This is a genomic window from Chitinophaga sp. ARDCPP14 (genome assembly GCF_051362515.1).
Classification (GTDB): Bacteria; Bacteroidota; Bacteroidia; order Chitinophagales; family Chitinophagaceae; genus Chitinophaga.
Map to the genome: position 1 here is coordinate 1 of NZ_JBKIXB010000012.1, position 115343 is coordinate 115343.

Below are 115343 nucleotides of genomic sequence, written 5' to 3' on the forward strand. Positions count from 1 at the left end.
ACATTCGAGAATATATAGAATATTATAATAACGATAGAATCAAATTAAAACTAAATGGCTTGAGTCCAATACAATATCGAACTCAAGCCGCCTAATCAAAAAAGTCTAAACTTTGGGGAGCAGTACATATTTTCGCTTTTATCTCCCTTAATTATTATTAAAAAATCAAAGAAATCTAAAAAAAATCCAAAAGTAAAAATCCAGGTAATCAGTAAAATCAGCGTAATCCTGAGCCAAGACAACATCCGCGTTATCTTACGCGGAACTGCTGCGACAACACGAAGTTGTCTGAACTCTTTCCTATATTGATCGTATACGTGCCTTTGTATAGCTTCCACGCGTGTTGCTGCAAATCCCATTTCTGCAACTCTGCTGCTGGCAGTGCCAATTCTACGATTTCTTCTCCGCCTTTGTTTACACGAACACGTTTAAATGCTTTCAATTCCTTCACCGGCATGCGTTCCATATCCGGATAGGTGATGTAGGCCTGTACTACTTCGTCGCCATCAAAGGCGCCGGTATTTTTAACGGCTACGGATACACGGATAGTGTCTTTGCTGCGGTATTCTTTTGCGGGCGTTGCGTGCCAGGCATAATCAAATTTCGTATAGCTGAGGCCGTAGCCAAAAGGATATGCTGATTTACCTTTAAAATAACGGTAAGTACGGTTCTTCATGCTGTAGTCCTTATAGTCGGGCAAGTCCTGCAGGGATTGATAAAATGTAACAGGCAACCGCCCTGCGGGCGAATATTTTCCAAAGATGATATCTGCGAGGGCATTACCACCCTGTTCTCCCGGGTACCACGCCAGGATCACTGCATCTGCATAGGGAGCAATGGCAGATACGTCTACTGCACTGCCGGCAGTAATTACCGCAATGATGGGCTTCTTATGCGCTTCCCTTAATTTTTTCATGAACAGAATCTGGGAGCGGGGCAGGCTCAGCGTATTTTTATCGCCGCCGGACGAGGACAGGAAAGCGTCACCTTCTTCTCCTTCCAGCAGAGGCGTTAAGCCGATCACCGCTACCGTTACATCGCAGTTCTGCGAAGCCCAGATACCACCAAAATGCAGGGTATCTGTAAAGTCGCATCCCTGGTCGTATTGCATGGCCATACCCGGACCTGCAGCCCTGGCCAGGCCAGCGGCAAAAGTGACCATGTTACCCGATACACCATGATAGTTGCCCATCAGTGCTTCCAATGATGCGGAATTGGAGCCGGTCACCAGCATGGAAGCATATTTATCCGGACTTAAGGGTAATACACCGTCATTTTTAAGCAATACCATGCTTTCCCTGGCCGCTTCACGGGCCAGTTGGGCGTGATAGCCGTTATTTACACTATCTGCGCCATATCCGTTATAAGGACTTTCCGCGGGCGCATCCAGTAATCCCAGCTTTATGCGCGTACGCAGTGTGGCACTCAGGGCACTGTCTACATTCGCGCTGGTTAACCAGCCCTTATCAATGGCTTTCATCACATCGTCCTGTAAAATATTGGCGCAATCGAGATTTACGCCTGCTTTCACGGCGGCTGCCGCCACTTCCTCGCGGGTGGGAATGGCTTTATGACGCAGCCAGATATCGTCCAGTGCCCAGCAATCGGTAACAACCTGTCCGCCAAATTTCCATTCATGCCGCAGGATATCCTGTAACAACGTATTACCGGTGCAGCAAGGCTCGTTATTTACGCGGTTATAAGCGCACATGATCGATTCTACTTTGCCGTCCACCAGTTTTTTAAACGCATAGAGATAGGTTTCCCGCAGGTCTTTTTCGTCGATGATGGCATTAAAGCTATGCCGGTCGGCTTCCGGTCCGCTATGAACGGCGAAATGTTTGGCACAGGCCGCCGTTTTCAGCATGCCGGGCACATCTCCCTGTAATCCCTGCACAAAGGCGCCCGCCATGGTAGCAGTGAGATAAGGATCTTCTCCATATGTTTCCTGACCGCGGCCCCAGCGGGGATCACGGAAGATATTGATGTTAGGCGTCCAGAAATTAAGCCCCATATATTGCACATGCCGGTGTTGCTGCACGGCCAGGTTATACTTAGCACGGGCTTCTGTAGAAATGGTACTGGCTACTTCCTTTGCCAGTGGCGCATTAAAGGTAGCCGACAACCCTATCGCCTGCGGAAATACGGTAGCTTCTCCACCCCTGGCAATACCGTGCAACGCCTCATTCCACCAGTTATACGCGGGGATTTGCAACCGGTCTATCGCCGGGCTGTTATATCCCAGCAACGATATCTTTTCAGACAAGGTAAGGGTATGCAGCAGGTCGTTCACCCGGTCATTCAACGGCGCATCCGCCCGTTTGAACAATGCCGGCTGCTGTGCAACTGCGTTTGATGTAAATAAAAGTAAAGAACCAAAAATGAAAAACTGTTTTCTCCACATGCTAAACCTGATTTTTTTCTATAAGATGATCCACCTCTGCGCAAGTTATCATATAAAAAACATAATCGCATGCCGCCACGCCACCAATGGTTTATTTTGTTTATTATCGTGAAGAAATTAATAAAATAGTATGACTAAATGGGAGAATATCAGGGCCGATTACCCGGTATGCGATAACTGTACTTATTTTTTTACCAACGGCGGCGGCCCGGTAAGTACCCCCTTTGTACAAAAGGCGACAGCGCTTTTCACGGAACTCAGTGAAAAAGGCCGCGGGGTAATGCCCGGCTGGGATCACCAGGCCGACGAAGCCAAAGGCCTCATCGGTGAAATGATCCGCGCAAAGGCCAGTGAAATTGCTTTCATCACCAGTACCTCACAGGCCATGATCCTCCTGTACGGGATGTTTCCAAAACACTATGAAATCATCACCATGCGGGATGAATTTCCCAGCAGCTTTGTGGGCTGGATGCATAACGGTCATACCGTTCATTTAGTAGACAGTGATGACCGTAACCAGATCTCCATAGCAGATATTGCGGCTAAAATCACACCGGACACCCGTATCCTCATCACCAGCCACGTGATGTTCAGAACCGGCTTCCGTCAACACCTGAAAGCCATCGGCGAACTATGCAAACAGCATCAGCTGATCCACATTGTAGACGCCACGCAATCATTCGGCGTAAACGATATTGATGTACAGGAATGTAATATCGATATCCTCATCTTTCACGCGTACAAATGGGTAACTGCCGGCTATGGCACCGGCGCTATGTATGTATCACGGAAAATACTGGATCAATACCCGCCGCAGGTGATGAGCTGGTATAATGTAGAGTATGAAATAGCAGATTTCCAGTCGGTAAAGGACTACACGAACTTCACTCCTAAAAAAACCGCCACCGCATTTGAACCCGGCACGCCGCCGTTTGTAAATATATTACTATTGGGAGAAGCACTAAAATGCCTTCATCGTATAGGCATTAGTGATATAGAGGCGTATGTCGGAGAGTTAATTACCTACCTGGCGCAACAGGCTTCGGCACACGGTATCCGGCTGCTGTCTGACTATCCGCCGGAACACCTTTCTGCCATACAACTGCTGGAAATTACGCCGGCGCAAAATGAAAAAGTTGAAAAGAATAATATCCAGGCGCGATATAAAAATAACATCCTGACGGTAGCCCTTAACTTCTACAACAACAAAGCCGATATCGACAAATTATTTGCCGCGCTGGCCGGGGCTTAGAGCGAGTTTTGTCTTGGCTCAGGATTACGCTGATTATACTGATTACCTGGATTTTTACTTTTGGATTTTTTTGATTTTTTTAAGATATAACTAAGGGAGATAACAGCGAATATATCCGCTTCTATCTCCCTTAATCCTTTATAAAATCCAAAAGTAAAAATCCAGGTAATCAGTATAATCAGCGTAATCCTGAGCCAGGACAATTTCCGCGTTAGAAATTGAAATTATCCGGGTCCGGTCCTACCCTTTCGCCACGGTCCAGTGCATCAATCTTCAGCACATCTTCTTTACTGATCTCGAAATTGAACAGCTGCGCGTTGGAAATCACCCTGTCCTGGCGGATGCTTTTAGGAATGGTTACCACATCCTTTTGCAGGTCCCATCTTAATACCAATTGTGCTACCGACACTTTATATTTCTCCGCGAGTTCTTTCAGCAATGGCACGTCAAATGCTTTACCCTGCATCAATGGGCTCCAGGCTTCAAACTGCACGTTGTTTTTCTGACAGAAATCCAGCAGGGACGGCTGTACCAGGTAAGGATGAAATTCCAGCTGGTCTACCATAGGTATTACCTTTGCGCTTTGGAAGAGATCTTCCAGTTGGTGTTGCAGGAAATTACTGACGCCAATGGCTTTTACGCGGCCATCTGCATATAGCTTTTCCAGTGCACGCCAGGTTTCCTTATACTTACCTTTCACCGGCCAGTGTATCAGGTACAGATCAAGATAGTCTGTTTTCAGTTTTCCAAGGGAGGTATCAAATGCTTTCAGGGTACTGTCGTAGCCCTGATCCGCATTCCATACTTTTGTGGTCAGGAAGATATCCTTTCTATCGGTGGCATTTTTTTCAATGGCAATACCCACTCCTTCTTCATTACCATAAATAGCAGCAGTATCTATATGCCGGTAGCCGGCATCCAGTGCATAAGTCACTGAATCGATCACTTCCTGTCCTTCCTTTGTTTTAAAAACACCCAATCCGAAATAAGGCATCTGTACGCCATTCGATAATTGTACCGTACCGTTAATGTCTGTAATATTCATATAATGAAGATTTTATTTTACTGGTTAAATGCCGGGAAGCCGGTGAGGCAAAATTACGACGAAACAACATCGGGCCACCAGTATATATGAGAGATATTTTTGTACAATTAAGAGAAAAAGGACCTGCTGGCGCTCTTCCCTCAGATTAGTTTTTTCAATAAAAACCACCTATCTTTGCGGTGCAATTTTAAAAGTATATGAACAACTATCTCACATATCAGGCATGCAGTTACGCAACTACCGTTATCAGAGCGGTAATTGCAAGTACCCGCATTGTCTTAATTCAAGACGGGGAGGCAAATCCATCCCGGATATGAGAGGTTAATATATAACTCCTGAAATCTTTTTCAAGGGCCTCTTCATCCGAAGAGGCTTTTTTATTTGCTTCCCCCAATATCTTCAACAGTTTCTTTAGCAAAGAATAATTCAACATGAACACCAACAGGAAATTTATTATTAAAGCATCAATGTCATTTACGCGGCTGGTCCGGTAATGCAGACTTCCTGTTGCATAAAGCAAAGGCCGCTCATTACCAGATGAACGGCCTTTTTTAATTCCTTTTTAAATAAGAATATATGAAACGCTTAGCGGATTTTAGAAATATAGGTATCATGGCACATGTCGATGCAGGTAAAACAACGCTCACTGAACGCATGCTTTACTTCACCGGCTTCACACATAAACTTGGCAACGTAGACGAAGGCAACACTGTGATGGATAGTGATCCACAGGAAGAAAAGAGAGGTATTACCATTTCTTCCGCAGCGATCACCACCTATTGGCAATACCAGGATCATACCTGGCAGATCAATATTATTGATACGCCCGGCCACGTCGACTTCACCGCTGAAGTGGAACGGTCCTTACGGGTGCTGGATGGCGCCGTAGCCGTGTTCTGCGCCCGCTCCGGTGTGCAGCCACAGTCGGAAACAGTATGGCATCAGGCGAATCATTATAATATTCCCCGCATTGCGTTCATCAATAAAATGGACAGGCAGGGCGCCGATTTCCGGCGCGTAGTAAGCGATATACGCCAACGGCTAAACGCCAATGCGCTGCCCGTACAGCTACCCATTGGTGCGGAAGATGACTTCTCCGGGGTAATAGACCTTATCACCATGAAAGCGCTCGTATGGAACACCGCAGACGGTAAAACATATGAAACGCTGGATATCCCGTCGGCCCTGCTGAACGAAGCGCTGGAAGCACGTAATTATTTACTGGAAGAATTATCCCTGCTGGATGAATCTTTACTGAATAAATATACCACTGTTCCCAACAGTATCCTTCCGGAAGATATTTACGCCGCACTGCGCGGCGCTACCATCCGCCTGGAAGCGGTACCCGTATTGGCCGGTGCCGCTTATAAAAACAAAGGTATACAACCCCTGCTCGATGCAGTGGCTACCTACCTCCCTGCTCCGTCAGACATCGGCGATGTAAAAGCCGCCGATCCAGAAACGGAAGCAACGGTGATGATCCCGGTTAGTGAAAACACGCCGCTCGCTGCCCTTGCGTTTAAGATCATAACAGACGATTACGTAGGGAAGTTAACGTTAGTGCGGGTATATGCAGGCGTATTACACAGTGGCGATACACTCTGGAACAGTCGCACCGGCCGCAAGGTCAGGATCAGCCGCCTCATGCGTATCATGTCCGATAAATATGAAACAGTGGAAGAAATAGGCGCCGGCGATATCGGTGCGGTAGTAGGACTGAAAGATGTAAAAACAGGCGACTCCCTTTCGCATCCGGATCACCCGGTATTGCTGGAAAAAATCAGCTTCCCGGAACCCATGATCGGCTATGCGATTGAGGCGAAATCTGCCAAGGACAACGACAAACTCGGCGATGCCTTAAACAGGTTGCTGGAAGAAGATCCTACGCTCACCGTAACAGTGGATAACGCTACCGGCCAAACGATTTTGAAAGGCATGGGCGAACTTCACCTGGAAGTAGTGCTGGAAAAGCTGGCAACGCAATATCATCTCGACATCAACAAAGGACAACCGCAGATTGCGTATAAAGAAATATTTACGCAGGCCATTACCCATCGTGAAGTGTATAAGAAACAAAATGGTGGCTCCGGCAACTTTGCGGACATCCAGTTTGAACTATCACCCGGCGATGAACAGGCAACCGGGCTGGAATTTATCAACGAAATCAAAGGCGGTGCTATTCCAAAAGAATTCATTCCTGCGATCAGTAAAGGGTTCGAGTCCGCCATGAACAATGGCGCCCTGGCGGGCTACCCGGTGAAGTCCATGCGCGTGCGATTGCTGGATGGTTCCATCCATAACAACGACTCCCACGCCCTGGATTTTGAACATGCAGCCATCACCGGTTTCAAAAGCGTAGCTGCCAAAGCAGTTCCCCGCTTGTTGGAACCCTGGATGAAAGTAGAAGTAACCATGCCGGAAGAATTTACCGGTACCCTCACAGGCGATCTGAACAGACGCCGCGGTGTGATCAAACAAATGGAGATGAATGGAGCCGTGCAAACCATCACCGCTATGGTGCCGTTGTCCGAATTATTCGGTTATATAACGGTACTGCGTACACTCTCTTCGGGAAGGGCCGCGGCATCGCTGACATTCGACAGCTACCAGACCGTTCCTGGTAATATTACCAGCCATCTGCTGGTGAAATAAATGAAAATGGTGAAGGACAATCCTTCACCATTATTTTATGCGAGAAAACCATTTCCTATTGCAACACCTCACGATCGCTGTGAACATCCTGGTAAAATTTCTTTACCAGCCGGCTATCTGGCAGGGAGTTTAACACAGCGATAAACCATTTGCCGTCTTTCTTCACCACCTTGCCCTTATAATAACCGACCGACATCAACTGGATCTGCCCGGTGGTAAGGTCTGTCCAGAGGTTACTGGCATACATCGTTACCCGCACCGTATCATTTGTGCCGGGATAAAACTGCATATTGGAGATAAGGTGCCTCGACTGGTAATGCGTATTCCGGATACTCAGCACCAGGGAATCCATTTTAGCGGTCCAGTTTTGTTTTCCTTTTAGCTTTACCCCATCAATTTCCCCGCGGATGTTATCATCCATAAACTCCACACATTTATCCAGGTGACCGTTGTCGAAATGCTCACAGAAGCCATAAATCACTTTTTCAATCTGTTGTTGTTCCCGGTATCCCAGGTCGCGGATATGGCCAACGTCCGGGGTAACGGCAGCGGTGCTGTCGGCGGTAATTTTTTCTTCGGGAGATGTGTGGCAGGAAAAGAGGCCTATGGTGCTAAGAACAAGCGCAGTGGCAAACGGGAAAAATCTGGACATCTGATAAATTTTATGATATAACAAAACAAACGCATAATTAGTTTTATTATATCATAAAATTTTCGGTCTATAACGGACACTTCTGGTGATAATCAATTAATTCAATCGGCGTGTTGGCCAGTTCAATGCCTTTATAATAGGCTTCAATCTCATCTAATACGGCTTCCACTTCTTCCACGGTTTTCATGGTCACCAGCCGGGTGCGGAACTGTTTGATATCAGGTAACCCTTTCAGGTAATTGGCGTAGCAGCCGCGCATTTCGTTGATTCCCTGCACAGGGCCTTTCCATTCCACCGACAGGCGGAGGTGTTTCTTACTTACGGCAATACGTTCTTCCAGGGTGGGGCCAGCCATAATCTCGCCGGTATTCACATAATGTTTGATCTCCCGGAACAACCATGGATAGCCAATTACTGCACGGCCGATCATAATACCATCTACGCCGTAACGGTTTTTATATTCCAGCGCTTTCTGCGGGCTATTAATATCTCCATTACCAAAAATAGGAATATGTATACGGGGGTTATTTTTTACTTTACCGATGAGGGTCCAGTCGGCTTCGCCCTTATACATCTGGCAACGGGTACGGCCGTGGATAGCCAGGGCTTTGATGCCCACGTCCTGCAGCCGCTCTGCTACCTCTTCAATATTCTTTGAGTCGTCGTCCCATCCCAGCCGGGTTTTCACCGTAACAGGCAGCTTAGTGGCCTTTACGCAGGCTTCAGTGAGCCGTACCATCAGGTCCAGGTCCTTTAGTACACCGGCGCCGGCGCCTCTTCCGGCTACCTTCTTCACCGGACACCCAAAATTGATATCCAGCAGATCCGGGTTGGTAACATCCACGATCCTGGCAGCCATCGCCAGGCTATCCTCATCCCCGCCAAAGATCTGTATCCCCACCGGGCGTTCATATTCAAAAATATCGAGCTTCTTCCTGCACTTCATAGCATCACGGATCAACCCTTCACTGGAAATAAATTCCGTGTACATCAGGTCAGCGCCCGCATCCTTGCACACCGCCCGGAAAGGAGGATCACTCACATCCTCCATAGGAGCCAGCAGCAAAGGAAAATCAGGAAGCGTTATGTTATCAATCTTTACCAAAATCTATATCTTTTTGCAGAAGCCGCAAAGATAAAGAATTATTACGCGGATTTTGTCTTTCTCGCTGATTACGCTGATTATACTGATTACTTTGATTTGATCACTTTGGATTTTAAAGGATTTTGGGGAGATATAAGCGATATATTCCGCTTCTATCTCCCGAAATCCTTTAAAATCCCCAAATAAAATCCAGGTAATCAGTATAATCAGCGTAATCAGCGAGAAAGACAAACTCCGCTTTTCCGCTTCTATCTCCCAAATCCTTTAAAATCCAAAGTGATCAAATCAAAGTAATCAGTATAATCAACGTAATCAGCGAGAAAGACAACATCCGCTTTAATTCGCTAAATTTACTTACTTTTCGTTGGTATAATCTTTGGCCCCGCATCCTAAATCTTTCCGTATGCAAAAATTTGACGCCATAGTAATCGGATCAGGTCAGGGGGGAAATCCGCTGGCAAAAAAAATGGAAGAAAAAGGCTGGAAAACCGCGCTCATTGAACAACGCTATCTCGGTGGCACCTGCATCAACGATGGCTGCACACCTACCAAAGCAATGATCGCCTGCGCAAAAGTAGCACATACCGTTTTTCATAGTAAAGACTGGGGCATTCACAGCCACGGATTCATGGTGGATCTGCCGTTTATTGTAGCGCGGAAAAACAATATCGTAACGGAATTCCGCGGAGGAACAGCCAAAGGATTACAATCAGATAATGTAAACATCTTCATGGGAACAGCCGCCTTCACCGGGCATAAAACAATTACGGTGACCGGCTACAAAGGAGAAGAAGATATACTAACTGCCGATCACATTTTCATCAATACCGGCACCAAGCCGTTTATTCCCCCTATACCGGGCCTGGCTGAGGTACCCTATCTTACCTCCACCACCCTGCTCGATGAAGTAACGGTTCCGAAAGAACTGATCATTCTCGGCGGCAGCTACATCGCCCTGGAAATGGGACAACTCTATCAGCGTTTAGGCAGTCACGTTACTATAATAGAATCCGCTTCTCAACTGGTATCAAAAGAAGATGCCGACGTGGCGGCGGTAATAAAAAAAATGCTGGAATCGGAAAACATGCAGATCCATACCGGTACACAGGTAACGCACGTATCCCTCAATGGGAAAAGGATCAGCATAGACATTACCACCGGTAATGATAAAGATACTATAACGGGCACGCATATACTGATTGCAACCGGGCGCACGCCACAAACCGCGGCACTGCAGCTCCAACAAACAAATGTACTTACAGATGAAAAAGGGTTTATACAGGTAAACGACCGCCTGGAAACTTCCCAACCGGGCATCTATGCCCTCGGCGATGTAAAGGGAGGCCCTGCATTTACACATATCTCCTACAACGATCATCTCATTATTTATAAGAACATTTTTGAAAATGCAAACATCAGTATAAAAGACCGGCAGATACCTTACTGTATGTTCACCGACCCGCAACTGGGACGTATCGGCATCACTGAAAATGAAGCGCGGAAAGAAGGTATCCCGTTTAAAACAGCATGCCTGAGTATGGACAAAGTTGCCAGGGCCATAGAAACGGGGCAAACAAGAGGTTTTATGAAAGCACTGGTACATGAACACACCGGTAAAATCCTGGGAGCCGCTGTAATAGGCACCGAAGGCGGCGAAATCATGTCCATCCTGCAGATGGCCATGCTGGGCGGTGTCACTGCCACGCAGATACGTGAAATGGTGTTTGCCCATCCGCTCTATGCAGAATCATTAAACAATCTCTTTATGACCCTGGAGAAACCTGCTCCATAATGAGCAATTTTTTCCACAATCTGATATATACCGAATGATCAAACTGTCGAATGTTTCCAAATATTTTGGTCCTGGAAAGAAAGCAGTCGATGATATTTCCTTTGAAGTAAAGGAAGGGGAAACACTGGTACTGCTGGGCACCAGCGGCTGCGGCAAAACCACTACCCTCCGCATGATCAACCGCTTACTGGAAGCCGACAGCGGCCAGATATTTATTAACGGGAAAGAAATACAGGAGCTGTCTCCTGAAATACTCCGGCGTAACATCGGCTATGTATTACAGAACACCGGGTTGTTCCCGCATTACACCGTGAGCGACAACATCGGCCTCGTACCCTCCCTGCTGAAGTGGGATAAAAAACGTATTCACGATCGCACCACCACGCTGATGGATAAACTCCGTTTACCTGCCGCCACCTACGCGGAAGTATATCCGCAGCAGCTCAGTGGCGGACAACAACAACGTGTTGGCCTGGCCCGCGCACTGGCGGCAGATCCGCCGGTACTCCTCATGGATGAACCCTTTGGCGCACTGGATCCGCTTACACGCATCAGTGTCCGGAAGGAATTTAAATCGCTCGATGAGATCAGCCACAGAACCATTATCCTGGTAACACATGATGTGGAGGAAGCCTTTGAACTGGGCCACCGGATCTGTCTCATGAACGAAGGACGTATCCAGCAACTCGGCACACCTGCGGAACTGATCTTCCATCCGGCCAACGATTTTGTAAGGTCATTCCTCGATCCGCAGCGACTGCAGCTGGAGCTGAAGTCCCTGCAGATAAAAGACCTGTGGCAATGGTTGCCATCTTCCACTGCTGCTGCAAACGGGCAATTAACCGCCTCCAGCACCTGCTGGGACGCCCTGGAAGCCATTACGCAACAGCCGGTAGCCGTAACATACGAACAGGAACAAAAAATAATTGACGGGAATGGACTTATGGCGGCAATAGCTGCCTACAAAAATTAACGCAACGGCATGGAAGCAACCGAAACCTTATTTGAATTTGTACAACAACAATCCGGTAAACTGCTGGAGCAAACCCTCACGCACACCGGGCTTACCTTTATATCTGTGCTGCTGGCCGTAGCCATAGGCGTACCCGCCGGCATTTTCATCACCCGTAAAAAAAGACTGGCAGCACCTGTGCTGGGCTTCGCCGGCGTAATGCAAACCATTCCAAGCATCGCCCTGCTGGGGTTCATGATCCCGCTGCTGGGCATTGGCCCCAAACCCGCTATAGTAGCCCTGTTTCTTTATGCACTGCTTCCCATTATCCGTAATACCTACACCGGTATCAGCGGCGTAGATCCCAATGTAACAGAAGCAGCTACCGGTATGGGAATGAGCCGCAGGCAAATGCTGATGAAAGTACAATTGCCACTGGCCATGCCCGTTATACTGGCCGGTATCCGCACCGCAACAGTGATCAATGTAGGCGTAGCCACCCTGGCTGCCTACATCGCCGCAGGCGGACTCGGGGAATTTATCTTCGGCGGCATCGCACTCAACAACACCAATATGATGCTGGCGGGAGCCATACCCGCAGCTTTACTGGCATTGCTGTTCGACTGGCTCCTGTCGCTGCTCCAGCACATCAATATCCGGAAAGCCCGTAAAACATTATACGCACTGCCTTTTATCTTCCTGCTTCTCTCCTCTTTCTATCTTTTGCCCGATACCTACAGCGGTAAAATGCTGGCCGGATTCACCCCCGAATTTATGGGCAGAAAAGACGGTAACCTCGGGCTAAAATCCGTATACGGCCTGCATATCCGTACCCTCGTCATCAGCGACATGATCATGTATAAAGCCGCCTACGAAAAAAAGCTGGACGTTATAAGCGGAAGCAGCACAGACGGCAGGGTAAAGGCTTTTGACCTGGTTGTACTGGAAGATGATAAACATATTTTTCCGCCCTATTATGCAGCCCCTATTGTACGGGAAGAAACCCTGCAACAATACCCGGAACTGGAACCGGCACTCAACCTGCTGGTTGGTACAATTAATGATAGTATCATGACGGAATTGAACTACCGGGTGGACTATCTTAAACAAAATCCGGAAAAGGTGGCAAAGGATTTTCTTGTTGCCAGGCAACTCTGGAAACCAGCCGGCAACGGCGCTAAAGGCACTATCCGCATCGGCTCGAAAATTTTTGGCGACGGTTATATCCTCGCCGCCATGTACAAGATGCTGATCGAAGGTCATACCGGTCTTGCTGCAGTCACCAAAACAGGACTCGGCGGTACAAAGATTGTGTTCGACGCATTGGTAAACGACCAGATAGATATGTACCCGGAATACACCGGCACCGGTTTGCTCGTATTACTCCAGGCGCCGCAACAGGTCACAGACAGCATTATCGGCGACAGCCAGAAAGTTTACGACTATGTAAGCGCAGCATTTGAAAAACAATATCGTATCAAATGGCTGCAACCCATCGGATTTAATAATACCTACGCATTAATGATGCAGAGAGCCGCAGCAAAAGAACGGCACATCCGCAGCATTTCTGATTTTACAAAATATGTGAATCAACAGTAAGCACCTGTAATTATGTTACTGAAAGAACAATATGAAACAGTACGGCGGAGAAGCGAAAAAATTTGCGCCCCGCTAAAAACGGAAGACTATGTAGTGCAACCTATTGTGGATGTAAGTCCGCCTAAATGGCACCTGGGCCACACCACCTGGTTTTTTGAAACATTTATCCTGCTTCCTAACGCTAAAGGTTACACGGTTTTTGATCCTCAATATAATTATGTTTTCAACAGCTACTATGAATCCGTTGGCGCACGGGTGATCCGCACCAATCGCGGTAACCTGAGCCGCCCGGCAGTGGAAGATATCATGCGCTACCGGAAGTATGTGGATGAAGCCATGACAGATTTTTTGAAAGAAGAACTGTCCCCGGAGCTGCAGGAGCTGTTTATTCTCGGACTGAACCACGAGGAGCAGCACCAGGAATTACTGTACACGGATATTAAATATATCCTCGGGCATAATCCCCTGTTCCCTGCCTACGATATTCATCATAAAGATATACCCATAGTGAACAATCCCGGCGATACCTGGTTAAATATACGTGCCGGCGTATATGATATCGGCTTTGCAGGGGACGGATTCTGTTTTGATAATGAACTGGGCAGGCATACCGTATATTTGCAGGATTATAAAATCAGTACCACGCTGGTCACCAACACGGAATACCTGGACTTTATCCAGGCCGGTGGCTACCAGGATTTCCGCTACTGGCACGCGGAAGGATGGGACTGGGTAAAAAATAACCAGGTAACCACCCCGATGTATTGGTACAACATCGACGGGAAATGGATGCATTATACCTGGCAGGGGCTTCAGCCAATCATGCCGGATGCACCTGTTACGCATATCAGCTACTACGAAGCGGCTGCATATGCCGCCTGGAAAGGACAACGGCTACCAACAGAGTTTGAGTGGGAAGTAGCCGCACCGCAACTGGCATGGGGCCAACGGTGGGAATGGTGCGAAAGCGCTTATCTCCCCTACCCCGGCTTTGCAAAGGCGCCCGGCGCCATCGGTGAATATAATGGAAAATTCATGATCAATCAGATGGTACTGCGTGGTGGCTCTGAAGTAACTTCGCCCAACCATAGCCGTATCACTTACCGTAATTTTTTCCATCCTTCACTGAGATGGCAATTTACCGGGATAAGATTGGCAGGATGATTGAGACAACGTTGTGAAATGATCCGGATCTCCGGAAAATAGCTTCGCTGCTTTCCGTGAATCCAAGTTCAGAACATCAAAAAATAATTATGACTGTAATTCCTAATGTACTTGCGCCATGCAAGCGCAAACCGGCCACCGATATATTTTATCACGACGTGGTGCAGGGCCTCACTGCACCCCAGAAATACCTGGACCCGAAATATTTCTATGATGCGGCAGGAGATGCCCTCTTTCAGCAGATCATGCAGTGCCATGAATATTACCTGACCGGATGCGAAATGGAAATTCTCCGCGAACAGTCTGCGCAAATAGTACAGGCGTTACAGTTATACGCCGGCGATTTTGATGTGGTGGAACTGGGTGCAGGCGACGCTACCAAATCCGTTCACTTGCTGCAACAGCTGATCAATAACGGCGTCGATTATACGTATTTCCCCATCGACATTTCCGCCAACGTGATCACGCAACTGGAAAAGAACCTGCCCGCGCAGGTACCCGGCCTGCAATTGCATGGCTTAAACGGGGAATATTTCCATATGCTGCAGCAGGCCAATAAGGTGACCGCCAAAAAGAAAGTATTGCTTTTCATGGGCGCCAACATCGGCAACTTCAGCGTGAGCGCCGCCCGTAGCTTCTGCCAGCAGCTGCGGCAATATATGCAGCCCGGCGATCTGCTGCTGACAGGCTTCGATCTCAAAAAACATCCGCAGGTAATCCTGAATGCATATAACGACTCCGCCGGCATCACCCGCGCGTTTAACTTCAACCTCTTACACCGTATCAACAGGGAACTGTATGCAGATTTTGACACCTCAAAATTTGAACACTTCCCTACCTACGATCCGGTTACCGGCGCCTGCAAAAGTTATCTCATCAGCCTGGAAAACCAACAGGTGCACATCGGGGAGGATACGACCGTAAATTTTGCAGAAAATGAATCCATTTATATGGAGATCTCACAGAAGTACAGCCTGGAAGAAACAGACCAGCTGGCCGCCTATGCAGGCTTCAGGCCGGTGGCCCGGTTCTTCGACCGCAAACACTGGTTCACCGATTGTTTATGGAAATGTATTTAATGCCAGGCATTCAGCATTCTTCTGACAGCTACAATCTCACCGGTGTGATAACTGGTGTGATCCAGCAACAATACGGCTTCCCGGAATAAGTGCTGCCCGGTGCCATGCGGAAAAGGCGCAAACAGATCATCGCTCTGTTCCAGCAGGTCAATAAAGGCATGCAGGTCCTTATCCACCTGCTCCACGCTGTGCTTCCATGCGGCATCGTCCTTCGGAGCAGTTTCCTCCGGCCAGTAGGCCTTTGGCCACTCAATTTCCTTATAGTCCGGGTTCCTGGAGAAATCGAGGATATCATATTGCGTAATCCTGATATGCTCCACCAATTGCCAGATGCTGTAAGGCATACCGGCAGGTACCACCCCCCTCAGATCAGCTGGCAGCTTTTTTACCGAATCGCTGAAAGTGACGTGTGCATTGGGTTTAAGCAACATGTCCTTCAGCGATTTAACTAACGTAGCAGTATTCATAAAATAGTAATTTTATTTGTCGGGGTTCAAAGATCAAAAAAGAAAGACATCTCATCAAAAAATACTCCAATAATCATGGCCCCGGCATTTGTGAATCAATTGTTAATCTCGTTATCTTATTAATAATTCTTTAACCATTCTGACAACATTTGGTATTGATTAACGGGATGAGGATGCTTCCATACTATCATTGTATTGAAATAACCAAAATCCTCGCATGGCAAAATACTACGCATTATCGTTAACCGTACTGCTGATAGGAATGCATTTCACGCTTTCCGCACAAAGAGAAATAAAAGGCCATGCGTATGATAAAGATACCCGTAAACCACTGACAGGAGCAAATGTACTGCTCTTCACCGCAGAAAGATCCATTCTTAAAGCACAGGGCATCACGAATGAATCCGGCGACTTTATCCTCAAAAAAATACCACAGGGAAATTATGTGATCACGATCAGTTTCATGGGATACGATGCCGCTACCTCGCTCATCATGATATCAGAAAAGTCAGCCAAGGTATTCCAGGTAGACCTTCGCTTTTCCGGTCTTCAGCGTAACCCGATCAAACTAAACAGCGTTAACGTAAAAGTAAATAAATCGGCATTCACCATACGAAAAGATACTGTTGAATTTTCTGCGGGCGATTTCCAGACAACCGAAAATGCTTCTGTAAGAAGCCTGCTCAATAAACTCCCCGGCATCACCATTGATGCCGATGGGAACCTGTCTTTCCAGGGCACCGCTATCAAAACCATCCTGGTAAATGGCAGACCGCTTTTCCAGGATGGCAATAGTGCAACAGGCGACACCAAAAAAATAACGCAGAACCTGCTGGCGGATATTGTCGATAAAATACAGGTCATCGACAGAAAAAGAATAGATGGTATGGTGGAAGGTGGTAAAAATGAAAAGGTCATCAATATCACCGTTAAAAAAGAATATAAGAAAGGATTCAATGGCACTGCCGGCGCAGGCTATGGAACTGACAAACGGTATAACGCCGCCGCCAACGTTAATATGTTCAGGGATACCAGGCAGGCGGTGGTGATGGGATATATCAATAATGTCAATTCCTCCCGCGGCCCTGCTTCCACCGATGAAAACCTGAGCAGGGGAGAAAGTATGATGGGCGGCCTCTCCAGGAAAAATAATGTCAGCGCGAATCTTGGTACCGATATCTCCAAAAAAATAAAACTCAACGCCAACTTCCTCCATCAAAGCCAAAACGTCAATAACAGCCAGCAGCAACAGCGCGACAACGTACTTCCGGACAGTAACTTCCGCTACAACAACAACAATACCTCGGGAAGCACTGCCAACATGAATATCCTCTTTACCAACCTGAGCATCCAGGTCGATGAAAAAAATCTTGTCTCCATAGATATGTCGGCCAACACACAACATAACACTTTCCGCTCCTTCAATCAATACGTTTCAACAGGCGGGAAAAGCAATGACACGATCAACTTTGGCAACACCAATAACCTGGAAACAAGAAGGAATAATGTTATCAACCTCACCACCCAATATAACCATCAGTTCAGTCCCAAAGCCGGCAGTGTAAGCATATCCTTCAATATTGATCAGAACAATACAAAAGATGAACAGCAGAATACCACCCTGAATACTTTCGCCGCCACAAACCTGGCAGACACCATCAACCAGCAGGTAAATGCAAAAATAAATGTCAGGCGGCTGATGGCCAGGTTTAACTACCAATATCCACTGCTCACTTCCATGTACCTGAACGTATCCTATAAAATAACCAACAACCTCACAAAAAATAACCAGGACGCTTTCGATTTCGATAATGAAAAGAAAGGATATGATCTTGTTAACCAGGACCTGACCTACCGGTTCAAAAACAAGATCAATGAGCAGTCGGTTGGTGCAGGACTCTTTCTTAATAAAACAAAAATACAGGGCCAGTTAAATATTGCCTATAACTTCACAGATTCAAAAAGCAACAACTTCACCGCCGGCAATGAGTTCCTGCAAAGGATTCATTACCTGTCTCCCAACCTGTCCCTTTTCTATAAAATAGATAACTACAAAAGCCTGGACCTGAGGGTAAACAGGGAAACCCGCATCCCTCCTCCCAACGTGTATCTGCCGGTAGTATCTACCCGGAACCCGCTGTATGTGCAACTCGGCAACCCGGATCTGAAACCGTCTATTTATAACTCTGCCGCCATCGGCTACCGTTCCTTCAGCGTGAAAGGCCTTACGTTCAGTACCAACCTTGGCGCTGATTTGCCAAATAATGCCATGACACAATCCATCTACTCCGACTCTGCCGGCCGGCAAATCAATAAACCAGTAAATGTGGATGGAAATTTTAGTTTTAACCAGGACTTTTCAATAGGTAAAAGATTCAGTAAACCCGCCTTAACACTTAACTATTCATTGTCCTATTATTTCAGCCGGAATAATTCGTTTATCAACCAGGTCAAAAGCCGCACTACTGATCTGAGTATCACACAAATGCTGAACGGCTCCTGGATGTACAAAAAAACGCTGGAACTGGAAGGATTTGTAAGCATGCTGTATATCAGCAGCGTTTACTCCATCCAGAACAACAAACATTCCGACTACCTCATGTACAATGTATCACTCACCGCCAACGTTTTTCTCCCTGCCAACCTCAGCATCGGCAGCGCAGCCCTGTATTTCAATAATACCAGTCAGCATCAGCAATTTGTAGTCCTCAACAGCTGGATCGCCAAAGCCTTTGGAAAAGACAAAAGCTTCCAGGCAAAACTCTACGCCTATGATCTCACAAAACAAAATCAATCGCTGCTCACCATGCAATCCCCCACCTACATAGAACAGCAGCGGAACACCGTTCTCACCCAATACTTCATGCTAAGCCTCTCCTGGTTCTTCGGCAAAAAACCAGCGGCGAAGCCTGCGGTGTAAGCATCGCCTTCGGCGATGGAAATTGTCTTGGAGCAGGATTACGCTGATTTTACTGATTAGTTGGATTTTAACTTTTGGATTTTTTTAGATTTTTAGATTAATATAATAATTAAGGGAGATAAAAGCGAATATCCGCTTCTATCTCCCTTAATCCTTTATAAAATCCAAAAGTAAAAATCCAGCTAATCAGTAAAATCAGCGTAATCCTGAGAAAGACAACCTTCGCTTAATTCGCTGGTTTTTCCAGTAATTTGAAGAACTGATCCAACTGTGGCAGTATTACGATCCTCGTTCTGCGGTTGGCTGCTTTGCCTTCAGCGGTGTCGTTGGAAGCGATAGGCAGGTATTCGCTTCTGCCCGCAGCGGTCATGCGTGCTGGCGGAATGTTATACTGGTTCTGCAGAATACGTACTACGGAAGTAGCTCTCTTCACACTCAGATCCCAGTTGTCCAGCAATATATTCGGACGGTAAGGCACGTTATCAGTATGACCTTCTACCATGAATTCAATATCCGGCTGGGCAATCAGCACTTTGGCCACTTTACCCAGTACTTCCTTGGCTCTTTCATTGATTTCGTAACTACCGCTTTTAAACAGCAGCTTATCGGAGATATCTATATATACCACCCCTTTGTCCACTTTAATATTGATGTCTTTATCATCCATATTTCCAATGGCGCCTTTCAGGTTCATCACCAGCTGCATGTTCAGCGAGTCTTTACGGGCAATAGCTGATTGGAGATCTTTAATATAAGCATCCTTGGCGCCAATATTATCCAGGGATTTCTTGATGCTTTCTGCCTGGGCGCCGGAAATTACGGACAACTCCTTCAGGTGATCCAGCATCTGGGTATTGTTGGTTTTCAGTTGCTGCTGTTGCTCCGTTAAATTTGTCACTTTTTCTTTGTACGATGCAGCGGCACGGGCGGCATCTTCTTCGCAGGTTCTCAGCTTACCGTAGGTAGCGCGGTAAAGACTATCAAGTTGCGCATTCCTGGCCTGTGATTCCCTTAATTTACGAGGGGCAGAACAGGATGCAAAAATGGTTACTAAAGCTACCGGCAAGGCTAGTTGTGCTATTTTCATAAAATTACACTTTTTAATAATCTAAAGAATAAGTATATATAAATAGTGGGGTATACAATGGAAAGCAACCCCTGTATAGCAAATAGCAGGCCGAAGCCCCCTTCAGTCCGTTAGAACCCGGTTAGAATCCAGCGTGGTATTAGATGTTGACACGCATAAAAAAAATAAAGCCGTCATCCTAAACAAGCTTTATTCATAAAAAAAAGCTAATGTTTTCCAATATCTAAGTAACTTGTCCGGCAGAGTATACGCTGTATCTATTTTCTATTAATTGCTGAAATGTATGAGAAAGGTGGTTTCTTCGGGTCAACCAACAATAAAGGAAATTGCAAAAAGGCTGAACATCTCTGTATCCACGGTATCAAGGGCGTTACATGATCATCACAGTATAGGTTTAAGAACTAAAACCAGGGTAAAAGAACTGGCGGCCGAACTGAATTATGAACGCAACCAGACAGCTATCTATTTCCAGCAGGGTAAAACATTTACAATCGGTATCCTTTTACCCGAGCTGTCGGAGGCATTCTTTGCCAGCGCTATCAGCGGTATCGAAGACACGGCATACAGCAATAACTACACGGTACTGCTGGGACAATCACACGATGATGAAGCCCGTGAAAAACAGATCATCCAGAGCATGAAACAGCACCGGGTGGACGGCTGCATTGTTTCTATCGGAAAAAATACCAGCAATTACGAACACTTTGAAATGCTGCAACAGGCAAGGATTCCGGTGGTTTTCTTCGACCGCATTCCCAACCTTCCTGATATGCACGCGGTTTCCTGCAACCTGGAATCCGGCACCGTACAGGCAGTGGATTTCCTGCTGAAACAGGGCCACCGCGTAATTGGTATGATCAACGGCCCCGAAACAATGGTGGCCAGCAAGGAACGTGCTACCGGCTACATCAGGGCACTGCAGAAACACCGCCTTAAATACGATCCCAAAATGATCGTCAACGCCGACCTCACCGCCGCAGGCACAGAACAAGCCATGCAGTACCTCCTGTCGCTCAAAAGAAAAGTAACGGCCGTCGTTACTTTCAATGACTATGTAGCCATGGATGCCGTACAGTATGCCCTGAAACAAAAATTGGAAATAAATAAGGATATAACTTTTGTATCTTACGCCAATACACCGGTAAGCGGGTATACAGCCTTTCCCCCTGCTGCATCTGTGGAGCAGTTCCCTTATGAACAGGGCCAGGCGGCTACTAATATGTTATTATCACTCCTGAACGGAGAACATGCCTTGAATGATTTTCAACGCACTGTCATGGAGTCGCAACTGGTGATACATCACCGCTGAGGCATTATCTTATCGATAACCTTGCCACAGTAGTTGACCGTGGCAGGTTATTCGACTTCATTGTTCGCTGTCTATAATTGCTGCTTTTCCAGCTTAGTTCACTTTCTGATTAATTGCTACAACGATTCTACATGATTTTTTTGGCATTCCATGTACGCAAACGCTTGCGTTATCCGCGCAAGCGTTTGCGTAAAGCCTGTTTTCGCTTGTTTTAGCTATTGTTGCACCACCCACCTGTTCACCGTGTTTAACGGCCCTTCCAATACAATCTTGTAAAATGAGGATGGAAGCGATTTTACGCTGATGCTGGCGCCTTCTTTTGATACAGGCACCTCTCCCAGCAGCTTATATTCATCGTGCCCGCCGGTTTTATAATGATTAGTTGTCGTAACCCATATTTTTACGCTTCCCTTTTTATCATAAGCTTTCCATCCCAGTTGCAACTGATCCTTCACTAAGCTGGCAGTAGGCTGCGCCAGTGAAATAGCGCCTGTCAGCGGCACGCCATCCAGTTCACGCGCATTCTCCTTAGGAATAGAGATATTCATAAACCGCGCAATGGAAGGCAGGATATCTACAATACCCGGTTGCGCCGTTTTAAAGTAAGGATTCAATCCTTTTGCATTGGTAACAATCCAGGTAGTCCGCTCACGATCCGATTGCCCGCCGTGGCCATGTCCGCCATGCGCATCACGACCGTGATCCGTGGTAATATAGATCTGCCAGTCTTCGTTGAAATTTGCACGCCTGTATTCCATCGCATCCCAGATCTTACCCACCATGTCATCCGTCATCCGCACGGCAGTATCCAGCCGCTCACCGGTACCATAACGATGCCCCATGTCATCGCTGTATTCCAGGTATACCCAGGTCATATCAGGCGCATCGCTTCTTACAAAATCTGCCGCCTTATTCACCACCGTTTCATCAATAAGATGAATATACCAGCTGTCTTTATCATGCGGAAACCGCACGGTATCAAGCTCCAGTCCATCCACCGCGTGGTCAATATGCAGGTTGCCTGTTTGCGCTAATCCATCTCCCACCAGTTTGGTACGGTTATCCAGCCAGGTGGAAAAAATAGCCGTCTTCTTTTCAGGATAAGCCGATTTAAAAAACCGGAAAATGCTGGGATAAGCATAATTCTGCGCGGCAATATCATTGTCCCATACATTATGTTTATTCACCCAGGTGCTGGTAAGCAAACTGTTGTAACCCACCGCTGAAATAGTAGGCGTCTGCGAATAACCATTCTTCTCTCCTCCCACGTAAGCACGACAATACCCGCCTTCCTTTGCTATGCGCTTCAGGTTTGGAGTGGGCTGCGACTCAATCACATCTGCCGGAATACCATCCGCAATAATAAATAACACTTTGTGTTTCTTCTGCTGTGCCGCTAAAGTGGTAACTGTTAAGAGGCTCATAGCGAGGAATAAATACTTCATCGTTGACTGTTTAAGATTAGCTGATCGCAATTAGCATAAAATAATAAAGCGAAGATAACAGCGAATATTAATTTTTCGCTATGATCTTCGCTTTAAAAAGAAATCTAAAAAACTATTTCAGATGGACGTCAAAATAGTCGGTGATCTTCTGCATCAGGTGAACCCTGTCTTTTCCCAATACATTATGTAAATGCCCCGGATATACGAAATAATCTACCTGTACTTCATTATCTACACAGGCTTTCAGGAAATCCAGCGAATGCTGCCAAACTACCACATCATCGTTGGTGCCGTGGATCAGCATCAGTTTACCCTGCAGGTTTTTTGTTTTGGTAAGCAGGTTGGAATTGGCATAACCTTCCGGGTTTTCCTGCGGCGTATCCATATAGCGCTCGGTATACATAATTTCATACATGCTCCAGTCGATCACCGGCCCGCCGGCTACTCCTGCCTGGAACACGCCCGGATGACGCAGCATCAGCGATGTGGTCATAAAACCACCAAAGCTCCAGCCATGTACACCCATCTTCTGCTGATTAATATACGGCAGCGACTTCAGGTAAGCCACGCCCTGTAACTGATCATTCATTTCCACAGTACCAAGCTGCCGGAAAGTGGCCTGTTCAAAAGCCTTTCCACGGTTATCACTGCCGCGGCCATCCATCGTAAAAATTACGTAGCCATGTTGCGCCATGTATTCATACCAAAGGTTACCGCTGTAGGGATAAGTGTTACGGATCAACTGCACATTAGGCCCATTATAGAGGTATACAATTACCGGGTAGGTTTTGGTAGAATCAAAGTTCACCGGCAGGATCAGTTTACCGTATAAAGGCGTGCCGTCATCCGCTTTCAGTGTCACCTGCCTGATTTGCGGACGCTGAAAGTCTTTCAGCGGATCGGTGGCGGTGATAATATTTTGTTCAAATTTACCGGCGGTGGCAGTTACCCCCGCTACATACGGAGTGGTACCGGAACTGTAAGCATCCAGCACATAGCTGCCATCGGCGCTGGCCTGTGCATCGTGCCAGCCCGCAGCTTTATCGAGTGCGGAAAGCGTTGCTGTTTGCTGCTTGTAATTAATCTTATACAAATGTTTCTCCATCGGGCTTTCTTTGGAAGCCGTGAAGATGATTTCATTTTTCTTCGGAATAAAACCCGTTAGTTCATTCACCACCCAATCACCGGTGGTAATTTCCCGCAGTTGTTCTCCTTTGGTATTATAGAGATATAAATGGTTATAGCCACTTTTTTCGCTCCACCAGATAAACTGATCGGTTGTGCCGGGAACAAAAGTTAACGGATGGGTAGGATGTACGTATTTAGCATCTGTTTCTTCAAACAGTGTTTTTACCAGTTCCCCGGTAGCCGCACTGTATTGGTTCAGCCATAAATGATTCTGTTCGCGGTTCAGCAGCACTACATAAACAGATTGCTGGTCAGGCGCCCAGGTAACACATGTGAGATAATGATCTGCAGGCCCGCCGGTTTTCAGGAAAATAGTTTTTTGGGTAGATGGCTGATAAATACCCAGCGTTACTTCATGTGATTTACCACCCGCCATCGGGTATTTGATATTGGTATTATGCGCGGGCGTTACCGACCAGTCGATAACCGGGTAATCATTTACCATGCGCTGATCCATGCGGTAAAATGCCAGCTGATCACCTTTGGGAGAGAAGAAAATACCTTTGTCGATGCCAAATTCCTCACGGTGAACGCTTTTTCCATTCACAATATTGATATCGGCGTCGTTGGTAACTGCCTGTACATGGCCATCGTCGGTACGGATAAACAGGTTATTGTTTTCGGTCCAGGCAACCTGGCCGCTTTGGTTGTTCACCGTCACATTCTCTGCTTCTTTGGGTAATTCGCACCACTGGCTGAATTGCATGATGCCATTTTGCAGTTGACCTTTATACAGCGTGTTACCGATAGAAAACCAGGCACTGGTAGAAGACATCCAGTGCAGCGGTGGCACACCGCGTAAAGGTTTGGAAGAAAATAACTGTTCATTGAGCCGTGAAAGTGTCAGCAGGGTATCTGTTTTGCCGGCGGGTAGTGCTACCTTGATCCAGGCGTAATTATCTTTTTCCGATAGTATCCTGGTGTAGGCGTTTTCACCAGGCACCCATTCAAACTGTTTTAAGCGCTCCGGTGCCAGTTGCTGCCGAAGCCCGTTAGTGGCTTCCGCCATGGTATACTGACGTTGCTGGCCATAGGTATATTGCAGCCCACCCGTCATCCATCCTGTCAAAAGCAATAGGAAAGCTTTCTTCATCCTTCTTTTTGGGGAGCTAAATTAAGGTTTTACCCGTTACGCGCTCACAAGATGTTTTTTAACCCATTCCCTTTCTTCGGGCAACAGGTAGTCGGCCCGTTTCTCTGTAATCCAGGAAAATGTTTTCTTCACATCTGTCTTTGCAGTTCTGAAACGGAACAGGAATTCCATGCCCAGCATCAGGTCTGTAAAGCCGTTCTTCACCGTTTCTATCGTCATCCGGGCGCTGCTGCGTCTTTTTGATAACAACTCGGTAATGCGGGCGGTCACCGCCTGGATCGCATTCTCATCAGCGTACTTATAAATGGCTTCCATCGCTTCAAATTTGAGTTGTCCACGCATAAGGCAGCGTGTATAAAACATGGCTTCCTTCTCTTTTTCAATGTCAGCGATAGCGGCGAAAGCCAGGCTTTTTACATCCTGGCGGTGATATTCCAGGAGCCTGCGCAGTGCAGGCACACTTTTCTGCGTACCTACTTTATGCAGCAGCAGGGTGATATAATAGATATCGTATTCGTTTACGGTGCGCTTCAGCAGGTTCAGGGCCCAGTCTTCCACCGAAGGGTGGCGGGTACCTCTGAGCGCCAGCAGCGCAGAGCGGCGGATATTATTATTGAGTGAAAGCGTGTTATTAAACAACGGTTCCAGGTTAATATAGCCTGGTATGGCGAGTCCCCGTTCCAGGTCCTGCTGCATCGCAGTGATCATATCGGCATCCTGTTCCATTTTAAGCCGGTCCAAAAGAAAACGGATCACTTCGGGGTCGTTGGTATTCCTGGAAAGCTGGGTGATAATAAAACAGGCGGCGCGGCGCTTATCTTTGTCGGGCTCCTGCTCAATGTATTGATAAAGTAGGGGTATATAAGCGTGATTAGCGAGTTGTTCTGCTTCGCGGAGGGCCTGCCAGCTGGTCGTCTGGCCATTATGCAATTGTTCTGAGCGGTCGCATATCCGTGCTACGAGGTTAGAAAGATAGTCAATCATCAGTAGTTATTTTGATCTGCTACCCCTGCATTTTCAATTATCATACCAACCTGAACAGCCGTCCGAAAAGTAGGGGGCCGCTCCCCTTCAACAATTAACAGTTTTATGTTACATTTGCCCCTGTATTTTCGGACCGGTTATAGAACGTAAAGCATGCACATACTACTCAAGAACGTAAAGATCATAGCGCCTTCCTCACCCTTACACGGGCAGCAAAAAGACATTTCTATTCAGAATGGCATCATTCAGCAGGTTGGTAACAACCTCGAAGATGCCCGGGCAACGGTCATTTCAGGTGATAACCTGCATGTTTCCGCTGGCTGGATGGATGTTTTCGCACATTTCTGCGACCCCGGACAGGAACACAAAGAGGATCTGCAAAGCGGTATCAAAGCTGCCGCCACCGGCGGGTACACAACCGTAATGGTGGTACCCAACACCCAGCCCGCCCTGCATACCAAACCGCAAATCGAATACGTACTGAGCAGAACCCGTCATTCGGCCGCCACGGTGTTGCCAATTGGCGCTGCTACGAAAAACCTTGAGGGTACCGGCCTCGCGGAAATGTACGAAATGCAGCAGGCAGGCGCTGTAGCCTTCTCCGATGGCCTCAAGCCATTGCAGTCGCCCGGCCTCATGCTCAAAGCGCTGCAATACATCAAAGCATTCGACGGCACCCTTATACAGCTGCCGGATGACCAGAGCATTTCTTCGCATGGACTCATGCACGAAGGCATTTACTCCACCCAGCTGGGAATGCCCGGAAAGCCCGCACTGGCAGAAGAACTCATCATTCAACGCGACCTGGAGCTGGCGAAATATGCCGACTCCCGCATCCACTTTACCGGTATCAGCACCCGTAAATCAGTGGAGCTGATCGCCGCCGCCAAAGCAGCAGGAATCAAAGTTACCTGCTCGGTAACACCTTACCACCTGTCTTTAACCGATGCTCAACTCATCAACTACGATACCCATCTGAAGGTAAATCCGCCGCTGCGCAGCGCTGACGATGTGAAAGCCCTGCAGGAAGCCGTTTTACATGGCACCATAGATTGCATTGCTACTCATCACACGCCGCAGGACTGGGATGCCAAACAGGTAGAGTTTGAATATGCCAAAAATGGCATGATCGGCCTGGAAAGCGCCTTCGGCGTAATAAGGCAATACCTGCCTCAGCTGCCGCTGGAACAGCTGATTAACATGCTCACCATCCACCCGCGGAAAATATTCGGTTTGCCACAGCCGGCCCTGCAGGAAGGCGCCGCCGCCAACCTCACGATCTTTGATCCGGAAGCCAGCTGGCAGTTTACCAAAGCCCATATCGCTTCCCGGTCCAAAAATTCAGCGTATATTGGCGAACAACTGAAGGGGAAAGTACATGCCACAGTGAATGGACCCGTATTTCATATAAATAATTAACCTATATGCAGAAAAGTTCTAACCCAGGCCTGTTATGGGGCGTAGTGGGAGGCGTATCTCTGGTATTCCTGAACGTGATTACTTACATCGCCGGCCCATCTGTATTGTTTGCATGGTGGAACAGCATGTTGCAACTGGCTGTATTTATCGTTATTGCAATATTCGCCGGCCTGGAAGCCAGGAAACAACAGGGAGGGTATATTAGTTTTAAAGAAGTACTGAAACCTGTGTTCACGGCGTTTATTATCGGAACTGCCATCATTACCGTGTACCAGTATATCCTGTATAAGTATATTGATCCAACACTGGTAGATGCACTGAAAGAAAACCTGCTGGAGTCTACAGAAAAGTGGATGCACAAATTCAAAGCGCCGCAGGATGAAATTGATAAGCAACTCGATGAATTAAGTAAAACCGACTTCAATGTTGGTATTAAAAAATCATTCCTGGACTTCCTGAAAGGAATTATATTCTATTTTGCAGTGTCAGCGATTATTTCGCTGATCTTACGCAGGAAACCGGCTGAAAGACCACTTTAATAATACTATTCTATTAAGATGAACATATCCGTAATCGTTCCTTTAAAAAACGAAGAAGAATCCTTGCCGGAACTCGCGGCATGGATTGAAAGAGTGATGGACACACACCATTTCACCTACGAGGTATGGATGGTAGACGATGGCAGCACAGACGACTCCTGGGCCGTTATACAACAACTGGCTGCGCAGAACCCCCTCATAAAAGGGATCAAGTTCCAGCGCAACTACGGCAAATCCGCAGCCCTCAATGAAGGCTTCAGCGCGGCACAGGGCGATGTGGTGATTACCATGGATGCCGATCTCCAGGATAGTCCCGATGAAATACCAGAACTCTACCGCATGATCGTGGAAGAAGGCTTCGACCTCGTGAGCGGCTGGAAAAAGAAACGTTACGATAATGCTTTTACCAAAAACCTTCCTTCAAAATTATATAACTACACCACTACCCGCATGAGCGGCGTGAAACTGCACGACATGAACTGCGGTCTGAAAGCCTATCGCAAAAAAGTAGTGAAGTCCATAGAAGTATACGGGGAAATGCACCGCTATATTCCGGTTATCGCCAAATGGAACGGCTTCCGCAAAATAGGGGAAAAAGTAGTGGAACACCGCGCCCGCAAATATGGCGTTACCAAATTCGGACTGGAACGTTTTATCAACGGCTTCCTGGATCTGGCCACCATCATGTTTATCGGCAAATTCGGCAAACGCCCCATGCACCTCTTCGGCGCACTGGGCTCCCTCTCCTTCTTCGTAGGGTTTGTGATAGCTGCCTATCTCGCACTGGCAAAGATATTCTTTGATAAAGTAAACATGACAGACAGGCCCCTGTTCTATTTCGGGCTGCTTTGTATGATCATCGGTTCCCAGCTATTCCTCACCGGTTTTATCGGGGAACTGGTAACACGCAACGCCACGGAACGTAATTCATACCTCGTGGAAGAGCGGATGGACCATACCAGTAATGTTACGGATGAAGAGTTGCAGTTAGCACACCAACACAACCGCAGACGCTGATCCGCTCATTCATTATCGTTATCTGAATCTATGGCTGACAAAAAGAAAATACTTATTTTAGGTACAGCCTACCCCTTCCGGGGTGGGCTGGCTGCTTATAACGAGCGACTCGCAGAAGAACTCCAGCAAACGGATGAGGTGGAAATATGGACCTTTACCATACAATACCCCAAATTCTTTTTCCCCGGAAAAAGCCAGTTCTCTACCGACCCCGCTCCGGCGCATCTGCGCATCAAAAGATTGATCAACTCCGTTAATCCGCTGAACTGGTTAATAACAGGCCGCAAGATCCGGAAAATGAACCCGGACATCATCATCACCAAATACTGGCTACCCATCATGGGCCCGGCATTAGGCTCCCTCCTGCGGTTAGGCAAAAGAAAACACACCAAAGTTATTGCCGTACTGGATAACGTAGTACCGCACGAAAAAAGGCCCGGTGATGTAGCTTTTACAAAATATTTCCTGAAACCGGTAGATGCCTTTGTAGCCATGAGCCAATCGGTACTCAACGACCTGCGGGTATTTGAGCCCGTGAAAAAAGCCTCGCTCATTCCGCATCCTATCTACGACAACTACGGCGCCCTGATATCGAAAGAAGATGCGCGCGCCCAGCTGAAACTGAACCCGGGCAAAAAATATATCCTCTTCTTTGGCTTCATCCGCCAGTATAAAGGACTCGATCTGCTGTTGCAGGCAATGGCGGATGAAAGACTGAAAAAACTGGATGTTCACGCCATCGTTGCCGGCGAATATTATGAAGATGCAGCCCCCTACCTGGAACTGCTGAATAAATTGCAATTGGGCGACCGCGTGCTGATGCACACCGATTTCATTCCGAACGAAGCCGTTAAAAACTATTTCTGCGCCGCCGACCTGGTGGTACAACCCTATAAAAGCGCTACCCAGAGCGGCATTTCACAGATCGCCTATCACTTCGAAAAACCGATGGTGGTAACAAATGTAGGCGGACTCGTGGAAATGGTGCCGGATGGCGTAGTAGGATTCCAGGCCGAACCGGAACCAGCCTCTATTGCAGCTGCCATCGAAAAATATTTCGTGGAAAACCGCGAAGCTGATATGGTGGAAGCCCTCCGCAAAGAGAAACTGCAATATTCGTGGGCACGGCTGGCAAAAGAAATTCATACGCTGGCAACAGATCGCTGATGAATATGCCGGTGATAGACACAGCGGCATCATAATTGTTGACTACATGGCCAGCAAATTAAACCTGACAACTAGCATGATTTACAGAAGTAAAGCACCTTTACGTATAGGCCTTGCCGGTGGTGGCACAGATGTAAGTCCGTATTCGGACTTATACGGTGGCGCCATTCTCAACGCTACCATCTCCTTATATGCGCGCGCATCCATAGAACCCCTCCAGAACGGACAAGTGGTTTTTGATTGCGCCGACAGAAGGGAAACCGCTACTTATGATGCCGTATACCCTTTACCGTTAGACGGAAAACTGGATATCCTGAAAGGCGTTATTAACCGTGTGCAAAAAGATTATGGCTCCTTACCATCTGCTGGTTTTAAACTCACCACCTTTGTAGATGCACCGGCCGGCTCCGGCCTCGGTACCTCCTCCACCCTCGTGGTGGCCGTACTGGGCGCATTCGCGGAATGGATGAAATTACCGCTGGGGGAATATGACATGGCGCACCTCGCTTATTCTATTGAACGCGAGGACCTGAACCAGGCCGGCGGTAAACAAGACCAATACGCGGCTACCTTTGGCGGCGTAAACTTCATGGAGTTTTACCAGGGCGACAAAGTAATTGTAAACCCGCTGCGTATTAAAGAAGTAAATCTTCACGAACTGGAAAATAACCTGGTATTGTTCTATACATCTACCAGCCGCTTATCTTCCACTATCATCTCCGAACAACAAAAAAATGTAACCGATAAAAAAGATGCTTCCATTGAAGCCATGCACCAACTGAAAGAACAGGCGGTGATGATGAAAGAAGCATTACTGCGGGGAACCATCGATAAAATCGGTGAAATCCTGAACTACGGTTTTGAAAATAAAAAGAAGATGGCCCATGGCATCACCAATCCCCAGCTCGATGAAATTTACGAAGCTGCCCGCAAAGCCGGCGCCAGCGGTGGTAAAATTTCCGGCGCCGGTGGCGGCGGATTCATGATCTTCTATTGTCCGAAAAATACCCGCTTCGCCGTAGTAGACGCACTAAGCGGTTTTGGCGGAGATGTAAAACGCTATACCTTTACCAATCACGGTATTCAAACGTGGAGCATTTAAGGGCACAACAAATCAAAAATATCTGCTGATGAAACAATTCATTGCCAATAAGATCCGGGAAAGCATCGCTGTAAAAGAGGCCATCTGCCAGGATGAACCGTTGTTAAATACCATCAAACTGGTAGCAGAAGCCATTACCCACAGCCTGCAAACCGATCATAAAATCCTTTTCTGCGGAAACGGCGGCAGCGCCGCAGACGCCCAACACCTGGCCGCAGAATTCTCCGGCCGGTTTTATAAAGATCGCATGCCCCTGTATGCAGAGGCACTGCATTGCAATACTTCTTACATCACTGCGGTAGGCAACGACTACGGCTACGATCAGGTATATGCCCGCATCCTGAAAGGCATAGGCCGCCCCGGAGATATACTGGTAGGCATTTCTACCTCCGGTAACTCCGCTAATATCCTTGAAGCCATAAAGGTGGCAAAGGAACAGGGTATGATTGTAGTAAGCATGACCGGCGCCACCGGCGGCAAAATGAAAGAAGGCAGCGACTACCTGATCAACATCCCCTCCGGCGATACGCCCCGCATCCAGGAAGCACATATCACCGTGGGACATATTATTTGCGAAATAGTGGAAAACAACCTGTTTGGCGCATGACGAGAGAATGTATCGTACTCGCCGGGGGACTCGGCACCCGCCTCAGAAGCGTAGTGGCCGATAAGCCTAAATGCATGGCCCCCCTCGGTGAACGCCCTTTTTTATATTACCTGCTGCAATACCTGCATAAACAGGGCATTAACCACGCGGTACTGTCGCTCGGCTACTTGTCTGAACAGGTCATAAACTGGTGCAACAGCATAACACTCCCGCTGCGTGTATCCTTTACCGTAGAAACGGAGCCGCTGGGAACCGGCGGTGGCATCATCAATGCCCTGTCTGCCGTGAAAGGCAATGAGATCTTCATTATTAACGGCGATACCTATTTTGATGTGGACCTCGCAGCGTTTAATAATTTTCACCAGGCGCATCAAAGCCCACTGTCACTGGCGCTGAAACCAATGAAACAGTTCGACCGCTACGGCAGTATCCAGCTGGATGAACATCAGCAGATCACCAGGTTCCATGAAAAAAAATATTGTGAAGAAGGACTGATCAATGGTGGCATCTACCGCACTTCTGCCGGTTTCCTGCAAAGCCTGGCCCTGCCGGAGAAATTTTCTTTTGAGAAAGAAGTACTGGAGCCCGGCGCACAGGCAGGAAAATTATATGGCTTCATCAGCGACACCTATTTCATTGATATCGGTATCCCGGACGATTACGAAGCAGCAAAAAAAGTATTGGTATCATGACCCTATTCCTCGACAGAGACGGTGTAATCAACGATGAAATCCACGATGGATACGTGCTCCGGCCGGATATGTTTCACTTCAGTGAAGGTGTACTGGCTGCAATGCCCATCCTCGCCAGCCGTTTCAAACGCATCATTGTAATCACCAACCAACGCTGTATCGGCCGCGGATTGCTCACTACAGCAGGCTTACAGGAAATTCATACACAAATGCAGCAACAGATTGAGCTGCACGGCGGTAAAATCGATGGTATCTATTTCTGCCCGGATGTAGACAGCAGCAGTCCATGCCGTAAACCCGCCACCGGCATGGGTATTCAGGCAAAACAGGACTTCCCGGATATTGATTTCAGCTCCTCCGTCATGGTAGGCAACACCCTTAGTGATATGCAGTTCGGGAAAAGCCTGGGCATGCAAACCATCTTTATCCCGTCTACCCGTCCGGAAATACCCTTTCCTCACCCGCTGATCGATCAGCGATATCAAAACCTGCTGCAGTTTGCACAGGCGGTACAATAATTCTAAGCCGTAACCGTATAATAGATATGGCAAAAAAAACACTACTGTCACTGCTCTTCGTCTTTACCTCGCTGCTCACCCTGGCGCAGCGGCCGGATGCCGCAGGGCTGAAACAGTTAATGCATAACCAGGATACCCTGCAGGTGCTCAGTCAGGATATCTTCAACGGAAAAGGCGACGAAGGCCGGCAACGGGCTACAGAAGCCTTCATTCCGTTGCTGGTAAGAACACTGAAAACAAAATACTCCTTCCGTTTTCCGTTCGATTCCCTGAAAACCATCTCTATTCAATATCCGCAGGATAGCGCCTTCCGTATTTTCACCTGGGCACTGGAACGCGAAAATGGCTTCTACCGGCATTTCGGGGCCATCCAGATGAATACTCCCGATGGACAGCTAAAGCTCTTCCCCCTGTTTGATGCCTCGGATTATATGACCAACACCGATACCATCGGCGATAATAAATCCTGGTATGGCTGCCTCTATTACAATATTGTGCACCGCCATTATTTCAACAAAGAATATTATACCCTCTTTGGCTGGGATGCCAACAATCCCCGCAGCCAGAAGAAAATAGTGGAAATGCTCACCTTCCAGAATGGTACACCTGTATTGGGCGGCCCGTTTTTTAGTTTTGCGGAAGATAGCACACCCAAACCCACACGCAACCGCTTTATCATTGAATATAAAAAAGAAAGCACCGCCACGCTCAACTATAACAAGGAACTGGACATGATCGTATTCGACCACCTCATATCCGAAACCAATGAGCCCATGAAGAAATTCACTTACGTAACCGATATGGACTACGAAGGCTTCAAATGGCAGGCCGGCAAATGGATGCACGTTAACAAGATCTTTCATGACGCCATCCCGCTCGGAAAAGGCGCTCCTACCCCGCAACCACTGGATCAGAAAAAGAAAAGTATGACCCAGCCTAAGTCGGCAGAAGATTTCCAGCAGGAATCACCCAGGAAACCCGCATCAAAGAAGAAACAATAAAACATTCACATGGCAGCAACGGACAACGAATCAACATACATCAGGGCTATCAGGCTATTCAATACCAATGAAACAGATTGTTCCTTTGAAACCGGTAAGATCCCAACCAGGAACAAAATCGATGCGAACTATTTCTTTTGCCAGACAGGAACCGGTGAGCTGGAACATATTCCCCACCCCGCCCCGCGGCGGCAATTTGTGATAACGCTGAAAGGTAGGCTCCAATTTACCGTCACCAACGGCGATACCTTTATCCTTGAACCCGGCATTATCCTCATCGCTGAAGACGTGAACGGCCCCGGCCATACCTGGGAGGTAACCGACGGCAATGAATGGGAACGGATCTACATCCCTGTGGACGGGGAAAGCAATACTGGCTTCCTCGCCGATCCCAGCTAATACTGGTCTTAAAAAAAATGCGCTTTTTTTCTTTAAAAGAACAATCATTCTCTTATATTTGCATTTAAAAGAGCGAACATTCATTTATCATCTACACTGCAATGCAACTTAATCACTTAAACCTCAGCGTCAAAGATGTACCGGCAACCCGGGCATTATTTGAAACCTACTTTGATTTTATCTGCGCCGACCCAAAACTAAACGATACCCTGTCTGTTTTAAATGGCCCCGACGGGTTTATCCTGGTATTGATGAACCAACGCATGAATGAGAAAGGAAATAACACCTACCCGGATACTTTTCACATAGGATTTTATCTGGAAGATAAAGCCGCAGTAACTGCCACCTGGGAGCGACTGCAAAGCGGAGGTATCGTACTGGACCAGGTTCCGCAGATCATGCGTAAGAACTTTGGCTTTTACTTTACTTTCGACACCTTCATGATCGAAGTAACCACCCCCATCAAAGATTAAAAACAATTTTATGCAATCCGAAATAGACCAAAAGCTGCCCATCGGCTGGTACCTGAAAGAAGCCGATTGTCTCATCACTAATTTCACCAATGCCGCCTTTGAATCCTTTGGCATCAACAGGTTTCACTGGCAGGTATTGAAAAATATAAATACGCACGGAAAGATCTCCAAAGACCTGTATTACCACCAGGTAAGCCGCTTCCTCACCGTTGCAGAGCTGGACGAAATACTGGAAACATTGCTCTCACGCAACTGGATCCAACATGCTGATGATCTTTATTCCTTTACAGATACCGGCAAACAGGAGTACGCTGCCATCGACGCGCTCCAAATGAAAAACAGGGAAAAAGTAATGGAAGGCATCACGCCGGAAGAACATCTTACGGCGATCAACTTCCTGGAAAAGATGATCAAAAACCTGGGCGGCAAAATATAATCATCTTACAAAAACAAAAAAGCGGATAGCATTTTACTGCTACCCGCTTCTATATTTTCTGCAACAGGTGGTTAGAATAATTCTCCCTGCCCGCCTGCCGGTCCTTCTTCATTCGGATCAGGATCTTCGTCCTCAGACAACAACTCCGCACTAATCAGGTCATCCCCTGCAATCCTTGTTCCCACTGCTTTCCAGCCGGTAACCTCCACAAATTCAGAAAGATCAATTTCCTCCTCTTCCGGACTGCGTTTCTTGCCTGTTTTCAGCAATACAATTGGCTGGGTATGCGTTGTTACCATTTCCAGGTAATTATTCGCGCCCTCCTTAATGAAATTGAATTTATTGTTTAGCGTCTGCGTTTCAATCCGGAAACGTTTCACATTAAACTGCTTCTTATCCGCATCAAAGTAAATAGCGGTTACCGTTTTTTCCGGGTTGAACTTCTCAATGTACACTACATCATTCGACTCGTAACGGTTGGTGAGATCGTAGTTCGTGAGCTCATAAGTACCGTTTTTAAAGGCAACAAAGATCTTGTCTTCCCCTTCAAAAGCACCAATGTACACGCCACGTTCCTCTGTATTCAAACGACCGGTTTCTGTATCATACCAGATCTTTTGTCCGGCCAGTGTAGACACTCCTTTCTCCTTGAACTTCACACCACGGATCGGGTATTTGGTTACCACGTTCCCCATGGAGTTACGTCCCTTGATCGCAATGGTTTCAAAGAACAGGTCGAACTCCTTGTTACGTGCGCTGCAGTTCGGACTCAGCTTGATGGTCACCACTTCTGCTTCCCCGTTAGGATTCGAAGAGAAATAATGCACTTTGGAGTTCTTCTCCCCTTTATGCGCCAGGTCGTATTCCTTATCGCGGGTAACACCCGTTACATTGAAACGTTTGGCATAGCTCACTCCCGTCTTACCTTCTACATAGATCATGTTGTAAGTAGTACGCTCGTCATTCTTACGGAAAATGTCCACATGAATGATATCCTTGCCCACAAAGGTTTTATCCGCTACTTTGGTCACCAGCATTTTACCATCCCGGCGGAATACAATGATGCTGTCCAGGTCAGAACAATCTGCCACAAACTCATCTTTCTTCAGGGAAGTACCAATGAAACCATCCGCCCGGTTCACATATATTTTAGTGTTGGCAATAGCCACCTGCGCTACCTGGATGTTGTCGAACGTTTTAATTACCGTTTTACGTTCCCGGCCTTTACCATACTTCTTCAGCAGGTTGTCGTAGTAAGCAACGGTATAATCGGTGAGGTTCGCCAGGTTGTTCTTCACCTCTTTGATTTCCGCTTCAATACCCTTGATCTGTTCATTCAGTTCATTGATATCCAAACGGTAAATACGGCGTACAGGCTTTTCCGTTAATTTCACAATATCCTCGCGGGTGATTTCGCGTTTCAGTTGCTTCTTATACGGTGTAAATCCTTTATCAATAGCATTCAGTACGGTTTCCCAGTCCTTATGCTTTTGTTCCAGCTCCTTGTAAATTCCTTTTTCAAAGAAGAGTTTTTCCAGGGAGGTATAGTGCCATTTCTCCTGCAGTTCCGCCAGTTTGATTTCCAGCTCCTGCTTCAGCAGGTCTTTGGTATAATCCGCGGAAGATTTCAGCAGATCGGAAGCCGTGAGGAACTGTGGCTTATCATTTACGATCACGCAGGCATTCGGCGAAATAGAAATTTCACAATCGGTGAATGCGTACAACGCATCGATCGTAATATCCGGTGAAATACCCGGCGCCAGCTGCACTTCAATTTCCACTTCCGCAGCCGTGTTATCCACTACTTTCTTGATCTTGATCTTACCATTGTCGTTCGCCTTTACAATAGACTCCATCAGCTGCGTGGTAGTAATACCATAAGGCACATCCTTGATCAGCAGCGTCTTTTTGTCCTTCTCTTCAATATGTGCGCGTACTCTTACTTTACCACCGCGTTTGCCATCATTGTAACTGGCAATATCCACCATGCCACCGGTAATGAAATCGGGGAACAGTTCAAACTTTTTACCACGGAGGTATTTGATCGAAGCGTCTATAAGCTCAATGAAATTGTGTGGTAATATTTTGGTAGATAAACCAACCGCGATACCTTCCGCTCCCTGTGCCAACAGCAGCGGGAACTTCATCGGTAATGCCAGTGGCTCATTTTTACGGCCGTCGTAGCTAAGCTGCCAGGAAGTAGTTTTAGGATTAAATGCTACGTCCAGCGCAAACTTCGACAGGCGCGCCTCAATATACCTGGCTGCTGCTGCATCATCACCGGTTCTTACATCGCCCCAGTTACCCTGGGTATCAATCAGCAGGTCTTTCTGTCCGAGGTTAACAATGGCATCACTGATAGAAGCATCCCCGTGCGGGTGATACTGCATCGTTTGCCCGATCACGTTGGCCACCTTATTATAACGGCCATCGTCCATTTCTCTCATGGCGTGCAGGATACGACGCTGTACGGGCTTCAGCCCATCTTCCATGCTGGGCACCGCCCGCTCCAGGATTACATAAGAGGCGTAATCCAGGAACCAGCTCTCATACATGCCTCCAACGTGGATGACATTGTGCAGAGATTCGTCTGATGTTTTATTTTCCATGTCCATGTATAATACACTTACGGTTTTACGTTAATCATTTTTTCAAAATCCTCCCGCCAGATACGTACACTGTCTTTTTGTACATCCTCCAGGGAGTTCAGTTCTATAAAGCAACAATCTGTAATGGCCACCAGCTGATGCCATACATTCACAGGTACTTCTACCCTTGCCGGCGCCGTTACCTCCGTTGTTACTATTTCATGGCCTCCCAGCGCACACCAGTGAATGGCTGCCTTGCCGGTGAACAGGTATAGCACCTCCGGGTTCTTATGGTCGCTTTTACCTTCGTGATAATGCTGCCCGCTGCTGCTGCCCGCATTCCGGTAGCAAACCAGGAAATCACCCGTACGGTTGCAGTTCCAGAAATAACCGCTGCCGCGGTCATCAGCTCCCATCAATTCCAGTGGCGTTACGGTTATCATACAGTAGTTGTTGGATTTTCAGTAGTTTCTCCCGGCTGTTTCACTTCAAAATCACGGATCGTTTTCAGATCGCCCCTGCTTTCCAGTTTGCCTTCGCGGATCAGCTCTTTCAGCCGCCAGCCCAGGAACTGGTCCATCACAGGGTATTTCAGTTTACCGGTTACCTGCTGCACTACCCGCCATGCTTTCACAAACTCTTTTCCACTCTGCGCCAGTAACTCCTTGTCGTAAAACAGGGTAGGCTCTCCTTTGATCTTCTTTCCGCCTTCCAGTAAACGGATACCTGCGTTCTCATTCATCAGGCGATGCCACTCATCGCCATCCAGCTCGTATTCTGCCAGTGAAATAGGACGCGCCAGCTTCTTTGCCTTCAGGAATTCCTTTGGCAGTATCTGGTGCAGATGGGTAGGATAAAACACCGCTCCCTTTTCATTAAGGAAAGGCAGGTTGTTGAGGTAAATAATATGGATGCGTCCCGCAAAATCATACAGCTGGCTTACCAGCCAATAGTACCCGCATACATCGCGGGCGTTTTGCCCGGCCCATATCCATACTTCCTGTTCGGGGTCTTCCTTTAATTGCGCTTTCAGGGATTTAAAAAGATCGGCATCATCGGGATCGCCGGTCACTTCTTCTGCCGCCGGTTCTTCCCCGGCTGCCGGAGCTACCGGTTCAATACCCGCCAGCTGCTGCCAGAACTGGCGACGGCCGGCACGGCCCTCTTTGGTGTCCAGGATAAATAATGGTCCAACGGACAGGTCATCTTCAAAACAGCGGATCTCTCCGCTCATTTTCTCATCCATCGCAATCGCCTCTCCCAACACCGGAACCGAAGACTGACCAAAAACAATGTGTATTAAGCCCATATGCCTTTCTATACTGTTTCTTCTACTAAATCCTTTTCATACCGCAGGTTGTTGATGATAAACTCCTGGCGGGTCTGGGTATTTTTACCCATATAGTATTCCAGTAACTTCTGGACATGAATATCTTTCGATAAAATGATCGGCTCAATACGGATATCTTCCCCGATAAAACGGCCAAATTCATCCGGAGAAATTTCTCCCAATCCTTTAAAGCGGGTAATCTCCGGCTTGTTGCCCAGTTTCTTTACTGCCTTCTGTTTCTCATCTTCATTATAGCAGTAAATAGTTTGCTGCTTGTTACGTACGCGGAACAACGGCGTTTCCAGGATATATACGTGACCATTCTTTACCAGGTCAGGGAAAAATTGCAGGAAGAAAGTCAACAGCAGCAAACGGATGTGCATCCCGTCCACATCGGCATCGGTAGCCACCACAATGTTATTGTAGCGCAATCCTTCCAGGCCGTCCTCAATATTCAACGCATGCTGCAACAGGTTGAACTCCTCGTTCTCATATACTACCTTTTTGGTAAGACCAAAACTGTTCAGCGGCTTACCACGCAAACTAAATACCGCCTGCGTTTCCACGTTGCGCGATTTGGTGATGGAACCACTGGCAGAATCTCCCTCTGTAATAAAGATGGTGGAATCCAGCCGGCGGGCTTCCTGTTCTGCCTTATCTTTCCCGGTAAGCTCATCATTCAGGTGCAAACGGCAATCGCGCAGCTTCTTGTTGTGAAGGTTCGCTTTCTTCGCTCTTTCATTCGCCAGTTTCTTGATACCGGCCAGCTCCTTACGCTCACGTTCACTTTGCTCAATACGTTTCTTCAACGCATCTGCAATTGCCGGGTTACGGTGCAGGTAATCATCGAGGTGCTTGGCGAGGAATTCCAGTACAAACGCCTTTACAGACGGCCCGTTTTCAAAAACAACCTGTGAACCCAGCTTGGTTTTCGTTTGCGATTCAAATACCGGCTCCTGTACGCGGATGGATACCGCCGCACAAATAGAAGCCCGGATATCGGTAGCCTCATAATCTTTCTTATAGAAGTCGCGTACCGTTTTTACAAACGCCTCCCGGAAAGCCGCCAGGTGCGTACCACCCTGGGTGGTATGCTGACCATTCACGAAAGAATAATACTCTTCCCCGTATTGGCTTTCATGGGTAATCGCTACTTCAATATCTTCTCCCTTCAGGTGAATGATCGGGTAACGCAGATCTTCTTCATTCGTTTTACGCTGCAGCAAATCCAGCAAACCATTCTTTGAAATGTATTTCTTGCCGTTGAAGCTAATGGTAAGACCCGCATTCAAAAAGCAATAATTCCAGATCTGGTTCTCCAGGAATTCCGGTATAAAACGGTAGTTTTTAAATACAGTATCGTCCGGTGTAAACGTAACCAGGGTACCATTGGGTTCCGTTGTCGCCGTTTCTTTATGCTCTTTTATTAAAACCCCTCTCTCAAACTCAGCGGTTTTCATCCGTCCGTCACGGATCGACTGCACCTTGAAATAGCTGGACAAAGCATTCACTGCCTTTGTACCCACCCCATTCAAACCTACTGATTTCTGAAAGGCTTTACTGTCGTACTTTGCGCCGGTATTAATCTTACTCACTACATCTACCACCTTTCCCAAAGGAATACCCCGGCCAAAATCGCGGATGGTGACATGATGCTCCGTTACCTTGATATCGACCTGTTTACCAAAACCCATGGTATGCTCGTCAATACAGTTATCCGTTACCTCTTTAAGCAGGATGTAAATACCATCATCCATACTCGACCCATCTCCCAGTTTACCGATATACATACCAGGCCGGAGGCGGATATGCTCCCGCCAGTCCAGCGACCGTATGGAGTCTTCCGTATAGGAAGCAAATAGATCTTTGTTATCCGTTTTGTCCGTGTTTGCCATAATATATTATAATTTCCTAAATACTATTGTTTCGTAGGTCGCACCCTATTTTGCAAGGATACTAAATCTTTTAGCAAAATCTGATTGCTGGCAAAAATAAAGGATTCAGGGAATCATCCCAAGTATAAGTTATACACTATGCTTACATTATTTATTACCAATGTATTAAGACTGTTAAATTTTATATTTCCGGGAGATAATGAACAGTTTTGGGGGTTTTCGGGAAGTATCACATGAAAATGGTATAAAAAAAACTAATGTGAATGGATCCTTATATCAGATATTTCTTTATATTTACATAAGTCAACAATTTTGAGATATCCTAACCTATGTCCCTATGAAAATACTATTTCTAATCCTGCTTACTGCAGTTTTTCTGGTAGCGCTTGTAGCTACCTACTTCATTAAAAAAGAAGAGGATAACAGCATCGGAAATAAATTCCTTCGCCTTATCCGGAAATTTGATTCATGGCAAATGATGCGATGATCAATTTTACCTGCTTTACCAACAAATGGCTTTCATACAATATTCACAACTGGTCACATCAGCCTGGCAATAGCCATCAGGGAGTATTATGTCTTAACTATATTACCTATTAACCGTAAATCCCTATCCCATGAAAACCGGTCTGTTATTTAAACTCGCCTGTCTGTTGATTGCTGCTGTAGTATTATCTGTGCACCTGGTGTTCAAACCTAAAGCCGGACACCGGTGAAAAACATTCAGGGATTTTATTGCTTCCACGGGAAACAATAAAATCCCTGAATTACTGATTATCTGTTATAATATTTATTTACGGCATCCGTACGGCTGCGCACGTGCAACTTTTCATAAATATTATGTACATGCCGTCTTACCGTTTCAATACTGATAAATAAGTTGCTGGCAATTTCCTTGTACAAATAGCCTTTCGACAACTGATCCAGGATTTCTTTTTCACGCGTAGTCAATGCTTCCAGTGCCGGATTAGGTTTAGCCTGCTTCTGGAAAAATGCTACCACTCTCCTCGCTATCTGCGAACTCATCGGGGAACCACCATCATACAAATCACGGATGGCTTCGAGTAATTCACCCGGAGATGTTTTCTTAAGAATATAACCACTCGCACCCGCCTCCAGCGCCATAAAAATTTTATCATCATCTTCATACACCGTCAGCATCATAAACTGCATATCAGGATGCTCGCGCTTTAACTGCGCAATACATTCAATACCATTCATGCCACCCGGCAGGTTAAAATCCATCAACACCACATTAGGCATCAGCTGAGGGATTTGCTCCACGGCAGTTTCCGCATTATTGAATGTCCCTACACAGGCATAACCGTCAGAACCATTAATCAGCAATTCCATAGCCGTGCGGATATCATGATTATCTTCTACTATCGCAATAGTGATAGTGTCCATGTTATCCTGGGACTTCTTTTTTGAGTATACCGTCATGTTTAAAAGGAATTATAACACTTAAATGTTATTAAAAACAAATGTATGTTAATTTAGTGGGATATCGAGAAAAACTATTGTTCCATTATTCGAACTGATATCCGCATTTCCGCCAACCGATATCATCCTTTTCTGGATATTTTTTAATCCGTTTCCAAACAATCTTACCTTTTCCTGGTCAAACCCTTTTCCATTGTCCTTAATCATGATCGTCATGTTTTTATGCATCTTCACTTCCACAATTACCTCCGTTGCCTTCGCATGTTTCACTACATTATGCAACGACTCTTTCACTGCCAGGTAAATATTCCTTCGCGTGCCACCACTCAGCTTAATATTTGGAATAGTTTCCGGAATATAAAACTGGTGCGTGATATGTGCATGCTCCAAAAACTCGGCCGCAAAACTTCTCATATAAGCAATCAGGTTAGCCAGCGAATCATTGGAGGAGCTCATCGCCCAGATGATCTCACTCATCTTATCCACCATCTCTCCCGCCGTTTCAGAAATCCGCTCTACTTCCCGCGTCTGCGAAGGATCCTGGATTTTCCGCTTCGCCACTTCACTCAGCAACCGGATAGTAGATAACCCCGAACCAAGATCATCGTGCATATCGCTGGAAATACGCGCCCGCTCCTGGTCTACCGCCTGCTCTTTCTCCAGCTTCAGTTTCTCATGCCGTATCTTATAATCAAGATATAGCGTAGAGAAATAATAAGCAATTCCCAGCAGTAATAACAACAGTAAAAACCGGAACCACAGCGACTGCCAGAAAGGAATTTTGATTACAATTTCCAGCGTGGTAGGAACCGTACTCCAGATATCATCATTATTGGAGGCCCTCAACTTAAAAACATAACTGCCGGGATGCAGGTTGGTGTAACGCGCCATCCTGAAAGTACCCGCCTGCACCCAATCCTCATCCGCTCCTTCCAGCTTATACTGTACCTTGTTCTTTAATGGATTGGTATACTCCAGCGGCACAAATTCGATAGCAATAGTATTCTGATTATACGGCAATTCTATTTTCTTCAGCAATGAAATGGCCGTGTCAGATTCATAAGGCTTGTCCAGCACCTCCATCCGGCGGATGATCACTTTGGCATTGGATAAATTGTCCCGGAAATTCTTCGGGTAAAATCCATTCACCCCACGGATGCCGCCAAAAAATAATTGGCCGTCGATGGACTTATAAAACGCACCGGTATTGAACTCATTCGACTGCAACCCATCTTCATAATTATAAGTAGTGATTTCACCTGTCAGCGGGTTGATCTGTGATAACCCTTTATTATGGCTCACCCAGATCCTGTCTTTATCATCCAGCAACACACCATACATATAATCATTGATCAGCTTGGGATTATCATAACTGTTGTAATGCTGCTTAATGCGCCCTGTATCATCCAGGATGAATAATCCTTTATTGGTAGCCACCAGCAACTCTTTATGCGCATTTTTATTGATGGATTTCACCGTAGTGCCGGGCGCAAGGAATACGTTTTTCCAGCGGGAATCAGCTACTCGCTTTATATATAACGCCGATTTCGTACCCACGTACTGGTTACCCAGGTAATCTTCATAAAAAGCGGTTAGTACTTCATCCGAAAAATTATGCACTACCGCTACTTCGTATCCTTTCTCGGTATTATCAAACATCAGCAGATAGCCGCCATAATTGAAATACAATTGTCCGTTGGTACGCTTAAACAGGAAAGGGAATGGCGCCAGCTGCGTCGGTAAACCCAACGCCGTTACTTTTCCGGTAAGATCCAGGAAAGACTTGGTTTCTACATTGAACAGGCCGATGTGCATCCCCGCAAAGTGCAGCCAGAGCTGCTCTGCATTCTCCCGGCAAATAGCGCCCAGGTCGTTGCCGGGAAATTTTCCGGGATATAATTCATTGGAAATACGCTCCAGGAATTTTCCACCATCTTCATAAATATTCAATCCGTCCCTCATCAGCCCCACGTACAATTTTCCATCATCGTGCTTGTACACGGCCTGCACCATGTTATGTGTGATATAAGGCGAACGGTAAAGGTTAAATACTTTTTTATGCGGGGAATACTTCTTCAATCCATCGCCATCGGTGCCTACCCACATGTTATCAGCAACATCCCGGTAAAGCCACGACACATCGTTGAACGACCGCGTTTCAAAAGTATTAAAGCTCACAATATGCCGCACAATTTCATTACGCGCAATACTGTATATCAGCACACCATCGCTTCCGCCTATCCATACATTGCCGTACTGATCCAGCTCAGATACCGCAGGAATAAACGGTTCCCCTTTTTCATTCTTCACATCAAAAACCAGGTCGCTGAATTTGTTACGCTGCTTGTTAAAGAGCGTAATATGACCTGCACTGATGATGATCATGGAGTCTTTATTCAGATTGCGCAGCAACGGCTTATCGCCCACACCGGGCAGGCAATAGGTGGAGATGCGGAGATTTTTGATGTTCAGGGAAAAAAGCTCTCCCTGGTCGCCGTTCATCCAGATGGTATTCCCGTCTTTCATCACTACAGAAGGCAATATCCCTCTTTGTACAAACTGCGGCGGATACAAAATGATGCGGCGCGTGGCGTAAGTCGTATTATCCAGTACATAGATACCTTTCATCGGACGCCATACCCACAAGGTGTTGGTGGCCGTATCTTCTCCCAGGATCACAAATTTCACATTATTATCACGTTCTGCGGCATTTACGATAGTAGTATCTTCCAGCAGCTTACTGAAGTTGTTCTTATATTTATCGTACACGCTGATCCCGTTGTTATGGGCCAGCAATAACTGGGAACGGCTGTCTTTATAAAAAGAAAATCCTTTATATCCTTTCAGATCAAAACGGTTGATTACCGCGCGGTTGCCGGTAGATCCGCGGGCTACCAGCTCTCCCCTGCCTTCGCCTGCCTTGTAAAGGGAACTGGGTTTATACCGGTATTCATTAAAGGTATACCCGTCAAAACGGTTGATGCCGTCGCGGGTGGCAATCCACATAAATCCCTGGTCATCCCGGGTGATATCGAATACCGTGCTCTGAGAAAGGCCTTCATTAACGCTATAGCTGTCAAAAATGTATGGTTTGTCCTGCGCATGCAGCATCCCGGAGAAGAGTCCCCATATACAGCATAGGATGAACATTTTTAAGCGATGCGGTTGATGCACTGGAATATTGTTAATGTGTAAGCAGGTTAGGTAATCTGCAAATATATAAATCTGTGTCACACTTTGTAGCAATTTTGTAATTTTCTTCCCGTTAACAGATTGGGAATAAACGAAATACTCTTATGAATACAGTCAACACAGCAGCCGGCCTGCCAGGCTTAAACACAGGACAGTGGCCATTTATCACCCGTAAACAAAGGGTGCTCCGCCGCCTGTTGCTGCTGGGATGTTATACTTTAATATTTGCTTTTCGCCCGGCTGCCGCCCAGGACACGGCGGCCGGTTACCATATAAACATACTAACAGCTACTCCGGTTCAAAGTATCCGCGGACTGAGCGTGGTAACAGACAAAGTGGTTTGGGCCTCCGGCACCGGCGGTAAGGTGGGTAACAGCACCGATGGCGGTAAGCATTGGAAATGGACCACGGTTACCGGCTGCGACAGCTGCGACTGGCGTTCACTGTATGCCTTTGATGCCCGTAAAGCCATTGTATTGAATGCCGGTGCACCGGCATTGATTTTTTTAACGGAAGATGGCGGCAATTCCTGGAAGCAGGTATTCTACGATAACAGGCCGGGCATTTTCTTTGATGCCATGCAGTTTTTTAATGAACAGGAAGGCATCGCTATCGGCGATCCGATCGACGGGAAATTTACTGTCATACGGACACATAACGGCGGCCGCAGCTGGAAAGCTGATCCCACGCCCGCTTTGCCGGCCGCTGCAGAAGGGGAAGCCATCTTTGCTGCCAGCGGCACCAGCATGGTGCTGTTGCCGGGGAAGAACGTTTACTTTGCCACCGGCGGCCAGGTAGCCCGGCTTTTTAAAAGCGCGGATAACGGAAAAGCCTACACGATTCCGCTGATACAGGGCAGCAGCACCACCGGCGTGTTTTCCATCGCCTTCCGCGACGCGGCCACCGGGATAGCTGTGGGTGGCGACTATAAGCAGGACACTGCGCGGAAAGGAAACTGCATGCTCACCACCAACGGCGGCCTGAGCTGGGAAGCACCCGCAGTACCTCCCGGCGGATACCGCTCCTGCGTAGCCTGGATCAGTCCCCGGCTGCTTATCGCTACCGGTACTTCCGGCACGGATATTTCAGAAGATGGCGGTCAGCACTGGAAAAAAATCGGGAAAGGCTTTAATGTAGCAGCCAAAGCAAGAAAAGGAACAACCGTATATGTAGCAGGAAAAGATATCGGTGTACTGGCAAAACGTTGATCAGGGCCACCGCCAATAAAAAGGTGCTCCTGGAAAGGTGCACCCACTAAAATAGGTTAAAGCAAAAAGTAAATTTATTGATATGAAGTTAATAAGTAATTTATTTACTTGTTAGGATTTTTTGCGAAGCTGCCAATTTAGAGGGTAAACGCCCAAAAAGGAGCATCTAACGCAAAAGGACTATCACTACTCTGATTTTTTTATGTAATTTAAGACCTCGGTAACGCATTACCGCGCATCCAGAAAAAGAGATTATGCAAGTTGAAACCTCGTCAAGTAAATACGGCGCCAAACACTATCCCGATGGTATCAGGGATTGGAAAAAAGAAGGAAATTATTTTTGTTTTTATACTACCGAAACAATTCTCGAAGTAAGGGTAATTGCCGACAAGATCCTCCGCTTCAGATATGCTGCGGAAGGCTCTTTTCAACGGGACTTCTCCTACGCCACCAGCGATACGCTGGAAGAATCACCAATCGCTTTTGGTATAAAAGAATGGGAAGAAACTTTTGAGATCTATACAGATGAATTAAAGGTATTTATTGCGCGGGATAACCTCCGTATCACCATTTCAGACAAGGAAGGAAGAGTGATCAACCAGGATGAAATGGGTTATCACTGGCAACACTACCTGCTCAAAGGAGGTAAAATCCAGTATTGCAGCAAGTTAGTGCAGGAAGGGGAATGCTTCTACGGACTTGGCGACAAGCCCACTGAACTGAATCTCCGGGGCAAACGCCTGGAAAACTACGGAACAGATGCCTATGGCTATCAGAAAGATACCGACCCGCTGTACCGGAACATTCCTTTCTATTATGGCCTGCACCATGGCATCGGCTACGGCATTTTCTTCGATAATACCTTCCGCACCATCTTTGATTTTGGTAAAGAAAGGGAAGATGCCTGCAGTTTCTGGGCCCGCGGCGGCGAAATGAACTACTATTTTATTTATGGTCCCGACCTGCTGGAAGTGGCCGAATCTTATACAAAAATCACCGGTACCCCCGAACTCCCGCCACTATGGGCGTTGGGATACCACCAGTGCCGCTGGAGCTACTACCCCGATACCCGCGTAAAAGAAATCGCGAAGGAATTCCGCAAACGGAAGATCCCCTGCGATGTTATTTACCTCGATATCGATTATATGGACGGTTTCCGCTGCTTTACCTGGAATAAGGAATGGTTCCCTGATCCCGCAGGGTTGATCAAAGAACTGGCCGCCGAAGGTTTTAAAGTAGTAGTGATCATCGATCCCGGCATTAAGGTAGATGCCGACTACGCCGTATACCAGGAAGGCATCAAAAACAACTACTTCTGCAAACGCGCCGATGGCGCCCTGATGGAAGGAGACGTTTGGCCGGGCAAATGTGTGTTCCCCGACTACACCAACCCCGAAGTACGGGAGTGGTGGAGCAGCCTGTTCAAAAGCCTGGCCGAAACCGGCGTTCGCGGCGTATGGAACGATATGAACGAACCCGCCGTATTTGAAATGGGCTCCTTCCCGGAAGATGTGCGCCACGACTACGACGGCGAAGAGGTGAGTCACCGCAAGGCGCATAACGTATATGGCCACCTGATGAGCAAAGCCACCGCAGCCGGTATGAAAAAATACCTGATGCCCAACCGCTCCTTCCTCATTACCCGCTCCTGTTACGCAGGCGCACAACGCTGGTCTTCCGTATGGACCGGCGATAACGTATCCAGCTGGGAACACCTGTGGCTGGCCAGCGTGCAATGCCAGCGTTTAGCCGTTTCCGGTATTTCATTTACCGGCAGCGATATCGGCGGCTTCATCGGTGAACCCGATGGCGAACTGTACACCCGCTGGATTCAGCTGGCTGTTTTCCACCCGCTCATGCGAACCCACTCCGCCAGCAATGAAACAGGCTTTAACCAGGAACCCTGGAGCTTCGGACCGGAATACGAAAAAGTGGTGACTAAGTTTATTACATTAAGATATAAACTGCTCCCCTACCTGTACACTACCTTCTGGCAATACGCCACCCACGGTACGCCCATGCTGCGCCCACTGGCTTTTGTGGCGCAAACAGATGTCGCCACACACAACTGTTCGCACGAGTTTATGTTCGGCGACTCCCTGCTCATCAGCCATGTAAGCGAAAAAGGTATGCAGGAAAAAGCAGTATACCTTCCCGCCGGAAACTGGTATTATTTCTGGAACGATCAGAAATACGCAGGCGCAAAAGAAATTAAGGTAAAAACTCCCCTCGACGAAATACCCCTGTTTGTAAAAGCAGGCGCTGTATTACCGGAATTCCCGGAAATGCAGTACACCCAGCAAACACCGGTTACGGAAATGTTGCTGCACGTTTATTTCGGAGATACAGAAGTAAAAAGCGTGTTGTACGAAGATGCCGGCGATCACTATGGCTATAAAAACGGACAATATAACGTGATCCGCTTCAAGCAACGTTCTACCGCGCAACAATTCTATCTTAAAAAACAATTTTATATCAATTACGAAACAACCTATAAAAATCACCGGATCATTGTGCATGGCCTTCCCTTCAAACCCACTACACTGCTTGTAGATGGACAAGCCACCGCCATACGCCCGGAAAACATACTGGCAGATAATACCGTGTCATTTGTTGTACCAAGAAGCTTTGAAGAAATATCAATGAAGTAGAAAGATATCTAAAGTGGTAAGAAAAAAAGAAAGGCACTTCAGATAGAGATCTCGCGCCGGTTTCATAACCTATGCCAACTTTAGAACTATAAAAGTAGATGCTAAATATCATTGTACAAAATGTTCAGCGGCGATAAACGCACAATGAACAAAATGAATAAGTTGTTAACGTTGAATTAAGAGTTCCTGAATCAGAAATCAAAGTAAATAGCTTATAGATCTAATCTGAATAAGGATTACAGCTTAAAAAATCAATTTAGCAATGCTTACAAAAATCGTAAAGGCTCAAAGATGATAAATCACCTTTGAGCCTTTCTTACGTTGATGATCATTGTTTATGCTTAATAAAAAATAGACAAAAAGAAAATAGAAGTCAATGCACAAAACACTAAAAAGATAAAAACAGCTCTGAAAAGGATTTCCATCCTGTCAGTAGTATATTCTATTCCGTGTAATTCCTGAGGATTCTCCGCGTGGTTGATAGTAAGGCTTTTCATACAAACAAATTAAAAGGATTCTCAATAAAAAAATTATTGGTGACTTACGGGTTCTATAAGATCACATCCTATTGATGAAATTACATAAAAAAAAGCTAAAACGGACAAATCTTTTTGTTCATTTTAGCTTCCACGCTGTTCATTTTTGTCAGCCCTTCTTTTTGTGCTTGCCGGTATTTTCATGCGGCAACTGCAACGGAGCTTTCTTTACTGCAGGCGCGGCCACCTCGGTACTGTCGCCCAACTCATCAGCACTAACGGTTTCCCCCCGCTTGTAATACTCCTTCACCATCTTCCCGGTTTCTTCATCATATAGCTTCCATACCCCGTTACGAACGGAATTACCCAACCTTACAATCTCTGTCGGCGTTTCGGCATTCGTCACCGGATCTATGATCATGATCGTATCCCGCTGTCCTTCAATTTCAGTAGCCAGGAAAGCCCCTTCCTCACTGAGCTTCCCGTTAGGAAAATAATACTTGCAGTAACCATCCAGCACATTGTTTTTATAAGTTTCTTCCGCCAGTAAATTACCAATGGCAGAAGTCTTTTTCCAAACGCCTTCCTTCCGGCCGTTTTTGTAAACGCCTTCCCAGGTATACCCTGGCTCTCCCCTCACTTCTCCCACTTCCTCCACCCAACGCCCTTGCTTACGGTTTTGCGCATCACGCTGGTTCACCTTCGCCTGGGCAATCGCCATACTGCAAACACTCAATAATAACAGGTATAAAAACAACAGTTTCTTCATAGATATTACTTTGTCACAAGTTAAATATTTTACGCGCGCGAATTTTGTCTTTCTCGCTGATTATACTGATTACTTTGATTTTACTTTTGGATTTTATAAAGGATTAAATGAAAAATCCGGAAAGATATAAGCGAATTTTGTCTTTCTCGCTGATTACGCTGATTATACTGATTTTAAGGATTTTATTTTTTTAGATTTTATAAATGATTTTAATAAAAATTCGGAGAGACATAAGCGGTTATCTTCGCTTACATCTCCCCGAATCTTTTAAAATCAAAAAGTGATCAAATCAGCGTAATCAGTGTAATCAGTTTAATCCTGAGTAAGACAACCTACGCTGCTGCTATTTATGCAGCTGGATATTCCCGATCCGCGTGTCTTTCCCGCGCGCTACCTTTACGCCGGTAACGGTGGTGTCCTTATAACCGTTGGAGGCATTTACAAAAACGTTCCAGTCGTCGCCCACTTTCAAACCACGTACCTTATACTCACCGCTTCTCCATGGCAGTGCATATAAAGTATCGCTGCTGCTGTTGTAAATAGAAATCACCGGGTAGGCATCCCATGGGGTTACCTTACCGGAAATACTGCCCATTTTAAGAATGGTGAATACATTAATGTAGGGTTTGAGGATGAATTTTCCGTTCCATGTTCTGATAATAGAGCGTTGTACATCAAAGTCCAGCCACAACTGCAGGTTATCCGCGCTCAGCTCATCCCACTCGTTGTGACGCACTCTCACAATGATCTTCGATTGACCGGAGATCGATTTCACCGGGTAAGTAACACCGTCCTTCACCAGCGAGTTCTGGTCGCCAATAGTAATACGGATACGTTCCATTGTTCCTTTCGCTACCACGCCGCCGGCCAGCAGGGTATCAGCTCCGTTTCTTAAAGTTAGCAGGTCATAAACACTAGGGTTAATATCCAATGAATCCCACAACTGGCAGGTATCCCGCCCACTGTTCCGGTCGTGGTCACGGTCCTCATCCCACCAGCAACGGTCCCGGTCGGACCAGTTGTCGTCATCCGTTTTACCGCAGGTATCCACCAGTACTTCTACGCTGCGGATATCCAGTAATACTTTGTCGAAGTAACCCGGATCATCTGATAAATAAAGACTTACCTTTTGTTTATTGTCCGGAATAGGCGTGGTGGAAGCGGAGTTATCCTTTTTACAGGCTCCCGCTAATGTAACAGCAGCCAACACTGCCATCACCAAACCATGCCCCGGTTTGCGGAGAAAGTTTTTCATAAAAAGAACGGTTTTATGTAACTAAATAAAAATATGGACGAATTGATCTGGTTGAAACACTGATACCACATAAAACGTACCACCATCACCGCTTATTGCAACAGGGATCAGATTGCTAATAGACGATGGAAATAAGAGAAGGTTTAATTTGGGGCGGATTTTGTCTTTCTCGCTGATTACGCTGATTATACTGATTTAGGGGATTTGATCACGTTGGATTTTTAAGGATTTGCGGAGATGTAAGCGTAGGTTGTCTTACTCAGGATTAAACGGATTATATTGATTTAGGGGATTTGATCACGTTGGATTTTTAAGGATTTGCGGAGATGTAAGCGTAGGTTGTCTTACTCAGGATTAAACGGATTATACTGATTTAGGGGATTTGATCACGTTGGATTTTTAAGGATTTGCGGAGATGTGAGCGTAGGTTGTCTTACTCAGGATTAAAGGGATTATATTGATTTAGCGGATTTGATCACGTTGGATTAAAAAGATTTTGGGAAGATAAAGCAGGTATATCCGCTTGTATCTTCCCAAATCCTTTATAAAATCCAAAAAGTAAAATCAAAGTAATCAATATAATCAGCGTAATCAGTGAGAAAGACAAAATCCGCTCACATCTCCGCAAATCCTTAAAAATCCAACGTGATCAAATCCCCTTAATCAATATAATCAGCGTAATCCTGAGTAAGACAACCTCCGCGCTATCGCAGCTTCAATATAGTCGCACCCAAAGGAGGCAAGCTCAAAGAAATCGTATAGTCCCTGCCGTTATACGTCTGCTTAACGGTGCGGATAACACCGGTGTTCACCACACCACTGCCGTAATACTTCGGGGCATCGCTGTTCATTACTTCTTCCCACTCTCCCGCTACGGGAAGTCCCACCAGGTAGTTTTCCCGGACTACCGGCGTCATGTTCAATACCACCAGCAGAATATCGCCGGCTGCTTTTCCTTTCCGCACATAGGCCAGCACACAGTTATCATAATCGTTTACCGTGATCCATTCAAATCCTGCGGCATCAAACTGCTGCTCGTATAAAGCGGTAGAAGCGGCGTAAAATTCGTTGATATCTTTTACAAAAGCCTTTAAACCCTGATGGGTAGGATGTTTCATCAGGTGCCAGTCGAGCTCCCCGCGGTAGTTCCACTCCGATGTTTGCCCGAATTCATCACCCATAAACAGCAACTTGGTGCCGGGATGGGTATACATATAACTATATAGCAACCGGAGATTGGCAAATTGCTGCCAGTCGTCACCAGGCATTTTATACAGCATGGGCGACTTCCCGTGTACCACTTCATCATGACTCAGCGGCAGCATAAAGTTCTCTCCGAACGCATACACCAGGCTGAAGGTCAGATCGTTCTGGTACCACTTCCGGTGGATAGGATCCTTTTTAAAATAATCGATCGTATCATTCATCCACCCCATCATCCATTTCATACCAAAGCCCAGCCCACCCATAAAAGTAGGTCTGGATACGCCATAGTGGGAGGTAGAATCTTCCGCAATGGTTTGCACATCGGGGAACAGGGCATATATCGTTTCGTTCAGCTTCTTCAGAAAACTGATGGCTTCCAGGTTCTCATGACCACCCACTTCATTCGGTTCCCATGCGCCTCTCTCCCTGGAATAATCCAGGTGGATCATCGATGCTACTGCATCTACACGGATGGCATCTACATGGAACCGGTCGAACCAGAAAACGGCATTACTCAGTAAAAACGATCGCACCTCGTTCCGTGCATAGTTGAATATATAACTGTTCCAGTCAGGGTGATAACCCTTACGCATATCCGCATATTCATACACATGCGATCCGTCGAAGCGGAACAGTCCATGCGCATCATATGGGAAATGTGAGGGCACCCAGTCAAGTATCACACCAATACCGGCCAGGTGGAAGGCTTCCACCATCTCCATAAAATCCTGTGGCGTGCCATACCTGGAAGTAGGTGCAAAGTAACCAGTGATCTGGTATCCCCAGGAACCATCAAAAGGATGCTCCATAACGGGCATTAATTCCACATGGGTAAATCCCATTTCCTTTACATACGGCACCAGCATATCGGCTATTTCCTGGTAGGAATATACGCGCTCCGGATCAGAGGGATCGGGGCGGCGCCAGGAACCGAGGTGTACCTCGTATACGGCAAAAGGACTGTCGAGTGCATTGTTTTTCCGGCGATGATCCATCCACTTCTTGTCATCCCATTCATAATCAAGCGGGTATACCACCGATGCTGTTTTAGGACGTACCTCCCAGTGATTGGCGTATGGATCTCCCTTGATCAGCTCTTCCCCGCTGTTGGAACGGATAAAGTATTTATAGAGGGAGCCAGGCTTTACACCGGGTGCAAAACCTTCCCAGATGCCGGAGCTATCCCACCGGGGGTAAAGCGTATGGGTGTAATGATCCCATCCGTTAAAATCCCCCATTACTGCTACAAATGCCGCGTCCGGTGCCCAAACGGCAAAGTACGTTCCATGGGCGCCTTCCACCTCCATCGCATGGGCGCCAAACTTTTCGTATAGCCGGTAATGTGAGCCTGCCTGGAAAAGCGTTATATCACTGGAAGAAAAAAGAGTAAATGGTTCTACGTACTGTAAAGCGCGATTTGTATCTCCGGTCATAATAACGTGTGAATTGGGTGTCTTGATTAACAAGATAGTTTAAATTTGGGAAAATGACCTATACAATGAAACAGATATTTACATAAAAAGAAAAAGGTGCCCGATGGACACCTTTTCTCTTTTTATATTGCTATTCCGTTTTGCGGATTAGTATTTTTTCTTGTACGGAGGTTTGCCACCGCTGCCGAAAGACTCACGTCTGTCGCCACCGCTGCGGCTACCGCCCGTGCGGCTGCCACCTTCTGCACTCCAGCTTCTTTTACGCGGACCATCTTCACGACGCGGGCCACGATCGCCTGCGCCGGCACCGGTGCGGGGACGTCTGTCGCCATCCTGGGACATTTCTATCCTCACGCTGCGGCCGTTATATTCCACTTTCTTGAAAGCTTCGGTTACTTTAGGCAGTTCTTCGTTCTCTACTTCAAAGAAGGAGTAAACACCCTTCAGATCAATACGGCCGATTTTATTACCACGCAGACCGGTATTGTCGCACAGGTAACGGAGCATATCGCCGCGGTTGAAATCATCTACTGAACCCAGGTTGATGAATAAACGGGTGAATTTGCCATCGCTTCTGCGCGGACCTCTGTCATCTCCCAGTGTACCGGCACGTCTGTCGTCTTTTGCATTCAGATCAGGCGCATCCTGGTAATATTCAAGGAACTGGTTGAACTCGAGGGAAGCAAAACGTTTGATCAGGTCTTCCTTGCTCATGGAGGCAAACTCTTCGTTAATGCGTTCCATGTAAGGTTCAATCTGCTCTTCGTTTACTACTACGTTATGTACTTTATGCACCAGGCCAAACAGCTGTTTTTCACATACTGCGAAACCATCCGGTACTTCAGACTTTACAAATTTTTTCTGGATCACACGTTCAATCTGGCGGATCTTTCCGGTATCACGGCTGCTGATGATAGCAATAGAGATACCTGATTTACCAGCACGGCCGGTACGGCCACTTCTGTGTGTGTAGTTTTCCACGTCATCCGGTAAATCGTAGTTGATTACGTGTGTTACGTTATCCACGTCGATACCACGGGCAGCCACATCTGTAGCTACTAATACCTGCAGCGCTCTTTCGCGGAAGCGTTTCATCACCTTATCACGCTGCTGTTGGGTTAAGTCGCCATGCAGGGCATCTGCATTGTAACCGTCCTTGATCAGCGATTCTGCAATTTCCTGTGATTCAATTTTGGTACGGGTAAAAACGATACCAAAAATTTCAGGGTTGAAATCCACGATACGTTTGAGGGCCGCATATTTTTCACGCGGGCGCACTACGTAGTATTCGTGTTCTATATTAACGTTACCGCTATTTTTGTTACCTACAGTCAGTTCAAACGGATCCTCCATGTATTTCTTGGCGATACGGCGAACTTCCGTTGGCATTGTAGCCGAAAACAACCAGGTAGTTTTACCTTCAGGGGTGTTAGACAGGATGCTGTTAATGTCTTCCTGGAATCCCATGTTCAGCATTTCATCTGCTTCATCCAGGATCGCATAACGCACATTGTCGAAATTAACCGCACCACGGTCAATGATATCCAGTAAACGGCCGGGAGTAGCCACTACAATGTGTACTCCTCTTTTCAGTTCACGCAGCTGCTGAACAATGCTGGAACCGCCATATACCGCTACGATGCTCACATCGCCAAGGTATTTGCTGAAGTTTTTCAGATCATTGGTGATCTGTAAACAGAGTTCACGCGTAGGGCATAAGATCAGTCCCTGTGGTTTATTTATTTTCAGATCCAGTTGCTGCAGCAATGGCAGGCCAAATGCAGCAGTTTTACCGGTGCCCGTCTGGGCAAGACCTACGAAATCGCGGTCACCTCCTAACAATACTGGTATTGCCTGTTCCTGGATGGGAGTTGGGGAAACGAAGCCCAGGTCCGTAATTCCCTTTAAGATAGGCTCTTGTAAGCCCAGTGATTCAAATGTAGTCATATTTGCATTAATCAAGCTCCGTCGGGAGCTGTGTATATAGCTTCCAGCAGTGCGCTGTCAGCTGTTAAAAATATTATTTCAGCTTCCAGCGGTTAGCTATCGGCTGTTGGTTACCTTCAGTGATTAGCTGTTGGTTACCAGTTCTCCTTCGAGGTCGTAATCAAACGCCTTGGTGATACGTACTTCTACAAAGTCGCCCGGTTTCAGGCGTTTGGTAGTGTCAATGATCACTTCGTTGTCTACTTCCACCGAATCAAACTCGGTACGGGCAAGGTATCTGCCTGCCTCTTTTTTATCTACTATTACTTTAAAGATCTTCCCTATTTTCTCCTGGTTTTTTTCCAGGGAGATTTCCTGCTGTACTTCCATTATTTCCTGCGCCCTGCTCTCCTTTTCTTCTGCTGGAATATTATCTTCCAGTTCATAGGCGCTGGTTCCTTCTTCATGACTGTAGGTAAACACCCCTACACGGTCAAAACGCATTCTTTCCAGGAAACCTTTCAGTTCTTCCACGTCCGCTTCCGTTTCACCGGGGAAACCGGCAATCAGGGTGGTACGTAAACAGATACCCGGTACTTTGGCCCTGATGTCATGCACCAGCTGCTCAATTTCCTCCCTGGTAATCTGACGCTTCATGGCCTTCAACATGGCATTGGAAGCATGTTGCAGCGGCATGTCAATATACTTGCAGATATTTGGGAACTCATTCATCACATCCAGGATCTCCATCGGGAATTTGGTGGGATAAGCATAATGGAGACGAATCCATTGCAGTCCTTCCACTCCGGCCAACGCACGCATCAGGTCTCCCAAACGGCGTTGCTTATACAGGTCCAAACCATAATAGGTAAGCTCCTGCGCAATGAGCATGATTTCCTTTACACCGGATTTCACCAGTTTCTGTGCTTCGGTTACCAACTCCTCAATAGGTTTGGAAACATGGCCACCCCGCATCAGCGGAATAGCACAAAAAGAACAGGTACGGTTACAACCTTCTGCTATTTTCAGGTAAGCATAATGAGACGGGGTACTCAGTAATCTTTCTCCAATCAGTTCTGCTTTATAATCTGCATCAAATTTTTTCAGCAGCAATGGCAATTCCATGGTTCCGAACCAGGCATCCACTCCGCCGATCTCTGATTCCAGGTCACCCCTGTAGCGTTCACTCAAACAACCCGTTACGTATACTTTATCCAGTTTACCACGTTGTTTCAGCTCTACCTGCTCCAGGATGGTGTTAATCGATTCTTCTTTGGCCTTGTCAATAAATCCGCAGGTGTTCACCACCACAATGTTATGATCGCGTTTTGCACTTTCATGCACCACATCGATTTCATTAGCCATGAGCTGACCGCTCAGTACTTCTGAATCCACCATGTTCTTGGAACAACCAAGCGTAATAATATTAACCTTGTCTTTCTTTAAAGTTTTTGTCTTCAAGCGCGAATGTTTTTAAACAAGCGGTCAATCATTTGTTGAGCCGCTACCGCCACGAAGACACACAGACACTGATTGAATGTAACAGCAGACTTACTGTATGTGACTTGAGTCTTAGTGGGGGTTAAGGAAGGTGCAAAGGTAGTAAAAAGAATTGACAATTGGAAATTAATGCTAAGTAACTGTTGACTAGCTACTTAGCATAACGTTGAAACCCAGGTCAGCTCAGCGTCTCCATGGCCTTGTCGGCACGTTCGCGGGCCTTCTGCCGTTTATAATGGTACCACCACTTGGGGGCCATCCTGATCATCAGGTTATTCATTCCCCGCAGGCCCACCAGGTGATAAAGCCCGTTTAGTTTATTGACGAAAGAAGGATCCAGCGCCCGGAGACTCATGGCGAAACCGCCATCCAGGTACTCCATATGATGCCAGTAGCCCGCCGGCATAAACATCGTGTCCCCGTGGTTCAGGATAGTAGTATATCCCCGCGCATGTTTCAGCGCCGGAAACTGGTCCTGGTCCAGCTGCTCATGCCAGTTGACGAAGTTCGCCGCGCTCTCTACGGTAAAAGGCATCCGGTAAATAAGCGGCGACTGATTATTCTCCAGCAACAATACCCGCTTACGGCCAATAAACTGGGTATGGAAAATGTGTGAAAGGTCGATGTCGTAATGCATATGCGCCACCGAACCGGCGCCGCCCACAAATAACATCGGGTATTTTTTCAGAAACCCGGAGGCAAATTCATCCGGGAAAGTAAAATCTTCCACCAGCTGGGGAGCATGCTGAAAAATGTTAAACAGGAAAATCCGGAGCGCTACCGGTCCCTGTTGTATCATATCGAGGTAGGCCCCGAAAGTAATATAATCATCTGCTCCGTTGACAAGCGTATTCTCGTTGGCGCGCTCATTATTATATACCCCAACCGTCTTGTCTCCGACTATCGATTTGAAATAATCCCATGTCCACTTGTTGTAGGCCGGCCAGTGCTGGCTAAGCGCCGCCGCCGGTATAATTACAGGTTTACGTGGATGGTAATAGTTCTTCTTGAATTCCGCTGGTGTAATATCTTCAACTCGATCTATGTGCTGTACTATCATACTTACGAATTGTTAAAAAGGGTACAAAAAGGGAACAAGTATTCAAATTTAATAAATGCAGTGCTATTTATAATTACAAACGAAGCGCTTTAATGTTAATCAAATAACGAGCCGGGCTCCTGTTGGGAGCCCGATTGTTTCACCTAAAGTAAAATATTAAATAAGATTTGTGTCAGTTGTTAATTAACATTCACAATGAACAGAAAATCAGCCATTTACACTAAACAGCGAATCTACGAAAGACTCTTTATTAAACACCTGTAAATCTTCCATTTTCTCACCGATACCGATGTATTTTACCGGTATTTTAAACTGGTTGGCAATGGCCAGTACCACACCACCCTTTGCAGTACCATCCAGTTTGGTAATAGCAAGGGCTGTTACCTCTGTGGTTGCTGTAAACTGTTTAGCCTGCTCCAGTGCATTCTGCCCGGTAGAACCATCCAATACCAGCAACACTTCATGCGGCGCGTCTGGGATCACTTTTTTCATCACCCGTTTAATTTTACCCAGTTCATCCATCAGGTGGAGTTTGTTGTGCAAACGGCCGGCGGTATCTATAATAATTACATCCACATCTTTAGCGGCCCCGCTCTGTACCGTATCAAAAGCCACCGCGCCCGGGTCAGATCCCATTTGCTGCTTTACAATAGGTACCCCTACTCTTTCACTCCAGATAGTCAGCTGATCCACTGCCGCTGCACGGAAAGTATCCGCAGCACCCAGCATCACCGACTTACCCGCTTTCTTGAAATTATAGGCCAGCTTACCAATGGTGGTGGTTTTGCCCACTCCATTTACGCCTACCACCATGATCACATAAGGCTTCTTACCGGCCGGTATATCGAAATCACGGAAACCACTATCAGGGGCATCTACCAGCAACGCTGCAATCTCTTCCTGCAACATTCTGTTCAACTCACTGGTTCCCAGATACTTATCTTTAGCTACCCGCTGTTCGATCCGGTCAATGATCTTCACAGTCGTGTCTACGCCAACGTCCGCAGAAATAAGGGCGTCTTCCAGGTTATCCAATACTTCGGTGTCTACACTGGACTTCCCTGCAATGGCGCGTCCTATTTTACTCAGGAAGCTCTCTTTGGTTTTTTGTAAACCCTGATCCAGATTTTCCTTCTTCTCCCTGGAAAATAGTTTATTGAAAAAGCTCATAGTTTAGATTAATTGGGTCCGGTACATCCCGGTTTTTTGGGTGCTAAAATACGCGAAAATTCGCGGATTTTGTCTTTCTCACTGATTACGCGGATTTTGTCTTTCTCAGGATTACACTGATTATACTGATTTAGGGGATTTGATCACTTTGGATTTTAAAAGATTTTGGAAGATATAAGCGGGTATATCCGTATACCCGCTTATATCTTCCAAAATCTCTTTAAATCCAAAAAAATCCAAAAGTAAAAATCAAGGTAATCTGTATAATCAGCGTAATCCTGAGAAAGACAAACTCCGCACCCGCATAACGCAAAAAGCTGTCCCTTAACAGGACAGCCTTTCAGTATTATTAGTAAAGCCGAATTACTTTTGGGTCATGTACTCCTGGATCTTATCCTTGTGCACGATTGCTTCCTTAAAAGTATAAGCACCGGTTTTAGGAGAGCGGATGGCTCTGATAACCTTAGTCCATACCTTTGATTCAGCTGCTGCTTTAGTATCTTTTACTTTCGCGTTCTTTGAAGCTACTTTTGCCATGGTATTCTATTGTTTTTATGGTCCAATGGCTAACTGGCAGTATGCTAATACAGCCATTCACCATCAACAATTACTTATTTAATTTCTTTGTGTACAGTCACTTTCCTTAAAATAGGATTGTACTTTTTCAACTCCAGACGCTCAGGAGTATTTTTCTTATTCTTGTTAGAGATGTAACGGGAAGTTCCGGGTTTGCCAGAAGCTTTGTGCTCTGTGCACTCCAGAATTACCTGTACTCTATTACCTTTTTTTGCCATTGTGTATTACAAATTAAGTGAGTCTTAGAATTAGATTGCCTGACCAGCTGCACGCAATTCCTTCACAACTGCATACAAACCTCTCTTGTTGATGGTTCTTAAACCGTCAGCAGAAACTTTCAATGATATCCATTTGTCCTCTTCTGCCAGGAAAAAACGTTTCTTTTGCAGGTTAGGAAGAAACCTTCTGTTCGTCTTAATGTTGGAGAAGGAAACATGGTGACCTGTAATCGGCTTCTTTCCTGTCACCTGACATACTCTTGCCATGATCTAAAAATTTAGGAATGCAAAAGTCCAATTTATTTATGGATTTTGCAAATATTATTAAATGAATTTATTCACATATGCTTAAAAGACACGCGTGAAAAGCGGCTTCTTAAAATGTGAACACAATGCAAAATATTGATAACCATTCAGTTATCAGGCAAATTTACATCTGTCTTTTGCCGAAAATATTTTTTACAACAGAACGATCAGGCTACGTAAAACGGCTCCTAATCTTACCGATTCCAGCACTCTTTGCTGATCGGTTCCGTGTTTCAACAACGCTTCTTCGTGCGAAGTTACACACATTTCACAACCATTCAGCGCAGACACCACCAGGCTCAGCAACTCAAAAAACTCTTTCCCCAAAACCGGGTTCGCCATAATGCTCATCCGGATACCCGCAGGAGTAGTCGTGTAAAACTCCTTGTTCACAAAATGCCTGAAACGGTAAAATACGTTATTGGCACTCATGAGGGAAGTACAACTGATTACTTCTGCAATCTCCTTGTCGGTTGCGCCTTCCTGCACCGCCAGCTTCTCAAAAGACGCCTGCAGATCCGTATGCTTCTCATTTACCGCCACGGCCAGCCCGATCATATACGCCTCTTTCTTCGACAATGTAGCCGCTGCCAGGGAATTGGATACATTGATCTTCAGATCCTTCAGGTAACGCGCATCCACGTTTACAAGCGACTGCAGCTTTCCTGAAACCGAATCCGCCGTTAAACCCACTGCTTCCAGCAATTGAACAGCCGTATCCTGATTTGTAGTTGCAAACATAATATCTAATTTTTTTATTTAATAATTTTATTACCGGAAGAAGTTGTCCCGCCACGCTTATCCCGGCAGGACAACCCTCTTTCTTAATAAAACCGTAAATGACTTGATTCATTAAGCTGTCAGCGTAGCTTCACCCTTCGTCCAGTTGCAAGGACACAGCTCATCTGTTTGCAGCGCATCCAGTACACGCAGCACTTCTTTCACGCTACGGCCTACAGACAGGTCGTACAAAGAAACCCAGCGTACAATACCCTGAGGATCTACAATGTAGGTAGCACGGTAAGCCACTTTTTCATTGGCTTCCAGGATACCCAGCTCAGTAGCAAGGGATTTGGAAGTATCCGCCAGCATAGGGAACTGCAGGCCACGCAGATCATCATGATCTCTTCTCCATGCAGCATGCACAAACTCACTGTCAGTAGATGCTCCGATTAACACCGCATCACGATCAGCAAAATCCTGCGCATGTTTGTTAAATTCAGCTATTTCAGTAGGACATACAAAAGTAAAGTCTTTAGGCCACCAGAACATCACCATCCATTTGCCGGAGTTCTTCAGTTCTTCAGAAGACAATTCATAAAATTCTTTACCTTTTTCAATTGATACTACAGCCGTTTTTTTGAATTCGGGAAACTCTGACCCTACGGATAAGATAACATTTTTCATAATTACTAATTCTCTTTTTGATTTACAGACTAATGATTTTATGCTTTGACGGCGCAAAGATCACATTACATTCATTATTAATCAAATAGATTTTAAAAATGTGGTATTGAGTTTCTCTATATATATGCCTTTTCACTGCGGCAGGGCGGGCAACAACAAACATGGCAACTATAAGGAAAAAAAATGTTCCGGACTTAACATTTTTATGCTATTTCTGTAACATTTTGGCACGTTATTTAGTTATATAAGTGGACTTTTTTTAATCAATTTAGCATGGAAATGAAGAAAAAATACTTTTTACTGGTGGTTATCACGATTGGACTTGCTTTGATCCCGTTTATTAAAAACAGCATCATCAAACACGATGAATTCGACGCTACCCGAGATCTGTTCATTTAGTGTTTAGCGGGTCCCATTGACCGTTCCTGAAAAGCCCCAAAGCGGGGTCGGACTTTTATACGCCGGTAAGTACTGATGCGACCGGCCTGCACTCCTGCCCCCTCAACTTTTCACAACCTTACTCAGCGGCTGAACTGCCGCCAAACATATCGTCACTTTATCATTAAAAAGAGATGGGCAGACCATAGCGGATATCCCCGCCGTTGTCTTCCCATCTCTTCCAAATGCATAAACAGCCCTATCAAATTCCCCGCTAACCCAAACCAGGCAATGGTTTCCAGATCAAGTCCACATCACCTCCAGGTGACCTCCACCTTTACTGCATGTCAAAGGCTACTCCTAAGCATGTCCCAGGCGTGTTAGAGCCATTCTCCAGCGCAGTCCCCCGCGGATGTTGTCTTGGCTCAGGATTACGCTGATTTTACTGATTACCTGGATTTTTATTCTTTGGATTTTTCTTTGATTTTTAGATTTTCTTAAAATAATAATTAAGGGAGATAAAAGCGAATATCCGCTTCTATCTCCCTTAATCCTTTATAAAATCCAAAAGTAAAAATCCAGGTAATCAGTAAAATCAGCGTAATCCTGAGCCAAGACAAAATCCGCGTCACGTCGTTTCGCTAATCATATCCGCAAAATTCCGGATACCGATCATCTTGGCAGACGTATACCCCTCGGCATACTCCACCCCCACCATCTTACCCAGCATTTTTGCGCGGTAAATAACGCTGTCGAAAAAGCCCGAACCCGAAATGTAGGTTTGCGGTTCATGATCTTTCGGCGCCAGGAACTGTGAACTGAAGCTTTTAATCGCATCCAGCTTCTGCTCCATTACGGCACTGATATCTATTACAAAATCAGGTTCATGATAACGGTCCTGCAGGAAATGAAAAACCTGCTTCGGACGCCACGCTTCCTGCGCCTGCCCGTCTGCCATGGTTTCTATCTTTCTTAACCCTGCCAGGAAACAACTGTCGGCAATCAGTTTGCCGGCCCTTCCGTGGTCAGGATGACGGTCGTCCATTGCATTGGCCAGCACGATGTCCGGGCGGTACTTACGGATCGCCGTAATGATCGCCATTTGCTCCATCGTATCGTTTCTGAAAAAGCCGTCAGCAAGTCCCAGGTTCTCCCTTATTTCCAGTCCCATGATCTTTGCAGCTGCCTGTGCTTCCTGTTCCCGCAGCTCCGGGGTACCGCGGGTGCCCAGTTCCCCCCGGGTGAGATCCACCACGCCCACCTTCATTCCCTGACGCGCATGCACCATCAGTGTGCCTGCACACCCCAGCTCCACATCGTCGGGGTGCACGGCTATAGCCAGTATATCTAGTTTCATATGCTGTAAATTGAGGTGCAAAGATGGGAAAATATTTAGTTATCTGAACTGGTGATAACGATCCCGGCTTTCCGGTCCATCACCTGGTACTTATCCTGTACCTCTTTCTCAGAAATAACCCGTACAGAACGGAAGGTTTTCGGGTCTAAGGTCATCAAACCGGTTTCATTGGTAGGCGTAACCGGTTTGCCGTTTACGATGAAGTAAAAGCTGCTGTCGTTGCCATATTTCCGCAACAAACTGTCATATGCGGGGGATTCATTGCTCAATAACACATTCACCCTTTTACGGGCAAAGGGTTTCGTTTCTATATATACCACGCCGTTCTCCGCCTGGCTGCCATATTTCAGCACCGCCTTTGCGCCTTTGGCAATGGTAATCACGCCAATACGGTCGGGCGATACCTGCCCCATGGCCGACGGCGTCACGATCACGCTGTCCAGCACGTACACGGGATCGTCACTGGCTACCTGTGCCATCGCTCCAACAGAAATAAATAATAAGCTGATAAGTAAGATCCTTGCTTTCATAATAAGCCCTTTTTCATGACGGGCGAATATTACGAAGATAGCCCAATTAATTGTAGGCGCGGAATTGCTGGTACATTTCCAGCTCCTGCACAATCACCTCGATGTCGCGGTCTTCCTGCTTGTCGTAATCACTTTTCAGGTTACCTCCAAAAAAGAAAGCAACGGTTTGCCAAACACGGGCATTAAAGCCGCCTTTGAGTTCCTTGATGATTTCAAAGCAGTTCTGACCCGTTTCACGGTCGATCAGTTTCATCAATACTTTTCCCTGGTAAACGGAGAGGTTTTCCAGTTTATCGCCAAACTGGGCCTTGAGTTCTTTCTCTTTAGAGGCCAGGAAGGCTTTACGTTCCCTTTTATTCATGGTAGCCATGCGGCTGTTCACATCTTTCAGCACTTTTGCCGCCGATCTGGCAAAAGGATAGGTTACATATACCGCGTTGCGTAAACGGCTCCAGCGCTCGCGTTCTTTACGCAGCGCCTTCGGCATTTTAGCTACTACATCAAATATTGCCAGCGTGATTACCGGAACGGTATCACGTCCTACTATCATGGCATGCAACGGTATCACATCAGCACCATGCGCCTCCTGGGCCATCGCATCCGTGTGACAGAGGGATATGACCAGTACCAGGAATAATGAAACGATGATCTGTTTAAAACGGATGCGCATAGTTAACTTAACGTTGCTTATGTACGGAATGTTACCACAAGTTATAAAAAGATTTGAAAATCCGGTTTAACTAAAAAGTGTTACTGTACCGGCCTCATATGTAACTTATTTACTACGAAATCATCTATGGCTTTCTCTACTGCGGGGATATCATGCCCGGTGAGCGCACAGCCCATCACATGGCTGCCGGCGCCGGGTATAGGCACCGCCTCCTTCAGGGAATCGGGCGTTCCCAGCTGCTTTTCCATCTCCAGGATGGCGGCTACCCGCACCGTTTTATCCTGGTGCGTTTCATCTTTATAATAATATAAATTGATCACCGGCTGATGCACCTTTTTAAAGGTCTCCTCCACCATACTGGATTCCAGCAGGTTTTGCAACTGCACCACCGCTTCCAGGCGGTAATTGTTGTACCAGTACTTTGCTATTTCGGGGTCTTTATCATCGCTCCGCCTGAAATCACCTTTGCTCACCGTTCTGGCCAGCTGCAATCCCCAGGGGTTATTGGCCAGGAAGGCCAGGTTGTCGTTGATCGCAACATTGGGCGACATATTGATCATCGCATAAACATCACCCGGGTAGGCCGCTGCCAGCTTCAGCCCCAGTGTGCCGCCCGTGGAGGTGGTCATCAGGATCACTTTATCGCCCAGCGCCTTGCCTATGCTCAGCGCTTCTTCTGCATCTTTCCACAAACCCGCCGCAGTCATATGCAGCAATGGGTCGCTGGTATCGATCCCATGCCCGTCGAGCCGCGACAGGTACAAATTACATCCGTAACGTGCCGCAAAGTTGCGATGCACCGGGTTCCCCTCTTCCTGGCTGGCGGAAAAGCCGTGCAGGTACACCACGGAATAAGGCGTTTTATGATGTCCGGAGTCCTGCCATACTATACGGGCTTCATTATCCGGTTTGAGCCGGTGCCCGGCTTCTTTATGCTGTATGTAGGCTTCCAGGGCCGGGCCGGCAGCCGGTACTGCGGGCAGTTTGTGTTCGTAAACCGGTTCGGCCGGTTTGGGGCCAAGAAGATACACCACAGCTGCTGTGGCTATAACGATCAGGGATATACGCAACCACTTAGGCATCATAAGGATATTTATTCCAGCTAAATGTAGATAAGAATTCTGAAATGGCGCTGCCCGGCTGGTGATTTAACCAAGAAAAAATCCTTCAACAGCAACGCCATTGAAGGATTCTTTCAAAAAAATATCCGGAGGTTATCTTCTTCTTACTTTCTGATAAATACTCATGGCGGTACCAATCACCGTAATAATGATTCCCAGCCATAACACGTTGATATAAGGGAATATCAGCGCTTTCATCACGATGTAATCGCTGAAGCCCGACGCTTCTTTTACCTTCAGCTCTATTTTATTCTCCGCCGGCATAATCTTCGAGAACCGTACATTCAGTCCCAGTGGCGCCAGGGTGTCTTCCACGCTGTATTGGTAGCTGCTGTCGCGGATAAAATAGATCGGCTGCAGTTTAAAATGATCATCTGTTTGCGTATATACCTCCAGCTCTGCTCCTACGGCCAGGTCGCCATTCTGCGGAATGTAATTGCGGCTTTCCGGTTTGGTGTTTAATCCTTTCAGCACAATAAATCCTTTGGAGAAGAACACCGAATCGCCCTGTTTCATTTCATGGGTAACATAAGGTGTGGTATCTTCTTTGGCGGCTTCTTCGCGGTTAGGTGCGGCAGATACGTAGGTGAAAATGTCCTTCGTGAGGTAATGCCTGGAAGCCGGGTTGGACGACAGCGCATTTTCCTTTTTATTCACAAACGCATCCGGGTAAAGGGTGAAACGCTCCAGCGCCTTGCCGGTTTGTTTATCCTTTTTCTCATAATGCACTACATAATACGTTTTGGGATCTCCCTGCGCTACGGAATCGCCGGTATAGGTAACATGATAGTCGCCCATTTCCACCGGCACATCCTTTGGCAGCATAATATTCTCCCGCGGATTCTGTTTGCTTTCCTTTGTAAAAATACCATCGCCCAGCATCTTCATGCGGTCCAGTGAAATCACTTCCATTTTGGCGGAGGAAATCAGCACGCCCAGCAACACCATCCCAAAACCGATATGCGCAACAGAAGCGCCTGCATTTTTGATTTTGCCTTTCAGGCCGGAGAAAATATAAAAGAAGTTGCCTACAATCGCATAAATGCTGGCAAACAACATCAGGTAAATAGCAGTAAGGAAACCGGCGCCGTAAGTATCGTAGGTAATAGTGCCTTTCCAGGCCACCAGCCCGGTTAATAAGAGCGCTACGATAGTAGGTATCAGCAGTTTCTTCGTGATTTCGCCGCGGGGAGTATCCTTGTACCGCATAAACTGCACAATCGCCGTTAATACACCCAGTACAATCGCAATCCAGATCTGGATTTTGTTGTAGTGGAATATACTGTCAGACGGCGGCGCAATATCGTTCATGTTGAACGCAGACTTCAGCCCGGTGAGGCTCAGTAATTTATTCCATACCGGAATAGAAGTAGTGAAGGTAATCTGGATGGCTGCAATCAGCAGGATCAGGGAACCTACAAACAGCCAGAACTCACGCGAGTAGCTGTTCTCTTCTTTCTTTACGGAAGGGATTTCTTTTCTGCGTACAATCAGCAGGGCGATGGCCGGCACAGTGAACACCAGCATGGAAATCAGCAGCTGTGCGCTCATGCCCATATCGGTAAAGGAGTGTACGGAAGTATCGCCCAGTACGCCGCTCTTTGTTAAGAAAGAGGAGTACAGGATCAGCACGTAGGAAATAAAGAAGAAGAAGAAGGTAGATTTCAGCGAGTGCCCGGTGGCTTTATACGCCAGGAGTGTGTGCACGCCCGCCACCATGGTCAGCCACGGCACCAGTGATGCATTTTCTACAGGGTCCCATGCCCAGTAACCACCAAAGTTGAGCGATTCATAGGCCCAGGCAGCGCCCATCATAATACCGGTTCCCAGCATCATTATGGCAAACAAACCCCAGGGCTGTACCGGTTTTACCCAGCCGGTGTAATCTTTTGTCCATAACCCGGCAAATGCAAAAGCAAACGGAATGATCATAGAAGCAAAACCCAGGAACAATACCGGCGGGTGAATCACCATCCAGTAGTTCTGCAACGTTACATTCAAACCGTTTCCGTCGTGGATATGCTGCATATAGTCAGCTGTCTGGAAGATAGGCGCCAGTTGGTTTTCAGGCGCTTCCCTCAACAGCATGAAAGGATTGCTGCCCACTTTATAGCCCAGGATGAAAATACCCAGCAACATGCTGGCCATGATCAGCTGTGCAAGGGAGAAGATCGTCATTACCGGCGCTTCCCAGTTTTTGGAAGTGCGGATCAGGAAAATCCCCAGGATGCTGTTCCAGATGCTCCACAGCAGGAAGCTGCCTTCCTGGTCGGACCAGAGGCTGGATAACAGGTATTGGATAGGCAGGTCGCGGGAAGTATTGCGCCATGCGTATTTATATTCGAAATAGTGATTATACAGGATAAAGTAGAGGCAGCTGAATACGCCGATTACGGCAGCCGACTGTATAACGAAAGACCAGCGCGCCAGTCGTTTCCACGAATCCCTGATCAGCGGTTCTTTTCCTTTAACTACATTATAATAAGCCACGGTGGCTACCATAGATGCTACAAATGCCAGTATGGCAAAGAAGTGGCCTAGTTGGCCCGGCAGTAAATGTTCCCCTACAAACTTCATAAAATTCCTCTGAGAGATGTGAATATTGTGGCATTGATCATCCGACGGCGACAATCATATACATATAGCTAATTATATCTGTTTGTTGCTCACTGCAACCTGGTCGTCCTTATACTTGGAAGGACATTTCATCAGTATTTTGCTGCAGTGAAACTCAGTGCCTTCCATTTTACCGGTGAGTACAATGGATTCGGCCTTTTCAAAGTCGGTAGGTTTTGCGCCGTAGAAAACTACTTTATGGGATTCCCCCGTTTTATCGTGGACGTAGAAGCTGAACAGGTTGGCATCTTTAGTTGGATCGTAGTTCATCGCTTTTAAGGTATCGAGTTTACCAATCACATGGAACTCTTTCCCTTCTTTCTCGCGGGCTGTTGCAAAAGTTTCATAGGTGCTGAAATCACCCACCATAGTCACTATCACTCCAATTGCCACCGCAATTACCACCAGCAGAATAATATTTGTTTTTTTCATATGAAAATTATCTTCCCTATTGATTAGACACAAGCTGCAAAAACCCTTTACCAGCGCGACTTCAACAACTCCTCTCCTTTTGCCGTACTTTATTTGTTTCCGATTAATCGGCAAAATTAAGTGAAAATGACCTTCTTCCGACAAATTTTATATAAAAGGTAATTCTTTTTAGGAGAAGGACGGCTGTAAGTAAACAGAATCCTATCTTTGCGCGGAATTTAGAAAAGTACGACTTTATCATGGCAGATTTATCTCAATTTGACCCTAACTCGGTTGGCCTGCTGTCCAACAACGTTTTTGGTTTACCTTTTTCCGAAGAAGAGGCAAGACTGGTATTATTACCTGTTCCCTGGGAAGTGACCGTTTCCTATAACAATGGTACGGCCCGCGGCCCGGAACGTATCTTCAGGGCTTCCTTCCAGGTAGACCTGTACGACGCAGATGTAAAAGACGGCTGGAAACAGGGTTTCTACATGCGGGAACCAGACAAGCACCTCCTGCTCCGCAGCGATTACCTGCGCAAGGAAGCAGAACTGTACCTGAAATTCCTGACCGAAGGGGGAGATATTTCTGAAAATGAATTCCTGAAAAAAACACTGGTAGATGTAAGTAACGGTACCAGGGCCATGAATGAGTGGGTGTACATCCAAACCAAATCGCTCCTGGAAAAAGGCAAGCTGGTAGGTTTGGTAGGCGGCGACCACAGTACGCCACTCGGCTTCTTCAAAGCCATTGGTGAACACAAGGGCGAGTTTGGTATCCTCCAGATCGATGCACACTGCGATCTCCGCGATGCATATGAAGGATTCAAATACTCCCACGCCTCTATCATGTTTAATGCCCTGGCAGAAGTGCCGCAGCTCTCTAAACTGGTACAGGTAGGTATCCGCGACTATTGCGAAGAAGAAGTGGATTACGTAAATAATAGTGAAGGCCGCGTAGTAACCTTCTTCGATAAACAGATCAAGGAAAGACAATTTGAGGGAGAATCCTGGAAAGCTATCTGCGACAGCATTGTAGACAACTTACCTCAACAGGTATACATCAGTTTTGATATCGACGGACTGGATCCGAAATTATGCCCCCATACCGGTACCCCGGTACCCGGCGGGTTTGAGGCGGAACAAATATATTATCTCTTCAAACGGGTGCTGGACAGCGGCCGGAAACTGATCGGTTTTGATTTGAACGAAGTAAGCACTTCACACGACGAATGGGATGCCAACGTAGGCGCCCGTGTGTTGTTCAAACTTTGTAACCTGTTGATCAGTTCCAATTCTTAATCTCACATTCCTGTTCATGCATAGTTTGCGCATCCTGCATCCGAATACCTCCAGCAGAATCCGGTTATTACCGGTTATGCATGGGCTTACGGGCATACTGTTCCTGTTTAATGCGATCGGTATTTACCGCAGTCCGCAGCCGAACTGGTTCCTGGCGTTTTTTTTCCTGGTAGTAGGTGTATTGTGCATCGGCTTTCCTTTTACCATGAGAAGGTTTAAGAAATTCACCGAAGCCAATACCGTCGCACGGATGATAGAAGCGCTCATCTGCTTTACCGGCAGTTTGTATTTCCTGTCGCACCTCAACCCGGTTACCGCATTACTGCTGTTCCTGGTAGGCGCCGGGCTCGCCTACGTAGGCTGGATGGAACACCGTATTTTCCAGCCATCGTATGTAAAGATGGATACCACCGGAATTACCCTTCCTACCACCTTTTCAAAAAGGCTGGTTGGCTGGAACGAACTGAATAACGTAATTTTGCGGAACGATCTGCTCACAATAGACTTTAAGAACAACAAGATCCTGCAACTCGAAATACTGGATGAACCAGGCAACGAACAAAGGGAAGCACTGAATAACTTCTTCCGGAGCAGGGTGCAATAACAGTATATAAAAACAGAAAATGCTAAAACAAACACCTTACATATTATACTCAGACGGTAACGGTAATATTTTTGAAGATACCACCCTGTATGTAACCGGCCGCAGCGGCTGGGATGCATGGCCGGTAGAAGCAGACGAATGGATTGAATTACCGGAAGGAGGTAATTTGTATGAGTTGCCCGGCCGCCGTGGTATTGGCATCAACGCCGCCACCGGCGATATGCAGCTTTGTGATAAAGGATGGGCCGTAGCCGCATTCATACCGCCGGCGCATACCGGTTTTTACCTGGCTGCCTACGAAACCATGCCGGATGCGCCTACCCTGCCGCTGTTTTGCTACACCGCAGTAGGCTGGCTGGATGGTAAGTTTTATGTGCCCGCCACCCGCATTGAAGCAGATATCCGCCAGGAATGCGCGGGCTTTGACGATAAAAAAGTGAAACAGGGCGTAAAAACCCTGGTGGAAGCATACCCGCATAACAGGCTGGTACAGCATCTCGCGGAAAATTGCGCGCTCACCTATGAGTGTCCTGCTGCCCGTAATTATTTTATGGGAAGATGGGAGTGCCCTATTCCTTCCTCTCCTGCATGTAATGCCAATTGCGTGGGCTGCATTTCATTCCAGCCGGAAGAAGAAAGCATTGTTTCCACGCAGGACCGCCTCCGCTTTAAACCAACCGCGGAAGAAATTGTGGAGTACACCGTACCTCACCTGGAATCGGCCCCCTTCCCTATCGTAAGCTTCGGACAGGGCTGTGAAGGCGAACCACTGCTGATGTGGGAAACCATCCGCGAATCCATCCTGGAAATACGCAAACACACGCCTAAAGGCAGCATCAATATCAATACCAACGGCAGTAAACCGGATGCGGTAAGAGCCCTGTGTGAAGCAGGCCTGAATAGTATCCGCGTAAGCCTGAACTCCGCACAGGAAAAATATTACACCCCGTATTACCGCCCTAACAACTACGTTTTTGAAGATATCATCGAAAGCCTGAAAGTAGTGCGTGAATTCGGCGGCTGGACCTCGATCAACTACTTCGTATTTCCGGGCATGACCGATAGCGCAGATGAATATGAAGCGCTGCGTAAACTGATCAGGGAAACAGGGTTGAATATGATCCAGTGGCGTAATTTCAATATTGATCCCGACTGGTACCTCGGTAAACTGGGCGTAACGGAAACGGGCGAATGCTTAGGGGTAAAACAGCTGCAGGAACTGATCCATGAGGAATTCCCGGATCTGAAGTTCGGTTACTTTAATCCTCCGATGGAGCGTATTACGGGCGATTATATGAGCGACTTCGCTCACTGAGAATAGAACTCTTTATATTAAAAAAGGCTGACCGCGATGGTCAGCCTTTTTCGTTTAACTTACTTTAGTTCTTCCGCAAAGCGGTATTGCCTTGCATACGCCGAAGGCGACATTCCCGTTACCTTCCGGAATACCCGGTTAAAAGTAATCGGGTTGTTATACCCGGTAGCATAGGCCACTGCTGCAATACTGTCGAAGTCACCGTTAATAATATTCTTGCACGCCACATTGATCCTGATCTCATTCAGAAATTCAAGGTAGGTTTTGCGGGTATGTTTTTTAAAGTATTTGCAAAAAGCATAAGTAGTAAGATGCGCCACGCCGGCAATTTGTCCCAGCGAAATATTCTCCGCATAATGCTCCAGCGTATATTGGTAAATATCATTCATCCGCAGTCCTTCCGACTCGCTGTAAGATTGCCTGGAAAACCCCGTGGATAACGACTTCCAATCCTTCACCTGTTTAGAGAAATATACCAGCATGCCCACAAACGCCAGCAACCTTTCGGCGCCGCTGAGCCGGGAGATCTTTAATATATCGGCAGCTGTTTTTTCTGCGTATTCGGCCGGCAGTTGCAAACTGTTGGCGCTGAGTTGCAGGAACTTTCTTACCGCCTCCATTTCTTTCAGGGAAAATAAGCCCTGTAATGCATGTTCATGATCGAAAAAGATATGGATGGCGTGGATATTCTTCTCCTGTAAATTTTCGAAATACCGCGCATCCCCTTTAAACATATGGGGCTGGTTGGCGCCAATCACATAAATATCTCCGGCCTTGAAAGGTTGGGTATAGTTTCCGGCAATCAGGGTGCCTTCTCCCTTTATAATAAGTGTTACCTGCGCCTCTTTGTGACGATGCAGGTAATTATAAAAGTAAGGGAGGATATCTTCCTGTATGACTACAGCACCTTCATCGGCAACGGGGACAGTAAATTGAATTACTTTCATTAACCAATATTACTAATTTACCTGCAAAATTAGCAATTATGTGGCAATAATGGTAAAGTGTTGGACAATATCATCCATTGATTTGTTTTCTGCCCGTCCCTATTTTTTGCTGCAACCACAAAAAACCGCCGCCCGACAATATGCACCCCAGCGCTGTAATCCCCCACCACGGCCTAAACCCAAGATGCTGCACCACAAACGCCCCCGTTGTGGGCGATACAATATTGGCCAGCGAATACGAAATGGTATACAACGCGGCATACTGTCCGCGGTTATGGTCCAGGCTCCTGCCGATCCAGAAACTGTTCATAAAGGGGAGGCAAAACATTTCACCGAAGGTGATCACCACCATAAATACTACTGCCAATGCCCATACCGGCGGCAGGAAACAAAGTAACATATAGGACAAGCAAACCATCATGGCGCCGCGGGCCACAAAGGACAGGTTAGGCATTTTCCCGTCGAGGCGGTACACCATTACCATTTCCACCAGCGCAATCAGGATCCCGTTAACAGACATATTCAGACCAATAGCCCACTCTTCCAGGTGCATCACTTCTTTAAAATATAACGGCACAATGCTGGAAAACTGGAACAGGCAGATGGCATTTACGGTGGCAAAAAGCAGGAACCACAGGTAAATATGATCCCTCCATACCTTCTCTTCCGCTTTTACGGCTGCCTTGGCAGCCTTTGGCGGCGCAGGTACCGGCGGCAGGAAAATCCGCATCAGGATGGCCGCCAGCATACAGGTGAACCCGTCTACCCAGAAAAGCAGCTGGTAACTGAAACTGGCAAGGATACCGCCGATAGCAGGACCTACTGACCAACCCAGGTTCACCGCCAGCCGGTTCAGGGCGTACGACCGGGTCCGGTTTTCCGGCGAACTGTAGGCGGCAATAGCAATGCTGTTGGCCGGCCGGAAGGCATCTCCCACAGAACTCATTACAAATACGCAGATACATATTTGCTCAAAGGTGCGCATCTGACCCAATAAAATGAATAATAATCCGTTAGAGAAAAGACTCCAGAACTGTACCTGGTAGAAACCGATCTTATCAGACAGCCATCCGCCCAGCAGGGCGCCAACAATGGCACCGGTACCAAAACAGGCCATAACCAGGCCTGCCTGGGCAATACTGAAATGAAGATGTTGTGTAAGATATACGGTCATAAAGGGAATGACCATCGTTCCGCTCCTGTTGATCAGCAATACAAGCGAGAGCCACCAGGTAGCAGGAGCAAGACCAGTATAGGCATTTTGGTAAAGACGGATCGTTTGTCTGGCCAGGTTCATAAAATCGGTGAAAAATAATTTACGATAATTGGATTAACAGCACAGTTTTTGCAAAGATCCGGAATTCATCTTTTGATGAGCGATTATTTTTTCTGGATCAAAACATTAACTTTGGTCTGAACAGGCACTCAATAAGGTTATCATGGAGGAAAAAAACGGTAAAAAAAATATACAGGCTTTAGGAATCACTATCGGCGTGCATGCATTGCTGTTAGTAGCGCTGGTATTTACCGGTTTTTCTGCACCTCCGCCCTTACCGGATCAGGATCTTGGCATGGAAGTAAACCTTGGCACATCCGATGATGGCATGGGCGACGAACAACCATTGAACCCTAATCCGCCCAGTGCTGCAGCGCCAGAACCAGCAGCAGCTGAAAGTCCGGCTGCTACCGCTCCGGCCAACACTGAACCTCAGCAGGATATTGCTACCCAGGATGAAGAAGAGGCCCCGGAAATAAAAAAACCGGAAAAACCTGTTGAGAAACCTAAAGAGATTCCAAAGAAATTAGAACCAAAACCTGTTAAGCCAACAAAGAAACCTGCAGAAACGCCACCGGCGCCCACACCACCCGCACCAAAACCAAAGGCGGTGTTTTCAGGCGGTACCGGCAACAGTGCCAATAGCGGTAACAGCGCCAATGGCTCCAATAATGCCACAGGAGAAGGTAATACCGGCAAACCCGGCGATCGCGGTCAACTGGGGGGTAACCCTAACGGCGGCGGATATACGGGCGGTGGACTCGGCGGCGGACGCTCCGATTTCCACCTCAATGGAAGAAGCCTTATCGGCAGGCCACAGGTTACTTACGACGGCACTGAAACAGGCTATGTAGCCATCAATATAAAAGTAGATCAAAAGGGAAATGTGACATCTGCCACTTTTAGTATGAAAGGATCTACTATCAGTAACCCCCGCCTGATTGAGATTGCCAAAAAGGCTGCCTCCAGCGGACAACTGAAATACAATGCCAACCCGGATGCACCAGAAGAACAGTTCGGAGTGATCCGCTTCTTTTTCAAAGCAGAATAAGCAGCGTAATATATACAGATTTTAAAAGAGGCTGTTTTATTTACCGGACCAGGAACTGATCCGGAACAGCATAGCTTCATCCAGAAATCTGTCGTTCCTACATCATCTTTACCTATGATTGCAACAACTGACAAGAGCAATTTTTTTGTGTCATTTCGAGGAACCTATTTTTTATCGCCAACGATGATTGTAAAACTTAACCGTATCTTTTCCGGCACCGCAATATTGCTCGTGCTGATGCAGGCCGCTGTGGCTCAAACTTTCCCGGGTTACAATAACAGTAACTACGCGGGTATTTATGGTGTATTCTCCAACCCGGCCAGCGCTGCCGGCTATCGCTATAAATGGGATGTAAATATTATAGGTGCGGATGTAAATGCCGGCAACACTTATGTGAGCGTTCCGAAATCATTGCTGTTTAATATTCCTGATACGCTGAAACGCAACCAGGATTATTTCCTCGATGAAGGCGCCAACAGGAAACAAATGGGCTGGCAAATGGCGGAAATTGCACTACCTTCTGTATTATATGCTATTGATGAAAAACAGTCTGTTTCCTTTGTATGGCGTATGCGCAGCAGCAGTAGCGGCGGTAATTTCACGACCCCCATCGCCAATTTCTTTGGGGTGGATTTCCCAAATCCAGGTTATATCAACACCAATTTAAGCATTCCGCGTGCAGGCGTTTCCTCGCATGTATGGCATGAACTGGGCTTCAGTTATGCACGCACCATCAAAGAAACTTACAGCGGCCGGTGGAAAGCCGGCGTTACACTGAAACTGCTCAGTGGCGTGGCTGCGGGTTACGCTGCTGTTAAGGGCGTTGACTTCAGGCTAAACTCATCAAAAAGTGCCACTATTACCAGTGGTACCCTCTATTATGGCTATAATAAAGAAATGGACGACTGGCAGTCGCCCGCACAAAAAAACCTCCAGTTATTCCATAACAACGGTATCGGTGCAGACATCGGCGTGATCTACGAATACCGCCCCGACAACGGCGGCTTTGGCGCCTCTGAAGGCTCTGATGCAGATGACTATAAATTTCGTATAGGCGCTTCCATTACCGACATCGGCAGGATAAAATATACCAAAGCGCCTATTAACACGGACCTCAGCCTGGTAAAAGACAATGTAGTACCAAAGGATGTGCAGTATAAGAAAAATGAAAGTCTGCAGCAATACGCCCGCCGGCTCAACAATTATTTTACGCCACTGGGCACCGATTCTACTTTCAATATGATGCTGCCCACGGCGCTCAACCTGATGGGTGATTATAATATCGACAGCCGCTTTTTTATCAGCGCACATGCGGTTATTGCATTAACCGCCGGCAACCGCGATATCTCCAAAACATATGCACTAACACAGTTTAATATTACGCCACGGTATGAAACCTACCTTTTTGGCGCCTATATGCCATTCACTATTAACCGTAACGGCCAGGCCGATGTAGGAGCGGGTATCCGCATAGGTCCCCTCCTGATTGGCTCCAGCACAATTTTCACCAACCTCTTTCAAAAACATGTCGATCGTGCAAATGCTTTTGTAGCTTTGCGCTTAAATTCAAGCATGTTCGAACGGGGTGAGGGCGGTGGGCTCTTTAAGAAGCGTAACCGCCAGTTGGATTGCCCGGTGGTTAATAATTATTAATATGGCCTCTTACAAAGAAACGCTGGACTATCTCTATGCACAGCTGCCCATGTTTACCAGAGTGGGCGCCAGTGCGTTTAAAACAGACCTGCATAATACCATTGCATTACTGGATCAGCTGAACCAACCGCAACACAGCTTTAAAACCATACACGTAGCCGGTACCAACGGCAAAGGCTCTTCCAGCCATATGCTGGCAGCCATTTTCCAACAGGCCGGCTACAAAACAGGACTTTATACTTCCCCCCACCTCCTGGATTTCAGGGAGCGTATCCGCATCAACGGGCAAATGGTTCCGGAAAATTTTGTAGTTAATTTCACAGAACAGATGCGCGGGCATATTGCCGACATCCAACCCTCTTTTTTTGAACTCACCGTTGCCATGGCATTCCGCTACTTCCAGCAGGAAGCAGTAGACATTGCCATCATTGAAGTGGGCCTCGGCGGCCGGCTGGACAGCACCAACGTCATTACGCCCGAACTGTCGCTGATCACCAATATCAGCTACGATCATAAAAATATTCTCGGCGATACACTCCCGCAGATTGCCAGTGAAAAAGCAGGCATCATCAAAGCCGGTGTACCGGTAGTGATCAGCGAAACACAGTCTGAAGTACAGGACGTGTTTATTAATACCGCCAACGCGCTGAATGCCCCCATTCACTTCGCAGACCAGGAATGGATGGAAGCTTCCGGCGCCATTGAAAGCAATCACTTTACTATAACGTTACTGGATACACGACAACAGCAGATGCGCCGTTTACAACTGGATCTGACCGGTCAGTACCAGGAAAAAAATGTAATGGGCGTATTGTCGGCCGTAAAAATATTACAGCAAAAAGGCTGGCATATCACCTGGGATCACATCAGCCACGCCCTTTCCCACGTAAAGAAACTGACCGGCCTGAGAGGCCGCTGGGAAGTAATACAGCGGCATCCGCTCACTGTACTGGATGTAGGCCACAACGAAGCCGGCATCCGCGAAGTGATGCAGCAGCTCGGACATGTTAACTTCCAGCAGTTACATATTGTAGTAGGATTTGTGAAAGATAAGGAAGTAGAAAAAGTGCTGCCATTATTCCCGCCTACGGCGCATTATTATTTCTGCAAAGCACAGATCCCCCGTGCATTGGACGAAGTAGCACTGGCTGAAATGGCGGCGGTCAGCGGGTTACAGGGCCATGCTTACCCAACTGTTCAGGCGGCGCTGCAGGCGGCCAGGCAACATGCCCAGCCGGATGATATGATCCTCGTTTGTGGCAGCTTTTTTATTGTAGCAGAAGTGATGTAAGTTATTTCATCGTCATTTTACCGAGATACAGCAACGCGTAAAAGATACAGGTGGTGTGCAAACTGTGTACTATTTTGTTATCCAGTAACAGTTGCTGTAGTTCTTCCAGCGGCATAATCACCACTTCAATATCTTCGTTGTGATCCAATTCCTGTTCCTGTACCTTTACCCCTCCCGTTGCCAGGAACATATGCGTGTAGTTGTTGCTGGAAGCCGTATTAGGCGCAATGGTGCCAAGCGACACCCATTCCTTAAATGCGTACCCGGTTTCTTCCAACATCTCGCGTTTCATGGCAAATAAAGGATCCGGATCTGTGGGGTCCATCGTGCCGCCAGGAATTTCCAGCAACGTTTTGCCTACTCCCTGCCGGAACTGCCGGATCATGATTACCTGCCCGTCTTCACGAATCGCCACACCGTTTACCCAGTTGCTATACTCCAGTACGTAATAAGGCGCCACAATTTTACCTGCGGGCGTTTCGCAGGTATCGATACGCGCCGTAAGCCAGGCATCTTTAAAAAGGTATTCCGATGACAGTAATTTCCAGTCCATATTCATAATAACAATGCTTTACCAATCCATTCGTTCTTTCAGGCGCAGGATATGCTCCAGGTGATGTTTACCATGCCAGGCGTAATTGGCGGCATGGGTTTTTAAATGATGACTGGTGCCATTGGCAGGATGTACAAAAGTACGTTCCCAGTCGGCATCCGATAAGTGCTCCATCAAACTTACCCAGCGGTTATGCAGGGCATGCAGCAGGGTGATAGATACGTTTATGGGTGTAAACTTCACATCAGGAAGTTCCGCCCATAGTTGTTCCTCGTAAGGTTTTATAACCGGCTGTTCTTCTGTGAGGGCCAGCTTCATGCGGGTGTATCCGTTCATATGGCTGTCGGCCAGGTGGTGTACCACCTGCGCTACTGTCCACCCATCCGGGCGGTAAGGCGTTTGCAGCTGGTATTCGTCCAGTTGCTGCACGGCGATTTCCACCAGCTGGGGCAAATAGCGGATGTCGTTAATAAATCCCCGCAACATTTCCGGTGTGTAGTCCGGCAATGCTTCAAAGCGGCCAATAGGATATTTCAGTGATTCCATCCGTTAGGTGTTGGTTTATTCTTCGCGTAAGTCTTTCCCCGTGAGATGAATGAATACATCTTCCAGGTTCGCTTTCTTCACCTCCTTCTTTCTTTCAAAACCGGAAGATACCAGTTTATCAATCAATGCATCGGGCGAGTCGATAGCGATAATAAGACCGCTGTCGACGATAGCGCAACGGTCGCAGAGGAATTCTGCTTCATCCATATAATGGGTGGTGATTACCACGGTGGTACCCTGGCTCCTCACCTGCTGGATCAGCTCCCACAAGTTGCGGCGGGCCTGTGGATCCAGGCCGGTAGTGGGTTCATCCAGGAAAATGATCTGTGGTTTATTGATGAGCGTAGTGGCAATGGAAAACCGTTGTTTCTGGCCACCGGAAAGTTCTTTGAATTTTGCTTTGGCTTTATCTTCCAGGTTAAACATCCCCAGGAGCTTCATGGGCTCCACGGGCTGGTTATAAAGGCCGCCAAACATTTCTATGAGTTCTGTGAGATTTAGTCCGGGGTAATAGCCGGAACTCTGGAGCTGTACGCCGATGATCTTTTTAATATCGTTGGGGTCTTTGTCGAGGTCATAACCTCCCACCATCACTTTGCCGGCTGTTTTTTCCCGGAGGGTTTCAATAATTTCCAGGGTAGTGGATTTACCGGCGCCGTTGGGGCCCAGCAGGCCAAAGATCTCTCCTTCAAACACCTCAAAGCTGATTCCTTTTACCGCGGTAAACTCCCCGTATTTTTTTACCAGGTTGCTTACCTCAATGATCTTTTTCTTTTCCATGGGGCCAAATTACAGAAAGAATGCGAAAAAAAAGAGCCTCTGAACGAAGGGGACGGCCGGTGGCTGTCCCCTTCGTTTCAATTATTGCTTGATAAACACCTGCGTAAAGAAGGTAATCCTCCCCTTATCGGCGGTGCCGATACCAATGAGCGTATAATCGCCCAGCATATTTTTGCGGTGCCCCGGGCTCTTGATCCATCCATTTACCACGGCTTCGGCGTCGAGAGTGCCATAAGCTACGTTTTCAGCGGCGCTGGCTACGCGGCCCATCTTTTTGGATACGTTGGCTACGCGTTCTTCAAATCCCTCATGACCAAAACCTGTGCTGCCGTTGGCCATATCCCGGCTGTGGCGGCGGGCCTGCTGGCTGATGGTGGCATCCAGCTGTAAAGGCTTCAGCCCTTTGGACTGACGGAACTTGTTGGTGTAGTAAAGAATCTGGTCATCCATGCTGGCACCTGCATTACTGCTGTCTGCCGCATGAGTGGCACGTGAGCACGCGCTAACCTGGAAAACGGCCAACAGGGCGACTAATAATGCAATGATCCGCTGGTTCTTCAAAATCGACATAGAAATAAAATGGTTAATAATTAAAAATGAATAAAGAGTACTAATATGACTATTAAAACCAGGCCAGGTTTAGCAAGCCGGGTGCCAGAAATTAAAAACGGTGTATAATGGACATTTTGTATCCGCTATACACCGTTTTTTGTAATATTTTTTTAAGCCTACTCGTTCATGATCCGCTGCCAGGTATCCATCATTGTTTTGGACCCTATAAAGATGGCCATCCGCTGGTGCAGCTGTACCGGTTTCAACTCCAGGAGCCGCTGTTTACCGTTGGCCATGGCCACGCCGCCCGCCTTTTCCATGATAAACGACATAGGATTGCACTCATAACAAAGCCTTAACCGGCCTGCCGGGTACTTACCAAAAGCCGGGTACATGAAAATACCACCCTGGATAAGGGTACGGTGTATTTCGGCCACCATACAGCCCACAAACCGGTGGCGGTAAATACGGTCATTTTCATTCCTCGCCATAAAATGATCGATCGATTTACGGATTTTCTGCTCGTATAGGTGGTAATAACCCACATTAACAGAGAAAATATCGCTGTCGGGCGGACATTTCAGGTTGGGGTGCGACAGGCAGAACTCCCCGATAGACGGGTCCAGGGTGAAGCCCTGCACGCTGCGGCGGGTAGCATATACCATCATGGTAGAGGAACCATAAATAATATACCCGGCGGCAATCTGCTTGGTGCCCGGCTGCAGGAAATCCTCCAGTTCACATTCAGAGCCCTCCGGCGTAAGCCGGCGGTACACCGAGAAAATGGTACCGATAGATACATTCACATCTATATTGCTGGAACCATCCAGGGGATCCAGTAACACCACGTATTTCGATTTTTTGGAATGCTCATCATGAAAAGGAATAAAGTTTTCATTTTCTTCTGAAGCCACGCCACAGCAGTAAATACTGGTTTCCAGTGAATCAATGAACTGCTCATTGGCAAATTCATCCAGTTTCTTTACTGATTCGCCCTGCACGTTGGTCCGGCCGGCTTCTCCCAGGATGTCGGCAATACCGGCTTTATTTACTTCCACATTTACCCTTTTAGCAGCGAGGCCGATATCACGCAGTAAACCGGATAACTGACCGGTGGCTCCCGGGTAATTCCGTAACTCCTGGATAGTAAATTCATCCAGTGTCATTACTTTTTGCTTAAGATTCATAACGTTAGGTTGTATGGGCGAATTTAGTCAATTGAAACTATTTTAACGGAACTGTCATTTATCTGCAAACAGATTTTAAAACAATTCTAAACTTGTCTTACTTTGCCGAATAATTTTTTAAAAGAAGATAAACTATCATATGAAGGTTTTCAAGTTTGGTGGCGCAAGTTTAGAAAGTGTTGAACGTATCCGGCAGGTGGCTCAGATTGTACAGTCATTTCCGGACGAAAAACTCCTCATTGTTATTTCTGCCATGGCTAAAACAACCAATGAGCTGGAGAAAGTAGCACAAAACTTTTTCCTGCGCAAACGGGAAATTGCCGCGCAGCTTCTCTTTAACATCGAGGAGCAACATGTGAATGTAGCCGAAGCCTTGCTGGGAACAAAGGATCATCCATTATTTATCCAACTGCAGCAGTTTTTCACCGAAGCTGAATGGACACTGGGCGAAAAACCCCTGCGCACCTATGATTACTATTACGATCAGTTGGTGAGCCTGGGTGAACTGCTGAGTACCTCTATTGTAAGCGCCTTCTTTAACAGCGTGGGTATCCACAATACCTGGCTGGATGTGAGAGATATTTTCCGTACAGACGACAACTTCCGCGACGCTAATATCGACTGGATCTATACCCAGCGGCAGGTAACCGAAAAAGTGGTTCCCCTGTTCAACAACACCAATATTGTGATTACACAAGGCTTTATTGGCAGCACCGACCAGAACGAAAGCGTTACCCTGGGCCGGGAAGGCAGCGATTACTCCGCCGCCGTTTTCGCCAATATGCTCGATGCCGAAAGCCAAACCATCTGGAAAGATGTGGAAGGATTGAAAAATGCCGATCCAAAACTGTTCCCCAACACCGTGAATATACCGGAGATCAGCTACAGCGAAGTGATAGAAATGGCCTACTATGGCGCCCAGGTGATCCACCCGAAAACCATTAAACCACTGCAGAACAAACAGATCCCCCTGCTGGTGAAATGTTTCCTGGATAAAAACCTGCCCGGCACCATCATCAGGGAAACCGCAGATGTAAAACTGCTGCCTCCTATCATTGTGCTGAAAAAGAACCAGGTGTTGCTGAATATTACCTCTAAAGACTACTCTTTTATCACAGAAGATAAGATCAGCGACATCTATGAGATCTTCCACGGGCTGAAGGTGAAAATTAACCTGATGCAGAACGGAGCCATCAATTTCTCCTGCTGTATAGATAATAACCCGGAGAAGATAGAACTCCTGATCAAAACGCTCCACGAGCAGTTTAAAATCGTTTACAACGAAGGACTGGAGCTGCTTACCGTTCGTTATTACCAAACCGGCCTACTCGAAGAACTCAGCGACGGTCACACAATATTATTAGAACAACGTTCAACCGCCACCATACAGCGTCTCTGGAAAAGATAAATTTATCCAGTAAAAATATTATCACCCTTCGTGCAACTTTTTTCGTACCCGTTCGTCTTTAGTAAAAATGTGGTATGAAAAAAGTTGCTATCGTTTTAAGCCTGAGTACCGTGGTGATGCTGATCATAGCATGCGGAGGGAAAATGGTCAACCGTGGCTACCTTTCCGCCAGCAACCCGGATGAATTGCCTATTTACCTGATCACCCTGGGATATTTCAGGGAAACACCTGCTTGTCCCACTACCCCATCGTCGTGTATGATGAATAAAACAACAGAGATGCCCCTCGGCAAAATACAGGATGTTTTAAGATCGGCGCTTCAATACTACCAGGAAAACTGCAGCAGGAAATAACAGACCCCCTTTTTTGGTACTAGCTTTTGAGAAAATTTACAACGGAAACGATAGTATGAGAACAATCATCGTAGCCCTGGGAATGCTTTTTATTGGTGTGCACGCTACCCTGGCACAACAATCCAATTCCACAGGAAAAATTACACTGACAATTACAGACCATGAAGGCAAGCCGCTCCCCTTTACCAGCGTAATGGTGAGGAATATCAAAGATTCTTCCCTCGTAAAAGGAGAACTGACCACTACCAACGGCAGTTGTGCCTTTGAAAAAATAGCCTTTGGCCATTATTTCATCCAGGCCTCCCAGATGGGATACAACACCACCTACAGCAAAACATTTCAACTCAACGCCGCTCATAAAAACGTTACCCTGGATACCATCCGCCTGAACACTTTAGGCAAAAACCTCCAGGCCGTGAATGTAACCGCCCAGAAACCTTTTATTGAAAGTTCTGCCGGGAAAACAGTCATGAACATCGAGAACAGCGTGAGCGCCGCCGGCAATACCGCGCTGGACCTGCTCCGCCGCGCACCGGGAGTACAGGTGGATAACAACGAAAACGTAACCCTGAAGGGGCAAAGCGTTACGGTAATGATCGATGGCAAACTGACCTACCTCAGTGGCGAACAATTAACCAATCTCCTGAAAACAACACCCGGAGAAAGCATTGCTTCCATTGAAATATTAACCAGTCCTTCTGCTAAATACGATGCCTCCGGTAACGGCGGTATCATCAACATAAAAACTAAAAAAGGAAAAATGACCGGGATAAATGGTAACGTGAATGCTACCCTTACCCAGTCGAGATACGGCCGCTATGGTATTTCCGGTAATGTTAACTGGAGAACGGAAAAATTCAACCTGTTCGGTAATTTCGACCAGGGCGACTATCCCCGCCAGGTTACCCGCGTATACAGCCGGAACGTAAAGGAAAACGATGGCAGCTCCACCTATCTTCAGCAGAATATATTTCAGCGTAACCGCTTTAAAAATAACTACCTGAAAATAGGAATGGATTACTTTATCACTGATAAACAAACCATCGGCGTACTGGCCAACGGCTATAAAAACGCCTTCAGTAACCAGATCTACAGCAATGCCGACCTTGGCCGGGTTAATATGCCGGCAGATTCCACCGTGAACTCCCTTACCACCAACAATAACAAGTTCGATAACATTGCACTTAACCTCAACTACAAACTGATCCTGGATACTGCAGGCGGAAGGGAAATCAGTTTTGATGGGGACTATGCACAGTTCAACAACCACCGCTTTATGCAGCTGAATGACAGCCTGTATGACGCCAAAACACAGTTGAACCGCAACCCCAACAGCATCCGCACCACCGGAGGTACACAGGTAATTATCAAAAGCCTGAAAGCAGATGTAAGCTGGCCGCTCGGCAAGGAAGGTAAACTGGAAGCCGGCGCTAAAACCAGCTTCGTTACCACCACCAACGTATTGCAATTCGACTCCCTGTTTCATGGCGGCTATAAACCTTCCCCCGGATTAAGCGACCGCTTTAACTACCAGGAAAATATTTATGCCGCATACGCCACTTACAAAAAACAAATACATAAAACGAATCTGCAGCTGGGGCTGAGGGTAGAGAACACCGAATCTACCGGGACTTCTTTTACGACCGGAACAAATGTGAAACGCTCTTATGTCGACTTCTTTCCAAACATCAACGTGGAGCAAAAGCTGAATGATAAAAATAAGCTGAGCCTGGCCATGTCACGCAGGATAGAAAGACCGCAGTACGGTCAGCTGAATCCATTTATGTTTTACCTGGACAAGTATACCTACTTCCGGGGGAATCCTTACCTGCGGCCGCAATACAGCAACATCGCAGAAGTTGCCTATACGTTCAAAGACAAATACATCGCCACTTTCCGCTATAGCCGGATTAAAGATATGATGGAAGAATTCATTACACAGGACGACAGTACCAAAGCCTCCATCAGCACGGAACGCAACTATGATAAAACAGATATTTACAGCATCCTGTTTACGCTGCCTTTCCAGTTTACAAAATGGTGGACCAGCGACAACAACGCAGATTTCTCCTATAACAAATACCGTTTTGAAGATCCCGTAACGAATGATCCTTATTACCGGTATAACTTCAATTATTATATCAGCAGCACAAATACTATTACTCTTCCGAAAGATTTTAAGGTAGAAGTAATGGGCTACTATAACTCGCCTTTTATTTTTGGGATTTTCAGGGGCTATGCACAGTATAACCTGAACCTGGGCGTTCAGAAAATGTTCCTGAATAAAAATGCCACCGTAAAACTGAGCTATAACAATATCCTGCGGAATGAAAGCTATCGCGGGGCCGCAGAATTTGCCAACCTGAACATGAGCATCTTCAATACCTGGCAGTTCCGCACGGTAAACCTTTCTTTCAGCTATAAATTTGGCAGTGCCACCATTAAAGCGGCCCGCGAAAGAAAAACCGGTACCAGTGATGAACAGAATCGTGCAGGTTAAACCAGGATACGCATCATTTGCTGAATCAGCGCCATCATAGCAGTAGGATATACACCCAGCCCTATTAACAGTATGGTTAAAATCACCAGGGTAATATTACCGGCCATGGGCAGGGCCGGTATCACCGTTGTTTGTTGCCCTTTTGCAGGCACCGCAAACATAGCCGCCACCAGCCGGATATAGTAATACAACCCGATCACACTGTTAATCACCAGCATAAACAACAGGAACCACTGGTGCCCGTCCACGCCCGCCAGCACCACATAAAACTTACCGATAAAACCGGCGGTAAGCGGAATGCCCGCCAGCGATAACAGCATCGCCGTAAATACGGTGGCTACCCAGGGATAACGCCAGAACAGCCCCCTGTAATCAGCAATCGTTTCCGCATCCTGCGAACTGCTCGACATTACAATCACCACCCCAAAAGCGCCGATGCTTGTAATAAAATAAGCTACCAGGTAAAATGCCAGCGCCTCCAGCCCGGTTTGCACACCCGATAAAAAAGCAACCAGGATGTAACCCATATGCGCAATAGAAGAATAGGCGAGGATACGTTTGATATTCTGCTGTGTGAGTGCCAGCCAGTTGCCCGCAAACATAGACGCTACCGCAATAATAGCTACTATCCACCACAACATCGGGTAGTCGTTCCCATGAATGTCCTGGTAAAAGCGGATCAGCAACACCAGCATGGCTCCCTTGGAAACCGTGGCAATAAACGCCGCCACCGGCAACGGCGCGCCCTCATAAATATCCGGCGCCCACATATGAAAAGGAACAATGCCCAGTTTAAAACCCACGCCTATCAGCATCAAACCAAAACCCGCCATCACGCTCACCGGCAAATAACCCGCCTCACGTAAGGCTGCCCCTATTCCCGGGAAATCCATATGGCCTGTAAAGGCATACACCAGCGCCATTCCAAACAGCAGGAAAGCAGACGACAACGCCGCCAGCATCAGGTATTTAATCCCCGCTTCATCAGACCGCTCACGGGCACGCAGGTACGCAATTAATCCGTATAAACTGATGCTTAGTATTTCCAGTCCGAGGAACAGCGACATAAAATGCCGGCTTACCACCAGCACCAAAGCACCGATAGTAGCCAGGATCAGGAGAATGTAGTATTCTTCCTTCCGCTCTTCCCTTTCTTCAAAATAATTAAATGACAACAACAGGATAATAAACCCCGACACGAGGATCAACCCGGAATTAAAGAGTGAAAACTCATCGATCACCAGCAGCGGTGGCACGGGATGAGGAATATACTTAATGGCAGGAATCACCGCCGCCATCGCCATACCAAAAGCAAGAAGGGAAAAGCTGTACACGATGCGGTGATTACGCCAGGCTGCAACCAGCAACATGGCTATCACTGCCGCAGCACATAGGGTGATCAGCGGCCCCAGACTTAAAAAATCAGCGAACGACATAGTCAATGTTTTGGGAAGTATTCAATACCGGTTGCGGATGGAAGCCCAGCCAGCATATCACTATTACCAATGCTATTATGATCACCAGCTCACGCCCGTTCAGATCGGACATGGCATATTGCCGGTCGCACGGACCGAAGAAAACTTTCTGCATAATACGCAGCGAATACGCCGTTGCTACCACCAGGCCAATAGTAGCCAGGATAGTGAGCACATGACTGGCCTGCCAGCTACCCAGCAACACCAGGAATTCCGCTACGAAATTGCCTAATCCCGGTAACCCGAGAGAGGCCATCACAAAAATCATGGCAGCGCTGCCCATCATGGGAAGCCGCAGCCAAAGCCCACCCATTTGCCGGAGGTTGCGGGTATGTATGCGCTCATACAACGCGCCCGCAATAATAAATAACGCACCTGTACTAATGCCATGTGTGATCATTTGCATCACTACGCCCTGGTAAGCAATTTCATTCAGGGCGAAGGCGCCCAGCAGTACAAAGCCCATATGGCTTACGCTGGTGTAGGCAATCAGCCTTTTAAAATCCGTTTGCGCATAGGCCAGCATGCCCCCATACAGGATACCAATTACGCCCAGCAACATGGCCACCGGTGCTATGTCTGCGGCGGCAGTGGGAAACAGCGGCAACACAAACCGGAGGATACCGTAAGCGCCCGTTTTCAGTAACAAGCCCGCCAGCACCACGCTGCCGGCAGTAGGCGCTTCCGTATGCGCATCCGGCAACCAGGTGTGAAAAGGTACTGCCGGCAGCTTTACCAGGAAGGCGATCAGGAAACCCAGCATCAGCCATCGCTCCATAGAAGGCGTCATAGGCGTATTCAACAGCTCAAAATAATTAAACGTATATACATTAGTGTTAGCTTTATGCACAAAGTAAAGACCGAGTATTGCCAGCAGCATCAGCAAGCCTCCCGCCTGTGTGAACAGGAAAAACTTGTTGGCCGCATACTCCCGGTGTTCATGTCCCCAGATACCAATCAGGAAGTACATGGGGATCAGCATCATCTCCCAGAAAAAATAAAACAGGAAAAGATCCATCGTCAGGAAAACGCCTGTGATGCCACAAAGCACAAACAACAGGTTAAAGTGAAAGAACCCCACCCTCGTTTGGATTTCCTTCCAGGAAATTAATACCGCCAGCGCCCCCAGGAAAAATGTCAGCGCCAGCATCAGCATACTTAAACCGTCCATCGCCAGGTGCAGGCTGATACCGAAATGCGGCACCCAGTCCATCCGGAACTGGTACCACCAACGGCTGCTGCTACCCGTATGCTCCATCCATACCCCTGCGATAATGCCGAGGTTCACCAGCAGGCTGCATAGGGCTATCCACCGGCTGGCAGCGTGGCTTTTCACGCCAACCACCCACGACAATAACGCCGCGCCAAAAAGGATCAATATCAATACCAGCAATATCATAATTGTTCGTTTAATCGTTCGGGTTATATGTATATCCGCCAGATCAGCACCGACAATATCGCCACCGCACCCAGCACTACGCCAAGTATATACCATCTCAGCAAACCGCTCTGCGTACGTGCGAGCACGTTATGACACCATTCCATAAACGCCGCCAGCCCGATATAAAACGTGTCTATCAGATCCCTTCTGTTGATACGCGACAAGTACACAAAAGGGCGTACCAGCAGCACATTGTACAATTCATCAAAGTCCCATCCCCTGCTCCAGTAGCCACGCAGCCACATAATAGCAGGCATTTCCAGAAAATCAGACATGCCTTTGGGATGCTTCACTACCCAGGCATACGCCAGCCCGATGCCGCCCAGCGCCAGCAAGGCCGATAAGGCCTGTGAAGTCCATTCCATAGAAAGACTTTCATGCAGTACCGTCACCGCCGGCAATACCGGTTGCAGCCAGTTGCTGAACAACGTTACATGCCCCATCGTATGCGGCAATTCTATAAACCCGGCAACCGTAGATAATACCGCCAGGATATACAGCGGGATCATCATACTGCTCCCCGGCCGGTGATGCACCTTTGTTTTCTCTTCTCCATAAAATACCAGGAAAAACATGCGGAAAGTATACATACCCGTGAGTAACGCACCCAGCAGCGCCGCCAGCCAGAAGCCAACATGACCACCGGCAGCGGACCACGACAACCAAATGATCTGGTCCTTACTGTAAAAGCCCGCTGTTATAAAAGGAATAGCCGCAAGGGAAGCACAGCCAACCAGGAATACCCAGTAAACGCCGCGCAACTGCTTTTTCAATCCTCCCATCTTAAACATATCCTGCTCGTGATGCAACGCTACAATGATAGCGCCTGCGGCCATGAACAGCAACGCCTTGAAAAAAGCATGCGTAACAAAATGAAATACCGCCGCCGACCACGCGCCGCAGCCCAGTGCCAGGAACATATACCCGATCTGGCTCACCGTGGAATAAGCCAGCACCCTTTTAATATCCGTTTGCACCAGGGCGCTGAAACCCGCCAGCACCAAAGTGATAGCGCCTATCACAGCAGTAGTGGTTTGCGCCGCCGGCGCCAGTTCAAATAAAGTATGCGTACGCGCAATGATATAAACCCCTGCCGTAACCATGGTGGCGGCATGTATCAACGCACTCACCGGCGTAGGGCCCGCCATGGCATCCGGCAGCCAGGTTTGCAACGGCAGTTGGGCCGACTTGCCCACCGCGCCGCCCAACAACAGCAAAGCGATAATGGTTACCACTCCATCGTTCACAGACCAGATTTGTGTACTGTTTTCCAATATGCCGGGAATACTCAGTGTACCGGTATACTGAAATAACATAAACAAAGCAATGGCCATCGCGGTATCGCCTATGCGTGTTACAATAAAAGCTTTCCTCGCTGCATACCCGTTGGCAGGATCTTTATACCAGAAGCCGATCAGCAGGTAACTGCAAAGGCCCACACCTTCCCAGCCAAAGTATAACAACAATAAATTATCTGCCATCACCAGCGTAAGCATGGCGCCTACAAATAAATTCATACAGGCAAAAAAGCGGGCGTAGTCCGGATCGTCGTGCATATAACCGGATGCATATACATGGATCAGGAAGCCCACAATGGTGATCACCAGCACAAATACCACCGACAGCGCATCCATCCGGAAATCGAAACCTGTTTTAAATCCACCGGCTTCCAGCCAGTTGCCGGCATGCTGAACAATCGCCTGTTCACCATTTGCGGCAAATTGCATAGCGATGATAATAGCCACTATTGCAGCCAGTCCGATACTGCCGCATCCGATTACGGTAACGCCTATACGGTCGAAACGCTTCCAGCCCAGCATGAGCAGGAAGGCGCTGATAAAAGGAATGAGCGGTATGAGTGCAGGAAACATACAATTGAATATTTTATCCGTTCATTTTTGCTGCTTCGTCGCTGTCCAGTGTTTTGAGCTGATGATATAACTGTAAGATCAATGCCAGTCCTACCGATACTTCTGCCGCCGCCATCGCCAGGATGAAGATGAACATCACCTGCCCGTCTGCTGTACCCCAGTGAGAAGAAGCCACAACAAAGGCCAGTCCTGCTGCGTTCAGCATTATTTCCACCGACAGCAACATAAAAATAATGTCGCGGCGAACCAGTATACTGATCAGCCCCAGCACAAATAAAACGCCGGCAAGCAGCATGCCCGCTGTGGTAGGATGTACTATCATGATTGATTATTTTCAAGGAACCGGTGCAATGTTTTCTCTTTCTGACGCCCTAAGTGGTAAGCCCCTACAATGCCCGCCATCAGCAACATCCCGGTAAGTTCCACCGCCAGGATATAAGGGCCGAATAAAGCAATGCCCACCTCCTTCGGATTCACGATCTGAATACCTGATACGGGCTGGCGGTTCTGCAACACCAGGAAAACAAGCTCTCCAAGCAGGATGATACAAAGCAGCGATGGAAAGATCCAGATGCGCGGCTTCAGCCATAGCCGCTCCTGCGCGGCCGACTCTTTTCCCAGGTTCAGCATCATCACAAAAAAGATCAGCAATACCATAATGGCGCCCGCATACACAATCACTTCCAATGCCGCCATAAAAGGCGCGCCATAGAGATACAACACCACTGCCACCGCCAGTAAAGACACTACGAGATATAACAAGGCATGCATAATGTTGTACCGGGTGATCACCATCACGGTAGATAACACTGCAATCAATGCAGCAATATAAAATGCAGTTCCTATCATGGTATCAGGCTTTTAATATCTACCGGTGGTTCTTCGTGTTGTGCATCGCCTTTGTCTTTTCCGCGAATGGCCATACCGGCTATATTGTAATAGTTATAACCTGGATATTTGCCTTCACTGTTAATGAGCAGGTCCTCTTTTTCATATACCAGGTTCTGACGGTTATATTCTGCCATTTCAAAATCGGGCAATAACTGTATCGCGTAGGTAGGACAAGCCTCTTCGCAGAAGCCACAGAAAATACAGCGGGAGAAATTGATCCGGAAAAACTCCGGATATCTTCTGCCCGATTCATCTTCCGTTGCCTGAAGGGAGATGCAGTCTACCGGGCAGGCCGCGGCACACAGGTAGCAACCTACACATCGTTCGCCTCCATCCGGATCGCGGGTTAACGCAATGCGGCCCCGCCAGCGGGCCGGCAACGGCGCCCGCTGTTCAGGATACTGAAAGGTTTCCCGCTTGTGGAACATGTGCAGGAATATCAGCCACATACTTCTTACCAGACTAAACATGTTTTTTGTTTTAAGTATTTAACCACAGCTTAATGGCAGCTGTTACCATCAGGTTTAAAATCGATAACGGAAACAATACCTTCCATCCATACTCCATCAACTGATCATACCGCGGCCGCGGCATAGATGCCCGGAACAGGATGAACAACATGATAAAGGCAAACGTTTTTATTACAAACCATAATACCGGCGGCAGAAAAGCCGGTCCAAGCCAGCCGCCAAAATAAAGCGTTACCAGCATGCCGGAGATCAGCGTTACGCCCAGGTATTCACCGATGAAGAACATACCGAACTTCATCCCGGAATATTCCGAGTGAAAGCCCGCTACCAGCTCACTCTCCGCCTCCGGGATATCGAAAGGTAAACGGTGTGTTTCCGCTACGCCTGCCACCAGAAAAATGAGGAAGCCGATAAACTGCGGGATAATAAACCACACCTTCCGCTGGGCTTCCACTATTTCACCCAGATTAAAAGAGCCGCTCAGCACCACCACGCCCATCAGCGCCAATCCCATAAACACCTCATAGCTGATCATCTGCGAAGCCCCGCGCATAGCGCCCAGCAACGCATACTTGTTATTGGAAGCCCAGCCGCCCAACACTACACTGTATACGCCCAGTGAAGACATGGCCAGGAAAAACAACAGGCCGATATTCAAATCTGCCACCACAATTCCTGGTGCAAAAGGTATCACCACAAAGCTCATGAGCACACTCAGCATCACTACACCGGGCGCAAATACAAACACTACTTTATCGGCAAATGGCGGAATCCAGTCTTCCTTAAAAAACAACTTGATAGTATCAGCCAGCACCACCAACAGCCCGAAGGGCCCTGCCCTGTTGGGACCGTAACGGTCCTGCCACAGCGCCAGCATCCGGCGCTCCACCCAAATAAGACCGGCCGCCGTATTTAACAGTGCAAAAAGCACCCCTCCTATTACCCACCAAATGTTTATCATAGCATTATACTTTTATCAGTTGCGGCGCCTCTGAAATCTGCATGCCGGGAAGGCCTACAGGTATTCCGGCAACGCCTTCCTGTAATGTATCGTTAATGATCACCGGTAACGTATAGTGATGACCGTTATCTGTGAAATGCAGCAGGTATCCAGCGGTTACCTGCAACCGTTTTGCGTCTTCACTGTGCAGCATAATGTAGGGAGCCGGAATACGTTCTGCAATACCCGGTGTATGCACGCTCAGTTCTTCTGATCCGAAAATATGATAGAGTGGTACCAGTAACAGATGTTCTTTGAGCGGCAGAAAGGGCTCCGGTACTTCCGTATAAAAAGGCGTTTGCCCGTTCGCGTGAGGTTCAATCAATCTCTTGCCGGAGTTGCCATCGTGCAGCGGTCCGCCTGTTTCCACCTGGAATTTGTTTACTGATTGCACAGAATTCCATCCGGGCGACCAGAAAAAGGGAATCATGGAAGAAGGCGGCTCTCCCCGGTACCCTTCCATGGTAAAGGACAGCGCGGTATCTGTGTCCTGTGGCGGACGGGGCTCGCTTACATCTACATTTGCCTGCATAGCGGTACGGCCGCTAAAGCGATGTGGTTCCCTCGGTACCTTCTGACCGGCAATTCGAAAATCAGCATGCGGCGCGAGATGATCTATACTTTCAAATTTTTCGTATGCGTGTGCAAGGTGATTCACTACTTCATCGAAGTGTTGCAAACCGGAGAGTGTAGCATGCCCCTTAATGCTGGCGATCTGCAACAGCCAGCGCCAGCTTTCCTGCACTGCGGAGTCGGGTGCAAACACCTGGAAAAAGCGCTGGGCGCGGCCTTCATTATTCACCAGCGTACCGTCCGATTCAGCAAAGGTGCCAGCCGGTAAAATGATGGTGGCTTTCTCCGCTGTGGGATTATAAAGATGATCCAGCAGGATCACATCTTTCACCTTTCCAAAAAACTGTTCTGCCCGGTGTTGGTTCAGCCGGCGGTACAGGTCATTTTCCAAAACGATCACGGTATCCACTTCGCTATTCAAGGCACGGTCTACCGCCGAATCCAGGCGGTGGCCACCCAGCATTTCAAGTCCTACGCTGTTGCATTCCGGCACCGTGTAGGTAAGCATGGCATCGATACCAAGATCCCGCAGGGACCAGGCCACATTGGCGGCGGCTTTGATGATGGCTTCACTGCCACCGCCATAGCCTGCAATGATAAGCGGGTTCTTAGCGGTTTTCAGCACCGCTGCTATTTCTGCAGCAATGGCTTTCCCTTGCTCCGACATTCCTTTTACTTCGGGCATTTTACTGCTCAGCAGGTGACTAACGCCAAAGCCTATACGGGCAATATTGTCCGGCGCCGTGTGATAAGCACCTTTTGCAAGTTCATCGAGTTTGGTTTCCTGGACATTTAAAATATAGAGGGGGCCTTTGCTGTCCTGAACGGCTTCCCGTACGGCGGCATCCTGCCATGCGGGCATGTGAATATGATTGATGACATCTTCCACCGGGATACGGCGTACCGCCTGCCGCACCGACAAGGCCAGCATCGGCGCCGTATTGGTTACATCTTCACCGAGGATAAGCACTACATCCGCTGCTGCCGCTTCCTGCAGGGAGGCGCTGCGCACCGGTCCCTGTTGCAGTATTTTGAGAGAAAGGGATACCAGGTCGTGATCTGCTGCTGACACACCCAGGTAGAAGTTGTCTTCCCCAACCAGTTCTTTCAGCACAGCATTGGATTCCAGGGAAGCTCTCGGCGATCCTATGCCGATGGTCTTCCCTGGTTTCATCCGTTGATGCACATGCTGCAACACCGGGATGCCATTGGCCTTATCTGCAGGGCCGTGATGCACCATCGGTGTTTTGATCCGTTGTCCGCTGTTCACAAATTCGTAGCCATAGCGGCCACGGTCGCAAAGGAAATAACCATTTACCGCGCCATTAAACCGGTTAGTGATCTGTCGCACGGCGCCATAACGCTCACCGGCGATGATATTACAGCCCAGTCCGCAGCCCTGGCATACAGAAGCAGCAGAGGTCAGATCCCATTTACGGGTATAATGCTGCTTGAGGGTTTTATCCGTAAACACACCGGTAGGGCATATTTCGGCAAGATTGCCGCTAAACTCGCTTTCCAGTGTACCCTCTTCCTGCCGGCCAAAATACACATGGTTATGCGCGGCGAAAACATCCAGGTCCTTACCACCGGCAAAGTCTTTATAAAACCTCACACAACGGTAGCACTGGATGCAACGGTTCATTTCATGATTCAGGAATGGTCCGAGATATTGGTTGTTGTAAGTTCGTTTTGTAAAATGGTAATCACGGTAAGAGTGGCCTGTCATCACCGTCATATCCTGCAAATGGCAGGAACCGCCTTCATCACATACGGCGCAGTCGTGCGGGTGATTGGTCATCAGCCAGCCGATCACATGCTCGCGGAAGTTGCGGGCATCGGTATCGTCAATGGATAAACGAAGCTGGTCTTTTACCGGCTCCATACACGACATAATGATCTTTCCCTTCTTATCATCTTCATCCTTAAACACCTTAACAGCGCATTGACGGCAGGCGCCTACCGCACCCAGGGCGGGGTGCCAGCAAAAGTAAGGAAGGTTCAAACCCAGCGACAGGCAAGCTTCAAGCAGGTTTTTTCCCTCCTTTACTTCGTAAGGTTTATTATCAATGTGTATGATCGGCATATGGACATTTTTTTTCTTTGATGTGTTGTTCAAAATCTTCCCGGAAATATTTCAGCGCACTTTGCAACGGTTCCATGGCACCGGGCGCCAGCGCGCAGAAAGTATTACCGGGGCCCAACAGCTTCGTATGCATTTCCAGTTGCTCCAGGTCTGCGTAAGTTCCTTGTCCCTGCTCCAGTGCGTATAGTATCTTCTCCGTCCAGGGCAGTCCTTCGCGGCAGGGCGTGCAGAAGCCACACGATTCCTGTGCGAAGAAATGCTCCAGGTTATGTACAAACCCCACCGGGCAGGTGCGGTCGTCGAGTATCACCATAGTGCCGGTACCCAGGCGGCTTCCCGCGGCAGCTACTCCTGCGAAATCCATTTTCACATCGAGGTGGGCATCGGTTAAGAAATCAGTGGAAGCGCCACCAGGCAAGGCACCGCGAAAACGGAATCCCGCTTTCATGCCACCCGCATGTTCCTCCAGTAATTCCCGCATAGTAACGCCCATAGGTAGTTCCCAGGCACCGGGCTTGTTTACTCTTCCACTTACACCGTATATTTTCGTACCCCCGTCGGCGGTATAGCTCAATGATTTGAACCAGTCGCCTCCCTTGCTGATGATATGCGGTATATAAGACAACGTTTCCACGTTATTTACAATGGTTGGTTTACCAAACAATCCGCTTACCTGTGGAAAGGGTGGTTTGGCGCGGGGTACAGCGCGTTTCCCTTCCAGCGAATTGAGCAATGCCGTTTCTTCCCCGCACATATACCTGCCTACGCCGGTATGCAACTGCATTTCCAGGCTGTAATTTTTACCGAGTATATTTTTACCGAGATATCCCGCGGCATAGGCATCTGCAATTGCCTGGTTCATGATCGTCGCGGCTTCCTTATATGCCCAGCGCATAAACACAAAACCCTGTGTGGCCTGGATAGCATAAGCGGAAATGATCATTCCTTCGAGCAACTGGTGCGGGTTCCCTTCCAGCAGCCAGCGGTCTTTGAAGGTGCCGGGTTCCATTTCATCGGCGTTACAGATCAGGTAGCGCGGACCGGTTACTTCCGCGGGAACAAAGCTCCACTTCATACCAGTGCTGAAACCTGCGCCGCCACGGCCTTTGAGGTTGGCGTCTTTCACCCTGCCTGTTACTTCCGCCGGGGTGAGCTCCTGCAACACTTTGCGTAATGCGGCATAGCCGCCCACTGCTTCGTACTCCTTCAGGTGAAGAGGCGCTCCGGAAGCGGGTATATGTTGTGTGAGCGGTTTTTCCATCTTTATAAATATTGATCCAGTATTTGTGAAAGGGAAGCTGTTGTCAGATTCCTGTACAGGTCGTTGTCTATCATCATGGCCGGCGCATGGTCGCAGGTACCAAGACAGGCATTGGGCAGCAGCGTAAAACGTTCATCGGGTGTGGTTTGTCCGTACCTGATCTGCAGCAGGTCCATCAGTTGTTGTTTAATCTCCGTATAGCCCATCACGTAGCAGCTGATACTGTCGCACAACAAGATGACGTGCCTGCCTACCGGCCGGCGGAAGATGAGGTTGTAGAAAGTGGCTACGCTGTCTACTTCCGCGGTGCTCATTTCCAGGATAGCGGCGATATCCGCCACGCTTTCATCAGATACCCAGCGGCGTTGCCCCTGTACAATTTTTAATGCTTCTATACAGGCGGCCTTTTTTACCGGCACGTGCTGCATTTCATGTGTGATCTGTTCTATTTCAATAGCAGAAAGCATATGTTGTTGTATTATCTGTCAATATCTGCGAGTACATAATCCATTCCTCCGAGTATCGATAACAGGTCGGCCACGGTATATCCGCGGCTGATCAACGGAATCATCTGCATGTGCGGGAAAGAAGGCGTTCGTACCCTGGTGCGGTAAGAAGCGGTGTTGCCATCGCTGATCAGGTAATAGCTGTTCCATCCTTTGGTAGCTTCCGTGCAAACAGCCGCCTCTCCGGCGGGTATTACCGGTCCCCAGCTTACGTTGAGAAAGTGATGGATAAGCGTTTCAATATCCTGCATGGTGCGTGCTTTTACAGGAGGGGTAGCCAGCGGGTGGTGCGACTTGTAATCGCCGGACGGCATGTAGGCCACGCATTGTTCAATAATGCGGAGGCTCTGTCGCATTTCTTCCACCCGTACTACCGCGCGGTCGTAACAATCTCCGTTGTGTGCGACCGGGACCTCGAAAGCAAAATTCTCATAACCACCATATGGCCGCTTCTTGCGCATATCCCACTCCAGGCCGCAGGCGCGGAGTCCGGGGCCGGTTACGCCCCATTCAATGGCTTCTTCCAGTGTATAGATACCGATACCTTTAGTACGGGCTTTAAAGAGATAATTTTTCATGACCATGCTGTCGTACTCTTTCAGCTGTTTGGGAAAATAGCTGATAAAGTTTTTCACCAGCGGCTCCCAGCCGTTGGGCAGGTCCTGGGCAACACCGCCAATACGGAACCAGTTGGGATGCATACGGCCACCGCAAATGGCTTCAATGATTTCAAAGATGCGTTCACGGTCGGTGAACATATAGAACACGGGCGACAGCTGCCCCAGATCCTGTGCAAAGGTTCCATACCACACCAGGTGACTGGCAATGCGGAACAGTTCGCAGAGCATAATGCGGATCACCTGCGCACGTAGCGGCACATCAATGCCGCCCAGCTGCTCCACCGATAACAGGTAAGCCAGGTTATTATTCACGCCGCCGAGATAGTCGATACGATCTGTGTAAGGAATGTAGGTATGCCAGGATTGCCGTTCTCCCATCTTTTCCGCGCCGCGGTGATGGAAGCCGATATCGGGTACGGCGTCCACAATATCTTCGCCGTTGAGCTGGAGGATGATACGCAACACGCCGTGGGTACCCGGGTGTTGCGGACCGATGTTGAGGAACATAAAGTCAGCGTCTTCGCTATGGCTTTTTAAGCCCCATTCTTCGGGTTTAAACCGCAGGGCCTCCTGCTCCCTGTCCTGCTTCTCGTCATAGAGCTTAAAAGGCCCCATTTCAGTAGCGCGTGCCGGGTGCTCCTTCCGGAGCGGATGCCCCTCCCAGGTGGAAGGCATGAGGATGCGTTTGAGTAAGGGGTGACCATTGAACCGGATGCCGAACATATCGTATACCTCGCGTTCGTACCAGTTGGCGGCCGTCCAGATGGGGGTGATGCTTTCCAGCGTTGGGTATTCGCCGTGCAGACCGGCTTTTATTCGCAGGAATTCGTTTCTGTCGAAGGAAAAAAGTGTGTAAACAACGGTAAAGTCATAGGGTTTATGCCCGTTCTGTTGCCGTTTATACGCACGCTCGTCAATGGCCGTGAGGTCATAGAGCATGCGATAAGGCATTTGTATTTCAGATTTAAGAAACTGTAGTACGGCCACAATATGCTCCTGTGGCGTCCAGAAGGTGGGCGTCCCATCCCGTGTAACCTGAGGTTCGAAGGTGATATCACCAAAACGGGAGCTTAATTCCGCTGCAATGCGCTCTGGCATGGCGTATTAAGTTTAGATGGGGGTAAGATAAAATTGTGGTCTTTTTCCGGTTTAATCTTTCATATATCCGTTGATGTTAGTAAGTATTTTATATTTCATCGGGTGTTTTAAAATTTGTCATTTGTTGCCGTTTCTCACGGAGGGTGTCTTTCATGGAAATCTTTTCCGGACGGATAACGCCTTGTTCGCCGATCACCCAACTGAGTGGCCGTTTCTCTTTGCCTACGCTGTCGCGCAGCATAACGAGTCCCGACATAAATGCGTCCGGGCGTGGCGGACAACCGGGTACGTAAACATCTACAGGCAGGAATTTATCTACTCCCTGTACTACGCTGTAGATGTCGTACATACCGCCGGAATTAGCACAGGAGCCCATGGATATTACCCAGCGGGGCTCCATCATCTGCTCATACAAACGTTGAATGACGGGCGCCATTTTTATAAATACGGTGCCTGCGATGATCATGACGTCTGCTTCGCGGGGAGTACCTCTGATTACTTCCGCACCAAACCGGGCCATATCATACTTAGGGGTCATAGCGGTAGCCATTTCTACAAAACAACAGGAAAGGCCGAAATGGAAGGGCCATAGTGAATTTTTCCGTCCCCATGCCAGCAGGCTTTCCACGGAAGTGAGCATTACACTTTGCTGTATCACTTCTTCCATAGAAGTATTGCCGGATATCTTACCCGTTACATCATTTGCGTTGGTCAGCCACCATTTCATATAAAAGTTGATTTACCATGAAATCATAAAATCAACATGCTGTTGCTACGTCAGTGCCTGTGGTGTTGGAGTCTTAATGTCCGTGTATCCGTTAACGTGAGCGGAGGTTTTTTTCCGCATTTTTTTATATGCGCGTAAAATCTTTTTCCCATCGGGCCCGAAGTCCAATGCGCCGTTACGCCATTCGTAAATAAGTACAGCCAGTAATATGAAGATAAAAACGGCAACGCCGAGGAAGCCGGTCCAGCCAACTTCTTCATAGGCAATTGCCCAGGATATGATTAATACCGTTTCAATGTCGAAAATAACGAAGAGCATCGCTACCAGGTAAAACTGGGAAGGGAACCGTAATCGTGCAGAGCCGGTGGAGATGATGCCGGACTCATAAGCCTCTCCGGTGGCGCGGTCTTTATGCCGCTGCCCCAGTACATAAGAAAGCCCCAGTATGATGCTGATAAGTATCACAACGATAGCACCATATGCTAAAAACGGCCAGATAGGGGTGATGTCAGAAACAGCGCTTTTCAAAGTGTTCGCCCTCCCGAGCGATTTACTTAAAAGTCCGTCATGCCTGTCTATCAGTTAAAACCAGTAGTATGCTTTCCAATCTACTGAACATGTCTATTATTGGTAATGCTAGTCTGTAAACCGCCAAATCAAGAGGGAAGACCGGATACGGATCCGGTTTCATAACGTTTCAAGTGCTGCTATACGGTAAAGACTATATGAAACTGAAGTTACAAAAAATACAATGATAAAACAAAAGATTAAAATGCGATACTCAGGTATGCGTACCCGTAATATAGCATTCAAGACTGGTAATGATATGCTGCTGGTCGTCAATAATAAACTTTACCACGTCACCAATAGATATCAAACCCATCAGCCTGTTCTGCTGGTCAACAACCGGGAGGTGACGGATCCTTTTATCTGTCATCAATCCCATACAATCTTCAATGGAATCATCTTCAGTAACCGTAATAGGGCGTTCCGTCATGATTTCCCGGATCAGGGTTTCCTTTGATGCACGCCCCTTCAGGATAACCCGGCGGGCATAATCACGTTCGGAGAAAATTCCCATAAAATGTTCGTCTTCATCAACTACTGTCAATGCTCCCACGTTGTGATCCACAAGGAGTTGAAGCGCTTCAAAAACAGTGTTGTCGGGATTTATGGAGTATACTGCATGACCCTTTACCTGCAGGATATTACGTACCTTTCCCATGGCAAGATATTTAGAATAGTAAATAAATGAAAAACCACCATTTCTAAGTTACCAATTTTCATTGTTAAAAGCAAGGCAGTGAAAATAAATCGTTTGTGTAAATTGTACACAAAGCTCCACGCGGAGGTTGTCTTACTCAGGATTAAACTTATTTCACTGATTACGCTGATTTGATCACTTTGGATTTTAAAGGATTCGGGGAGATATAAGCGAAGAACGCGGATTTTGTCTTACTCAGGATTAAACTTATTTCACTGATTACGCTGATTTGATCACTTTGGATTTTAAAAGATTCGGGGAGATATAAGCGAAAACCGCGGAGGTTGTCTTACTCAGGATTAAACTTATTTCACTGATTACGCTGATTTGATCACTTTGGGATTTTAAAGGATTCGGGGAGATATAAGCGAAAACGCGGATTTTGTCTCACTCAGGATTACGCTGATTTAACTGATTATATTTTTTAAAAGATTCGGGGAGATATAAGCGAGTATATCCGCTTTAATCTCCCCAAATCCTTTAAAATCCCAAAGTGATCAAATCAGCGTAATCAGTGAAATAAGTTTAATCCTGAGTAAGACAACCTCCGCGTTTGTTAATGATTGTTAAAAAAAACGGGATATAAATACGCGGCCATTTATATTTGCCCCGGTATGAAACTTTCGGTTAAAAGAATTGGTCAGCTGGCAGTGCCAGCCGCCACTGTAGCATTGCTCTTTCAGCTGTATTGGCTGAGACAAACCTGGCTTACTGCCCGGCAGTCGTTCCGTACTACTGCGACGGAGTGCCTGCAAAAGGCCTATGATTCAGCCATGATGAGCAACCTGGGTCACATAGGCCGTACCAACGACTCCCTTCAACAAATGAATATATCGTCTTCCATTAACTTTGAAAAACTGGAAGATGATGAAAATGAAACTGTGGAGCAGGCCGCGAAACGCGACAGCATGATCAATACACTCGCCGCCCGGCTGCATCTCGATACCGGTAAATCCCACAGCATACCTGTACCCAATGTGGAATATGCCCAGATGTCCAATATTCTTTCCCGCATGTTTTCATCTTTTGGTTTACAGCTGGTGCATATCGACAGCCTGCAGCACGAATACCGGTTGTTGCTGCATGAAAAAAATATTGATCTGCCGTTCCGACTGTACACCGACTCTACCCTGACCGCAGTAAAGAGTAATCCGAGGCTGCTGCTCATTCACCCTGCATTGAATACCCAAACCAATACCATCGGCGTACTGTTTTCCGGCGAAACCATCTATCTCCTGCAACAAATATTCCCGGCTATCATCGTTTCTTTCTTTATAGGACTGCTGATCATAGGCTGCATATGGACACTCTGGCGCATCATCGTAAAACAAAAGAAACTGGAGCAAATGAAACAGGACTTTATCAGTCATGTTACCCACGAACTGAAAACACCGGTAGCCGTACTACAGGCCACCAACGAAGCGCTGCTCAACTTCGGCGGCAGCAACAGCCCGGAAATGACAACACGGTATCTTCATCTCAATAAAACAGAACTCGACAAACTCCAGGGACTCATCGATCAGATCATGACCATCACCCGGCTGGAACAACAACTGCATCAGCGGCAAACAACCGCCATGCCGTTGGAAGAGAGCCTCAGCAGCATTATTCAGCGATTCGCCTACCAGGACAATGTGCATGTTCAAATAGATAACCAATCAGGACACAACAGTATAGAAACCGATAAACAGGCGTTTGAAATCATCTTCAGCAACCTGCTCGATAACGCCATTAAATACAACAACAAACCACAGAAGCTGATTACATTGACAATAAAAGATAACAGGGACCGTATCCTTATTACGGTAACCGATAACGGCGAAGGCATTTCCAACAGCCATCTGCCCTTTATCTTTGATAAATTTTATCGTGTTACCAGTGGCGATACACAGGATACGAAAGGCCACGGACTTGGGCTCAGTCACGTTAAAGCATTGGCACAGCAACTCCAGGCCACCGTTGAAGTGAACAGCACTCCCGGCACAGGCACTACGTTCACCCTTCAATTTCCGCGCTATGCAAAAAATTAAACTACTGCTGGTAGAAGATGAACTTACCCTGGCAGGCGTAGTGAAGGAAACGCTGGAGCTCAACGGATTTCACATTATGCATGCCGCAAACGGCCAGCAGGGCTGGGACGCCTATCTTTCCTTCCGGCCCCACGCCTGCGTGGTGGATATCATGATGCCCAAAAAAGATGGCATCTCCCTCGTAAAAGATATCCGTAACGTAGACGAACACACGCCGATCATCTTTCTTACTGCCAAAAGCGAAACCTCCGACGTATTACGCGGACTGCAAAGCGGGGCCGACGACTATATCAAGAAACCCTTTAGCATGGAGGAACTGATTCTCCGCGTTAAAACACTCATCAAACGCGCGCATAGCAACCCTTCCCTCAATGCCCCCAAAGGTATTTACCGCATCGGCCAATATGTTTTTGATCATAACCGCCAGGAACTGAAACATGAAACTGCCACCATCCGGCTCTCCCTACGGGAAGCAGATATGCTGCGCATGCTGGCAGAACGTCCTAACACCACCACCCACCGGAAAAGCATGCTGCTGGAATTATGGGGCGATGATAATTTTTTCAACGCCCGCAATATGGATGTATACATCAGCAAACTCCGGAGATACCTGCAACACGACGCCACCGTGCAACTTATCAATGTAAGAGGACAGGGATATAAGCTCGTCTTTTAACAATCATTCACACTATACTCAGGTTCGTTAACGGTTACGTGTACACGATGATCCTACTTTCGTATCGTTCAATTACAAACGATGATACAAAAAGCAGCGATCCTTCTTTGTACCCTGCTGGCAGCAGCGGCCAGCAGCCATGCACAGGCTACCAAACAACTGAAGGAAGTAGTTATAAAAGGTAAAGCAGACATCCGCGCGAAAGGAGATACCCTGGAATATGATGCCGCGCGTTACAAAACAAAAGACAATGCTGTAGTGGAAGAACTGTTGCGCAAACTGCCCGGTGTCCGGGTAGACCGCGCCGGCAACATCATCGCCCAGGGCGAAACTGTACTAAAAGTATTGGTAGACGGAAAAGAATTCTTTGGTAACGACCCCGCCATTGCCACCCGCAACCTCCCGGCCGACATGGTTGCCAAAATCCAGGTGCTGGATAAAAGAAGTGACCAGGCCGCCTTTACCGGTATCGACGATGGCAACAGCACCAAAACCATCAACATCGTTACCAAAAAGGAAATGAAAAAAGGATACTTTGGCAATGCATCAGCGGGTGGAGGAACCCGTGATCGCTATGAAGCCGGGGTGAACATTAACAGCTTTACCGGTGATAAACAGCTCTCCCTTTTATTCAAAGCCAACAACGTAAATAAGTCGGGCTTCAGCGCAGGCGAACTGCTTCGCCTCGCCGGCAGCAACCCCGAAATATTTGACCAGCTTCCCTCCTATGCAATGGCCGAAATCCTTAAAATGAAGGGCGTACAGGCAACAGCAGATAACCCGGAGGAACTGGCGCAGCTCTCCAATCCCACAGGATTAAACAATACCCAATACGGCGGCGTGAACTTTAACAACGACTTCAGCAACAACACCGCCCTGCGCAGCAGCTATTTCTATAACCGGTTCGCATCACGCAATAATTATGATAACCACCGGTTCTATCAACTGCCCGACACCAGTTATCACTACTACCAGCAAGGGCATCAAACAGATATCAATAACAATCACCGCGTAAACGCCAGCATCGATATACCTGTAAATGCACAGAACAGTATTAAAATCTCCCCGCTTTTCAACAGCATCCGCTCTTCCGGTGTCAATCAACTCTCCTACCGCTCGCTGAATGAAGCGCAAACACAATTGCTGAACAACGGCACCCAATACCATCAAAGCAACGCCAGCAGCTGGCAGTCGGCCACCGATATTCTTTTCCGGCACAAATTCCGGCAAGAACGGCACACCTTATCACTCACCGTAACTCCCGCCTGGCTGGAAAACAATAACCAGGTACGAAATATCTCCCTCAACAATATCTATAACATTAAAATACCCCGCACAGATACCATTAATCAACAGCTCCGGATACAGGGCCGTGGCTTTTCGGTAAATAATCAATTCGTATATACCCTGCCGTTATCACGCACACACACGTTGCTGATCAGTGAAAACTTCTTCCACAGCAATACCCGGCAACAACAAACCGCATTCAGCTTTGATCCGGTGCAACAACAATACACATTGCCCGATGAACGCTACCACGACAACTTCTCCACAACCAACACCCGCAGCACACCCGCTCTGGCGGTGTCCGCAAAGTATAAGCGTTTTAGTTACACCGCGGAAGCAGCACTGCAAACCAACTGGCAGCAAAGTAATTCGCGGGTACAGCGCTACCAGGTGAATAACACCTATCATAACCTGCTGCCCCGTATCAACGCCCGGTACCAGTTTTCTCCGGCACGCAAAATCAGCGTCGATTATCAGACCAGCGTTCAGCTACCTGCCATTTCGCAGCTACAGTCCCTCCCCGATATCAGTGATCCGATGTATGTGCGCCAGGGAAACCCTGCCCTGAAACCGGCTATCAGGCGCAGTATACGTGCATCTTATCTTTTCACAAACGCGGATAACGGCAGTTATACCAATATTATGGCGAATGGCAGCATAGTGGCCCGCCAGTTTACTGACTATGCCGTTACAGACAGCAGCGGCAAACAACTGATCACCACTATTAATGCTAACGGATACGCCAACACGAATGTATCATTCCAGCACTTTTTTAAAACAGACGACGAAGGATCAGGTATCACCTATGGCCTGCAGCTGGCTTACAATGCCTATCTATCGCTATTCAACAGCATACAACGCAACAACCGGCAATACAGCGTGACGCCCGATATCAGCTTTAATTACTATCCTGCGGCATTCCTGAATATTTCAGCGCACCTCAACACTGCCTGGAACAACACCACTATGCTGCAAAAACCCTACTGGTTGTTTAACTACGATCTGTCCGCTGTCGCTACGCTTCCCTGGAACATGCAGGCAGAAAGCGAATGGACAGGTTACACCACCTCCGGCCTCAGTAACAACTATAACACCACCGCCCTGTTATGGAATGCTTCCCTCAGCAAAAACATAGGCAAAAAGTATACACTGAAAGTAGCCGCCACCGATTTGCTGCGGCAAAACAAAAATGTGATGCGGATGGTGCGGGGCGGATATACGGAAGATCAGCGGAACAACATGCTGGGGCAGTATTTCATGGCAAGCCTTGTTTACCAGCTCCGCTCTTTCAAAAAAAAGTAATTCATCTCACTAAATATATATTATCATGAAAACAACTTCCATCTTAACATTTGTATTACTGGCCGCTGCTTATATGCCAGCGGCTGCGCAGGACAAAAGCAGCGGAAAAATAAGCTATACGCTTACCATGAACCTGCACGCTAACCTGAAGCCGGAACAAATGCAATACAAAGACATGATTCCCGAAACTGCTACGCAGGACGCGTCATTGTGGTTTAACAAACAGCGTTTCAAAACATTCTATAACGCTAACCAGAAAAAGGAAGGAGACGACGTGGAAGTAAACGTAAACATTCAGTCTGATAACGGGGATGAATTGTATGTGGATCTCGACAGTAAAAAACAATGGGCAAAGAAAAATGGCAAACTGAAAGAAGCGCCGTTAGACATACGTAAAGGCAAAAGCATTGCCACCGGCGCAACAAAGGAAATCCTCGGTTATCCCTGCCAGCAGCTTATCCTCGTTAATAAAAAAGATTCCACCACAATATGGTACACCACTGCCCTGCCGTTACATGCAGGCAGTCCTATTGGCATGTTCACCGACAAAGGCGTGGTACTGGAAATGCAGCACAGGAAAATGAGTTTCATGGCTACCGCGATTGAATTTACGCCCATCAGGGACGAAGAGTTAGCCATCAGCCGTTAAATAAAAAAACGCAGCAGGAGATGATCCCGCTGCGTTTCCTTCTCAAAAAAACATTACAAACTCACTACTCCCTTTACCGGTGCAGCTGTTTCCTGGTGCAAATCAAACACTACAATTTCATTGGCGCCTTTCTTTAGCCATGGAGCAGGACAGTACAGGTTTTTCTGCGGTCCTATTTCCCAGTAGCGGCCAAGATTGTGACCGTTTACCCAAACAATTCCTTTCTTATATCCCGACATATCGATGTAGGTATCACCGGTTTTATCCAGGTTAAAAGTAGCTTTAAAAAACTGGCCGGGTTTAGCAGCGTTACCGGAAGAAGCGCTCAGTTCCTGTACGAATTTTTCCGTCATAGGCAAGCTGTACACTTCCCAGTTCATCAGCGTCATACCGTTCAGGACTACACGATCTGTGATTCCTTTACGGTCAATCAGCGCTTCTGCAAAGTTGATGCGGCCCATGCCTTCTACCAGGATTTCCAGTACGGGATCCTTCACATCGCTTACCGGCAGGTCAATTGTTTTCTCCCCAAGCCTGCGGTCAATTTTCCCGATGTACTTGCCATTGAGAAACACGGTTGCATAGTCGTGCAGGTCTTTTACACTCAGCTTGCCGCTTTTATGCCCTATCAGCGTGGTTTTATACACCATAAAGCCATAGTCCTGCCCATAAGCTTCAAATGGCTTTGGCTGCGGGGATTTAACCGGCTGTGGTAAATGATCCCATACCGAAGTGAATGGGGTAAGATTAAATTCAGGAATTGTAATGGCCGGAACAGGCTTTGGTATGGCAGGTAATTTTTTGCCCTTCGGGAGATAAGAACCGATCAGCTGACGCAATGCCTGGTATTTAGGCGTCGCATTTCCCTGCTCATTGATAGGCGCATCATAGTCGTAGCTGGTTACATCGGGTTCATAGCCCTTTCCGCCGGAATTTGCGCCGGCAGTATAGCCGAAGTTGGTACCGCCATGAATCACATACAGGTTGAATGAGCGTTTGGTATCCATCAGGAATTTCACTTCCTTCGAAATGCCGTCTATGCCCGGCCGTTGCCATTGTTCGCCCCAGTGGGTTAACCAACCCGGGTAAGATTCGCTGCTGAAGGCGGGTACATTGGGGTTTTGTTTTTTGGCGGCGGCGAAATCAGCTTCCGATCCGCCGGAGTCCAGCCCGATGGCAGCGCCTTCCACGCCTCCTGCTTCCAGCATATAGGCGGTAGCGCCATCGGCCGTGTAGAATGGAACATTGATGCCATTCTTTACCCACATATCTTTCAGCGTATTTAAATATTCTTTATCGTTACCATAACTGCCGTATTCATTTTCAATCTGCACCATTACTACCGGTCCGCCGTTAGTTACCAGCAACGGCTTTATTTCTGCCGCCAAACGATCTACATAGGTGGATACCGCGGCTATATAGCGCGGATCCATACAGCGCACCTTTATATCCGGTGTTTGCAGGAGGTAAGGAGGCAAACCACCAAATTCCCATTCTGCACACACATAGGGACCGGGGCGCAGTAATACCCACATGCCTTCTTCCTGGGCTATTTTAATAAATTCCGCAATGTTGTGATTACCGGTACTGAAATCAAACTGGCCTTTCACCGGTTCGTGATAGTTCCAGAACACATATGCCGCAATGGTATTACAACCCATTGCCTTCGCCATCTGAATGCGGTGACGCCAGTATTCGTGTGGTATACGGGTCGGGTGCATCTCTCCGCTGATCATCTGGAAGGGTTTGCCATCCAGCATAAAATCAGTTTTACTTAATGCAAAAGAATGTTTGTTTTGCGCCTGCACTGCCTGCCCCATCCAACAGGATAGCGCCAGCATGCCGCTTAGGATTACTTTCTTCATTGTTCAAATAAGTTGCAGATAAGCGTACAAAATACACCAAAATATTTGATTGGAAATATTTTTTATAAGACGCCTGGCTTTACTCCTGAACACTGATATCCGCTACTATGGCCCGGTGGTCTGATACATACACTTTCAACACCTCGTCATAACCGCCGATATTATTATACCGGGTTACTGAGAAGCGGTTTACCGGGGTGGTCATGATGTAATCAATGGTGCGATCCGGCTTATCTGAAGGAAAAGTAAGCGGGCATTGCTGGAGGCAGCCCAGGTTCATGAAACTCCGCATAATGCCTATGGTCTGCGATGCGGGAATAGCATTAAAATCCCCGCCCAATATCAATGGCTTCCCCAGTTCCGTTACTGCCTTTTTTAACTCCGCTGCCTGTAATAAACGGCTGTCTTCCTGCGCCAGGTGGTCGAGATGAGTGGATGCAAAATAAAATTCCCGGCCGTCTTTTTTCACGCGGATCATAGCCATTGTCCGGAACTCGCCACCTATATCCGGCGCCACCGGCAAGGCATAGCGTTTCCGTTCAAGAATGGGTAACCGCGAAAGCACGGCATCGCCATACTGCCCTCCGGTTACATCCATTGCTTTTGTAAAGTACCAGTCCATTCCTGTGAGCTTTGCCAGTTCTGCTGCCTGGTGAACGTTCACACCGGTACGACGGGTATACACATCTACCTCCTGCAGTGCCACCAGGTCCGGCTTTTCCTGGTTGATCACTTTAGCCAGGGCCTCCAGGTTGGCCGGCGGACCGGTAGAAGCCCGGGCGCCGTAAATGTTATAAGTCATCACTCTTACCATTGTTTTCGGACGCGCCGGTTCTTCCGGTGAAGTATTTGCTGTTTCCCGCTTGCCACAGGACAACAGGCAGCTGGTTAAGCCTATCAACCAAAATATGTTCCTCATCATCAGAAGGCGTTGATCTCTGCAATATGCGTCAGGTAGATGTCTCCCTGGCTGGTGTTCACCGTCAGTTTCACAAACCTGGCCTGCTGCGCATACGCCAGGTAAACGGTGCTTACTTTATCATTAGCCAGTGTGAATGATTCAGTATAGTTCCAGGTGGCGCCGTCGCGGCTCAACTCCACGATAATATTTTTGGGGTTGCCGGTAGCCTTTACCTCCCCGGTATTTTTATCTGTCCGGCCGGTAATACTGATACCGTGTATCTTTTGTTCCACCTGTGTATCAATGGTAATATAATGCGGAGGGCCGGGCTTCGACGCTTTCCACCGGGTGCTCCAAAACGTGGCAGTATCACCGTCCAGCGAGTGGATAGCATGGCCGTTGGTGGCCCCTTCGCCGGTGGTTTCCTCCGATGAGAAGCCGGTAATATTCCAGTTGCTGCGATCCAGCATAGGAAACGGATTGGCAGCATAACGCCCGCTGATCAGGAAGTAAGCAGTGCGTAGCTTCTCATTTACTTTCATGCTGGTTTCAATAGTCACCGGCAACAGGTAGCTGCCTACGCCATCCAGTTTATCCATATGCACCACCAGGTTTAACGGCGCCGTGCTGAATCTCCCTGCCGGGATTGTGGCGGAAGACTGTTCCAGCTCATAGCTTCCCTCGGGTAATACCGGGTAACTGGTAAAGTTGTTAGTGTTGAAATGATCTGTCAGCGAAGCATCTACTTTGAATTTTACATTTATATCAGATGCCGGTGAATGCGGCCCGCCATAACAGGCGCCATAAACAATACTGTCGCCCTTTCCGGATATTTCAAATGAATACACTGCGGGAGCAATAACTGCCTGTGGCATGTACACAACAGCGGTGCTGTCGGATATATTTTCCAGTTCGGCACTGTTGTTCCGGCAACCGCTCCAGGCAGTGGCCGCAGCAAGCGATAATATCAATAATTTTATCTTCATTTTTCTAATATTGATCATCAGGAAATAATTTACCAGCCTGGATTTTGTACCAGCTTTCTGTCACGGTCTATTTCCGATTGAGGAATAGGGAACAGGTAATAATTCTTCAGGAAAACCCTCCGCTCAAATATGGTTCTTTGATAAAAAACCTGGTCGGTAAGTTTGGTACCTGCGTCTACGTTCATGCCGTAGAAGTTTCCGCCATCGGTTTGTTCAGCGATCTTCCAGCGGCGGGTATCGAAGTAACGAAGGCTTTCCAATGCCAGTTCCACTCTCCTTTCATGCCTGATCTTTGCGCGCATGGCGGCTTGCCCCAGCCCACCTGCAACATCAGGTACGCCGGCCCTGTTACGGATTTCGTTCAGGTATTTAAGGATATCCGGGTTACCAGGCTCGTACTCGTTCAATGCTTCGATATAGTTCAGTAATATTTCCGCATAACGAATCAGTATAAAAGGCCTGGCCACATACTGGGTGATCCTGGGATTACTGTCGGGATGCACGTTTTTCCGGGCGATGTAGCCGGTACGCGGAAAGTCCCACGATCCTTTCTTACCAGTATTGCCGGTGAAGAAAGTTTCAATCACTTTATTGCCTTCGCTTTTATTGATCCAGAGACTGCCATTGTAACTAACATTTACATAAAACCGGGGTTCCCTGTTTACATACATGTTATAGGTACCGGCAGTTGTATATTTAGTAGCAGTAGAAGAAAAACCGGTTTCTTTATAACCCGATCCGGATTCATAGATCCCTTTTCCATTTTCCATTTCAAATTCATCTACCAGTTGCTGCGTAACAGCCACCGCGGCGTATCCGCTGGCTAAACGGGGTGTTACGGAACGTTCCCAGTCTTTCAGCCCGTTAGAAGTCCTGGTGAAAATCACTTCCGAATTCCAGGGATCCAGGAATACATCGCGGGTAGAGAGGTAAGGATCAAAGTTTCCGCTGGTATCATTCTTACGGTACAGGGAGAAACTGAAACCGGTCATTACATCTTTGGCGGCATCGGCAGCACGTTTCCATTTTTCACGATCATATTGCGCGCTTACCAGCTGTTTGCCATCCAGGTTGCGGAAGCCGGCGTAGTCGGGGTTACCGTTGAACTGCGGACTTGCCGCCAGTAACAGCACCCTGCTTTTAAAAGCCTTGCATGCGGCCTGTGTGGCGCGGCCATAATCATTTTCGCCCTGTGCGGTAAAATGTTTGGGAAGTTTCTGCGCGGCGAGGTCCAGCTCTGATACAATGTAGTTAACACATTCGTCGTACGAATTCCGTGGCTTCTGCATCTCTTCATCGGTAGGCGCCAGGTCGCCCGCAACCGGGATATCCCCCAGGATAATAGCGGGGCCATATTGACGGATAATACCGTAATAAAAGAACGCCCGCAGGAAACGCGCCTCGGCTTTATATTGGTCAATAAGATCCTGGCCGTTAGGCAGCGCCAGTATCTCTTTATTCCCATCAATATGCTGCATAAAATAAGTAGCCGAACGGATACCCTGGTAGAATTTAGTCCAGTTGTTCATGTAATCGGATGCCGCACTCCAGTTACCCAGGTTCATGGGATAGGTGTTATAACCGGAACCGGGCCGGTCGTACGTAATATCTGCATCGTCTGAACATCCTTCCCAGGCGCAGGTATTGCGGTAGGCTTCATTGGGGATGGTAACGTAGATGTTAGCGAGGTATTCTTCAGAATATCTTCTTCTGTTAAATACCTGCTCAATGGTGATACGGTCGCTGGGAACCTGGTCAAGGAAGTTACTGTTACAGGAAGCCGTTTGTAAAGAAACGCCGACCAGTAAAATGTGAACCATCTTTTTTATTTTCATCCGGAGAGAATTATAATGTTTAGGAATGATCGTTGTTATCAGAAGTTGACGGCAACGCCGGCAGAATATGATTTAGTACTTGAATAAGAGGCGCCTCTTCCATTGCCTACTTCTACATCCCAGAGCTTAAACGGTGAGAAAGTGAGGATGTTTACCCCTTGCAGGAAGATGTTGGCGGATTTAAGTTTCGCGCGTTTCATCCAGGCAGCGGGCAGGTTGTAACTTAGCTGTAAAGTCTTTAACCGGATATAGTCGCTGTTCTTTATCCACCAGGTGCTGGCGGCGTAGTTATCATTCAGTGAACCTGCCATCAGGCGGGGATAAAAAACATCCTGGCGTGGATTTTCTTCGGTCCACCGGTCGTTGATATTGCTGAATAAATTTCCGCGGCTCAGTCCCTGCTGGAAAGGCATGGTGCCTTCACCGTTCAGCAGTACATCCACATGAGCGGCGCCCTGGAAAAGGGCCGACAGCCCAAACGCTTTGTAGCCGAGTGTAAAACCGAAGCCATATACCATTTCAGGAACATCGCCATATCCGATGGGCGCCTGATCATAGGAATCGATCACGCCGTCGCCGTTGATGTCTTTGTATTTAATATCGCCGGCCCGCACATCGCCTGTTTGCCTGGGTGAGTTCTGTACTTCCTTATCGCTTTCAAAAAGTCCGAGTGCGATGTACCCGAACCGCTGTCCTACGCGCAGCCCTTTGCGGTCCAGCCAGGGATACTTCCAGCTGGGATCATCATTCTCCACTACTTTATTCCTGTTATAGGTAAAATTGCCCAGCAGCTGCAGCGTGAAGTCGCCGAAGCGGCGGTTATAAGTGACGGATGCATCTATTCCTTTGTTATCAATAATACCCACATTACCAAACGGTGCGTTGATCATCCCTATATAACCCGGTAACGATTTCCGGCGCAGGAAAATGCCGCTGCGGTATTCCCGGAAAAGATCCA

97 protein-coding genes (1 of these 97 running past the window's edge) are annotated in these 115343 nt (G+C 47.4%); 38 read left to right on the plus strand and 59 right to left on the minus strand.

Translation table 11 applies throughout. The features are described from left to right. A partial coding sequence (locus ACLHR0_RS26215; protein WP_436490891.1) for an IS3 family transposase occupies positions 1 to 95 on the plus strand: 95 nt, incomplete at its 5' end. 155 nt (positions 96 to 250) lie between these two features. Here the strand turns inward: ACLHR0_RS26215 and ACLHR0_RS26220 are convergent. After that, the gene (locus tag ACLHR0_RS26220; protein ID WP_436490664.1) at positions 251 to 2404 is read right to left on the minus strand and encodes a glycoside hydrolase family 3 N-terminal domain-containing protein; all 2154 of its coding nucleotides are present in this window, start codon (positions 2402 to 2404) and stop codon (positions 251 to 253) included. 130 nt (positions 2405 to 2534) lie between these two features. Here ACLHR0_RS26220 and ACLHR0_RS26225 point away from each other — a divergent pair, with 130 nt between their 5' ends. Continuing rightward, on the plus strand, positions 2535 to 3656 hold the full coding sequence (locus ACLHR0_RS26225) for an aminotransferase class V-fold PLP-dependent enzyme (RefSeq protein ID WP_436490666.1): 1122 nt from the start codon (positions 2535 to 2537) through the stop codon (positions 3654 to 3656). Between the two features lie 211 nt (positions 3657 to 3867). Here ACLHR0_RS26225 and ACLHR0_RS26230 read toward each other — a convergent pair whose 3' ends face one another. Then, entirely contained in the window at positions 3868 to 4701 is an 834-nt protein-coding gene (locus tag ACLHR0_RS26230) for an aldo/keto reductase (RefSeq protein ID WP_436490668.1), read from the minus strand. A gap of 576 nt (positions 4702 to 5277) precedes the next feature. On the opposite strand from ACLHR0_RS26230, the gene fusA reads away from it, so the two are divergent. Further along, positions 5278 to 7353: an elongation factor G gene (fusA, locus tag ACLHR0_RS26235; RefSeq protein ID WP_436490669.1), complete on the plus strand. Its 2076-nt coding sequence runs from the start codon at positions 5278 to 5280 to the stop codon at positions 7351 to 7353. Positions 7354 to 7408: 55 nt separating this feature from the next. Here the strand turns inward: fusA and ACLHR0_RS26240 are convergent, their stop codons facing one another. Together ACLHR0_RS26240 and dusB are read right to left on the minus strand one after the other, a co-directional pair. Beyond that, positions 7409 to 8005 carry a nuclear transport factor 2 family protein gene (locus ACLHR0_RS26240; protein WP_436490671.1) on the minus strand — a complete coding sequence of 199 codons (597 nt, stop codon included), beginning with the start codon at positions 8003 to 8005 and terminating at the stop codon, positions 7409 to 7411. 67 nt (positions 8006 to 8072) lie between these two features. Further along, entirely contained in the window at positions 8073 to 9110 is a 1038-nt protein-coding gene (gene dusB, locus ACLHR0_RS26245; protein WP_370911420.1) for a tRNA dihydrouridine synthase DusB, read from the minus strand. Between the two features lie 403 nt (positions 9111 to 9513). Between dusB and ACLHR0_RS26250 the strand changes: the two genes are divergently transcribed. The 5 genes from ACLHR0_RS26250 (at position 9514) to egtD (ending at position 15696) form a co-directional block, all read left to right on the plus strand. Then, positions 9514 to 10902, plus strand: a complete 1389-nt coding sequence (locus tag ACLHR0_RS26250; protein WP_436490673.1) for a mercuric reductase — start codon at positions 9514 to 9516, stop codon at positions 10900 to 10902. Between the two features lie 34 nt (positions 10903 to 10936). After that, the gene (locus ACLHR0_RS26255) at positions 10937 to 11875 is read left to right on the plus strand and encodes an ABC transporter ATP-binding protein (protein WP_436490675.1); all 939 of its coding nucleotides are present in this window, start codon (positions 10937 to 10939) and stop codon (positions 11873 to 11875) included. A 9-nt stretch (positions 11876 to 11884) separates the two neighbouring features. Next, entirely contained in the window at positions 11885 to 13453 is a 1569-nt protein-coding gene (locus ACLHR0_RS26260) for an ABC transporter permease/substrate-binding protein (RefSeq protein WP_436490677.1), read from the plus strand. 12 nt (positions 13454 to 13465) lie between these two features. Beyond that, positions 13466 to 14617 carry an ergothioneine biosynthesis protein EgtB gene (gene egtB / locus ACLHR0_RS26265; protein WP_429046750.1) on the plus strand — a complete coding sequence of 384 codons (1152 nt, stop codon included), beginning with the start codon at positions 13466 to 13468 and terminating at the stop codon, positions 14615 to 14617. Between the two features lie 89 nt (positions 14618 to 14706). Further along, a complete protein-coding gene (gene egtD / locus ACLHR0_RS26270; RefSeq protein ID WP_436490679.1) occupies positions 14707 to 15696 on the plus strand; it encodes an L-histidine N(alpha)-methyltransferase in 990 nt (329 codons plus the stop codon). Here the strand turns inward: egtD and ACLHR0_RS26275 are convergent. After that, positions 15693 to 16163: a DinB family protein gene (locus ACLHR0_RS26275; protein WP_436490681.1), complete on the minus strand. Its 471-nt coding sequence runs from the start codon at positions 16161 to 16163 to the stop codon at positions 15693 to 15695. The genes egtD and ACLHR0_RS26275 overlap by 4 nt on opposite strands. Before the next feature lie 217 nt (positions 16164 to 16380). Between ACLHR0_RS26275 and ACLHR0_RS26280 the strand changes: the two genes are divergently transcribed. Further along, the gene (locus ACLHR0_RS26280; RefSeq protein ID WP_436490683.1) at positions 16381 to 19083 is read left to right on the plus strand and encodes an outer membrane beta-barrel protein; all 2703 of its coding nucleotides are present in this window, start codon (positions 16381 to 16383) and stop codon (positions 19081 to 19083) included. A 226-nt stretch (positions 19084 to 19309) separates the two neighbouring features. Here ACLHR0_RS26280 and ACLHR0_RS26285 read toward each other — a convergent pair whose 3' ends face one another. Beyond that, positions 19310 to 20170: an OmpA/MotB family protein gene (locus ACLHR0_RS26285; protein ID WP_436490685.1), complete on the minus strand. Its 861-nt coding sequence runs from the start codon at positions 20168 to 20170 to the stop codon at positions 19310 to 19312. A gap of 283 nt (positions 20171 to 20453) precedes the next feature. On the opposite strand from ACLHR0_RS26285, the gene ACLHR0_RS26290 reads away from it, so the two are divergent. Next, on the plus strand, positions 20454 to 21479 hold the full coding sequence (locus ACLHR0_RS26290) for a LacI family DNA-binding transcriptional regulator (protein WP_429046741.1): 1026 nt from the start codon (positions 20454 to 20456) through the stop codon (positions 21477 to 21479). Between the two features lie 215 nt (positions 21480 to 21694). Here ACLHR0_RS26290 and ACLHR0_RS26295 read toward each other — a convergent pair whose 3' ends face one another. From ACLHR0_RS26295 to ACLHR0_RS26305, 3 genes are all read right to left on the minus strand, one after another. Next, complete coding sequence (locus tag ACLHR0_RS26295; protein WP_436490687.1) at positions 21695 to 22924, minus strand: alkaline phosphatase family protein; 1230 nt, start codon at positions 22922 to 22924, stop codon at positions 21695 to 21697. 112 nt (positions 22925 to 23036) lie between these two features. Then, positions 23037 to 25205, minus strand: a complete 2169-nt coding sequence (locus tag ACLHR0_RS26300) for a DPP IV N-terminal domain-containing protein (RefSeq protein ID WP_436490689.1) — start codon at positions 25203 to 25205, stop codon at positions 23037 to 23039. Between the two features lie 36 nt (positions 25206 to 25241). Next, a complete protein-coding gene (locus ACLHR0_RS26305) occupies positions 25242 to 26189 on the minus strand; it encodes a hypothetical protein (RefSeq protein ID WP_429046738.1) in 948 nt (315 codons plus the stop codon). A gap of 153 nt (positions 26190 to 26342) precedes the next feature. On the opposite strand from ACLHR0_RS26305, the gene ACLHR0_RS26310 reads away from it, so the two are divergent. The 12 genes from ACLHR0_RS26310 (at position 26343) to ACLHR0_RS26365 (ending at position 35559) form a co-directional block, all read left to right on the plus strand. After that, positions 26343 to 27608, plus strand: coding sequence for a dihydroorotase (locus tag ACLHR0_RS26310; RefSeq protein ID WP_436490691.1), 1266 nt, complete (start codon positions 26343 to 26345; stop codon positions 27606 to 27608). A gap of 5 nt (positions 27609 to 27613) precedes the next feature. After that, positions 27614 to 28147: a DUF4199 domain-containing protein gene (locus ACLHR0_RS26315; protein WP_429065383.1), complete on the plus strand. Its 534-nt coding sequence runs from the start codon at positions 27614 to 27616 to the stop codon at positions 28145 to 28147. 18 nt (positions 28148 to 28165) lie between these two features. After that, a complete protein-coding gene (locus tag ACLHR0_RS26320; RefSeq protein ID WP_429046734.1) occupies positions 28166 to 29164 on the plus strand; it encodes a glycosyltransferase family 2 protein in 999 nt (332 codons plus the stop codon). A 30-nt stretch (positions 29165 to 29194) separates the two neighbouring features. Beyond that, positions 29195 to 30331 carry a glycosyltransferase gene (locus ACLHR0_RS26325; RefSeq protein WP_436490692.1) on the plus strand — a complete coding sequence of 379 codons (1137 nt, stop codon included), beginning with the start codon at positions 29195 to 29197 and terminating at the stop codon, positions 30329 to 30331. Positions 30332 to 30407: 76 nt separating this feature from the next. Beyond that, positions 30408 to 31433, plus strand: coding sequence for a GHMP family kinase ATP-binding protein (locus ACLHR0_RS26330; RefSeq protein ID WP_370911403.1), 1026 nt, complete (start codon positions 30408 to 30410; stop codon positions 31431 to 31433). A 28-nt stretch (positions 31434 to 31461) separates the two neighbouring features. Continuing rightward, positions 31462 to 32040 carry a D-sedoheptulose-7-phosphate isomerase gene (locus ACLHR0_RS26335; RefSeq protein WP_429046728.1) on the plus strand — a complete coding sequence of 193 codons (579 nt, stop codon included), beginning with the start codon at positions 31462 to 31464 and terminating at the stop codon, positions 32038 to 32040. Continuing rightward, positions 32037 to 32732: a nucleotidyltransferase family protein gene (locus tag ACLHR0_RS26340; RefSeq protein ID WP_436490694.1), complete on the plus strand. Its 696-nt coding sequence runs from the start codon at positions 32037 to 32039 to the stop codon at positions 32730 to 32732. Before ACLHR0_RS26335 ends, ACLHR0_RS26340 begins: the two co-directional genes overlap by 4 nt. Next, positions 32729 to 33250, plus strand: a complete 522-nt coding sequence (locus tag ACLHR0_RS26345) for a D-glycero-alpha-D-manno-heptose-1,7-bisphosphate 7-phosphatase (RefSeq protein WP_436490696.1) — start codon at positions 32729 to 32731, stop codon at positions 33248 to 33250. The genes ACLHR0_RS26340 and ACLHR0_RS26345 overlap by 4 nt, the downstream gene beginning before the upstream one ends. Positions 33251 to 33276: 26 nt before the next feature. Then, a complete protein-coding gene (locus ACLHR0_RS26350) occupies positions 33277 to 34251 on the plus strand; it encodes a hypothetical protein (protein ID WP_436490698.1) in 975 nt (324 codons plus the stop codon). Positions 34252 to 34260: 9 nt separating this feature from the next. Further along, positions 34261 to 34650, plus strand: a complete 390-nt coding sequence (locus ACLHR0_RS26355) for a hypothetical protein (protein WP_436490700.1) — start codon at positions 34261 to 34263, stop codon at positions 34648 to 34650. 101 nt (positions 34651 to 34751) lie between these two features. Next, positions 34752 to 35123, plus strand: coding sequence for a VOC family protein (locus ACLHR0_RS26360; protein ID WP_429046720.1), 372 nt, complete (start codon positions 34752 to 34754; stop codon positions 35121 to 35123). A 10-nt stretch (positions 35124 to 35133) separates the two neighbouring features. Further along, positions 35134 to 35559 carry a MarR family winged helix-turn-helix transcriptional regulator gene (locus ACLHR0_RS26365; protein ID WP_429046719.1) on the plus strand — a complete coding sequence of 142 codons (426 nt, stop codon included), beginning with the start codon at positions 35134 to 35136 and terminating at the stop codon, positions 35557 to 35559. 71 nt (positions 35560 to 35630) lie between these two features. On the opposite strand, the gene ACLHR0_RS26370 is transcribed toward ACLHR0_RS26365, so the two are convergent. The 4 genes from ACLHR0_RS26370 to ACLHR0_RS26385 are packed head-to-tail and all read right to left on the minus strand — an operon-like array spanning position 35631 to position 41372. Further along, the gene (locus ACLHR0_RS26370) at positions 35631 to 38168 is read right to left on the minus strand and encodes a DNA gyrase/topoisomerase IV subunit A (RefSeq protein WP_370911395.1); all 2538 of its coding nucleotides are present in this window, start codon (positions 38166 to 38168) and stop codon (positions 35631 to 35633) included. A gap of 17 nt (positions 38169 to 38185) precedes the next feature. Beyond that, positions 38186 to 38590, minus strand: a complete 405-nt coding sequence (locus ACLHR0_RS26375; protein WP_436490703.1) for a hypothetical protein — start codon at positions 38588 to 38590, stop codon at positions 38186 to 38188. Beyond that, on the minus strand, positions 38587 to 39456 hold the full coding sequence (locus ACLHR0_RS26380) for a DUF1835 domain-containing protein (RefSeq protein WP_429065392.1): 870 nt from the start codon (positions 39454 to 39456) through the stop codon (positions 38587 to 38589). Before ACLHR0_RS26380 ends, ACLHR0_RS26375 begins: the two co-directional genes overlap by 4 nt. 8 nt (positions 39457 to 39464) lie before the next feature. Further along, on the minus strand, positions 39465 to 41372 hold the full coding sequence (locus ACLHR0_RS26385) for a DNA topoisomerase IV subunit B (RefSeq protein WP_436490705.1): 1908 nt from the start codon (positions 41370 to 41372) through the stop codon (positions 39465 to 39467). 337 nt (positions 41373 to 41709) lie between these two features. On the opposite strand from ACLHR0_RS26385, the gene ACLHR0_RS26390 reads away from it, so the two are divergent. Further along, positions 41710 to 41859, plus strand: a complete 150-nt coding sequence (locus tag ACLHR0_RS26390) for a hypothetical protein (protein WP_429046715.1) — start codon at positions 41710 to 41712, stop codon at positions 41857 to 41859. Positions 41860 to 42146: 287 nt separating this feature from the next. Here ACLHR0_RS26390 and ACLHR0_RS26395 read toward each other — a convergent pair whose 3' ends face one another. Both ACLHR0_RS26395 and ACLHR0_RS26400 read right to left on the minus strand, forming a co-directional pair. Next, positions 42147 to 42815: a response regulator transcription factor gene (locus tag ACLHR0_RS26395; protein WP_079468073.1), complete on the minus strand. Its 669-nt coding sequence runs from the start codon at positions 42813 to 42815 to the stop codon at positions 42147 to 42149. A gap of 48 nt (positions 42816 to 42863) precedes the next feature. After that, positions 42864 to 45965 (minus strand): sensor histidine kinase, encoded by a 3102-nt coding sequence (locus ACLHR0_RS26400; protein WP_370911391.1) that lies wholly within the window; start codon positions 45963 to 45965, stop codon positions 42864 to 42866. Between the two features lie 146 nt (positions 45966 to 46111). Here ACLHR0_RS26400 and ACLHR0_RS26405 point away from each other — a divergent pair, with 146 nt between their 5' ends. Together ACLHR0_RS26405 and ACLHR0_RS26410 are read left to right on the plus strand one after the other, a co-directional pair. Further along, complete coding sequence (locus ACLHR0_RS26405; protein ID WP_436490709.1) at positions 46112 to 47215, plus strand: WD40/YVTN/BNR-like repeat-containing protein; 1104 nt, start codon at positions 46112 to 46114, stop codon at positions 47213 to 47215. 254 nt (positions 47216 to 47469) lie between these two features. Further along, entirely contained in the window at positions 47470 to 49866 is a 2397-nt protein-coding gene (locus tag ACLHR0_RS26410; protein WP_436490711.1) for a glycoside hydrolase family 31 protein, read from the plus strand. 645 nt (positions 49867 to 50511) lie between these two features. Here ACLHR0_RS26410 and ACLHR0_RS26415 read toward each other — a convergent pair. The 18 genes from ACLHR0_RS26415 to ACLHR0_RS26500 form a co-directional block, all read right to left on the minus strand. After that, positions 50512 to 51111: a toxin-antitoxin system YwqK family antitoxin gene (locus tag ACLHR0_RS26415; protein ID WP_436490713.1), complete on the minus strand. Its 600-nt coding sequence runs from the start codon at positions 51109 to 51111 to the stop codon at positions 50512 to 50514. Positions 51112 to 51454: 343 nt separating this feature from the next. Then, positions 51455 to 52366: a DUF4382 domain-containing protein gene (locus tag ACLHR0_RS26420; protein ID WP_436490715.1), complete on the minus strand. Its 912-nt coding sequence runs from the start codon at positions 52364 to 52366 to the stop codon at positions 51455 to 51457. A 704-nt stretch (positions 52367 to 53070) separates the two neighbouring features. Continuing rightward, the gene (gene glgB / locus ACLHR0_RS26425) at positions 53071 to 55005 is read right to left on the minus strand and encodes a 1,4-alpha-glucan branching protein GlgB (protein WP_436490716.1); all 1935 of its coding nucleotides are present in this window, start codon (positions 55003 to 55005) and stop codon (positions 53071 to 53073) included. Positions 55006 to 55152: 147 nt separating this feature from the next. Further along, positions 55153 to 56952, minus strand: coding sequence for a DEAD/DEAH box helicase (locus ACLHR0_RS26430; protein ID WP_370911385.1), 1800 nt, complete (start codon positions 56950 to 56952; stop codon positions 55153 to 55155). Positions 56953 to 57075: 123 nt separating this feature from the next. Next, on the minus strand, positions 57076 to 58392 hold the full coding sequence (rimO, locus tag ACLHR0_RS26435) for a 30S ribosomal protein S12 methylthiotransferase RimO (RefSeq protein WP_429065399.1): 1317 nt from the start codon (positions 58390 to 58392) through the stop codon (positions 57076 to 57078). Positions 58393 to 58609: 217 nt separating this feature from the next. Beyond that, positions 58610 to 59491, minus strand: a complete 882-nt coding sequence (locus ACLHR0_RS26440; protein ID WP_436490719.1) for a cupin-like domain-containing protein — start codon at positions 59489 to 59491, stop codon at positions 58610 to 58612. Positions 59492 to 59698: 207 nt separating this feature from the next. Then, a complete protein-coding gene (gene ftsY, locus ACLHR0_RS26445; protein ID WP_436490721.1) occupies positions 59699 to 60661 on the minus strand; it encodes a signal recognition particle-docking protein FtsY in 963 nt (320 codons plus the stop codon). A 363-nt stretch (positions 60662 to 61024) separates the two neighbouring features. Continuing rightward, positions 61025 to 61198, minus strand: coding sequence for a DUF4295 family protein (locus tag ACLHR0_RS26450; protein WP_079468085.1), 174 nt, complete (start codon positions 61196 to 61198; stop codon positions 61025 to 61027). Positions 61199 to 61272: 74 nt separating this feature from the next. Continuing rightward, entirely contained in the window at positions 61273 to 61455 is a 183-nt protein-coding gene (rpmG, locus tag ACLHR0_RS26455; RefSeq protein WP_370911381.1) for a 50S ribosomal protein L33, read from the minus strand. A 30-nt stretch (positions 61456 to 61485) separates the two neighbouring features. Continuing rightward, positions 61486 to 61722, minus strand: coding sequence for a 50S ribosomal protein L28 (rpmB, locus tag ACLHR0_RS26460; RefSeq protein ID WP_079468087.1), 237 nt, complete (start codon positions 61720 to 61722; stop codon positions 61486 to 61488). Positions 61723 to 61914: 192 nt separating this feature from the next. Beyond that, entirely contained in the window at positions 61915 to 62502 is a 588-nt protein-coding gene (locus ACLHR0_RS26465; RefSeq protein WP_370911380.1) for a carboxymuconolactone decarboxylase family protein, read from the minus strand. 111 nt (positions 62503 to 62613) lie between these two features. Next, the gene (locus ACLHR0_RS26470) at positions 62614 to 63168 is read right to left on the minus strand and encodes a peroxiredoxin (protein WP_133810274.1); all 555 of its coding nucleotides are present in this window, start codon (positions 63166 to 63168) and stop codon (positions 62614 to 62616) included. 1006 nt (positions 63169 to 64174) lie between these two features. Further along, positions 64175 to 64903 carry a bacillithiol biosynthesis deacetylase BshB1 gene (bshB1, locus tag ACLHR0_RS26475; RefSeq protein ID WP_436490724.1) on the minus strand — a complete coding sequence of 243 codons (729 nt, stop codon included), beginning with the start codon at positions 64901 to 64903 and terminating at the stop codon, positions 64175 to 64177. Between the two features lie 35 nt (positions 64904 to 64938). After that, on the minus strand, positions 64939 to 65433 hold the full coding sequence (locus tag ACLHR0_RS26480; RefSeq protein WP_436490725.1) for a hypothetical protein: 495 nt from the start codon (positions 65431 to 65433) through the stop codon (positions 64939 to 64941). Positions 65434 to 65479: 46 nt separating this feature from the next. Next, on the minus strand, positions 65480 to 66103 hold the full coding sequence (locus tag ACLHR0_RS26485) for a DUF4294 domain-containing protein (protein WP_370911377.1): 624 nt from the start codon (positions 66101 to 66103) through the stop codon (positions 65480 to 65482). An 80-nt stretch (positions 66104 to 66183) separates the two neighbouring features. Next, complete coding sequence (locus tag ACLHR0_RS26490) at positions 66184 to 67185, minus strand: alpha/beta hydrolase (RefSeq protein WP_436490727.1); 1002 nt, start codon at positions 67183 to 67185, stop codon at positions 66184 to 66186. A gap of 132 nt (positions 67186 to 67317) precedes the next feature. After that, positions 67318 to 69801 (minus strand): cytochrome c biogenesis protein CcsA, encoded by a 2484-nt coding sequence (gene ccsA / locus ACLHR0_RS26495; RefSeq protein ID WP_436490729.1) that lies wholly within the window; start codon positions 69799 to 69801, stop codon positions 67318 to 67320. A gap of 72 nt (positions 69802 to 69873) precedes the next feature. Then, positions 69874 to 70272, minus strand: a complete 399-nt coding sequence (locus ACLHR0_RS26500; protein ID WP_370911374.1) for a cytochrome c maturation protein CcmE domain-containing protein — start codon at positions 70270 to 70272, stop codon at positions 69874 to 69876. 239 nt (positions 70273 to 70511) lie between these two features. Here ACLHR0_RS26500 and ACLHR0_RS26505 point away from each other — a divergent pair, with 239 nt between their 5' ends. From ACLHR0_RS26505 to ACLHR0_RS26515, 3 genes are read left to right on the plus strand one after another with little or no spacing between them, the layout of a single operon-like run. Then, entirely contained in the window at positions 70512 to 71555 is a 1044-nt protein-coding gene (locus ACLHR0_RS26505; protein WP_429046700.1) for an agmatinase family protein, read from the plus strand. Between the two features lie 16 nt (positions 71556 to 71571). Continuing rightward, positions 71572 to 72159: a hypothetical protein gene (locus tag ACLHR0_RS26510; RefSeq protein ID WP_429046699.1), complete on the plus strand. Its 588-nt coding sequence runs from the start codon at positions 71572 to 71574 to the stop codon at positions 72157 to 72159. A 19-nt stretch (positions 72160 to 72178) separates the two neighbouring features. Further along, positions 72179 to 73474 carry a radical SAM protein gene (locus ACLHR0_RS26515; protein ID WP_370911371.1) on the plus strand — a complete coding sequence of 432 codons (1296 nt, stop codon included), beginning with the start codon at positions 72179 to 72181 and terminating at the stop codon, positions 73472 to 73474. Between the two features lie 59 nt (positions 73475 to 73533). Here the strand turns inward: ACLHR0_RS26515 and ACLHR0_RS26520 are convergent, their stop codons facing one another. Further along, positions 73534 to 74421 (minus strand): AraC family transcriptional regulator, encoded by an 888-nt coding sequence (locus tag ACLHR0_RS26520; RefSeq protein ID WP_370911368.1) that lies wholly within the window; start codon positions 74419 to 74421, stop codon positions 73534 to 73536. A gap of 70 nt (positions 74422 to 74491) precedes the next feature. Continuing rightward, positions 74492 to 75718: an MFS transporter gene (locus ACLHR0_RS26525; protein ID WP_436490733.1), complete on the minus strand. Its 1227-nt coding sequence runs from the start codon at positions 75716 to 75718 to the stop codon at positions 74492 to 74494. 142 nt (positions 75719 to 75860) lie between these two features. On the opposite strand from ACLHR0_RS26525, the gene ACLHR0_RS26530 reads away from it, so the two are divergent. The 3 genes from ACLHR0_RS26530 (at position 75861) to ACLHR0_RS26540 (ending at position 79692) form a co-directional block, all read left to right on the plus strand. Beyond that, positions 75861 to 76748 carry a hypothetical protein gene (locus tag ACLHR0_RS26530; protein WP_370911366.1) on the plus strand — a complete coding sequence of 296 codons (888 nt, stop codon included), beginning with the start codon at positions 75861 to 75863 and terminating at the stop codon, positions 76746 to 76748. A gap of 183 nt (positions 76749 to 76931) precedes the next feature. Beyond that, the gene (locus ACLHR0_RS26535; protein WP_429046697.1) at positions 76932 to 78401 is read left to right on the plus strand and encodes a DUF5723 family protein; all 1470 of its coding nucleotides are present in this window, start codon (positions 76932 to 76934) and stop codon (positions 78399 to 78401) included. Between the two features lies 1 nt (position 78402). Next, positions 78403 to 79692 (plus strand): bifunctional folylpolyglutamate synthase/dihydrofolate synthase, encoded by a 1290-nt coding sequence (locus tag ACLHR0_RS26540; protein WP_436490735.1) that lies wholly within the window; start codon positions 78403 to 78405, stop codon positions 79690 to 79692. Position 79693: 1 nt separating this feature from the next. Here the strand turns inward: ACLHR0_RS26540 and ACLHR0_RS26545 are convergent, their stop codons facing one another. From ACLHR0_RS26545 to fbp, 5 genes are all read right to left on the minus strand, one after another. Then, the gene (locus ACLHR0_RS26545) at positions 79694 to 80251 is read right to left on the minus strand and encodes an NUDIX hydrolase (protein WP_436490737.1); all 558 of its coding nucleotides are present in this window, start codon (positions 80249 to 80251) and stop codon (positions 79694 to 79696) included. A 12-nt stretch (positions 80252 to 80263) separates the two neighbouring features. Continuing rightward, a complete protein-coding gene (locus ACLHR0_RS26550; protein WP_429046693.1) occupies positions 80264 to 80791 on the minus strand; it encodes a YfiT family bacillithiol transferase in 528 nt (175 codons plus the stop codon). A 15-nt stretch (positions 80792 to 80806) separates the two neighbouring features. Then, positions 80807 to 81571: an ABC transporter ATP-binding protein gene (locus ACLHR0_RS26555; RefSeq protein ID WP_079468105.1), complete on the minus strand. Its 765-nt coding sequence runs from the start codon at positions 81569 to 81571 to the stop codon at positions 80807 to 80809. 81 nt (positions 81572 to 81652) lie between these two features. Continuing rightward, complete coding sequence (locus tag ACLHR0_RS26560) at positions 81653 to 82141, minus strand: CAP domain-containing protein (RefSeq protein ID WP_200817195.1); 489 nt, start codon at positions 82139 to 82141, stop codon at positions 81653 to 81655. Between the two features lie 158 nt (positions 82142 to 82299). Further along, positions 82300 to 83310: a class 1 fructose-bisphosphatase gene (gene fbp, locus ACLHR0_RS26565; protein ID WP_429046692.1), complete on the minus strand. Its 1011-nt coding sequence runs from the start codon at positions 83308 to 83310 to the stop codon at positions 82300 to 82302. Positions 83311 to 83449: 139 nt separating this feature from the next. Between fbp and ACLHR0_RS26570 the strand changes: the two genes are divergently transcribed. The 3 genes from ACLHR0_RS26570 to ACLHR0_RS26580 all read left to right on the plus strand — a co-directional run bounded on the left by ACLHR0_RS26570 (position 83450) and on the right by ACLHR0_RS26580 (position 87571). Then, positions 83450 to 84718 carry an aspartate kinase gene (locus ACLHR0_RS26570; RefSeq protein ID WP_436490740.1) on the plus strand — a complete coding sequence of 423 codons (1269 nt, stop codon included), beginning with the start codon at positions 83450 to 83452 and terminating at the stop codon, positions 84716 to 84718. A 74-nt stretch (positions 84719 to 84792) separates the two neighbouring features. After that, a complete protein-coding gene (locus tag ACLHR0_RS26575) occupies positions 84793 to 85071 on the plus strand; it encodes a hypothetical protein (protein WP_429046690.1) in 279 nt (92 codons plus the stop codon). Positions 85072 to 85126: 55 nt separating this feature from the next. Continuing rightward, positions 85127 to 87571 (plus strand): outer membrane beta-barrel protein, encoded by a 2445-nt coding sequence (locus ACLHR0_RS26580; protein WP_436490742.1) that lies wholly within the window; start codon positions 85127 to 85129, stop codon positions 87569 to 87571. Here the strand turns inward: ACLHR0_RS26580 and ACLHR0_RS26585 are convergent. From ACLHR0_RS26585 to ACLHR0_RS26650, 14 genes are all read right to left on the minus strand, one after another. Next, positions 87568 to 89007, minus strand: a complete 1440-nt coding sequence (locus ACLHR0_RS26585; protein ID WP_370911357.1) for an NADH-quinone oxidoreductase subunit N — start codon at positions 89005 to 89007, stop codon at positions 87568 to 87570. The genes ACLHR0_RS26580 and ACLHR0_RS26585 overlap by 4 nt on opposite strands. Then, the gene (gene nuoM / locus ACLHR0_RS26590; protein ID WP_436490744.1) at positions 88994 to 90445 is read right to left on the minus strand and encodes an NADH-quinone oxidoreductase subunit M; all 1452 of its coding nucleotides are present in this window, start codon (positions 90443 to 90445) and stop codon (positions 88994 to 88996) included. The genes ACLHR0_RS26585 and nuoM overlap by 14 nt, the downstream gene beginning before the upstream one ends. Positions 90446 to 90468: 23 nt before the next feature. After that, positions 90469 to 92358, minus strand: coding sequence for an NADH-quinone oxidoreductase subunit L (gene nuoL / locus ACLHR0_RS26595; RefSeq protein WP_436490746.1), 1890 nt, complete (start codon positions 92356 to 92358; stop codon positions 90469 to 90471). Positions 92359 to 92371: 13 nt separating this feature from the next. After that, on the minus strand, positions 92372 to 92680 hold the full coding sequence (nuoK, locus tag ACLHR0_RS26600; protein ID WP_079468113.1) for an NADH-quinone oxidoreductase subunit NuoK: 309 nt from the start codon (positions 92678 to 92680) through the stop codon (positions 92372 to 92374). Beyond that, on the minus strand, positions 92677 to 93207 hold the full coding sequence (gene nuoJ, locus ACLHR0_RS26605) for an NADH-quinone oxidoreductase subunit J (protein WP_370911354.1): 531 nt from the start codon (positions 93205 to 93207) through the stop codon (positions 92677 to 92679). Before nuoJ ends, nuoK begins: the two co-directional genes overlap by 4 nt. After that, on the minus strand, positions 93204 to 93719 hold the full coding sequence (gene nuoI, locus ACLHR0_RS26610; protein ID WP_429065415.1) for an NADH-quinone oxidoreductase subunit NuoI: 516 nt from the start codon (positions 93717 to 93719) through the stop codon (positions 93204 to 93206). The genes nuoJ and nuoI overlap by 4 nt, the downstream gene beginning before the upstream one ends. Positions 93720 to 93729: 10 nt before the next feature. Then, a complete protein-coding gene (gene nuoH / locus ACLHR0_RS26615; RefSeq protein WP_370911352.1) occupies positions 93730 to 94680 on the minus strand; it encodes an NADH-quinone oxidoreductase subunit NuoH in 951 nt (316 codons plus the stop codon). Between the two features lie 4 nt (positions 94681 to 94684). Next, the gene (gene nuoG / locus ACLHR0_RS26620) at positions 94685 to 97378 is read right to left on the minus strand and encodes an NADH-quinone oxidoreductase subunit NuoG (protein WP_436490748.1); all 2694 of its coding nucleotides are present in this window, start codon (positions 97376 to 97378) and stop codon (positions 94685 to 94687) included. Then, positions 97359 to 98639, minus strand: a complete 1281-nt coding sequence (gene nuoF, locus ACLHR0_RS26625; RefSeq protein WP_429065418.1) for an NADH-quinone oxidoreductase subunit NuoF — start codon at positions 98637 to 98639, stop codon at positions 97359 to 97361. Before nuoF ends, nuoG begins: the two co-directional genes overlap by 20 nt. A 2-nt stretch (positions 98640 to 98641) precedes the next feature. Next, a complete protein-coding gene (nuoE, locus tag ACLHR0_RS26630; protein ID WP_436490750.1) occupies positions 98642 to 99106 on the minus strand; it encodes an NADH-quinone oxidoreductase subunit NuoE in 465 nt (154 codons plus the stop codon). An 11-nt stretch (positions 99107 to 99117) separates the two neighbouring features. Beyond that, complete coding sequence (gene nuoC / locus ACLHR0_RS26635) at positions 99118 to 100863, minus strand: NADH-quinone oxidoreductase subunit C/D (RefSeq protein ID WP_370911348.1); 1746 nt, start codon at positions 100861 to 100863, stop codon at positions 99118 to 99120. Between the two features lie 88 nt (positions 100864 to 100951). Continuing rightward, positions 100952 to 101590 carry an NADH-quinone oxidoreductase subunit B gene (locus ACLHR0_RS26640; RefSeq protein WP_370911347.1) on the minus strand — a complete coding sequence of 213 codons (639 nt, stop codon included), beginning with the start codon at positions 101588 to 101590 and terminating at the stop codon, positions 100952 to 100954. A gap of 45 nt (positions 101591 to 101635) precedes the next feature. Beyond that, a complete protein-coding gene (locus tag ACLHR0_RS26645) occupies positions 101636 to 102118 on the minus strand; it encodes an NADH-quinone oxidoreductase subunit A (protein WP_370911346.1) in 483 nt (160 codons plus the stop codon). 253 nt (positions 102119 to 102371) lie between these two features. Beyond that, positions 102372 to 102815 carry a CBS domain-containing protein gene (locus ACLHR0_RS26650; protein WP_079468123.1) on the minus strand — a complete coding sequence of 148 codons (444 nt, stop codon included), beginning with the start codon at positions 102813 to 102815 and terminating at the stop codon, positions 102372 to 102374. A gap of 653 nt (positions 102816 to 103468) precedes the next feature. On the opposite strand from ACLHR0_RS26650, the gene ACLHR0_RS26655 reads away from it, so the two are divergent. From ACLHR0_RS26655 to ACLHR0_RS26670, 4 genes are all read left to right on the plus strand, one after another. Continuing rightward, a complete protein-coding gene (locus tag ACLHR0_RS26655; RefSeq protein WP_436490752.1) occupies positions 103469 to 104884 on the plus strand; it encodes a sensor histidine kinase in 1416 nt (471 codons plus the stop codon). Continuing rightward, complete coding sequence (locus ACLHR0_RS26660) at positions 104871 to 105560, plus strand: response regulator transcription factor (protein WP_436490754.1); 690 nt, start codon at positions 104871 to 104873, stop codon at positions 105558 to 105560. The genes ACLHR0_RS26655 and ACLHR0_RS26660 overlap by 14 nt, the downstream gene beginning before the upstream one ends. An 81-nt stretch (positions 105561 to 105641) precedes the next feature. Then, positions 105642 to 108149: an outer membrane beta-barrel protein gene (locus ACLHR0_RS26665; protein ID WP_436490756.1), complete on the plus strand. Its 2508-nt coding sequence runs from the start codon at positions 105642 to 105644 to the stop codon at positions 108147 to 108149. Between the two features lie 25 nt (positions 108150 to 108174). Further along, entirely contained in the window at positions 108175 to 108798 is a 624-nt protein-coding gene (locus ACLHR0_RS26670; protein ID WP_436490757.1) for a GLPGLI family protein, read from the plus strand. A 53-nt stretch (positions 108799 to 108851) separates the two neighbouring features. Here ACLHR0_RS26670 and ACLHR0_RS26675 read toward each other — a convergent pair whose 3' ends face one another. The 5 genes from ACLHR0_RS26675 to ACLHR0_RS26695 all read right to left on the minus strand — a co-directional run. Next, complete coding sequence (locus tag ACLHR0_RS26675) at positions 108852 to 110663, minus strand: glycoside hydrolase family 35 protein (protein ID WP_436490759.1); 1812 nt, start codon at positions 110661 to 110663, stop codon at positions 108852 to 108854. Positions 110664 to 110742: 79 nt separating this feature from the next. Beyond that, complete coding sequence (locus ACLHR0_RS26680) at positions 110743 to 111582, minus strand: endonuclease/exonuclease/phosphatase family protein (RefSeq protein ID WP_436490761.1); 840 nt, start codon at positions 111580 to 111582, stop codon at positions 110743 to 110745. 2 nt (positions 111583 to 111584) lie between these two features. Further along, positions 111585 to 112550: a BT_3987 domain-containing protein gene (locus tag ACLHR0_RS26685; protein WP_436490763.1), complete on the minus strand. Its 966-nt coding sequence runs from the start codon at positions 112548 to 112550 to the stop codon at positions 111585 to 111587. A gap of 29 nt (positions 112551 to 112579) precedes the next feature. Further along, complete coding sequence (locus ACLHR0_RS26690) at positions 112580 to 114370, minus strand: RagB/SusD family nutrient uptake outer membrane protein (protein ID WP_436490764.1); 1791 nt, start codon at positions 114368 to 114370, stop codon at positions 112580 to 112582. Positions 114371 to 114423: 53 nt separating this feature from the next. Continuing rightward, a protein-coding gene (locus tag ACLHR0_RS26695; protein WP_436490766.1) for a SusC/RagA family TonB-linked outer membrane protein crosses the window boundary here: on the minus strand, positions 114424 to 115343 show its final stretch. 2428 nt of this gene lie beyond the right edge of the window; only the last 920 of its 3348 coding nucleotides appear in the window; the start codon falls outside the window, past its right edge; the stop codon is at positions 114424 to 114426.

Excerpts from the sequence above, each read along its gene's own strand:
- ACLHR0_RS26370 (WP_370911395.1), bottom strand. The coding sequence starts at position 38,168 with ATGGAAAATAAAACATCAGACGAATCTCTGCACAATGTCATCCACGTT.
- ACLHR0_RS26550 (WP_429046693.1), bottom strand. The coding sequence starts at position 80,791 with ATGGAATCACTGAAATATCCTATTGGCCGCTTTGAAGCATTGCCGGAC.
- ACLHR0_RS26640 (WP_370911347.1), bottom strand. The coding sequence starts at position 101,590 with ATGAAATGGTGGCTGACCAACGCAAATGATGTAACGGGTAAGATATCC.
- ACLHR0_RS26505 (WP_429046700.1), top strand. The coding sequence starts at position 70,512 with ATGGCAGATTTATCTCAATTTGACCCTAACTCGGTTGGCCTGCTGTCC.
- nuoF (WP_429065418.1), bottom strand. The coding sequence starts at position 98,639 with ATGGAAAAACCGCTCACACAACATATACCCGCTTCCGGAGCGCCTCTT.
- nuoE (WP_436490750.1), bottom strand. The coding sequence starts at position 99,106 with ATGCTTTCTGCTATTGAAATAGAACAGATCACACATGAAATGCAGCAC.
- ACLHR0_RS26685 (WP_436490763.1), bottom strand. The coding sequence starts at position 112,550 with ATGAAGATAAAATTATTGATATTATCGCTTGCTGCGGCCACTGCCTGG.
- ACLHR0_RS26440 (WP_436490719.1), bottom strand. The coding sequence starts at position 59,491 with ATGATAGTACAGCACATAGATCGAGTTGAAGATATTACACCAGCGGAA.
- ACLHR0_RS26220 (WP_436490664.1), bottom strand. The coding sequence starts at position 2,404 with ATGTGGAGAAAACAGTTTTTCATTTTTGGTTCTTTACTTTTATTTACA.
- ACLHR0_RS26415 (WP_436490713.1), bottom strand. The coding sequence starts at position 51,111 with ATGAAGAAACTGTTGTTTTTATACCTGTTATTATTGAGTGTTTGCAGT.
- ACLHR0_RS26650 (WP_079468123.1), bottom strand. The coding sequence starts at position 102,815 with ATGGGAAAGGTACGTAATATCCTGCAGGTAAAGGGTCATGCAGTATAC.
- ccsA (WP_436490729.1), bottom strand. The coding sequence starts at position 69,801 with ATGAAGTTTGTAGGGGAACATTTACTGCCGGGCCAACTAGGCCACTTC.
- ACLHR0_RS26555 (WP_079468105.1), bottom strand. The coding sequence starts at position 81,571 with ATGGAAAAGAAAAAGATCATTGAGGTAAGCAACCTGGTAAAAAAATAC.
- ACLHR0_RS26275 (WP_436490681.1), bottom strand. The coding sequence starts at position 16,163 with ATGAATACTGCTACGTTAGTTAAATCGCTGAAGGACATGTTGCTTAAA.
- ACLHR0_RS26290 (WP_429046741.1), top strand. The coding sequence starts at position 20,454 with ATGAGAAAGGTGGTTTCTTCGGGTCAACCAACAATAAAGGAAATTGCA.
- ACLHR0_RS26250 (WP_436490673.1), top strand. The coding sequence starts at position 9,514 with ATGCAAAAATTTGACGCCATAGTAATCGGATCAGGTCAGGGGGGAAAT.
- egtB (WP_429046750.1), top strand. The coding sequence starts at position 13,466 with ATGTTACTGAAAGAACAATATGAAACAGTACGGCGGAGAAGCGAAAAA.
- nuoK (WP_079468113.1), bottom strand. The coding sequence starts at position 92,680 with ATGATAGTACATCCTACCACAGCGGGCATGCTGCTTGCCGGCGTTTTA.
- ACLHR0_RS26350 (WP_436490698.1), top strand. The coding sequence starts at position 33,277 with ATGGCAAAAAAAACACTACTGTCACTGCTCTTCGTCTTTACCTCGCTG.
- ACLHR0_RS26420 (WP_436490715.1), bottom strand. The coding sequence starts at position 52,366 with ATGAAAAACTTTCTCCGCAAACCGGGGCATGGTTTGGTGATGGCAGTG.
- ACLHR0_RS26540 (WP_436490735.1), top strand. The coding sequence starts at position 78,403 with ATGGCCTCTTACAAAGAAACGCTGGACTATCTCTATGCACAGCTGCCC.
- ACLHR0_RS26360 (WP_429046720.1), top strand. The coding sequence starts at position 34,752 with ATGCAACTTAATCACTTAAACCTCAGCGTCAAAGATGTACCGGCAACC.
- ACLHR0_RS26395 (WP_079468073.1), bottom strand. The coding sequence starts at position 42,815 with ATGACGGTATACTCAAAAAAGAAGTCCCAGGATAACATGGACACTATC.
- rpmB (WP_079468087.1), bottom strand. The coding sequence starts at position 61,722 with ATGGCAAGAGTATGTCAGGTGACAGGAAAGAAGCCGATTACAGGTCAC.
- ACLHR0_RS26410 (WP_436490711.1), top strand. The coding sequence starts at position 47,470 with ATGCAAGTTGAAACCTCGTCAAGTAAATACGGCGCCAAACACTATCCC.
- ACLHR0_RS26525 (WP_436490733.1), bottom strand. The coding sequence starts at position 75,718 with ATGAACCTGGCCAGACAAACGATCCGTCTTTACCAAAATGCCTATACT.
- bshB1 (WP_436490724.1), bottom strand. The coding sequence starts at position 64,903 with ATGAAACTAGATATACTGGCTATAGCCGTGCACCCCGACGATGTGGAG.
- ACLHR0_RS26520 (WP_370911368.1), bottom strand. The coding sequence starts at position 74,421 with ATGAAAGTAATTCAATTTACTGTCCCCGTTGCCGATGAAGGTGCTGTA.
- ACLHR0_RS26560 (WP_200817195.1), bottom strand. The coding sequence starts at position 82,141 with ATGTCGATTTTGAAGAACCAGCGGATCATTGCATTATTAGTCGCCCTG.
- ACLHR0_RS26365 (WP_429046719.1), top strand. The coding sequence starts at position 35,134 with ATGCAATCCGAAATAGACCAAAAGCTGCCCATCGGCTGGTACCTGAAA.
- ACLHR0_RS26480 (WP_436490725.1), bottom strand. The coding sequence starts at position 65,433 with ATGAAAGCAAGGATCTTACTTATCAGCTTATTATTTATTTCTGTTGGA.
- ACLHR0_RS26295 (WP_436490687.1), bottom strand. The coding sequence starts at position 22,924 with ATGAAGTATTTATTCCTCGCTATGAGCCTCTTAACAGTTACCACTTTA.
- nuoC (WP_370911348.1), bottom strand. The coding sequence starts at position 100,863 with ATGCCAGAGCGCATTGCAGCGGAATTAAGCTCCCGTTTTGGTGATATC.
- ACLHR0_RS26335 (WP_429046728.1), top strand. The coding sequence starts at position 31,462 with ATGAAACAATTCATTGCCAATAAGATCCGGGAAAGCATCGCTGTAAAA.
- ACLHR0_RS26285 (WP_436490685.1), bottom strand. The coding sequence starts at position 20,170 with ATGAAAATAGCACAACTAGCCTTGCCGGTAGCTTTAGTAACCATTTTT.
- ACLHR0_RS26300 (WP_436490689.1), bottom strand. The coding sequence starts at position 25,205 with ATGAAGAAAGCTTTCCTATTGCTTTTGACAGGATGGATGACGGGTGGG.
- ACLHR0_RS26330 (WP_370911403.1), top strand. The coding sequence starts at position 30,408 with ATGATTTACAGAAGTAAAGCACCTTTACGTATAGGCCTTGCCGGTGGT.
- ACLHR0_RS26400 (WP_370911391.1), bottom strand. The coding sequence starts at position 45,965 with ATGTTCATCCTATGCTGTATATGGGGACTCTTCTCCGGGATGCTGCAT.
- ACLHR0_RS26405 (WP_436490709.1), top strand. The coding sequence starts at position 46,112 with ATGAATACAGTCAACACAGCAGCCGGCCTGCCAGGCTTAAACACAGGA.
- ACLHR0_RS26430 (WP_370911385.1), bottom strand. The coding sequence starts at position 56,952 with ATGACTACATTTGAATCACTGGGCTTACAAGAGCCTATCTTAAAGGGA.
- ACLHR0_RS26680 (WP_436490761.1), bottom strand. The coding sequence starts at position 111,582 with ATGAGGAACATATTTTGGTTGATAGGCTTAACCAGCTGCCTGTTGTCC.
- ACLHR0_RS26515 (WP_370911371.1), top strand. The coding sequence starts at position 72,179 with ATGCTAAAACAAACACCTTACATATTATACTCAGACGGTAACGGTAAT.
- ACLHR0_RS26535 (WP_429046697.1), top strand. The coding sequence starts at position 76,932 with ATGATTGTAAAACTTAACCGTATCTTTTCCGGCACCGCAATATTGCTC.
- ACLHR0_RS26280 (WP_436490683.1), top strand. The coding sequence starts at position 16,381 with ATGGCAAAATACTACGCATTATCGTTAACCGTACTGCTGATAGGAATG.
- ACLHR0_RS26310 (WP_436490691.1), top strand. The coding sequence starts at position 26,343 with ATGCACATACTACTCAAGAACGTAAAGATCATAGCGCCTTCCTCACCC.
- ACLHR0_RS26490 (WP_436490727.1), bottom strand. The coding sequence starts at position 67,185 with ATGCCTAAGTGGTTGCGTATATCCCTGATCGTTATAGCCACAGCAGCT.
- nuoG (WP_436490748.1), bottom strand. The coding sequence starts at position 97,378 with ATGCCGATCATACACATTGATAATAAACCTTACGAAGTAAAGGAGGGA.
- ACLHR0_RS26340 (WP_436490694.1), top strand. The coding sequence starts at position 32,037 with ATGACGAGAGAATGTATCGTACTCGCCGGGGGACTCGGCACCCGCCTC.
- nuoM (WP_436490744.1), bottom strand. The coding sequence starts at position 90,445 with ATGATATTGCTGGTATTGATATTGATCCTTTTTGGCGCGGCGTTATTG.
- ftsY (WP_436490721.1), bottom strand. The coding sequence starts at position 60,661 with ATGAGCTTTTTCAATAAACTATTTTCCAGGGAGAAGAAGGAAAATCTG.
- ACLHR0_RS26255 (WP_436490675.1), top strand. The coding sequence starts at position 10,937 with ATGATCAAACTGTCGAATGTTTCCAAATATTTTGGTCCTGGAAAGAAA.
- ACLHR0_RS26345 (WP_436490696.1), top strand. The coding sequence starts at position 32,729 with ATGACCCTATTCCTCGACAGAGACGGTGTAATCAACGATGAAATCCAC.
- ACLHR0_RS26500 (WP_370911374.1), bottom strand. The coding sequence starts at position 70,272 with ATGAAAAAAACAAATATTATTCTGCTGGTGGTAATTGCGGTGGCAATT.
- ACLHR0_RS26470 (WP_133810274.1), bottom strand. The coding sequence starts at position 63,168 with ATGAAAAATGTTATCTTATCCGTAGGGTCAGAGTTTCCCGAATTCAAA.
- ACLHR0_RS26690 (WP_436490764.1), bottom strand. The coding sequence starts at position 114,370 with ATGGTTCACATTTTACTGGTCGGCGTTTCTTTACAAACGGCTTCCTGT.
- ACLHR0_RS26655 (WP_436490752.1), top strand. The coding sequence starts at position 103,469 with ATGAAACTTTCGGTTAAAAGAATTGGTCAGCTGGCAGTGCCAGCCGCC.
- ACLHR0_RS26665 (WP_436490756.1), top strand. The coding sequence starts at position 105,642 with ATGATACAAAAAGCAGCGATCCTTCTTTGTACCCTGCTGGCAGCAGCG.
- ACLHR0_RS26510 (WP_429046699.1), top strand. The coding sequence starts at position 71,572 with ATGCATAGTTTGCGCATCCTGCATCCGAATACCTCCAGCAGAATCCGG.
- ACLHR0_RS26675 (WP_436490759.1), bottom strand. The coding sequence starts at position 110,663 with ATGAAGAAAGTAATCCTAAGCGGCATGCTGGCGCTATCCTGTTGGATG.
- ACLHR0_RS26375 (WP_436490703.1), bottom strand. The coding sequence starts at position 38,590 with ATGATAACCGTAACGCCACTGGAATTGATGGGAGCTGATGACCGCGGC.
- ACLHR0_RS26260 (WP_436490677.1), top strand. The coding sequence starts at position 11,885 with ATGGAAGCAACCGAAACCTTATTTGAATTTGTACAACAACAATCCGGT.
- ACLHR0_RS26240 (WP_436490671.1), bottom strand. The coding sequence starts at position 8,005 with ATGTCCAGATTTTTCCCGTTTGCCACTGCGCTTGTTCTTAGCACCATA.
- ACLHR0_RS26570 (WP_436490740.1), top strand. The coding sequence starts at position 83,450 with ATGAAGGTTTTCAAGTTTGGTGGCGCAAGTTTAGAAAGTGTTGAACGT.
- ACLHR0_RS26530 (WP_370911366.1), top strand. The coding sequence starts at position 75,861 with ATGGAGGAAAAAAACGGTAAAAAAAATATACAGGCTTTAGGAATCACT.
- ACLHR0_RS26230 (WP_436490668.1), bottom strand. The coding sequence starts at position 4,701 with ATGAATATTACAGACATTAACGGTACGGTACAATTATCGAATGGCGTA.
- ACLHR0_RS26660 (WP_436490754.1), top strand. The coding sequence starts at position 104,871 with ATGCAAAAAATTAAACTACTGCTGGTAGAAGATGAACTTACCCTGGCA.
- egtD (WP_436490679.1), top strand. The coding sequence starts at position 14,707 with ATGACTGTAATTCCTAATGTACTTGCGCCATGCAAGCGCAAACCGGCC.
- ACLHR0_RS26325 (WP_436490692.1), top strand. The coding sequence starts at position 29,195 with ATGGCTGACAAAAAGAAAATACTTATTTTAGGTACAGCCTACCCCTTC.
- ACLHR0_RS26305 (WP_429046738.1), bottom strand. The coding sequence starts at position 26,189 with ATGATTGACTATCTTTCTAACCTCGTAGCACGGATATGCGACCGCTCA.
- ACLHR0_RS26465 (WP_370911380.1), bottom strand. The coding sequence starts at position 62,502 with ATGTTTGCAACTACAAATCAGGATACGGCTGTTCAATTGCTGGAAGCA.
- ACLHR0_RS26355 (WP_436490700.1), top strand. The coding sequence starts at position 34,261 with ATGGCAGCAACGGACAACGAATCAACATACATCAGGGCTATCAGGCTA.
- ACLHR0_RS26545 (WP_436490737.1), bottom strand. The coding sequence starts at position 80,251 with ATGAATATGGACTGGAAATTACTGTCATCGGAATACCTTTTTAAAGAT.
- nuoJ (WP_370911354.1), bottom strand. The coding sequence starts at position 93,207 with ATGATAGGAACTGCATTTTATATTGCTGCATTGATTGCAGTGTTATCT.
- ACLHR0_RS26320 (WP_429046734.1), top strand. The coding sequence starts at position 28,166 with ATGAACATATCCGTAATCGTTCCTTTAAAAAACGAAGAAGAATCCTTG.
- ACLHR0_RS26225 (WP_436490666.1), top strand. The coding sequence starts at position 2,535 with ATGACTAAATGGGAGAATATCAGGGCCGATTACCCGGTATGCGATAAC.
- ACLHR0_RS26450 (WP_079468085.1), bottom strand. The coding sequence starts at position 61,198 with ATGGCAAAAGTAGCTTCAAAGAACGCGAAAGTAAAAGATACTAAAGCA.
- ACLHR0_RS26390 (WP_429046715.1), top strand. The coding sequence starts at position 41,710 with ATGAAAATACTATTTCTAATCCTGCTTACTGCAGTTTTTCTGGTAGCG.
- ACLHR0_RS26580 (WP_436490742.1), top strand. The coding sequence starts at position 85,127 with ATGAGAACAATCATCGTAGCCCTGGGAATGCTTTTTATTGGTGTGCAC.
- ACLHR0_RS26485 (WP_370911377.1), bottom strand. The coding sequence starts at position 66,103 with ATGCGCATCCGTTTTAAACAGATCATCGTTTCATTATTCCTGGTACTG.
- ACLHR0_RS26585 (WP_370911357.1), bottom strand. The coding sequence starts at position 89,007 with ATGTCGTTCGCTGATTTTTTAAGTCTGGGGCCGCTGATCACCCTATGT.
- glgB (WP_436490716.1), bottom strand. The coding sequence starts at position 55,005 with ATGACCGGAGATACAAATCGCGCTTTACAGTACGTAGAACCATTTACT.
- nuoI (WP_429065415.1), bottom strand. The coding sequence starts at position 93,719 with ATGTTTAGTCTGGTAAGAAGTATGTGGCTGATATTCCTGCACATGTTC.
- nuoL (WP_436490746.1), bottom strand. The coding sequence starts at position 92,358 with ATGTTTCCTGCACTCATACCGCTCATTCCTTTTATCAGCGCCTTCCTG.
- rpmG (WP_370911381.1), bottom strand. The coding sequence starts at position 61,455 with ATGGCAAAAAAAGGTAATAGAGTACAGGTAATTCTGGAGTGCACAGAG.
- ACLHR0_RS26380 (WP_429065392.1), bottom strand. The coding sequence starts at position 39,456 with ATGGGCTTAATACACATTGTTTTTGGTCAGTCTTCGGTTCCGGTGTTG.
- ACLHR0_RS26670 (WP_436490757.1), top strand. The coding sequence starts at position 108,175 with ATGAAAACAACTTCCATCTTAACATTTGTATTACTGGCCGCTGCTTAT.
- ACLHR0_RS26315 (WP_429065383.1), top strand. The coding sequence starts at position 27,614 with ATGCAGAAAAGTTCTAACCCAGGCCTGTTATGGGGCGTAGTGGGAGGC.
- fbp (WP_429046692.1), bottom strand. The coding sequence starts at position 83,310 with ATGAATCTTAAGCAAAAAGTAATGACACTGGATGAATTTACTATCCAG.
- ACLHR0_RS26385 (WP_436490705.1), bottom strand. The coding sequence starts at position 41,372 with ATGGCAAACACGGACAAAACGGATAACAAAGATCTATTTGCTTCCTAT.
- ACLHR0_RS26575 (WP_429046690.1), top strand. The coding sequence starts at position 84,793 with ATGAAAAAAGTTGCTATCGTTTTAAGCCTGAGTACCGTGGTGATGCTG.
- nuoH (WP_370911352.1), bottom strand. The coding sequence starts at position 94,680 with ATGATAAACATTTGGTGGGTAATAGGAGGGGTGCTTTTTGCACTGTTA.
- fusA (WP_436490669.1), top strand. The coding sequence starts at position 5,278 with ATGAAACGCTTAGCGGATTTTAGAAATATAGGTATCATGGCACATGTC.